Source organism: uncultured Gimesia sp., assembly GCF_963976445.1.
Taxonomy (GTDB): Bacteria; Planctomycetota; Planctomycetia; order Planctomycetales; family Planctomycetaceae; genus Gimesia.
Genome location: NZ_CAXBKP010000005.1, coordinates 57,672 through 173,014 on the forward strand (window position 1 = coordinate 57,672; position 115,343 = coordinate 173,014).

Here is a 115,343-nt window from a genome sequence, read left to right on the forward strand (position 1 = left end):
ACCCGTTCAGTTGGCTTCCAGATCTAGGTGTTGTGCTTCCGGGACCTGCCGTTGAATCTCCGCTTCAATTTTATCGATCTCTTCAGCCAGAGTATCAAGTACATACTGTGTATACTTCTGACAAAAAATCTCGAAGTCTTGTTCGGTTTTAATTTCTGGATAAGCGGCGAGTACTTTCTTTTTAAGGCGTTTGGCCAGTTCATTCGAATTAAAACTTAGGTCGGCTTTGATTCGATAATTATCAATAGAAAGAATGCGTGACCGGAGATCAATTACCTCTTCGACCAGTGGATTATTTTTAAGGATGCGAATCACTTGCTCCCTTGTTTGAGGGGGAATACTGGGCCCCACTAATAGTTCTTGATTACGAATGATAAGCCAGACAGCGATGCCGCCTAAGAGGACCCCAATGCTGATGGAGCCGATCGCATCCCAGTAATGATGCCCTGTCCACTGGGTCAATAGAATTGATGCGAGAGCAATCAACACACCCAGACAGGCAGCACCATCTTCCAAAATAACAGCGACGGAAGCAGGGTCAGCTTCGTGGCGTAGATAATGATGAAAGGGGCGACTGTGGCTGGCTGCATTTTTCCATTCCCCTTTCAGAGCAAGAATAAACACAATTCCATCGATTACGAGCGCAAACAGCAGGGCAGCAATGGCCCACTTCATTTCTCCCATATCCAGTGTGGGAGGATGAAACAGTGATTGCACGCCGTGATAAATGGTAACGCCACACCCTAAAAAGAAGATCCCCACTGCAGAGATCAACGCCCAGACATAGCGTTCGCCGGCGTAACCATATTCAAATCGTTTGTCAGGGGCCTGATCGGCACGCACTAACCCGATGAGTAATAACAGCTGGTTTAAAAAGTCAGCGACGGAGTGAATCGTTTCTGAAAGCATCGCTCCAGAGCCGGTGATCAGAAACGTGGCTCCTTTTACGACTGTAATTACCCCATTCCCCACTAATGCGGCGATCACCGCAAACCGGGAATTACTTTGTGCCATCTTGACCTGCTCCTTTTGTATCTGATGCGTTCTCGCTGTTAGATTGTTAATTAAAATAACAGAATAGGCTGGTAAGTGCCATTGGCGGCTGCGCAAAAAAAGCCCCTCGATCGTTCATTCGAGGGGCTTTTTTGAATCAAGAGCTTACTTATTTCGCGGCGCTGGCCTGAGCATTATTGAGTTTCTTAGCAAATTCAATTTCGGTTTGCCAGCGTTTGACTTCATTTTGTACTGCCGCCAGAGCAGCAGCTGCCGCATTGGCTGCGTTTTGAGAAGCCGTTGCTTTGTCGGTTGCAGGTTTCAATGTTTTCTGAATGGCGGCTACTTTGGCTTTCGCAGCATTCAGGGCATCGGTCGTCTGCTTGATCTGCGGAGTGTATGTCGCAATCTTTTGTTGATTGGCTTTGACTGCCGCCTGATGCGTCGCCAGGTTTTTCTGTTCTGCAGCTTTGGCTGCTTCCCGTTTGTCGATTGCCGCTTTGAGTTTTGCAGCAGCTTCTGCCAGTTCTTTGTCACCAGCCACCTGTTTACTGACAGCATCGGCTTTCGCGTGTGCTTCTTTAATGGCGGGCAGCGGTGCTTCAATCGCAGCGATTTGTTTGGTGGAATTGGTGGTACTTGTCTGGGCAGCCGCTACTGCTTTTTGAGCAGCCGCCAGGTTTCCATTCAGTCCATTTAAGTTGTTTTGCAGATCTGTTTGCTGTTTTTGAGTGGCAGCGATGTCAGCATTGATTTTGGCGACTGCTGCCTGATCTGCCTGAGCGGCAGCCAAGAGTTTCTGCTGATTTGTCTGTGACGCCTGCAGACTGGCGGTGGCTGAAGCCAGGCGCTGAGTCAGTTGTACCGGGTTGGCAGTGAGCTCGCCAACATCTTTTCCATCGGCAGCATTCCAGACTTTGATTTTCCCAGTCCAGTCGCTGGCAATTACAGAGTTGGTTTCATCGCAAATTGTGACGCCAACAGCGATATCAGCAAAAGCGGGAAAGGCTCTCAATTGCTTTCCTGCCTGATCCCAGATTTTAGCAACACGGTCGCGTCCACACGTTACAAGTCGCCCATCGCGGGCGAATTCGACGCTAGATGTTCCGCCGCCATGTGCGTTCCAAGACTTGATGTTAGTTCCGTTTTCCAGTTCCCAGAGTTTGACCGACTGATCTTCACTGCTGGTAGCAACGATATTTGAATCTGAACGCCAGCTGATTCCCGTGATACCGCCTTTGTGTCCTTTTAAAGTCAGGTACTCACTCCCTGTGGCGGCTTCCCAGACAAAGGCGCCACCATTGCGGTCTCCCGAACACAGCAGAACCGAATCCGGGCTGAAAGCGAGTGAGCTCATCCAGTCGGTGTGCTTACGGATTTCATAAGCAAGTTCTCCGGTGCTGGTTGAGTAAACACGAATGACTTTACTGGGGCTTCCCAGAGCAATAAATCTCTGATCTGAACTGATGTCGGCACAGAGGACTGAATCAAGTTCATCACCGACTTCAAACAGGCGCTTTCCTGTTTTTACATCCCAGACAACAACCCGACCACTGGCTGCAGCGTGACCACCACCAGCCAGAAGTAAACTACCATTTCGGCTGAATTTCAGAACCTGAGGGACGCCTTCCGGGAACGGTAGTACGCCTAATAATTGTAAGGTTTTTGTGTTGTAAAGCAGAATTTGTTTTTGGCCGGCAACCGCAGCTAACGGAGACCAGGGATTGGTCGCGAGGGCAGTCACCGCTGTTGAAAGACTGGTATGAACAACCGGTTCCAGGCTTAAGCGAGGGGGCATTGGTGGAGGCCCTTGGGGTTTGCCCGAAGATGCTCCTTTCAATGCAAAGTCGAATTTAGGTTTTTTAATGACCACTTTACTGCCTGAATTTTCCGGAGCACCACCGTCAATCCACTGCTGGATCAAGGCGATTTCCTTATCGGGCATTTTATCAGATTTTGGTGGCATGAATGGTTCGGATTCATGTGTGACCAGCATGTATAAATAGCTGCCACCTGCATCACCAGGTTCGATCGACTCACCGGCAGCACCACCTTGCATCAAACCGGTATAGTTTGTCAGATCCAGGCCAGATGCTTTTTTGTCAGTGTTATGACAGGCGAAACATTTCGCGCGAAAAATCGGCTTGATGTGTTCGTCAAATGTGATTTTTACCTTCTTTTTATCTGTTGGCTTTTTATCTTCAGCGAAGAGTGCTGATGACATCAGCGATACGATCAAACCGGCAATCACAAGTGGCTTGCAGATTTGATGACAACAGTGATCAGAAAATAATTTATTCATAGTCGTAACCATATTAAAAGTGGAGTTCCTGTCGGAGTTCCCTGAAGTTGATAAGTTGATACAAGGGGGCTGGATTAATGATTAAAGATGAATTCTCTTGAATTCAATAATGACCAGAAAACATCGTTCAACGTATTGGCTTCATCTTTCTTGTTTTCATCAAGTACCTGAATCAAGGATGAATATTCTTTGTCAGTGGGCTTACGAGATAGACAGGAAATATACATCTCGTCGATCACTTCCAGTGGTTTTTTTCCGGCTTTGAGTCGGGATGCCACAAACTTGCCTTGGACGATCTTGTTGTTAACGGTATCGCCGTTCAACAGGTGTAGTGCCTGTGAAAGACTGGGCTCCATTCGAACTTCACACGAACAGACAGTATCGCGTTTGGCACGACCAAATGTTGTCAGGAAGTACGTCGAAGTATTTCCGTCTGCAATCTGAACAGCACGGGCACCAAGAGGGAGTCCGCGGAATTTGTTCGGAGCACTCGTGACCTGAGAGATACAGTCCAATAGCACTTCAGCCCGCATACGTCGCGGCAGTGCATGAGAAAAGTTAGTCAGATCGCGTTCATTTGATGGTTTGGTCTGGGTGGAGAGTTGGTAAGTTCGTGAAGTACAGATGTCACGCACGACTTTCTTGAAGTCATAATTGTATTCGGTAAAGCGTTTGGCGAGCTCATTCAGTAATTCCGGATTTACGGGGGGATTACTGACACGAACATCATCTACTTCGTTAATGATTCCCTTTCCGAGAAAGTGTGCCCAGACAATGTTGCTCAAGTTTGTGGCGAAGTAAGGGTTGTCATTGGATGCCAGCCATTGGGCAAGAATCACGCGACGGTCTTTACCGCGTGTATCAGGTTCTGCACCACCAAGGAATTTTGGCTTCATAACACGTTTATCAACCAAGTGCCGAACGTCTCCGCTACCCCGGTTATAAATAATGGATTCACGCGGGTCTTCACTCCCTTTGCGGCCGATTTGCGAGAAGAATGCGGCGAAGCTGTAGTAATCGTTCATCGTCCAGCGGTCAAAGGGGTGGTTATGACACTGAGCACATTGAATCCGCATTCCCATAAAGACCTGGGCTACGTTTTCAGATACTTTTAATGTGTCCCGTTCATTTTCGTAGTAGTTTGTCGCTGCGTTGGCGAATGTACCACCGGTTGATCCCAGGATTTCCTGGATCATGATGTTAATGGGCACATTGGATGCGATCCGTTCTTGCAGCCAGTTGTAATACAGCAGCGCTGATTTATAGCTGATCCGATTATTGACTGTGCGGATCTGTAACAGCTCTGACCACTTCATGACCCACATTTCCACGAACTCTTTGCGGTTCAAAAGCCTGTCAACGAGCTTGTCTCGTTTCTTGGGATCTTTGTCAGCTGCGAATTGGTTAAACTCTTCGATCGTGGGCAGGACGCCACAGATATCAAGGCTGGCACGACGCAGATATTCTGCATCGGAACAGACTTCAGAAGGAACGACCCGGAGCTTTTTTAGTTTGTTATGAATCAGAGTATCGACGTAATTGTATTCTGGGATATTCGGCCATTCGAAATTGAGCCCCTTGGGTAATACTACAAAGTGTGATCCAACCGTATGTGTATCGAAGCGGGCCATGACAAAAGCTTCGCCTCGATTATTTGCAGTAATCAAACCATTTTTGGTGATCGTGGCCGAGTTATCGTTGTTGGAAGAGAATGAAGAGAGCGCAGTCACATCGCGCGTTGTACCATCAGAATAATAGGCGAGCACAGCAACCTGTTGTTTGGTTCCTTTGCCGTCCATGACCCCACCTTCAGGGTAGATATCCACTTTGGTAACGGTGGGAATTGCACCAGCATCGTAGGGAGCCCCTGCTTGTAACCAGCGGAGTGTTTGTGTGTAGAGTTCGGAGTCTTTTTCGTACAGCTTACCACCCGTATGCGGGACAGCACCGATGGCTTTTTCAAGCAACAGACTTTCTCGAGGCAGACTGAGGTTGATGCGCCGCCCGCTGAGTTCACGTGTCAGACGATCATAGTCCCCCTTGGGGTCGAATCCAAAGAGAGAAAGTCGGAATCCATCTTTTCCACGGGCGGCACCGTGGCAGCTTCCGGTATTACAGCCACCACGCATAAAGGTGGGCATCACGTCCAGATTGAAACTAACTGGTTGGTCTTCTTTCGATTTCACTACTTTTGAGTGCAGTTTAATCGTCGCACCGCCGAAGCTGGCAAGCAGATCCGTTTCACCATCGCCGGCGGGATAAACTATGTTTTTATCAACCCGTACAATGCCTGCTTTGGCAGGTTTAATTTGTAACTGACTGGTGACATCTTGTGTGAGCCCATTATCAAAAACAGCCTGGCCAATGATTGACTGCCGATCGCGGCTTGTGGTGAGTTGAATGTCCAGAGGATAAACATTCAATTTTATCATTTTCGGAGCTGGTTTCGCCGGCGCTGGCTTAGGAGTTGCAGGTTTCGGTGTTGCAGGTTTCGCGGGAGCCGGTTTCGTTTCAGCCGGCTTTGCGGGTGCTGGTTTCACTTCAGCAGGTTTTGCCGGGGCAGGCTTTGCAGGAGCCGGAGTCGCGGCAGGCTTCGCCGGAGCGGGTTTCGCTGGTTGTGCTTTATCATCTGCGATTGTGAGCGAGAGCCCACTGACGATAAACATTAGAGCGAGAACACTACGAAATAAATTTTGATGACGCCACATAATCGAAAACCTTTTTTCGTCAACAGGAATTAGTTGAGGAAGGTGATATAAACTAAGAGTTCCGTTATTGAGTAACTGAGCGAACTATTGGTTATGGATTTATTTTGTACCGGATTCCAGACGTTTCTGGGCTTCTAAGCGAAGTTGTTCCAGTCGTGTCAGTCGCTTGGGAGGCGCTTCTTTTTTCGGCTCCACTTTTTTCACGACCACTTTTGGTTTGGCAGGTTCGTCTTTTTTAGGGGGCAGTGGCTTATCGATCCGCAGTTCAGTCCGACCTGTGGTATGTACGACGGTTTCGCCATTCATGGGGATCTCCACCTGACAGAACAGGCTCTTGTGCCGTCCTTGTGGCGAAGCGGGGTCAGTTTTTACCTTGAAGATCAGCTCTTTACTCTCTTTATTAAAGGAGATGTCTTCGGTCGTGACCTTGGGGGGCAGGCCAATCAGTTTAATTTTTGCATCGCCTTCAAACGGGTTCTTCATAGTGACCTTGCAGATGATTTCTGTTTCTTTTCCCTGCTCGACAGCAGTACGCGCCAATTGGAGATCGACAAAGGAGTCAGAGACTTCCAAGTTAGCCAATTGAGAAGAAACCCAGGAATTACCACCCACGTTTGCAGAACCGATGACGAATACTTTCCACTTCTTGATCTCTGCTTTGCTATTCGCATTCAGGGGATAGAAGACTTCATTTTTCCCTTTAGGGATCGTGACGCGACTGGAAGCGCCCACTCCCGGCGGACGGAAAGGAAACTGCAGTGTGATCGGTTCGACAAAGCCTTCTTTACGGGTAACTACCACTTTCAGCTGCAGGGAACCATTGCGGGCCAGAGGTGCTTTGGGTTCTACAATATCGAGTTTGAAGGGGAGCTCATCCACAACGGTGACAGGAATTTGAGCGACATCTTTCATCCACAGCAACTGATTGTTACGGACGCGAACCAGATCAGCCCGGTTCTGAAAAACACCTTCAATTTTCTGTTTGGGATCGGCGTGCCGTCCTTTGAGTTCAATCAACTGACCTTCTACAGGAGCATCAGCGGCTGCTTCAAAGACAACAGGCATTGTGGTTAAATTGGCTGCCATTGGTTCGGCAACCATTTTGATACCTTTAGGAAGGTTCGATGAGTCGAGAACAATTTCTCCACCAAAGTTTGCTCGTTTGGCACTGACCACGACTGCGAAGCGGTTGCCCTTGGCTACTACAATACGCTGTCGTTCCTGGGAATAACGGGCATTTCTGGGAATGCCCAGTTCTAGTGACGGAGAAACGGGAAGCATTTCGATACGGTAGACAAAATCGGCACCACCACGGGCGAGATGATCGGTAATCGAGAGAAAATATTCACCGTCTGCAGGGAATTTGTAACGGAAGTAACTGTCCGGGCCACGTGAATCATCATTCGAGGCGACTCTTTTTGACTTCGCATCATACAGGTACATTACCGGGTCCAGCGGCGAGCGAACGCGACGTGCGTAACATTCGATTTCCAGTGTCTGATCCTTCTTGCCTTGGAACTTGAAGTAATCAACGTCTCCCTCTTTTTCAATGATGCCGTTAAAGGCATTCGGAAGCGCTGCAGGTGAGGCCAGTTTGAATTCGTTGTTTGGTTCCTGCTCCATTGAGTTACCATGCGGGAACAGGCGGAACACGTTACCAGAAGGAGCACTTCCTCCCGCGTCAGCCGCGAAGAGTTCAAATTCATCATTGGGTTTATCAGGCAGTTGAAATTCCTGTACAAGATTATCAACCGTATTCCCTTTAAAGGTAACTTTTTGTTTTGTGGCTAACTGGCCACCAGCCGGGTAAACGGCTGTAGGACGGGGATACGTTCCGACGTGCAGACGATAGAAGGCTGCACCATTTCCACCGTAAGAGCTGTCACGAACCAGGATCGTGTATTTTCCATCAGCAGGAGCGATGACGGAAATTGCAGAGTCATTTCTCAGAAGAGGCAGGTCGTCTTCTGCTTTTAATTCAAAACGTTTTTCATCGAGAATCGCGAGGTAAGGGTCGAGCAGAGTTGTTGCCAGACGTATGCCTTCGATTTCTGCTGAGATACGTTGTCCTTTTTTAGCTGTGACGACAAAGTAATCCACATCTTCATTCTGAATGACGCCAGTGACAGTATGGTTTAACTCGACCGGCTGCGGTGTTTCGAATTCGCTGTTGGGCTCTTTTTCTGCCACTTCTGGGAATTGTCCGACCCAGAACGTTTTGTAATCTGAGACTCCACTTTTGGTACGCACCTGGAAAGTATGCTCACCCAGATCGCAGTCAGGGGCAATTTTTACAATTGCAGTGCACACGTTGGCGTTTTTGGGGTTGGCCTTGATCTCTTTAAACTCGAACCCTTTTTTGTACGAAAGAATTTCGACGGCATCGGATAGTCGGGCTCCAAAGAATGTGAGACTAACTTCCGTTCCTCGTTGTCCACCGCGCGGACGAACGGAACTCAGGCCCGGGTCAGCTGCCTCGGCGAGATCCACGAGTACCAGGCTCAGTGCGATAGTCAAAATTCCGGTGCAAACAGATCTGTACTTCTGCAGCATCACGGTTCCCCCCCTTGGAAATGTTGATGTAAGAGAATCAGTTTTATTTTCGCTTGAATAAGAATGTTAGCACGAGTAAACAAACCCGTGCTAACAATTCTGTTTCAATCAAGTCGTTCGTATATTGTCTGGCTCAGACAAGCAGGTCTTTGATGACTTTACCGCCATTAACAATTTCGATGGGCCGGTCACCAGGTGCCATCAGTTCTTTATCAGAAACAATTCCCATGCAATGGTAGATCGTGGTTGCCCAGTCCATTACGGAAAGTGGATTATCTTCTGGTTCACTGGCGATTGCGTCAGAGGCACCATAGACCTGTCCCCCTTTGATACCACCACCGGCCATGACAACACTGAAGACTTTCGGCCAATGGTCTCGGCCGGCAGTCGCATTGATTTTTGGTGTTCGTCCGAATTCACTACAGACACAAACCAGAGTGCTCTTTAACAGTCCACGATCACTCAGATCTGAGATCAGCGTGGAGAAAGCCTGGTCGAAAGAGGGTAAGCTGTTTGAGATCCCCGTTTGAATTCGGTCATGCATATCCCAGCCGCCATAGGTCATGGTCACGAAACGTGCACCCGCTTCGACAAGGCGTCGAGACAGCAGCATTCGAGAACCAGCCTGATTTCGACCATAAGCATCACGTACTTTCGCATCTTCTTTATTCAGATCGAAGGCTTCCTGCGATGCTTTGGAAGAGACCATATCATAGGCTTGTTTGTAAAATGTATCGACGGCATCCAGAGAGTCTGATTTTTCTTTGGAAACGAAGTACTCGTTGACGGAATCCAATAGGGAGCGACGACGAGTAAATCGATTGGTGTCAACACCACCAGGCAGATTCAGGTCACGCACTTTGAAGCCATTGGATGCGGGATCTGATCCAACACTGAATGGGGCAAAGGATGAACTCAAGTAACCTGTACCAGCAAATTCGTTGGGCTGGTTTGGAATGCACACATATTGTGGCATGTTATTCTTCGGCCCAAATTCATGTGTAACGACACTTCCCATACTGGGGAACTGCAGAGCAGGGCTGGGACGATAGCCGGTGAACATGTTATGTGTTCCCCGTTCGTGTGCCGCTTCGCCGTGAGACATGGAACGGCAGATGGTCAGTTTATCCATCTGCTGTGCTGTCTTGACCAGCTTTTCATTCAACCGTACCCCAGAGACGTTGGTGTCGATCGAATTCATTGGCCCACGGTATTCGACCGGTGCATAGGGCTTAGGATCCCATGTTTCCTGATGTGCGGCACCACCTGGCAGGTAGATGAAGATGACTGATTTTGCAGTACCTTCTTTACTGTCATAGTGTTTCAATTCTGCCTGTGCACTTTTCATGCGAAGAAATTGAGGCAGAGTCAGCCCGATTCCGCCCGCAAAGCCAACATGCAAAAAGTCGCGACGCGATTGTTTCAAGCTCATAGTGAAATCTCCATTTTCAGGGTGGGGATAAGTTGTGTCGGGTTTATGGCTCTATGTAGGTCAGAGGCTTAACACTTCGTATTTTGGTTTGAGCACTCATCTTATCGGGTTGGACTATAGCCAGTTTAGCTGGCGGATGGCTCTGATCTTTACTCGTAATATCAGAGTTAATTAGTAGGCGGCTCTGGTAATGTTTTCTAATTCTAACACATTAATCCAGTGGGGGGGAGGAATCGTTTAAAACCACCTACTACGTATTATGCCAAATCTACACTCTGTAATTCAAGGACAATTTTCGAAACCGTTCGTTATTCGGCTACTTTAACGCAGGATATATCAGACAAGGTTGATGCGAGTCTGTCAAGGAATTCTTACTCATTTCTACCAAGTCAGCGAAAATAGTAACATCGGTAAAACAGGATGTTTTTATTTCGCAACAAGGCCTTTTTGCTCTGATATCTGATAGAACTGATCCACTTCTAGATTATCCCATTTTGCTGTCTTTCCGGAAGGCCACTTGATAGTTACGGACGCGATTTCCGTTTCATTACCCAACCCAAAGGTAACGGGGAGTTCAGTTTGTGACAGATAGCTCCGAGTCGGCATTACGAACCGACTTTGTACGTCTGATTGCGTTTCGACCTGAATCTGCGCCCCGAATGCATCATGGCTGGAAACCGGGGAAGCGCCTTTGTCTCCCTCTGGGGGATCACTTGTGAGCTGAAAACGAATCCAATGGTGGCCCGTTTGTTGATCGTTCCGTAACAATCGTGGCGTATTACCTGCGTTCATGACCAGTAGGTCCAGATCACCGTCATTATCAATATCTCCGAATGTTGCTCCACGGCCGACCAAAGGTCGTACAAAATCGGCACCGACCAGAGATTCACCTAGAGGAAGGAACTCTGTCGCATGTTGCGAACCGCAGTTCCAGAACAGTTGTGGTTCCTGTTCGTAATGCTGCCGCTCCTGCACGATATTAATATCTTCTTCCAGATGTCCATTCGCTGAGAATAGATCGAGGCGTCCATCAAGGTCCGCATCAAAAAAGAAAATGCCGAACGTGAGAGACAGTCGCGTTTGGGGACCGAGTCCATTGGAGACGGCTTCGTCGATAAACTGCATCTCTTTTCCGGGCGAAGTATACAGAGCCGTCATTTCATTGGCAAAGTTGCCAATCGCGATTCCCAATGTGTCATCATTTCGAAAAGGGGCGATGTCAATTCCCATTGCGCCGCGCGCATTACCATCCATATCAAAGGCAACTCCGGAAACTGCTGCCATTTCTGTGAAGGTGCCATTCTGTTGATTGTGAAACAGAAAATTCTGAACGGTATCATTGGTGATGAAGATATCGAGATAGCCATCCTGATCAAAATCGTAGAAATTCAATCCCAATGATTTCGCTAACGGGACTCCCGTTCCGGGTGTGAAAATTCTCAAACCGGCCTGTTCGGAAACTTCAGTGAATGTCCCATTGCCTTGATTCTGGTAGAGCAGGGGGGGAACGCCATTAAAGTTTTGCGGACGACCATAGGCACGGATGCCCCCTTTGAGCGTGAAGTTCTGTGCGCGGTCAAAGTCGCGCGTCCATTCCACATAGTTGCAGACCAGTAAGTCAAGATCGCCGTCACGGTCGTAATCAAACCAGCCGCTACTGGTGCTCCAGAGTTGTGCGGGTCCACTGACGCCCGCTTGCGATGTAACGTCAGTGAAACGTGTTCCTTCGTTTTTAAATAAGCGATTCGTTCCCAAGGCGGAGATGAACAGGTCAATGCGACCATCATTATCATAATCTCCACAGGCCACGCCCATGCCGTATAGCGAAATATTCAAACCCATCTCGCTTGTGACATCTTTGAATTTACCGGTGCCGTCGTTCTGATATAAAGCCAGTGAGGAATTTGTGCTGTTTTTCTTCTGTGGTTGGTTCCAGGGCCATTCGTTTGAACCAACCAGCAGCAGGTCCTGATCTCCGTCATTATCATAATCTAAAAAAGCGGCTCCGCCTCCCATTGTTTCCGGCAGCAGTTTTTCGCCGGCAGCCCCGTTGTTATGCACGAAGTCGATGCCTGCCGCTTGTGTGATGTCAGTGAAAGGAATCTTGGGAAGCCTGATCTCTTCAATTTCTCGCTCTGTCGGCAAAGCTAAGGGGGTTTCCTGAACGATATTTTCAGGCTGGCGAAGCTGGCTCAATAGGAAGAACGTCCCGCCAATGATTGCTAAGACCAGCATCACGGCTAGAGAGTACCAGAATGCACGACCGATGGATTCATCGTTCTGCTCTGACTCTTCTTCCAGTTCCGGCTCTTCTTCCAGTTCCGGATCAAGGTTGGCACTGTCGGGATCTGCCATTTGATTGTCCTTTTTATAGTCTTTTACGAAATACTTGATAAAAAGCGTGCCAGGTGAAATCGATGCATTATGGTTTGATCGTCCGATTCAATGAATAAATCACAGGGTGTTCTGCAGCATGATTGGCTGCGGGATATTTTTCACGGGCCTTTCGCTCGGAGAGGCCTCGCGCTGTATCATCCACTTTATACTTCTGATGCAGTTTACGATGCTGTTCTGCGAGGTCGGTTTTTTCAAGCTGTTCATAAATTAATGACAGACTGTAATGCGCGGTTACATTTTCCGGGTCTAATATCAAGGTCTTCTGAAACTGCTCGACTGCTTGATTCAGAATCTGATTGCGTTGGGCACGATTTGCTTTAGTGCGGAACCGTTTCGCCTGATCAAACAGGTTTTGTCCCAGATCATTGATCACCACATAGTCTTTGCTGAAATCAAAGCCACGTCGCGTGCGTTCTTCTGTCTGGTCTTCCAGAACACTGCGGAAGTTGCGTTCAGCTTCTTTCAGGTGACCCTGTTGCTGGTTCACCTTGCCGCTCAACCAGGCCAGCGTCCAGGGGGGGGCTGGGGGATCGGTAAACGAAGCGGTTTTTTGTAGGATCTCAACAGCATCCTGTAATCGACCTTCACGGAAGTAGACGCGTCCCAGATTCAATGGACCATCGTAGCGGCCCATTTGATCGACCTGCTTGAACGCTTCAGCAGCTTGTCTCAGTTCTGCTTTACCTTTCAAGAACAGTCCGATGCCATAATCATTCCAGCGCTGCCATTCTGGGATTTCTACCGTTTTGTTTTTAACCTCGGCAGTAACTCCTTCCACAGGAAATGTAATTGTATCGGAGGCAATCGTTGTAATAGGCAGCGTATTGATATAGGGAAAGCCCTTTTTCTTCCAGGAGAGTTCCTGACCTTTGGATTCAAGAGATTCCGCGATAAACTGCATGTAGTGTGTATCGAATTTACGATACTGTAACTTGGCTTCGACGGTCACGGGAGCCGTTATGTCTTCTGGAAGGTCTAGTTCATAATGGATTGTTTGTCCGGTTCCAGGGGGCATCTGATTATTATAAAGGGCGACAAAAATATCTTCTGCATTTCGGCGGGCGATACGATTACCGTCGCGGTCGATGACAAATGCATTGATAAAATGGGACCAGGGGTCGACGGTGCCATCTTCTGCACGCGAACCGCTGCGCCCAATAATCCGGTCACCGCTTTTGACTGTCACATCCAGCCAGACTTCATTTGAGTCGGCTGTTCCCTGTGTGAAATGATGTCCGACTTTTAAGGTCCGGAGAACTGTTTCCAACAGGTATTTGTTACCTGGTTTTAAAACGGGAACTTGCGGTCGCAACGGTGCGATTAATTTACCATCGATCGTACCTTCCTCCCGGATGCCGAAGAAATCGACGCGCAGGTTATCTTTAAGAAAATTCTGATGCGCGGCGACGGTTTTTGAGTCATTTCGTAATGCGGCAATCGCGGTATTGGCCGACGGAAAGAGGTGATTATGTACGCTGAGTTCTTTCGCGTCATAGAAGTGGCGGGCGCCAAAGTCATTCGAAGGTTTGGCAGGCATATGACACTTGTTGCAATTTTCCTGGGCTTTGGGGGGATAATAAAAGCTTCTCGCTCCATGTCCGGAAACGCCGCTCAACAAAAAGGAATCGTAATGGTTCTGACCGCGCAGGAATTTATATTGATTGAGTTCTTCCGGCAAATGCACCTTATGACAGGTGCCACAGAATTCGGTGGACTTATGCAAGTCTTTCAAAAACGTTTTCTTATGGAATGCAGGTTTGGCTTTCACGAGTTGATTATTCACCCATTGCAGAAACGGGTTGTCGCTGTAAGCGAAGGGATAATGAATCGGTTCTTCAATCGTGTAGTCACTGTTGCCGCGAACGCTGTTGACGTGAGTAATTGCGTGGCAGGTCGTGCAGGTAATTCCTGCCTGGGACGTAATATGATTAATGTCATCAAAGTTGGGATCATCAAACGCGCCACTAAAAAAGGGAACCGGGTCGTGGCAGCCGGCACAGAAACGGGATGCCTGCAGATTCCCATCGCGTTCCATAGAGACCTTGCGCGTTTCTCTGACGGATGCCAGATACGCTGGGTTATTAAATGAGCTGATATGATGCACGCTGTTTTTCCAGTCGGCGTGAGTGTCTGGATGACATTTCTGGCAGTAGTCGTCCATCATCAATGCCTGGGCGGGAATGAAATCACCGGTCGAAGTCCGTGCCAGAGAGGGGAAGAAATATTTCTCACCCGAAGCAGGACCGACCATGTTCCATTTACGCGGATCGGCCGAATGAAACATCAACATGCCGATCACCATGGCGGTAATCACACCCATGTAAGACAGCCCCACTTTCCAGCGGATTTTGGGTCCCACCAGACGATGCAGCCAGTACAACCAAAGGGCAAACACCGGGGAAAGCACGTGGCACCAGTAGGTGATGGAACGAGCCGTCGGATTTTTCAGGTCGAATGAGCCGATACGTAGTAATAAGATTCCAGAGATCAATAACAGGCAGGAAGTAATAAAGAGTGCATAACCGACTCGCACCGCGCGGCGGTTGAGACGATTTTTCGTATTGTAAATGTGCACAACGCCAAACAGAATGAACGGCGCCAGGAGCAACAGTCCCAGGATCAAATGTGCGAGAAACATGTACTGATAAAACCAGTTTTCCAGAGTCTCGCCGCTCAACCAGTCGTATAGCGTAATGCTGACCAGATAGATCGAATTCGCACCCAGTAAAGCAACCAGAATTAAAAGGCTGTAGAAAACCTTACGCAATTTCGGTCCGACTGCGCGGCGAACGACGCGACGAGGCCGTGATTCTGTCACGGGTGAATCAGAGGAACTCATGATGACACTAGATCCTGCACAAAATGGCTTGAGACAAAACTTGCAGTATCAACCGCGCTAAAGAGAAGCGCACGCGCATGCCAGAAATGAATGGAGAATGCACGTAGCAAGTTTCATGAAACGACAGAAACAGTGTTTCTGCATACGAGCGCGTTTCAGAGGCAGGCGTTTTGTGGAGGACGGTCGACTCGTTGTCGCAGGGCACTTGTCAGCATCAGGGGTTGAGAACCCATTAAACTGCGATAAGGTGTGCGAGGAATCATCGTTTCTGCTGAGACGGAGCAGGCAGGTTTGAAAATCGTGATCACAATCAGCGGAGATTCCGGCGATGGATCAGGCCGATGATTCTGACATTCAGGACCCGAGCATGGCGTCTTTTGAGGAGCCTGGTCTGGTCGATGCAGCTGGACCAGACCAGAGTCGTCAGGTTGTCCTGCGTGTGACAGGTAATCACCGCACGTCGCATTCGCCGTCTGGACCGTTGCCCAACTCCATACGCACATCGCACCTGCGATAAGCAGGGAACGTACGGCGGATTGTTGATACGATCGGTTCGGCATAGAATTTACGCAATGTAACGGCAAGAAATGACCAGGAAACGAGAACTCTCCTATTTAATATATACGGATATTTGTTCAAATCCGAGCATAAAATATGAATCCTGCTGATTTTATTATGTATTTATCGAGGGATGCGGGCTGATATTGCCGGGAGAGTGACCGAAATTGGGGGTTGACGAATTTTCCAATTCCGAAGACACTTTTACCGCGTTTCGTCGAAATATCAGGCGAAATCGGAATATTGAGCAGGGAAGCTTGAGGAATTGAATATATGATCAATTGGCGAATGATACGATATCGGCTGGAATATCTGATATTCCGTACTTTGGTCTGTATCGTGCAATCATTACCGATCAGAGAATCGGTAGCATTGGCGAAAGGCCTGGCATTTGTCATTCATTTTTGCCTGCCTCGCAAGCTGACCCGTTATAAAGTAGCAGCAGAGAATCTACGGACTGCTTTTGGTGATGAACTCTCCGAGAAAGAAATTGAGCAAACCATCTACCGCATGTGGGTGCATCTGTTTCGGATGGTTGTGGAAATCATCCAGTTACCCCGCAAGTTGCACCGCAGAAATATCTTTGACGTGCTGGACTTCGATTATCCGCCGGAATTGATTACCGCGTTGTGTTCTGGCAGACCTGTCATTCTGCTAAGCGGACATTATGGGAACTGGGAGGTCGCCGTTTCGGTCTTCGGTCTGTTTGGTTTTCCGATGGGCGTTGTCGCCCGTGAACTGGATAATCCGTTTCTGAATGAATGGTTTGAGAAATTCCGGCAACACACGGGGCATCGGGCAATGGCTAAAAAAGGGGGCTACGATGATATGGTAGCCACTATTGAGCGCCGCGGACATCTGGCGTTACTCGGGGATCAGGATGCCGGCAAGCGAGGCTTATTTGTCGACTTTTTTGGCAAGCCGGCTTCGACATTCAAATCCATTGCATTGCTGGCGCTGGAATACCGGGCTTATATCTGTGTTGGTTATGCCCGCAGACTTCCCGACAATTTCGAACAGAATCAGTGGGTTAAATTTGAAATGGGGTGTGAACAGTTGATCGATTCCACTCAGTGTGTTTCGAATGATCCCGTGGGTGAGATTACGCAGCAGTTTACTACGGCACTGGAAAATGCAGTACGGAAATCTCCGGAACAGTATTTCTGGGTCCATCGGCGTTGGAAAAGTGAGCCGCGAGTCCGTGTGAAAAAGAAACGCCAGCTAGAACCCATTCAGGAAAAAAAGGCAGCCTGAATTGATTCAGATGGTCCAGTCAACTACAACCTGAAGCAGAGGTTCTGTGTCACTCAGGTGCAGCAGGCTGAGACGTGACTAGTTTGAGCAATTCTACTGGTAGCAGGCGTCTGGTCTGAGTAAAATACCATCCGGAGGCGTAAATGGGGAAAAAAGTACGGATTGCAGATCTGAGCGAAGTCCCCGAAGGTTCCGCGGGGGAATTTGTAGCCGAAGATCGGGTGATCGCTTTATATCATGTGGATCAGCAATATTATGCGATGGATGGAGTCTGTCCGCATGCAGGGGGTCCTCTGGGTGAAGGCAGCTTGAACGGTACTGTTGTGACTTGCCCCTGGCATGGTTGGCAGTTTGATGTGACGACAGGAAAACATTGTTTGAATGAGCGCCTGTGTCATCCCACGTTTCCGGTTTTTGTAGAAGAAGATGGGATTTACATCGAACTCCCCGAGTAAGTTCTGATTAAGAGAGAGCCATTCACGTGACGAAGTATAAAGCTGTCATTTTTGATTGTGATGGGGTGCTGGTCGACAGCGAGACTCTGGGAAATCGTGTGTTGGCGGAAATGATCACTGAGATCGGGTTCCCGTTGTCACCCGAACAGGCGGTTCAGCAATTCAAAGGCGGAAAACTGGCCGATTGCCTGGCTGTTGTAGAAGATCAAATGGGGCAAAAATTGCCGGATGATTTTGCGAACCAGGTGCGGGCTCAAATGGCAGAAGTATTTCAGACAGAGTTGCAGGCGATTCAGGGAGTCCGTGAAGCATTGGAGTCAATTCCGGTGACCAAATGCGTTGCCTCTAATGGGCCTCAAGAAAAGATGGCGCTCACCTTAAAAATTACGGATCTACTCCATTACTTTGAAGGTCGTATTTTTTCTGCTTATACCTTGGGGGTCTGGAAACCGGAGCCGGATCTCTACCTCTATGCCGCTAAGCAAATGGAAGTTCATCCCGAAGAATGTGTGGTGATTGAGGACAGTCATTTGGGAGTACAGGCGGCCGTCGCGGCGGGGATTCCCGTACTCGGTTACGCCGACCATAGTTCACCAGCAGAACTCGAAGCATTAGGGGCGAAAACGTTTCGTTCCATGCATGAACTTCCCGCTTTACTTGGATTTTCCTCCGAGATTTCCTAAACAGAACTTGGGCAAAGGCACCGTTGCCCGGCAATGTTTGCTGATTGAAAATTCTCTGATCGGCTTGAATGCGCGAAAATCGCCGATAGACTCGTAATTTTTACACACCACATTTCAGAGTGGGTAAACAGGGTAGACCTTGCAGCCGCTAAAATTAATAAAAACTGAACTTTTCAGTCAAGAACCCAAATTGATTAAGCCGATACTAATAACTGAGTCGGATATATTCCGATGAATTAACTTGTTCAGCTTTAGTCAAATGGTTTTTGTTTGCAGGGAACACCTCTGCCTGGCTGTAGATTCAGTCGGTCAAAAATCTACGAGATCGATACAGGAAGGATCCTCCATGCAACATCGACTTCGAATATTCACAGGTGAAGAAGAAACACTCGAACAGAAAGACCGTCAGGTCAACGTTCGATTTGGGGAAATCGCAGACGCCTTGGCAGAAGCCGTTTACTATCGTCGCACATGGGTCTCTGATTTTTCAGAAGACGAAGTGTCAATTCCCTCTGATCTATATGCCATCTTAACCGCTTATAGCCATCTTCGTCCGGGCGCCTGAATGGTCACGCGGCCTCTGTCTCAAAAATTCCTGATCACCGCTCTCGTTCTAGTGGGGCTGTATCTGATCATTCTGGGAGCACAGCGGGTTTATGAACATTATCAGGTGAAGCAGATTTCGCTTGAGTTTGTGAAGGCTCTGGAAACAGGGGATGAATCACAGATTCGCGGTCTGCTTACACCTGAAAAAGCAGATCTGGCGAAGAAGTTAAAACAGGACTCTAAAGACAGTTCTGCGCCCCTCGATTATCGAGTTCTTGACGTGAAGCTAACGGGCACTACAGCCCAGGTCCGTATTCAGATTCAGAAGAATGGATATGCCATTAAACCGGATATTCATTTAGTCAAAAGTAAGACCGGCGTCTGGAAAATTGATGCGATCACACAGGCAAAAGTCGACCCGCTCTGGTACGACCATGAAGATCAGCGCTATCAGCAAAAACTAATCAAAGAAAAAGTTCCCCCGAAAGAAGTGCAGGGACGCGTCCTTGCAAAAGAACTCGCACGTTCGTTAAATACAACTGTCGAGGAATCTTCCCCGGATCAGGTTGATCCCTGACGAGTTGCTGATTCGTATCGTTCATGCCTGTTTCTTTCTTGCGAGGTATCTATGTCTGAGGCTTCTTCTGTATCCGAACGCGCATTACAGATCTGGAAGGCCGGTGTCAAAGCCGTCGATTCAGAATCCCTCGTTTGTAATGCCATTCAGGTTACCGATCACGAGCTGACAGTATGCGGGCATTCGATTTCTCTGCAGGGGCATGAAAACCTGCTAGTGGTGGGAGCCGGTAAAGCCGGCAGTGGAATGGCTGCTGGTGTTGAAGCTGCTTTGAATGGAGCGTTGCTGGAACAGCGAACCTCAGGCTGGGTGAATGTACCTGCAGACTGTGTTCGACCTTTGTCTCATATTCACCTCTATCCAGCGCGGCCAGCAAGCTTGAACGAACCGACGGCAGAAGGCGTCTATGGCTCCCGGCAAATTCTTCAGAAAATTTCCAACTTAAAGCAGGATGATATTTGCCTGGTCCTGATTTCGGGAGGTGGCAGTGCATTATTGCCAGCACCTCTACCTCCTGTCACCTTGGAAGACAAGCAATCGGTTACGCGGTTATTGATGTCTTCCGGTGCGACCATTCAAGAATTGAATTGTGTACGCAAACAGATTTCACAGATCAAAGGAGGCCGGCTGGCTGCAGCAGCGACCTGTGGAACGTTGATTACCTTGATCATCTCCGATGTCGTCGGTGATCCACTGGATATCATTGCATCAGGACCAACAGTTCCCGATTCGTCCACTCCGACTGAAGCATTGGAAATACTAAATCGTTTTGTGTCCGATCCACAGCAGGTGCCAGACAGTATCTGGAGTGTTTTAAAGGCGGATCAAACGAGTTTGCCAGCACAAGCGGTTTCAGGGCAGACAAAAGTTCTCAATCAGATAATTGGCAGTAATGCGACCGCACTCGAAGCCGCGAAGAAAAAGGCTGAGGAAGCAGGGTATGAAATCGTCTCGCTGGGCTCCGAAAATGAGGGGACCGCGTCTGGGACTGGTATCGAACTGGCAGAACTCTGCCTCAAAATTCGTGGTGGAGAAGGTCCCGGTTCCAAACCGGTTTGTATCCTGAGTGGGGGAGAACCCGTTGTAGATTTGTCTTCGACACAAAATCCGGGTAAGGGAGGACGAAACCAGGAAGTAGTGCTGGCTGCATTGCAGCGTTTATGGGAGGAAGACCTTGCTGGCATCTGCATTCTCTCGGGGGGGACAGATGGAGAAGACGGTCCCACCGATGCCGCAGGCGGAATTCTCGATTCTCTGGTTCTGCAGCGTGCACATGCACTGCCGATTGATCCGGCTCCCTTTTTGAAAGACCATAATTCTTATCCCTGCCTCGCTCAGGTGGGTGGCTTACTGAAAACAGGAGCAACCCACACGAATGTCATGGATTTAAGAGTGGCTTTGGTGGAATAAAGCAGCTGAATTCCACTTAACAAATGCACTCAATTAGATTGCGAAGACGGGGGTTTTCAGTTCTTTATTCGAAACCGCACGGACGACATGTACGTCGTCGAAATCCAGCAGGTTGGTTAACTGGGGCATGCCATCATCGTCCAGGATTTCGACAATCGGATTGTCATAATGAAATCGGTTCGTTCGAACGACAATCGCTCTCTGTCCGTTATTGAGTTCAACGAGTGAGCCTAGCGGATAAAGCGACATGGACTGCAACAGAGCACGGACGGCATTTCGGTCAAGCAAACCCTCTGAAGCGTCAAAGACAAGGTTTTCGGCAGCCTGATAAGGGAGCAAACCCTCTTTGTTTGGTCGAGATGAAACCAGTTCAATAAATTCATCTGCGACAGCAGCGATTTTAGCGAGTGGATGAATCTGATTGTTTTTCTGGCCTCGGGGATAGCCTGAACCATCACATCGTTCATGGATCTGGTAGGCAATGAGTTTGGATATGGTTGGGATTTCATGTACCTTGTTTAATAAATCGAAGGTAATGATGGGATGCTTTTTCAGTTCCAGGCTTTCAATCGGGCTGAGAGGCGTTTCGCTCATCAGCGCTTTGAAATTGATTTTATTCATACCTGTATCATGTAACAGGCAACCAATGGAAAGTTCAATCAAGTTGTGTCGGCTGAGCCCCAGTTGTGTGCCAATTGCCATTGCGAGACTCGACATCTGCAAACCGTGTCTACAGAAGTTCCCGTTATCAATCGGCGTAATTCCTTCCAGCACAAACAGATCCATGTCTTGAGCCATTTGCGAGAAGGAAATGTTGGTAATGTCATAAATCTGTGGCATGCTGATCCGTTTTGTGATCAGCAATTGGGTGTAAAGATCGTTTGTGATTTTGGTCAGGACTGTGAATTGTTCTCGATATTGATTTTTCAATCCAGTCGAGTATCGGGTGGCGGGAACCGGTTTGATTTCATGTAAAAAAGAACTTGTTTGGATTTGCCAGGGGGACTCAGTTCTTTGGGTCTCCAAAGCTGCCTGCTTTTGGGCAGCCGTAAATGCGGATGCTAACTGGAGTCTTTTGAGGCGATTTTCTTGCAGAGAGTCTGATTGAGAATTCTGGCTCTCACCCGGGCTCAGCAGCAGATTATGCAGGTCGCGTTCATGAACCCGTACGCTGCGAATGCCACGTTTTTTTAAATTCTCAATTGTCCCTTTGGTAATGGTTTTTCCGCTGGCCAGCAGCAAGAGGTTCTTTTCGCTGTCAGCCTCAAAAATCGGAGCCTGTAATTTGACCCCGATTCGGAGTCGATCGATATCCAAAGATGAGTATGGATCGGCTTGTTTTTTACCGGATTTTACAACCATGTATTGAGGCGCCGTTGTTCTTTGATTACCTGCTTTGATTCATTACGGAATTTGAAATCAGTGTGTCACGTAATGATCTGAATCAATCGGAGTCATTGTTCCGATCAGAGAAAATGGAGATCAATGAAGCCTAGGTCAGGTAAAGCGTTAGACCTAATGCAAAGCCCAATGTAGGGGGCAGGGGAGCTAGATCAGCCTCGGTTCACGACTGATCTGCCGCTTATAGCGAATTTAACGGTAATGAATTTACACTGATTCCGGACGGTTAACCGCGTTCCTGCTGGTAGAGGGCTGTTAAGAATTCCTCGATACTCTTGAATTTTTTCCCCTCGGCTGAGACGGTTTCAACTTTCTCACGCGCTTCGGTAGACGAATATCCCAGGCTGAGAAGTGCCTCATATGCTTCGCCGTAAACATCGGTATTTGCTTCGTCGGTGGGGAATTCTTTCGCGACAATCAATGCGAATTTTGTCATTTTACGCCTGAGCTTAGCAACGATTCGTTCTGCGACAGCAGGCCCGATTCCCGGCAGCGTGGTGAGTTGCTTGACGTCTTTTTCTTCGATGGCCGTCGCGACTTCCTTTACAGGACGCACCATCGCACGCAACGTCTTTTTGACACCAACTCCATCGACCGAGCAAACCAGCTCAAAGAACTCGCGCTCGGCATGACTCATAAAGCCGATGATGCGGGGAGTCAGTCTCCCTTTTTGCGGATTGCCTTCGATGTACTGGATGGTTTTCAGACTGACTTCCTTGCCAATCAGAGGCTGCAGTTGGCGGCGGACAAATTCCGGGATGAAGACCTGATAGTCAAAGGCCCCTACCGAGATAATCGCCTCAGATAAACTGAGTTCAACAAGTTCGCCGCGAATATTTGTAATCATGTTTGCTCATTCAGGATGTTAATTGGTGAATTCACATGTCAGAAGCAGGTGACGCGAATCGTATGATAATGGCACAATGCGGCCGCAAACGCGTCCGCAACGTCATTCGGTTCGAGAATCGTTTTCAGGCCGAGTTCTGTTTTGATGGCGTGCTGGATCTGTTCTTTGGAAGCACGGCCACTGCCGGTAATCAATCGTTTAATCTGAGTCGGTGTGTAATGGGCAACCGGTACGCCCGCATCATGGGCCGCGTATAAAATCGCACCACGGGCATGCGCCATGATGATGGAACTTTTGGGAAACTTAGGGGTCGTAAATACCTGTTCGATCACCATGATGTCAGGCTGAAATTCTTCAATGACTTCCCGAATTCCTGATCCGATTTCATGCACGCGGGATGCCAGATTGGCGTCCTTAGTAGAACGGATGATTCCCCCTTCGCAGAGTACAGGACCTTTCAATGAATATTCCAGCAACGCGTAGCCAGTCCGATTGAGCCCTGGATCGATTCCCAGTAAACGAGTCGGTGTTACTAATTTTTCATCATCCGTTGTCGAGTTTAAATTCATGCACGGCTCAATCGATTAATGTATTGATCTTACAGGATTAACACTAACCACGTCGCCACAAGCTGCCTTCCGGGCGATCTTCAACGGTGATCTGGCAAGCGGCTAAGCCTTCGCGAATTTTATCTGCAATATCCCAGTTTTTGCTGGTACGGGCATCTTTGCGAATTTCCAGGACCAGTTCCATTAATTGATTGACCAGCCCATCGTCGGCGGCCTGTTCTTTGTCAGGGGCCTTACGGAAAACGCCTAACAGATTCGACAGTTCCTTCAGCAGGCAGGCGCCAGCTTTGAGCGCTTCCACCATTTGCTCATTCTGTTTTCCTTCGCTATCCAGCTTCTGTGAATGGATCAATGCATTGAGTGTCGATCGAATTTCAAACAGAATTCCAATCGCACCGCCCGTATTAAAATCGTCATCCATGGCTTCCAGAAATCGCTGACGCAATTCTAAGAGTTGTTGGAAATATTCAGAAGGAGTCCCTTCCAGAGCAACCGATGGCTCGCGTTTTTCCGATGTGGGAAGGTTGTAAAAACTTTCGCCGGTAATCCGCTCGAAGGTTTCGAAGAAGCGATAAAATCCTTCAATTCCTTTGCCGGTTTCCTGAATGTTTTCATCACTGAAGGCAATCGGGCTGCGGTAATGTGTGGACAGCAGGAACAGACGCACCAGTTCTGGTGGATGGATGGCAAAAAGTTCCTTTACGGACGCGGCTCCATCTCTACCCGATAGCTTGTTTTTTTCTTGTGCTTCCTGGTCGACGGCCACATCACCGTGACGGTCGTGTTGGCCGCCAACTTTGCCTGCAGCATCGCTAGCCTGCATTAAACCATTGTGGACCCAGTAACGCACATAGGATTTTCCGGTGCAGCATTCGGACTGCGCGCGTTCATTTTCATGATGTGGGAACATTAAATCGAGGCCACCGCCATGAATATCAAATGAATCTCCCAGCAACTTGCGGCTCATAGCAGAGCATTCGATGTGCCAGCCTGGACGACCTGGTCCCCATGGACTATCCCACGCTGGTTCTCCCGGTCGGGATTTTTTCCAGAGGGCAAAGTCGGCTGGGTTTTTCTTTTTATCATTCGCTTCCACGCGTGTGCCCGCGATCATCTCTTCAATCTTGCGACCGCTGAGGCAACCATATTTTTTGTCTGCTTCTGCAGAGAAGTAGACATCGCCATCGAGGGGGTAAGCATATCCCTGGTCGATCAGAGATTGAATGATCTCCTGCATTTCCGGGATGTAGTCGGTGGCTTTGGGGAAGTCGGTAATGGTATCGACGCCCATAGTTTCCAGGTTATCGAAGTAATCCTGAGTCATTTCTGCAGCCAGCTTTTCGACCGTAGTATTCTTTTCGGCTGCTCTGTTGATCAGCTTATCGTCGATGTCGGTGATGTTGTTGACAAATTTGACTTCGTAATTATTGTATTTCAGGTAACGGGCGATGGTGTCAATGATCACCGGGCCAACCATGTGGCCAATATGAGCATGTTTATAAACAGTAGGCCCACATAGATAGATCCCGACTTTCCCCGGTTTGATCGTTTGGAAATCTTCTTTTTTTCGACTCAGAGTGTTGTAAATTCTTAGTGTCATTGTCTCAGATACCTGAATTACTTTCTGTTATCAATAAAAATGTGCCCGACTGGTTACAGGCTGTGATTTGTTTTCAATGTCTCATTTATCTTGTCAGCAGTACAACGGCATCGGCCGTCATCGCTTCCTGTCTTCCCACCGGGCCGACGCGTTCGCCAGTTTTGGCTTTGATGTTTATTTGCTGTGTTTGAATGTTGAGAATACTGGCGATCGATTCTCGAATTAATGGTTTGTAACTGACTAGTTTAGGACGTTCCGCTGAAATTGTGCAATCCAGGTTTACGATTTGCCACCCGGTCTGCTGAACTTCCTGAAACGCGGCTGCCAGCAAATCCCGGGAATCAGCGCCTTTCCAGCGTTCGTCTGTATTGGGAAACATTTCCCCGATATCTCCCAGACCAGCTGCTCCCAATAAGGCGTCAGTAATTGCGTGCAACAATACATCAGCATCACTGTGGCCGACAAGCCCCATTTCAAATTCAACAGGAACCCCTCCCAAGACCAGCGGATAGCCAGGTTCCAGCCGATGGCAGTCCTGGCCGTAGCCAATACGCAAATCGGGCAACTGATCTGAAGCTGGTTGTGGTGCCATGAGTTAGGGTCACAGGGTTTAAAGGTTTTTATTGAAGAAACGATGCTAATCTGTTCTTATGAATATGCCATTCCACGGCCTGTAAGAAAGCACGCAAATCATAGCTGGAGCGGTCTGACATGGCAATATGAGCCGATGTTCCGAAGTCTTTTTGTATTTATGATTAGCCTAAATTCGTGAAATTCACGGTTCGACTAACTCCGAACTCAAGAGTTGCATTTCCAAATTGACACAATTTTGGATTCCCGTTAGACTCCCGGTCCCATCTAATCTGCAAAAGACTTCATCTCACATACACATACAATTCTCTCTCACTTAAATCCTCTCATCCTCTAAATATTCATGAAGACACTTCTTCACAAATCATGGTTCCTGGTATTGGCACTGGTTTTTCTGGTTGCCACGATTACTGGTTGCGCGCTGATGGAAGAAGGGGCCGTTTTAGGATTAGGGAAATATGTGGATAAAAGAACAACCAAAAAACTCCCTTCCATTCCGGTTTCTCAGGATGCGATGCAGGTAGAAATTGTATTTATCGAGCGCCCGGTAGGCGATCCGCTTTTGGGTTCTACGCTTTGGGATGAAATTGATGAAATCGGTGCGGTCGGTTTGATGGATCAGGAGAATCTGAAACAGAACGGGTTCCGTGTAGGACACGTCAGTTCGGTTCCCCCGATGGCACTGCAGACTTTACTTGGTTTGAAGTCACACATCGGTGGGGTCACGGAACAGGAAGAATCTCTGCTGCTTTCTGGCCGCCGTTTGATACTGCGATCCGGCGTACCGACAGACATTCAAACCAGTGAATATTATAATCAATGCAAGCTGGAGTTGTTCAATGATGATGCGGAACAAGAGCTGGAAATCAAAGAGTTTGAACAAGCCCGTTGCGTGATGCGTGTGAAGGCACATAAAGTTCAGGATGGCTGGGCGCGTTTGGAATTTACGCCCGAGATGCACTATGGCGCACAGCAGCTGCGACGCACGCCAACCACGATTGGCTGGCAACTTGAAAACCGGCAGAATACAACGCCGTTATATAATCAGAAATTTGAAGTTACTCTCAACGTCGGAGAGATGACCGTCATTACGGCGGCAGACGAAGTCGCCCCAAATTCAGCCGGACGTCTTTTCTTTCGTGGGGATGATAATAAATCCGGCATCCAGAAAATCCTGGTCGTGCGATTGGCCAACATGTCGAAGATGAATGCCGTCCGTTCGAAATAACGGAATCAAAAAATAAAAGCGGGCTGTTTCTAGTGAAACAAGCCCGCTTTTTTCGTTTTTCAATTTCGGAAGTCTGATTAGACCTTACCGAAGATGGTTTTTCCGCTGGAGTAAAGGTCGTCACAAGCAATGCTCATTCGGTTCACGACTCCCATTTCTCCGGCTTTGAGATAGCTGCGAGGATCGTAGACTTTTTTGTTGCCGACTTCCCCGTCAATTTTCAAGACGCCATCATAATTTTTCATCATATGATCCACGACAGGACGCGAGAATGCATACTGGGTGTCGGTGTCGATATTCATCTTTACGACACCATATTCCAGTGTTTCACGCAGTTGGTCTTCAGGAGTTCCCGAACCGCCGTGAAATACGAGGTCGAACGCGGCTTCTTTGCCATACTTGGCAATCACGGCTTCTTGACCCTCTTTCAGGATTTCCGGTCGCAGCTTGACGGCACCTGGTTTGTAACTGCCATGCACGTTGCCGAATGTGGCAGCAAACATGTAGCGACCCAGACCGTTGAGTGCTTCGTAGACGGCTACCATATCTTCGGGAGACGTGTAAAGCTTGTCGGCGGGCTGGTCAGAGTTATCGACTCCGTCTTCTTCGCCACCGACTACACCGGCCTCTACTTCCAGAATGATTTCGTTCGGGGCACACAATTTCAGAAGCTCAACAGAAAGTTCGAGATTCTCTTTGAGAGGCAGCTCTGATGCGTCCAGCATATGAGACTGGAACAGGTTCGGCAGGCCTGCTTCACGACGTCGTGCGGTTTCTGCAATCAGTGGCTTTAGGAATGAATCGACTTTACCAGGTTGGCAGTGGTCTGTGTGTAAGGCAATCAGTACGTCATAGCGTTCTGCCAATCGGTGTGTCGCTTCAGCCAGAATGATCGCACCTAATACGGCGTCCTTTTGATCCAGACCAGAAGCAAATTGACCTCCGCCAGTAGAAACCTGAATGATTCCGTCTGATTTTTTATCTGAAAATGCTTTGAGTGCTCCGTTGATGGTCGTCAAGGAGGTCACGTTCATTGCGGGATAGGCATAGTTGCCTTCCTGGGCGGCATCCAGCATCGCTGCGTATTGAGCTGGGGTTGCAATTGGCATTGGATTTTCCTGTTCAGTTTAAAAAGTTTAAAAGGTGTTACAGTCTATTGATTCTGAAAATTCAAAGTCAAACTGACAAAATATGTTTGGCCTGTCCACGATTGTTTCTCGATGAGCTTGATTCGTTCATATTTACGACTGAATCTGAACTGCGTGGAACCGGAAAGGAATTCTTTAAAGAGGTCGGGTTGAGAACTCCGGCCATTTAAGAACTTTTTTACACAGAGTGTTCGAACGTTGAGTCAGCTTTTACCCTGTTTCTATACCGCTTATTATCAAATTCTGCCCCGGCATTCAAGTGTCAGGCGATTTCGCTTTCATGAATCTCGCCTGTTCCAGAACGCATAAAACCTCAAAAATTCCTACTCAGTATCAGGAAATGGCCCCCGTTACGGAAGCTTTTTCAAGAAATTAAAGCCGGATGAATTTTCGTCGGCTGATTTAAGTAGGGGAGGTGTTTCTGCAGCATTGATCTGCTGATACAGCTTCGGCTCAGGCGTATAGGCGATAACGCGTAAATCATCAAACAGAATCGAGCCCATCCCGTTGAGTGAGAGCGTTAAGATCAAATTGTCAGTTTGCGGGACTTCCCGGATCAGGTCAATTTTCTGCCAGCCACTTTGTGCATTCCAGTGCAGAGCTCCTCCCGGCCCCATAATGCTGTCCTGTAAAGTCGCTCCCTGCGGGTTGCCGGTAATGGGACTGGAAACTTTAACCCAGCCGGTCACATGCACGATCTGCCCACTGTGAACCGCGAGAGGAGGCGTCGTGACTTTTACCAAAGGACCTTCAATATGGACGGGCATCTGTTTGCGACTCAGAGGGGCTGCCAGCAGTCGCAGGCTGAAGTCTCCGGATTTCTTGTCGTGTGGATACAACTCGGCAATCGTTTGAGTACCTTCAATGGCATTTTGCTCGTGCTTCCAGCCTTCCACCACCCACGTGTCTATGTCTTCAAAATCGCCGGAACGTAACAGGTTGGCTTCAATGTTTTTCCCACTTCGTCCGATTTTTGAGATCATTTCCCAATGGTCAGGCAGGGTGCTGTAAGAGATGGTATAAGGGCTTGTTATCGCAGACGAGAGTGTACGCGTCGCTTCGCGCCATTGACTGCGTTGCAAAATACGGAGCATCTGCATCGAATCGCGTGCATGAGTGCGTGCGGCATGAAAGTCCTGAGCAGTCAGAGCCCCTTCAGCCTGTTTTGCTAAGCTCAGAGCGCGATCCAGAATCGCTGGACCATCCATACGGGCGATCTGACTAACGCCCAGCTGAACCAGCTTGGCATTGGTTTTCTGGCAGCGTTCCAGCTTCGCACGACACAATTGCACACTGGTTTCCGCAGAAGGCCGGCTCAGAGAGGCAACCTTTTGCCGCAGTTTTTCGATCAAGCCCTGATCCGAGGTCATGATAATAATGGAGGTCATGTCAAATTTCGGAATCGTAATCTGCACGCCGCCGTTGACTCGTTTGCGGTCTAAATTTTTAATTTCCGTGGTACTTAATTCCCAGACCGAGGCGGAAACATTCCCTCCAGGAATCACAATCGTGGCGTCATTGCCGGCCATCTGATCGGGCACAAACTGAGAACCCTCTCGATACCAGACTGGTAAAATCAGAGTTCCATATTCGGAGTGAATAATCGCGGCCTGCATTTCCTGGCGCGACTGATTTTCTCGCTGAATTTGTATTTCCCGCTCTGACAGAAGCTCATCTCGCAGTAATCGTTTGGCGCCGGAATTTTTAAACGCGGCACTCAACTGCTTGATCCGTGGTGTTTCTTGTTGTCGCAAACTGAAAGGAACATGGGAAATCACAGACCCCGTCGCCAGCCAGTGTTCGATCAGATCGATTTCCATATTCAACTGGCGAATGACCAGTTTTCGTTCCAGTGCCCCTGGAATGGTTGTGTCATCAAGTCGTGTTGTCGTCCAGTAAGCATTACCGCGACAACCTGCAGAGAGGGTCGCGTAAGTCTGTAAACGAATTTGTTCTGGCTCAATGATGATCGGAGATTTATTTGACAAACTTCTCCAGCGCACGTTCGCCGAAGTCGGCTCGGTCTGGATCCAGGTCCACAGAAAGCGGCCGGGGGCAATCCGCGTTTTCTCGATCAACGTATCGCGGTACTGCAGTAGGCTGATGTCGCTGTTGAGAATATGGGGGCTGGAGCCAATCATCGAAACTTCGCGCGCGATCTGTCGTTCTTTTCCCAGAACATCAGCCATGATCGGGCGTTTGAACTGCTGGTCAGCACTTTGGATCTGTCCCACACGACTGCGGATTTCGTCCCACTGTTTTCCCGGGATTTGTGTACCCAGGTTCCAGAAAATGATCGGTGCGGTCTGCTTGTCAAAGGGAATCAGCGTGGCATCGCGTGAAGGCAGCCAGGAACCGTCCTGCGCTTGTGGGCGGGGAGGCGTTGCCATCGCCCAGAGACCGTGACTGCGTAATTGTGAGAGAAACTGGTAATCATCGAACTCAGGTGCCCAGATGACATTCAAACCAGTCCGTTTGAGTTCTGACAGTTCCTCACCATGAAAACGGGACATGCGAGGAAACATGGGTTTACCCTGCAATTGAACTCGATCTAAAAGAAACTCAACGATCGGTTTCGAATGTTGTTTATTCAAAGCAGCCGCGGTTTGCAGGACTCTCTGGTTCGGATGAACAATCGGCGAGAGTTTCAAGTCATCTATCAGAAATTCAACTTTGTCTGATGAAGAACGAGTCACGATCAGCACCCGTTCCACATACATTTCACGGGTATCTACCTGTCGAAGTTTACTGCGTCCGCGTAAGAGTCCCAGTGATTGATTGACCAGCGTATCAGTTGTAGTGCATTTCAGTTCCTGCCACTTACTTTCATCGGTATAGGTATCACCAATCAGATAGATCCGCGCCGGCGTACCCGTTTCCGGATCGATTTGATGGGGCAGAACTGCTTCTAATCCGATTCGTGTACCGCGTCGATTTGATTTGAACCAAAGAGACGCCGTCAATTCATTGATGATGCGGCTGGAAGGCAAACGGTGGGAAAGTTCGATCAACGATCCCAGATTCCCGGTGACGATTTGTAAATGTTCGCACGCCGCACCTTCGTGGGGGACAGTCGTATTCCTTACATGCCATTTCTTTTGGGCCTGCGAAGAATCAATGCGAACTTGCCAGCTGACTTTCGATGTGTCGTCAAAATTGGCTTGAAATGTTTCCGCGCGCAACAACGACGACCCGAGTAGTTCCAGAACCAGAACTACCAGGAAAATGCTTCGTACTTGAATCAGCTTACCGATTTTTGATGGCATCAATGCCCAGACTCAAACCCATCCTTGGGATAAAAACAAAATGAAAAGGTCGATTACTATACCGATTTGCACAACAATGTCTGCTGAATTTCCAGCAGCGGGAATGAACGCTAGCCGAATAGCTTTCCCAGCTTACATAAACCGATCGTCGTTCAGCATTCTTAACGAATTGTTGTTCGCTGTCCGGTTTTCGTTGCAGTTGGCCAACAAACACGTTGTTTTTTCTCAACGTGCTGTTGAATCAGCTAAAAATGGCTTCAAACCATGAGGATTTTAGAAGAAATTGCAATCTTCGCCAATACGAAGCCTCCCCTTTTTGCGAAACTGATCAAAGGTCGCTATCGCAGTCAAGGTTTTCGAAGTTCTTTGATAACGGCAACTTATCGCAAATCCGTTATTAAATATTCATAATCGGCATGAAATCTGTTCTATTAGATCTCAGTTCTCCTATGTGGATTGTGAATTTTGATGAAAGTACTGGCACTAACTGAGAAATGAAATTTATGAATACCCGACTGACCGACGAATCAGATAGTGCAAGTTTGCCCCGCGAAGTAATTGATCTGGGCAAGAAAATTTCTGAGCTTCCGCGCGAGCATCAGGCGCAATTAGAAGTTTCCTATTCTCGTGTCGTAGAATCAGTTAAACGCCGTAGACGGATTCTGGGATTGATTCAGGAAGCACTGGCCCAACTCCGTTTGGATGTGAAGTATCTGATGTTTGATCTCGACGTCACCAAAAAAGAACGCGATGAACTCAAAGCACGTCTGGAAGAAACTTAATTTTCCCGAGTCGCGCGATCCAAATTCGCTTCTGCTTGTAGCTGGCGCTCAGTTTGACGTGACCAGACTTGTGCCAGGATGGTTCCGGTCAGCATACAACCAAACATATACAGCGCAGGCGGCAGTGCGATCATTTCCTGGCCCGGAAACAATTGCCCCGCCAGAACTGCTCCTAAACCAGCGTTCTGCATGCCAACTTCCAGAGTCAATGCCCGACGCATCGGTTCATTCAATTTGATCACCGCGCCCGCAAGATATCCAAAAAGGTATCCCAGCAGGTTGATCACCAGCAACGCGACTGCCAGAGAAAGAAACACATTCTGCAGCCGCTCCTGATTCAGGCTGATTATCGTGGCAATAATCCACAGGATGGAGAGATTGGCAAACGTCGGCCCAAACACCTGCATCAGGCGGCTGAATCCGTGATGCATTCGCGACAGCAGATGTCCCAGAATCACAGGGAGCACCACTTGAGTCAGTAGTTTGATGAAGGAATTCTGGGCGAGTTCTAACGCATTGATATCAGTTCCTGAAACGGCGACATACAGCACAAGTGGCACGAAGAGCGGCGAGAGCAGGGTGGCGGATGTGGTCAGACAGACCGAATAACTTACATTGCCCCGTGCCGCCAGCGTCAGCACATTCGAAGCCATCGCACCAGGAACACAACCAACCAGAATCACGCCAATTCGTAATTCGGGTTGATCCAAAAAGAACAGACTCATCAGGAATGCCAGTCCGGGCATCACCGTATATTGCACAAATGTGCCACTCAAGACGGTATGCCAGCGGCGGAAGACATCACGGACTTCATTCCCAGGCAGCAGAGAACCGATCACAAACATCGTCGCTGTGAATAAATAAGGCAAATATGGCTGCGATGCATGAAACGGGTGAAAAACGCCGGGAATCATCCGATCCCAGAAGACAGCCACCGCAGACAGCAGAATCAGCCAGAAGAGTAAAAAACGTTGCAGCATGGTTGCGAAATCCGGTGGCGGTAAAGGTTCTGTTGAATTGGGATCTCAATATTCTGAGAGGTTCACAGCCGCGATCATTTGTTGATGGTTCTGAATTGGTTATGATCCCTGACTGTAAACAATGTGTTCCTGAATTTCTATGAATAATAACATAATGATGAATGCGGACCATCTGGCCGATTTTGTAGCCAACTTTGAAGAAGCCGGGCAACTCGTCCGTATCTCGGCTCCTGTGGAGTCCGAGCTCGAAATCGCCGCGATCACCGAGCATGTCATCAAATCCAGCCAGGATGGACTCGCACCCGCACTCCTGTTCGATCAGGTGAAAGGGCACAAGGTTCCCGTCTTAACGAACCTGTATGGCAGTCTGCCTCGAATGCTGCAGATCTTACGCGCCGATTCTCTGGATGCGATCGCCGATCGCGTCGCCGGTCTGTTATCGCCCGATCTGCCGGAAGGCTGGCTCGACTCGCTAAAGATGATTCCGCAGTTCTCACAACTCCTCAATATCAAGCCCCGCATCGTCAAAACAGCCAGTTGTCAGCAGGTCGTTAAACTCGGCCGCGATGTGAATCTTAGCGAATTTCCATTGTTGAAATCCTGGCCCGACGAAGTCTTTCCCACAATCACAGCCGGGCAAATTGTCACCTTTGATCCGGATACCAATGCCCGTTTTGTGAATGCACGTCCGATTCAGGTTATCTCCGACCAACAACTGGCGATTCGCTGGAGTCAGCACGATGCCGGCTATCAGCTGATGCTGAAATATCAGTCCCGCAAACAACAGATGCCCGTCGCCATCGTACTAGGCGGCGATCCAGTTGGCCTCTATTCGGCGCACGCGCCGTTACCTTCTCTGACCGACCCTTATGCCTTCAGCGGTTTTCTGCGCAATCGATCTCTGGACCTGGTCAAAGGACGGACCATTGATCTCGATGTTCCCGCGCACGCCGAAATCGTCATGGAAGGCTTCATCGATACCACCGCCGATCCGCTGGAAGTCGGACAGGTAGCTAACCCGACGGGCTATTACAGTCCAGCAGAAAAAGTCCTGCCGCTCCATCTGTCCGCGGTCACCCATCGCGCCAATCCGATCTGGCCTGCTCTGATTCCCGCCGCAGTCCCGGCAGAAGAAGGCCTGTTTTCACAAGCCACCGAACGCATTTTTCTTCCACTGTTAAAACTACTGGTTCCCGAACTGGTCGACGTCCATTTTCCGCCGTCAGGAACGGGCCGCTATCTGATGTTTGTCAGTATTCAGAAATCCTATCCGCATCAGGCCCGTCGTGTCGTGAATGCATTGTGGAGTCTGGAACGTTTATTATCATTAAAGATGATTGTCGTCGTAGATCGCGACGTGAATGTGCACAACGAATCTGAAGTTTGGTACCATGTCAGTACGAATGTGAATCCGGGCCGCGATCTGATTTTCTCCGAAGGCCCCGGCGACGACTACGATCATAGTGCAACAGTCAAGGGTATCGGTCACAAACTGGGGTTCGACGCGACTCGCAAATCAACCGCAGAAGGGCATCCCCGTGAATGGCCGGAAGCATTACAAATGCCGGCAGAAATACAACAACGCGTACAGAGCCGTCTTGATGAACTCGGCCTTTCCTGAAAGAGATTGAATCGATACCGAAGTTATGAATGTAGATAAAACCGGCTCACGAGTGCAGCAGATGTTTGGCGAAATCGCCCCCCGCTATGATTTTATGAATCATTTCCTTTCTGGGGGTGTCGATTATTACTGGCGCTGGCGCACCGTCCGCAAAGTCGCCCCGGCTGGCGCTGCTCCGATTCTGGATGTCTGCACGGGCACCGGCGATCTCGCGATTTCATATTTCAAAAAAACCGGAGGCAAAACAAAGGTCGTCGGTGCTGACTTCACTCACGAAATGTTGAAGCTGGCACTGAAGAAAAACAAGAGCGAATTGCTCTCCTTTCTCGAAGCAGATACTCAAGAGCTCCCTTTTGTCGACGATCAGTTTCAGATTGTCTCGGTCGCTTTCGGATTAAGAAACGTCGCCGATACCAGACAGGGACTCAAAGAAATGATCCGCGTCTGTCAGCCCGGCGGTCAGGTCGCAGTACTCGAATTTTCGATTCCCACAAACCCTTTGTTTCGCGCCTGCTATCAATTTTATTTTCGACATATCCTCCCAAAAATGGGACAATTACTGGCCCGTAACCAGCAGTCGGCCTATAACTATCTGCCGGAGTCCGTCTCCGAGTTTCCGCACGGCAAGAAACTGGCTGATATGATGGATGAATGCGGTTTGCAGGGAACCCGCTGGTATCCACTCACCTTCGGGATCGCCACGCTATATGCCGGCGTGAAACCGGTTGAACCGAACGCAGCGATCACTGATTCAGAATAAGTTCAGAAAAAGAAAACGAGGGATGCCCTCATGTCAAATGTAGTCGTAGCAATTACCGGCGCCAGTGGCGCCATCTATGCCGTTCGCTTGGTCGAAGTACTGATGGCCGCCGGTCGTACCGTGCATCTGACGATCAGCTCTTCCGCCGCGCATGTCATGAAACACGAACTTGGCTTAAAAATCGATCTGGATAACTTTGATCCCCATCAATTGCTCCCGGATCATGCCAGTCTACCCGCCGACAGCACGCTCAAAAAAATGAGACATACTTCCAACGAAGATTTCGCGCTGAGTTCCGTCTTAGGCGAATCCGATCTGCAGCAGGGGAAACTGGTCTATCATCACTATCAGGATTTTTCCGCAGGAATCGCCAGCGGTTCTTTTTTGACGGATGGAATGGTGATTTGCCCCTGCTCCATGGGAACGCTGGGCAGCATCGCCTCGGGTGCCTGTGGCAATTTAATTCATCGTGCCGCCGATGTGCATTTGAAAGAACGCCGTAAACTGATTCTGGTGGCTCGCGAAACACCCCTCGGCTTGATCCCACTGGAAAACATGGTCCGCCTGACTCAGGCCGGGGCCACAATCATGCCTGCTTCGCCCGGTTTTTATCATAACCCGATGACGATTCATGATCTGGTGGATTTTATTTCCGGCCGCATCTGCGATCATCTGGAAATCAAACACGACATCCATCAACGCTGGGGCAGTTAAGAATCAGCAAACGTTGATCGAAGCTGCCACTGCAGTAATTCTGTCCACTCTCGTCAGCGGGCTTCATTGCGATTCGACCGATTTCCGGTTAAAAAGAACCGGTTAAAAAGAAACAGAGAAACACGTACGATACCACAACGAACGGACTGATCAACCAATGGAACGGAAGGCCTCCGTGGAAGCAATTTCCCGCATTCATCAACTCGATACCAGCGTGATTAATAAAATCGCCGCCGGTGAAGTGATCGAGCGCCCTGCGAGTGCCGTTAAAGAGCTGCTCGACAACAGCGTCGACGCGCTGGCAACTCGCATCGAGGTCGACATTATGAATGGCGGAGCCGACCTGATTCGCGTTGTCGATAACGGCGAAGGCATTCATCCCGACGATCTATTACTTGCCGTTTCCAGTCACGCCACCAGTAAAATTACTTCCGCCGATGATCTGTTCAGCGTGAAGACTATGGGCTTTCGCGGCGAGGCTCTCGCTTCGATTTCCGAAGTCAGCCGATTTCGCATTCGTACACGAACCGCCGATCAATCGCAAGGGCTTGAGTTCGAAGTCAACACGGGAACCGCCAGCAAACCACAACCTTGCGGCTGTCCGCTCGGTACCGCTATCGAAGTCAGGCAACTCTTCGCCAACACACCCGTCCGGCGGAAGTTTCTGAAAACGACCAAAACGGAATTCGGCCACATCAGCGAACAGTTCACCCGCGCGGCTCTCGCACACCCGCGATTGTATATGGTCTTGAGACACAATAATAAAGTCATCTTTGATCTGCCTCCTTCTGATAATCTGATCGATCGTCTGCGACTGTTTTACGGCAAAAAACTGTCTGACCATCTGATCTGGGTCGAGTCTGAAGTCGATGACATTCGCATTTGGGGTTACGTCTCTCATCCCAGCGAAAATAAATCAACTCGCAAAGGACAGTACCTGTTTCTGAATGGCCGCTGGATTCAGGACCGTACTCTGCAGCACGCGTTGACCGAAGCCTATCGCGGCTTATTGATGGTCGGACGACAGCCAATTTCATTTCTGTATCTCGATATGCCTGCTTCGATGGTTGATGTGAATGTGCATCCCACCAAATCCGAAGTCCGTTTCCGCGACGGCCAGCACCTGTATCGCCAGTTACTTTCGACTTTGCGTAGCCAGTTCCTCAGCATGGATCTACAGTCGCAGATGTCTCTGGGGAAAAAAGGCGACATCAATCCTGCTTCGATCACGCCGCCTCTTACGCCGCAACAGCAGCAGAGCCAAATGGATTTAACCAGCTGGGCCAAAGACCAACTGGGCCAAATTGCCAAAGATCACCCTGCAGTCCAGATCAGTTCTGCCCCGCGTTCCATTTCATCGACGCCCGACCTCGCAGCTCCCTTTACCAGCAAAGATGCGATTCCACTTTCTCACTTCCAGCATGTTGCTGAGCAGCTGCATTCATCACGGGGGCAGTCATCACCGGAACAGTCAGCATTGGCAGAACCAGCCGACCTCATCATGCCCCACATTGATCGACCAGAAGATCAATTCGCCGAAGCAGCAACCGTGGATCTCAGACCGATTCAGGTTTTGAACTGTTACATCGTCGTCGAAATTAAAGGCGCGCTCACAATCATCGATCAGCATGCCTTGCATGAACGGATCATGTACGAGTACTTCCGCAAACGCGTTCTCGCTCAATCGGTTGAAGCACAAAAGTTACTCGTCCCTCTCACGATTGAAATGAGCGCCAAAGAAACCGCCCTCATTCTCGACCACGCTGAAATGCTCGGCAGTTTCGGTCTCGGCATCGAAGAGTTCGGCGGCAACACGCTGCTCGTAACCAGTTATCCCGTGATGCTCAAAAAGGCCAACCTCGAACAGCTCGTACGCGACATCGCCGACAACCTCGATAATTCCAAACAACCCTCAAGGCGGGATCTGCTGGATGATCTGATCACGATGATGTCCTGCAAAGCCGCCATCAAAGCAGGACAGCGTCTGACGCAGGAAGAAATCCTCAGCTTGCTGGAACAGCGTCATCTGATCGACGATGCCCATCACTGCCCCCACGGCAGACCCTCGGCCCTGGTTCTCAGTCACGCCGAACTTGATCGACAGTTTGGACGCATGGGGTAGCCAGACTGGCAGTCGTGCAATCTCTTCACTACGCAAGTTTGCTTCTTTGAACTTCATATTTCTTGATAACTTCAAGTCGGTGTTGGTTTCATTGTTTTCCTGTTTTTCCGGTGTGAAATAGATATCTTGACACCCTCGTGACGATTCCCAAGATGTGCTACATGCATCGGGCGCGCGAGTGAGCATTCTCAAAGCCATTGAGATTTCTGCACCTGCTGAAGCGAGCACTATAAAAGTCCCTTTGTAGAGCACGATTTGAGCGGCGATCCCTGGCAAGGTTTGGTTATGAGCACCATTTATCGAACGCTTATCAAACGCATTGGGAGCTTGATCATCACCTGTTGAACGGTGATCAGTGACCGTTCGAAGCAGGATGGCGCGTCGACTCTGCTTGACTCCCTCACGCCGCTGAAGAAGATGGTTCGCAGTCGCAAGACAGCCGATAAACAACTCACGGCAATACCAGTAAAGCACACACCAGAACAACATCAACAGATCCTCCATGATGAAAGAAGAACAGCACCGAATCGGCAGACAGAATCGACCGACCCCACACGAGCGCATTGGCCCGCGCGATCAAATTCTAATCGATGACAACAAGCAGCCCGCAGATGAAAATCGAGCAGTAGAAGTGATCAAATTAGCCAATCCACTGAGCGGCACGGCGCGAGCCGCCGTTGGTGTGTAGCCCATGTTTTAGATAACGGTAACTGTCGCCATTCCGCTTACAAGAATCGTCAGCAAATCAGTCGCTTAAAGTAAACAGTCCTCCAACAAGTTCTCACTGTACAGGAACGGACTCATGCCATTTATTCGTGTATTTTCGTGCCTTTCGTGGTAGCAAAAATTAGCCCAGTGGCGACTTCCAGTTAGTGCTGAATCACCCTCTCAGACCGTCTCGTATTCAACGAGGCTCGACTGAGACCAATAAATCTTACCAGGCAGTTTGAGGTCACCATTCGGGCTCATACCAATCGGCCTGAGGTAAATCCCTCGTGGAAATTTGTGAAAAAATATTTGAGTAATATTCATAAGTTCTTAATATATAACGACTTGATTAATGAAGTGGCATTTCATAAATGGCGTTGACAAAAAGGCGGGGACGGGTAGACTAATTGAACTGATTTGGGAAATCAGTCTTTTTTATGCGCCGAAAGGATGCACTCCATTATTTCCTGGTTCATTCCATATATCCTTTCTTTCAATTCTTGATACTGGAGAAGTCTTTATGAAGATCCAACGTAAATCTGGTTTTACCCTGATCGAATTGCTGGTTGTGATTGCAATCATCGCCATTCTGATCGCACTGCTGCTGCCTGCTGTTCAGCAAGCCAGAGAAGCAGCCCGCCGTTCACAATGCAAGAACCAGTTGAAACAAATTGGTCTGGCAATGCACAACTACCACGAAACATTTCAGTCGCTTCCCCTGGGAGGCGTTCAATCAACATCAGAACATAATGGCTCGCCTTTAAACTTTAACCGAGATTGTTGGGGTTACGCTTCTCGTATTCTCCCTTATATTGATCAGGCTCCCATGTACAACACCATTAACTGGAGTGTCCGTTCAAATGGAAATTCGACCGTCAACCGAGAGCAACGCCTGGAACGGATTCCTGTATTCGTTTGCGCTTCAGATGATGAGATTTCGACGGAAAGTACCAATACCACATGGGGTGCTCGAATTTATAACTACGTCGTTTGCTTCGGGACAACAACCTATGATGCGCGAACACTAACACGGGGAGTGACCACTGTTGGTAAAGCCGGCATGTTTGAATTCGACCGTGCCGTTAAGTTTCGTGATTGCCGGGATGGATTATCAAATACCCTGATGGTGGGAGAAATCATTACTCCCGTTCGCTATAACACGTGGGGAGCAATGGGACGTACCGGTAACGTAATGGGTACTGGTTTTACCGCGTATTACAATCCAAATACTCAAAATGATGATGAATTGCTTCGCTGTCATGCCGACCTGGGAGCAAACCTCGGAGCACGCTGCACGCAGTCTCCTCCAGAAGGTGGTATCGGTGGGCAAGAATATCACAAACATGTCGTCTCGCTTCGGAGTTGGCACACCGGCGGCGTGCACGTTGCACTGGGTGATGGTTCTGTCCGCTTTATTAGCGAAAATGTAGACTTGGGAACCTATCGTGCTCTTGCTGGTCGCAGTGAGGGATTGGTTGTCGGCGAATACTAAGCATCGACCACTTCATTTGATCCGTTCACGCACAACGTCTGTGCCTGAACGTGGTTTCTATTGAAAACAGTATGCCAACGAGACTCGATCATTCTGGCAGAAACAGAAAAGAAATCGCGCTTTATGAAATATTCAACTCTACTGACAATGGCCACTTGCTTTTTAATGGGCTGTGGAACAGCCGACGATGGTCACCAGAGTATTTCCGGTCAAGTGACTTGGAATGGTGAACCGATATCGGATGGAAAAATATCCCTGATGACAGCAGCGGGCGTGACCGATGCCGGTGATATCACAAATGGTGTATTTACCCTGAGGACCACCCCCGGAGAAAAAAAAGTGATCGTCACTGCGGAAAAGCCTGCCGGCTTTTCGCGACAAGAAGAGCGGGTTCCTGAGCCCGAGCCTGTTTTTTATCAGTACATTCCCGCGAACTATAATACCAAGACAGAATTGAAAGAGCAGGTTGAGGCTACGACCGAAACACTGACTTTCAATCTGGAAGGCAAGGAAATTAAACCACCCAAAAAATGAGTGGGGGTGTGAGACCGCTCATGAAATTGGTTTGAGATTTCATGGCAGTCGCCTGAGTTTCAAAGAGGGGTTAAGACAAAGCCCCTCTTTTTTCGATGGTAAGTGCAGTTCACTCTGGCTGCATTACTTTCGGCTTCAATCCTTCTGTATTTCTCTCAAAATCGCAATATGCGAGTTCACAAACCGGTCAATTAGTTCTTTCAAGATTTCAACTTATTGAGCGGCACGGCGCAAGTCGCCGTTTGACGAGAATAGATGCGTTTCAAAAAACGGTGGCTCGCGCCATTCCGCTCACAAGAATCGTGAGTAATCAGTAAAGCCAAAGGGCAGAGGTCCTCTGTTTTCTCCCCATACTGGAACCGTCGCAATCCAAAAAAACGTGTGATTTCGATCCTTTCGTGGTAGCCAAAAGAATCCTCCCGCTAGTAAAATTGCATCGAGTTACGGCAATTCAATCCGATGTGAAATCTTTCCTGCAGCGCTTTGGAGAAGAACACGATGCTCTCGATCCTGGGACAGCAACAGAGACAATGTGACGGATCAAGGAGGCAATTCCTCAAGATTGGTGGTCTGGCGCTGGGAGGGCTTTCTTTGCCTCAGATCTTGCAGGCAGAAGCACAAGCGGGTGTAACAGCTAAGCCACTAGGTCACAAAGCGGTCATCATGATTTACCTCTCTGGTGGTCCCTCTCATCAGGATATGTACGATCTGAAGATGGAAGCACCAGCGGAAATTCGCGGTGACTTTAAACCGATCGACACGAATATTCCCGGCATCCAGATTTGCGAACATCTGCCGCGACTGGCCACGATGATGGATAAATTCGCCATCATTCGCTCCCTGCACGGCTGCCCCGATCAACACGCTTCTGATCTCTGCATGAGCGGCTGGCCCATTGGTGGCGAGGGACGGCAGTCGGGACATCCTTCACTCGGTTCTGTCCTCTCCAAAGTGCAGGGACCAGTCGACAAAGCCGTCCCGCCGTTTGTTGGTTTGAGTATCAAAAGTAAGCATGATCCCTATTCTAATCCCGGCTTCTCCGGTTTTCTCGGTAAATCGCATGAGGCACTGCAGCCGACGGGCGAAGGCATGGATAACATGCGTCTGCAAGGCATCTCGCTGGATCGGCTCCGCGATCGCAAAGCGTTGCTGTCAGGCTTCGATACATTCCGCAATTCCACAGACGCGGCTTACGACGGAATGGATGCTTTCTCACAACGGGCCTTCGACGTTTTGACATCAAGCAGGCTGGTGGAAGCGATGGACCTCGACAAAGAAACGCCCGCCGTCCGAGATCGCTATGGTCGAGGTGATAACTCTCCCGCCTTTGGAGAAGACGCCGGCCCCCACTGGCTGGATCAATTCCTGATGGCCCGCCGCCTGGTCGAAGCGGGCGTCCGCTGTGTCACACTTTCCTTTGGCAGCTGGGACCGCCATCATTCGAATTTTGCGCGGCTGCCTTTGCAGTTGGCGAAGTTTGATCAGGGAATCACAGCGCTTGTGGAAGATCTGCACGCACGCGGATTGCAAAACGATGTCAGCGTGATTGCCTGGGGAGAATTTGGACGCACACCCCGCATCAACAAGGACGCCGGCCGCGATCACTGGCCGCAGGCCTCGTGCGCACTATTGGCTGGTGGCGGCATGCGAATGGGGCAGGTCATCGGTTCCACCAATCGCCTGGGCGAAGTCCCTCAGGATCGCCCACTACATTATCAGAATGTCTTCGCCACACTCTACCGTCAACTGGGTATCGACCCCATGACCACTACAGTTTCCGATCCCGCCGGCCGCCCGCAATACACGCTCGATATCCGCGAACCGATCGCAGAGCTGATCTGAATTTTTTTTCTACCACGAAAAACACGAAAAGCACGAAAGAAAGAATGGGTGGGCCCGGATGCATATCCGGGCCGAGCGCAGCGAGCAGGAAACGGTTAATGGATGCGACTGATTTTCTATTTGGGATCCACAATATCAGCCTGTATAACGGGGGAACGTTTTCTGCTGCATTACTCAATGATTCTGAGGTTCTTCCGTTGGCTGCTACAATCCCGAATTTCATTCGAAACGACTCGCTTTCCAGTAGCTTTCAAAAAGGATGAAAATACTATGGCTGAGGACCCGTTTGCAGAACTGGAACGGAATGCACTGGAGTTTCAGCGCCAGATCGAACAGATTCCTGAAGAAATAATCATAGGTCTGGTTGGTCAAAGTGGCGCTGGTGGGGTCAAGGGAGTCAGTGATGCCTGGTATCTAGTGGTGCACCTGGAAGCCTGGAAAAATGCTGCAGGGGAAGTCAACCGAGAAAAATTGCGAGTCGAATTTCCGGTGTCAGAAGAAGTACTCTCTGACTATATGAATGGAATCAAGGGCTATTCAGTCTTAAAAATTAAGGCACGCCTGGGACAGCATCCCGGTGGTTACTTGCAGGGACTGGCATCGGAACTGATTTCAATAGTAGAAATGGATTCAGAATTATCGCAGATCGCCGAGGAATTACAGGAGCCGGTGATTCTCATTGATCCACAGTTTGGCAATTTGACTTTGGATCGCACGGTGGACTGGTATCGTGCGACTGTGAAGTGGGGAGGTGTTGAGGTTGACTTGGATTTATCTTGTGATGATGCTGACGATGTCCAGAAAACACTGGATGTTGCCCGAAAACTCTGGGAACAGGAGATCGAATGGTCAGTACGGGTTAAGGACTTTGCAGTCAAAGAGTTACTCGAGAGTAAGAACGGGTTATGGCTGGAGGAAGACGAGGCGGAAGTCACACCAGACGAGTTCAAGAATCGGATGGTGATTGAGACAATTACGATCTACTCTGACGGTAACTTTGAATTCTGGCACAATGATGGCGACCTTTTCTGGGGTCATGCAATCCAGATTAGTGGAAATTTGGCCGAAGGATTAACGGATGCGGATACACCTGGTTGAGCTACTCATAAGCCGGGTCGAGCGTAGCGAGCAGGAATCTGTCAGAGAACTCGAACGGAAATGGCAAGTCATCGCCATCCATTTTGTAGCAGAGGCGACCTTGTGTGGTCGCCCACGGGAGCTTTTTCCTTCGTGGTTATCACAGCCAACCGACAGAAGAAGTTACCGATTATGATGGCCCTGATGGAACGCCGTTGTTTACAATAGGATCTCTCGTCAATTCAAACTGAAAATTCTCGCTTCAAGAAAGTTGTCACTATGCAAAAACAAGCCGCTTGCCTTTGTCTGGCCCTGACATTCCTGGTTCCGACTCTACTGAAAGCCGAAAAGAATGCGGATCTCAAACCCGTGCTGACCAAAATTGACAAACCGACTCAGACCGAGACCTTCGATGGTAAAAAACTCGGCAAACAATGGGCGGCGAATAAAGGGGAATGGACGATCACAGACGGCGTGCTCACCGGTAAAGAACTGAAGGCCGACAAACATGCGGCCGTGTTGACTTGGAAACTGCCACATCGGAATTCAGCTCTCCGCTGTTCCTTCCAGCTCAAGGATGCGAAGTTTTTTCATGTGAGCCTGAATCATCCCCAAGGGCATCTATTCCGCATTATGATCGACCAGAAAGGCATGACGCTGCGGACTGACAAAAATAAAAAAGACCCCCAGTCCAAGCCGATTACGTTAGCGCAAGCCAAAGCAAAAATTGATCCTGTCAAGTGGTACACACTGCAACTGGAAATGCAGGGAGACAAAGTGGTCGCCCAAATCGACAATGGTTTAAAAGTAGAGGGGCAGCATCCTTCATTGGACAGCAAGAAAACCGGCTATCGATTCATCATGAAAGGCAATGCACTTTTGCTCGACGATCTGACTGCCTGGAATCTGGATGATTAAAGGGATCTAGCGTAGGGGCGGATTCATGTGTCCGCCCGCGGTGTGGAATCGTTCTGACTTCCTGATTTGTTCGTTTTCACTGCTACCTTCTGTTGCCTCGGTCAATCCCGGATTGTATCAGGGACCACCCCCAATGTTCTAACTTTCGGGTGGGCCCGAATGTAATTCGGGCCGAGCGCAGCGAGCAGGAAGTTTCAGTGAAAGGTACCAGTTCGTTGATTCAGCTCAGATCCCCATGAGCGGTACGGCGCTAGCCGCCGTTGTGTGAGTTAATACACCTTCGAAAAAACGGTGGCTAGCGCCATTCCGCTCATGAAATGAAACTCACTCGTCCTTCTTCAATGGTAAATTCTTGCGGCACGCCGACAGAATCTGTCGTGACAGAGCAGGGGACTTCACCGCGCGGGCCAACGCCAGTCCGCCGAAGCAAAGCGCCAGCGTGGAGAGAATTTCCTGCCGGGTGAATTTGCCGCCGGACCGTACCATGAATTGCTCGGTCAGCCAGTTGATGACATCTTCGAACTGTGCTTTGGTCTGTGTATCGGCGCGACCCAGATCGGATAGCAGGGGAGGGATCGAACAGCCTTCCTCCGCATTCTCGCAGTGTTTACTGGAAAGGTAACGCAGCATAATATTTGCCAGCTCTTCCGGCGTCTCCGCTTTACTGAGCGCACCATTCATCGCGGCTTGATCTTCGATGAAGGCATGCACCAGACTGGCACCCAGGACATCCGACTTCGAATCGAAGTGGCCATAGAAGGCGCCGGAGGTCATGCCGGCTTCTTCCATGATGCCATCGACGCCGCTGCCCACGTAACCCTGTCGCTTAAACATTCGCAGGGCGGCGTCCAGAATTTTATTCCGTGAGCGTGTTTTACGTTCTGTGGGTTGGTTCATCCTCAGGTCCTTGCAGCCATGCGATGGGCTGGTCGTCTAATTCTCCATCCGTTGTGCCACCCTCGATGCGGCTGTCTGAATGGTATTGGATCACCAGATAGTATAACGGCTCGGTGGAATTGTTTCGCCAGACTCGGGGCACTTCCGGCGAAAGTCGGATAAAGAATCCTTCCGCGACGTCAATCACTTCAGCGCCTGCCTGAAACTGCCCGGTACCTTTGATGATGAAATAAATCTCATCATTCTTGACGTGCCGATGCACAAACGGCATCGCTCCCCCTGGCGGAAGTGAGTTGATGGACATCTCCAGGCCTTCCGTATTCAGTAACTTTTTGAGGAAATATTTTCCACGAACGGGCCGGGGTGCCTCGGGGGGGACAAGCCGAAATTGAGTCCAGCTTTCCAGCGGCCCCGATTCGAAACTGTCAAATCCCTGACCGTGGCGAACTTGATCTGAGACGTCTTTCATGTGATTTCTCCAAGAGTGGTATAGTAAATCCTCGTTAATGTAACGAACGTTATATAACGGTCGTTACATTAAGTCAATTGTAATCTGGAATTCGGTATAATCGATACAACGCGAACCGTTTGCGGTTAAGGGCTGAGACACGTAGACACTTGTTTGAGTCAGGGTAAGATATTGGTTACACTGTGAACTCGCTAAGTTGTTATTTCGTCTCTCTGCAGCGGACAGTATGTCTGTCACCGTGTTTGCAGAGAGTTCAGATCAGAATAGAAAGCTGAAGTAATTCAATGATTTGTGTCAGCATCGGTCGAACCCGGCACAAAATGGTGATGATGGAACACCGCTCCCTGGCAGAAAAAGGGGCGGAACTGGTGGAGTTGCGTTTGGACTGGATCGCGCGTGCTCCTGATGTGGACCGTCTGATTAAAGACCGTCCTACGCCCGTCGTCGTCACCTGCCGCAGGCCAGAAGATAAAGGACGCTGGAACCGGTCTGAAGAACAGCGTCAGGCGTTGCTCAGAACGGCCATCGTTTCGGGAGTGGAATATGTCGATATTGAAGATGACATCGCCGACACGATTCCCCGTTATGGCAAAACCAAACGCATCATCAGTCATCACAACTTTGATGAAACGCCCGACGACCTCGAAGAAATCTACGCCTCGCTCTGCGGGAAAGATCCCGATATTGTCAAGCTGGTCACGATGGCCAATTCGCCCGGTGATTCGATTCGCATGCTGAAACTGGTGGCCAATGCCAAGGTGCCGACCATTGGTTTCTGTATGGGAGAATATGGCGTGATCAGCCGGATTCTCTGTGGCAAATATGGGTCTCCTTTTACTTATGCCACGTTCAGTCGCGAACGGGAACTGGCACCGGGTCAACTTTCCTTTTCCGAAATGACACGGATATATCGTTATGACGAGATTGGTCCTGAGACGCCCGTTTATGGGGTGATCGGCGATCCGATTGCACATAGCCTGAGCCCGTTGATTCACAACCTCGCGTTTCGCCACGACAAACTGGACGCCGTCTATTTGCCGTTTCGCGTGCCCAAAGACCGGCTGCCGGAAACGTTGAAAGAGTTTGAATGGCTCAACGTGCAGGGGTATAGTGTCACGATTCCCCATAAAGCGGGTGCTCTCAAACTGGCGGGGAAAGCGGATCCTGCATCGCAAGCGATGGGCGTAGCCAACACGCTGTTTCGTGACAGCGACAATGTCTGGCAGGCTCGCAATACCGACTACGATGCGGCTCTCGACAGTATCCGACTTGGTCTCGATCCCGAAGGGGATGCGACGTCAGATCCGATTGACGGCAAGCAGGTCCTGCTGTTAGGAGCCGGCGGTGTTTCGCGGGCGATTGGTGCAGGCATTCTTGCTGCCGGTGGTGTGTTGACGATTTCCAACCGAAGCCGTGAACGGGGTGAGAAACTGGCCAAGGATCTGGGCTGTGCTTACTGTACCTGGGAAAACCGGGGCAGCGGTCGTTATGATATTCTGGTCAACGGAACTTCGGTCGGCATGCATCCCAAGGTCAATGAAACGCCGTTTGCGCAGAATTTTCTGCAAGAAGAGATGCTGGTCTTCGACACCGTTTATAATCCAGAGAATACACTGCTCCTCAAACAGGCGCGAGAACGAGGTTGCAAGACCGTTTCTGGAATTGAAATGTTCGTCCGCCAGGCGGCTGCCCAGTACAAACTGTTTACCGGAAAAGAACCTCCCCTGGAAGTCATGCGGAATACGCTGCGAAAAGGGATTTCCGCTGTTGGAAAACTCTAAGGGAGTCTTGCAATGTCAGTCATCACATTAATCGGCTATCGCGGCAGTGGTAAAAGCAGTGTCGCTGCGCCACTGGCCGAACGACTCGGTTTTTCGTGGATCGATGCCGACGACGAAATCGAACGGGTCGCCGGGAAATCCATCACGGAAATCTTTGCCGAGGACGGGGAACCCCGTTTTCGTCAGTGGGAACGCGAAGTCATGCAGAGCCTGCTCGCTCGTGACAAGCTGATCATTGCCGCTGGCGGCGGTGCGATTCTGAATGCCGAGACACGCAAAGAAATGCGCGAAGCCGGACCGGTGATCTGGCTCAGAGCGAGTGTGGCAGCGCTGGAACAACGAATTTCAGAGGATGTCACCACGGCCAGCCGACGCCCCGCGTTGACATCCAGTGCTTCCCAGCGCGAAGAAATTCATAATCTACTCGATCAGCGCGAACCACTGTATCGGGAAGCAGCGACCAGCACGGTCGAGACTGATTCCAAAACCGTTTCCCAAATCGTCGATGAAATTATGACGTCTCTGGATTCAACCGATTAAGGTACAACGAAAGTTTTCCCCGATATGACTCCCTTTGGCATCGATCCCAATCTGATACTCTTGCTGTTGTTTCTGCTGGGCGCAGTGCTGGGACGGATTGTCAATATCTGTATCGAAGAGATTCCTCGCGAAGAAAAGGTGGGCGCCGCCTGGAAACGCGTTGCACGTCGCATGCGTCATCTCTGGTCGCGTTATCACATTCCCATCGTCGGCGTTTTTCTGACGCGGTCACGCAATTCGACCTTTCCTTATAAACGTTCTCAGCGCGAAGCGCTGGTGGAACTATTAAACGGTCTAATCTTTGTCCTCCTGTATTGCGCGGAAGTGCCACTCAGCGTGCAGTCTACCTTGCAGGACAGCGGCCTGTTTTCCGCGTATGCTCCCGATCCGGCAGCGATAAACTCCTGGCTAACGCCGGTTGCGCTGCTCAATTTGCGATATGCCTTTCATCTGGTGTTGATCGAATCATTGATGATCGCCACTTTCATCGACTTCGATCTTAAGATTATCCCCGATGGGGCGACGATGCCTGCGATGTTCATTGGCGTGGTGGGATCATTCCTATTTGGCATGTTGTATCTGGTGCCGGTCTGGTTTCAGGAACCGTCAGCCGTTCGTTTAATGGGGCTGTATTTTCCAGAACAGTATCGCGCCAGCTTCAACGTCGAGCAAGTGCCCCAGTGGGTCGCCCTCTATCCGCATCTGCATGGTCTGGCGGTGAGTCTGGTCGGGTTGATCGTCGGTGGCGGCGTCGTCTGGGCGGTCCGCATCATCGGCCAGTGGACGTTACGACAGGAAGCGATGGGTTTTGGCGATGTGATTTTGATGGCCGTCATCGGTAGCTTCCTGGGATGGCAGGCAACGGTCACTGTGTTTGTGATCTCACCTCTGTGTGCATTGGCGGTGGTTGCCGTTTCCATCTTTTTTAAACAGTCTCGCGAAATTCCGTTCGGACCGTATCTCAGTCTGGGCGCGTTGCTGGTACTGCTGGGCTGGCCGAAAATTTGGCCGCTGGCGGAACGCTTTTGTCACTTGGGGCCGCTCTTGCCAGTCCTTGCGATTCTGATGCTGATCTTACTGACCGCCTGTCTGCTGATTACTCAGATGATGAAGTGGATGCTGGGGATTCCCTTGTATTATCAGGAAGAATGGCTGGAAGAATGGACCTCCGCCGATACGTTGACTTATCAAGAGGGGGAAAATGTGGATGAAAACCAGGGGCGCTGGGATCTCAACACCGACTCGCATACCCGAGCAGGGCGGGGTACACAATACTACCATCAATGGAAAAAAGGGCGGTAAGTTTCCCAAAATGAATGCTTTTTGTGGGCATCATTCACAAAAACGATAGCAAACACTAGAATCGGCGGCACGCGCTGAACTTTGCGATGTCGAATGTGTCATCACGGCGTCAATGTGCGTATTAGATTGAGACCGGGAATAAGAAAAAACTATGATTACAATCGTCGATTACGGAATGGGAAATCTGAGGAGCGTTCAGAAAGCCTTTGAAAAGGTTGGCGCGGAAGCCGTTATCTGTTCAAAGCCGGAAGAAATTTCTCAGGCGACCAAACTTGTTCTGCCCGGCGTGGGCGCCTTTCGGGATGCGATTCAGGCACTCCAGCAGCATTCGCTGGTCGAACCGATTCAGGAACACGTCAATTCCGGTAAGCCGTTTCTGGGAATCTGCCTCGGTCTGCAGCTGCTGTTTGATGTCAGCTATGAAGACGGCGAATACGAGGGGCTGGGGATCATTCCGGGAAAGGTCGTGCGTTTCGAGGATCAACCCGATCTGAAAATTCCACACATGGGCTGGAACCAGATTGATCGATCGGCTCCGCACCCGATTCTGGAAGGCATTCCCGAACACGAATACTTCTATTTTGTTCACAGCTATTATGTGGTGCCCGAAAATGAATCGGATGTCGCCGCCTGGACCGACTATGGTTGCCGCTTTGCCTCGATGGTGGCCCGTGACAATGTCGTCGCTTCACAGTTTCATCCCGAGAAAAGTCAAGACGCGGGACTGAAGCTGCTGCAGAATTTTGCTTCATTCTAAACTACGTTCTACTGAAAAAAGAAAGTCAGCTCAGCTATGGAAATACTGCCCGCCATCGATATCCGGGGAGGCAAATGCGTTCGTCTGCGACAAGGCGATTACGGTCAGGAAACCATATTCGGCGATGATCCGACCGAAATGGCCCGTCGCTGGGCAGATGGCGGCGCTTCACGTTTGCATCTGGTTGACCTGGATGGCGCGAAAGCGGGTAAGCCCGTCAATCAGGAAGTGGTCCGGAAGATTGTGGAATCAGTTTCCGTTCCCTGTCAGATGGGGGGCGGCATTCGAGATGAAGCTTCCATTAAGATGATGCTGGACGACGTGGGCATCGATCGCGTGATTGTGGGCACGCAGGCACTCAAAGATCCGCAGTGGTTCAAAGAGATGGTCCAGCGCTACCCCAATCGACTGGCACTGGGACTGGATGCCCGCGATTCAAAAGTCGCTACTGAAGGCTGGCTTGATGTCTCGGCAACCTCGGCCATTGATCTGGCTAAGGAATATGTGGGTGTCGAACTGGCAGCCGTCATTTACACGAATATTGCCAATGATGGCATGATGCAGGGCGTCGACGAAGGCACCATTCAGGATATGATCGCGTTAGCAGAGCTCGGTCTGCCCGTGATTGCTTCGGGCGGTGTGACGACACTGAAAGACGTCACACGTCTGGCGGAAGTCAGTCGCACGCAACCAAAATTAGTCGGTGCGATTATTGGCCGGGCCTTGTATGAAGGGACGATTACCGTTCCCGATGCCATCGCTGCTGCAACTTCATAAGCGCATTTTCCTGGCTGCAGGAATGGATGGCATTCTATGACGGATGAAGTTGACCAGGGAAAACTGTTCCGGGCGCGGATGCTGGTATTACTGGCTTCCGTGCTCTGGAGCCTGAGTGGCGTGTTTATCAAGTCACCTCCCTTTCAATCGATTCCCGAAGTAGACCGAGGCTTGATTCTGGCCTGTTATCGCGCGTTGTTTGCCGGGCTGTTTTTGCTGCCGTTTGTGAAATTCAAATATGTGCGCTGGCGTCCCGGTCTGATTCCGCTGTTGATCGCCTTTGCTTCAATGAATTTACTGTTCATGACCGCGATGACAAAAACCTCCGCCGCCGCTGCGATTTTTCTGCAGAATACGAGTATCGTTTGGGCGATGTTGTTCGGTCTGCTGTTTTTAAAGGAACGCATTGAACGCGGCTCAATTCTGGCGATGTTCATTGTGATGGTCGGCATCCTCTGTATTGTGGCTGGGGACTGGTCGGGCAAGAATTATGCGGGTAACCTGATTGCGCTGCTGAGCGGAATTTCTTATGCGCTGGTCGTGATTTTCTTTCGCGTCTTGCGCGACGAACATCCGGCCTGGCTGGTAGCGCTCTGTCTGTTGGTCTCTGCTGCGATCATCGCGCCTTGGGTCTTGAACCTGGGAATATCATTGACGGGGCTGCAGCTGTTTCTGCTCGCGACACTGGGAGTGGTTCAGATGGGAACTCCCTACGTCGTCTTTTCGCATGCAGTCAAAACTGTGAATTCGCAGGAAGCCGCGCTACTGGTGCTGATTGAACCGATTTTAAATCCGATCTGGGTCTGGCTGTTCTGGGGCGAGACCGTTTCGATTCCGACGCTCATCGGCTGTTCGCTGATTGTTCTCGGACTACTCGTACGGTTTCTATTTTTCCGACCGAAACAGATTCTAAAACCAGTAAATGCTTAGCGCGAAGCGAGCTTTACAGTTTGCATTTCATGATAATGCGATCGTTCTGCTTTCAGTTCGGACTGATAAAACTTGAGCGTATCGACCGTCGCTTCGCCCCATTCCGCGTTCTCGCGGTCCCGAAGTATCTCAAACAGTGTTTCGGGGGGTTTGGCTTTCACACGGGCCAGAGTCAGGTGCGGATGGAAGACTTTGCGTTCGGGAGGATAGCCTAGTTTTCCTGTTTCCCGTTCGAGGAAGTTGACCATCTCGGTTAACACAGTGGGATCCGTGATACCGGCCCAGATGACATTCGGGTGATCGGCACGGGGGAAGGCTCCCAGACCTTTGAACGCCAGTTTCATGCGTGGGAATTCAGTCCGCATCTTTTTCAGAATTGTGCTGATGGGCATGATGTCTTCCAGTTCCGTCGGCCCCAGAAACTTCAGCGTGATATGCATCTGGTCTGTGGGAATCGGTCTCACTGCCGAGCCGAGTTGCTCCAGTTTTTGCATTAATTTCTTAAGACCCCGAGGTGGTTCAATGGGGACGGCGATAAAGGTGCGTGTGCGTTTATTGGAGTGCATCATGATTGATCTGGCTTGCGTTCCGGTGGAGAAGCGAAACGTGGATTTTCCTATTTCTTCTTCTGGTTCCAAAGTGTTTTCAGTTGGTCGAAGCCCTGCAGGGGCTGATCTCCGGTTTTCATTTCATCCGTCAGTTTAGCTGGCGGCGGTCCCTGTTTGCCAGTTTTTTTTCGTTTTTTTCGAGGTGGTTTGCTTTGACTGCCGGGAGGAGTGGTTGCTGGTTTTGCCGTCTCTGTTTTTTCCGGTTGTTTGGAGCGCTGAGCTGGTTTGGACTGACTCGGTTTTGGACGTTGTGCTTTTTTGGGCTGACGATCGGTGCCCGGTTTGATCAATGTCAACGAGACCCGGCGGCGTTCCAGGTCTACACCCAGTACCCAGGCTGTAATCACGTCGCCGACTGAGACAAACTGATACGGGTTTTCGATGAAGTGATTGGCCATCTCGCTGACGTGAATCAGGGCGCTGTCTTTAAGACCCACATCCACAAACGCACCAAAGTCGACCACATTCAAAACCGTGCCTTGCAGTTCCATGCCTTCAACCAGTTGCTCGAGCTTCAGTACTCCCTGCTTGAAGATCGGACCGGGTAAGTCGGAACGTGGATCACGGCGGGGACGTACAATCGCTTCCAGAATATCTTCCAGCGTCGGTAAGCCGATGCTTAAATTTTGGCTCAGATCCTGTTTGTCGATCTGGCTGACCTTTTCCACGATCGAAGCACGATCGCTGGCCGATGCCTTCAAGCTGTTCTCAGGTAGATCAAGTTGCGTGAAAACTTTATGGGCGTGCTCGTAACTTTCCGGATGAATCCAGGTGGAGTCGAGCGGTTCATCACCCGCATTGATTTTTAAAAATCCGGCAGCCTGTGTAAATGTGGCATCACCAATCCCGGCGACGTCGAGCAGTTGTTTCCGATTCAGAAACGAACCATGATTATCGCGCCATTCGGTAATCCTGCGGGCGATCAACTGATTCATACCCGATACGTGACGTAACAGAGAAGCACTGGCGGTATTCAAATTCACGCCGACGTAATTCACGCACGATTCAATCACTTCATCCAGTGATTCTTTCAGACGCTTCGAATTCACATCATGCTGGTACATGCCGACCCCCAGGTGCTGTGGATCGATTTTGACCAGTTCGCTCAACGGATCCTGCAGACGGCGACCGATCGAAATCGTGCCTCGAATCGTTGCGTCCAGATCGGGAAATTCTTCGCGGGCAACCGGACTGGCAGAATAAATACTGGCGCCCGCTTCATTCACGATTAAATACCGTGCTTCGGGCAAGTTCTGCTCGATCATCTCAGTGATGATCTCTTCCGTTTCCCGGCAGGCAGTCCCGTTGCCGATCGCGACCAGCTTGCATTGATGTTCGGTCATCATCTCGGACAGTTTGTTGCGGGCGTAATCTTTTTTATCTGCAGAACCGGTGACATATACCAGATCGGTGGCAACACAGTTTCCCATCTCATCCAGTACGGCAAGCTTACAGCCTGTGCGTAAACCAGGATCGATGGCCAGTATCCGTTCGCCTTGCAGCGGCGGTTGCAGCAGTAAGTTTTTCAAGTTCTGGGCGAACACCGACACCGCATGTTTTTCCGCTTTTTCCGTCAGTTCGCGACGAATTTCACGATCGAGGCTGGGCAGAATTAAACGCTGTAACGCGTCGAGAACGACCTCTTTTAAAAATGAATTGAAGCGGTGATCGTTCAGATTCAAATGACGGATGATTGACAGACAGGCCGAATCTTCCGCCCATTCGAACCGGACCCGTAATGCGCCTGATTTTTCTCCGCGGTTCATCGCCATCGTGCGATGATGGGGCACTTTAACGACCTGTTCCGAGTAATTGAAATAGTCGCGATATTCCTGGCCTGATTCTTCTGCTTTCTTGGTAGCCGTTATCGTCAGGCTCCCGGACCGCCAACCGATCTTGCGCGAGATATCACGCACATCAGGGTCTTCACCAATTTTTTCAGCCAGGATATCGGCGGCCCCTTTGAGGACCTCGTCTGTCGTGCGGGCGCCTTCTTCGGCTTTGGTATATTGTTTTGCTGCCTCGGTCAGATTTTGAACAGTGGCGTCACCAGCCCAGATCGCATCGGCCAAAGGTTCGAATCCATGCTTACGGGCGATTGCCGCGCGGGATGTTCTTTTGGGGCGATAGGGTCGGTAAAGATCTTCCAGTCGCTTCAGAGTATCGGCTTTTTCGATTTCCGCTTTTAACGAGGGAGTCATTTTCTGTTGCGCTTCGATTAAACGCAGGATGGTTGATGCACGCTCCCAGATTTGTCGTTTCGATTGAACTCGCTTTTGGATATCACGAATTTGAACTTCATCAAGATTGCCCGTCCGTTCTTTACGATAGCGGGTAATAAAGGGAACCGTATTCCCTTCATCCAGCAATGCAATCACATTCAGGATCTGCTGTGATGTGAGATTCAATTCCGATGCCATCTTCTCTGCATCTTGTGCAGAGAAGATGGTGCTGGAATGATTCTTTTTTATCTCAACCGCATCCATTTTGATCTCGATTCGTCCCGATCAATGGTTTCGAAAACTTGAATTAGGAATCTGAAAAATAACAGGCTCTACTACACGACTCTCTATTAAGAATAACTGTTTTGAGAAAAAATAGAAATGCCCGTTCCACAACACCTGAGTCGATAGAGTTGTTTCACTTGAAAGTGTAGTGAGCCAGGCTTGAGTTTGATAGGCTCACGCTGACCAAAACAGGACACACGCAACGCGATTTTTATACACCGCGGAATTTATTAATGGTCTTTTTAATCTGGGTGATTTTGACGGAGCAGAACAGATCTTCAAGGAACCCTTCCTGAACATGTTTTTCATTTGATTACCAGTCAGTTCTGAAATTCGGATCATCTGGCTGTGTTCATTTTCTGACTGTGTTTGAATCGCATGCGGGAGGGAATATATTTACGAATCAAGGAGTCGTTAGTGCATGAAATTATCTCTCTCATTCTCTCGGCAGAATCGTTTTTCTCGTTAGGACCGGACCTCTCCTCTGCCGATAAAAGACCAAAGGACAATCTCGAGTAATCATCGGTCTGCGCTTACGCAAAAACAACTTGCGTCAACGGACGGGTGATTCCAGTACAGTCATTTCAGGGGGGGGATGGCATGACGCCGGCCGTCAAAATTAACACGTATCTTCTTATCTTGTTTGTGGTTAGCCTGACAAATGGCCTCGATGCGCAAGCGGGTTGGCCTTTTTGTTCCAAAGAGGAGAAAGAAGCAAAATGGGCAGAGCGCGCAGCACGACCTGTTGGGTCGCGTCAGAAATATAAATTTGGCGAACTCTGGCCTCCCTACCCTCGACCAACCGGCCCACCTCGGCGCTTCTGGAACAAATATCATAGCGCAACCTTTTGGCCTTACCCATACAATTGTGATGATAAGGGGTATGTCCGAGATGTGATGGAACGGCAAATACAGAATGGCTGGACCGACCAGACAACCTTGTATGCCTATTACTTTGAGCCAGAGGGAAACAAGCTGACGGAAGCGGGCATATTACATCTGCGCTGGATTTTGGAGCACGCTCCTGAAAGACGTCGCACCATTTTTGTACAGACGGCGAATGATTCGATTACCAGCCAGGAACGTCTGGCGAATGTACAATACGCGGCTTCGGAGATGGTTGGCGATCAGAATGTGCCATCCACAATGTTAAGGTTGTCTCCCACTTATGGCCGACCAGCTCGTGAAGAAGATCTGAAATACCGTGCGTATGTCGGTTCGATTTTAGCGCCACGCATTCAATATACTGCCGGAGGTGGTACAGCAGCGAACGGCGGTAATTAAGTCTGGCTGTTGTCTCACTGTTCATTCTGATCGAATTCCCTGTTCCAGTTAGCGTAACCGTAAACCAGTAATGATAGATCGCCCGACCGACGAGGAATCTTGCAATCCTTCCGAGGAGTCATCCCTGGAGAACGAAGAATCTTCAGAACAGGTGCTTCGTCCAACCACGAAAAACCACGACCTGACCGATCTTTACAGTGATCTGTTTCAGAAAAACCAGACCACGTCCGACTCGCGCAGTGTTGCTGAGCCAGAGTCACCCGCAGACAAGATTCCCTTCGAGGGGATTCGTCAGCGGGATGTGATTCCCGCACCACAAACGCTGGAAGAGACCGGTTTGTCTTTAATTCAGTTATGTAATCTGGTTTTAAAGCAGTTGTATTTACAGGGGAGCGCGTTGGGAATTGAAATCTCCCGTAGCGCGCATCTGCCGTTCAGCATTATCGATATGGCGCTTGCTTTTCTGAAAGATGATAAGTGCATTGAAGTCACCTCCGGTAATATGATGGGTCGTTCTTCCTATCGTTTTAATCTGACCGAACTTGGCCGGATCCGTGCGCGAGAGGCTTTTGAACAATGCCGTTATGTTGGTCCCGCTCCGGTGCCCTTAGAGGCTTATGTGCGGCAGTGTCAATTACAGACCGTCGTAGGCATCGAATGTACGCCGGAAGGGCTGGAAGCGGCCTTTTCAGATTTTATCATCCGTGAAGGTTTGCTGGATGAATTGGGACCCGCGGTCTGCAGTGGGCGGTCTATTTTTATCTACGGGCCACCGGGTAACGGGAAAACATTGATTGCCAAAGGTTTGGGCCGTTTTCTGAATCGTCAGGGGGGTGAAATCTATGTTCCCTATGCGTTACAGATGGAGAACAGCATCATTACGCTGTTTGATCCGACCATTCATCAAACGACCGACGATCATGAACTGGAAGAACGTAACAATACCGATCCGAAAAATGCTGGCAGAATTCCTGAAATGAAAGACTGGGTCAAACCAGATACGGACTTGCGCTGGCGACGCATCAGGCGTCCCGTCGTGATTACCGGCGGCGAGTTGAATCTGGAAATGCTCGATTTGCGGTATAACAAAGCCAGCAATTTTTATACGGCGCCGCTACACATCAAAGCCAATGGGGGCGTCTTTCTGATCGATGACTTCGGGAGACAGTTGGTCAGTCCCAAAGACCTGCTCAACCGGTGGATTATGCCGCTCGAGGATCGGATCGATTATTTAACGCTGGCGACCGGAAAGAAATTTTCCATCCCGTTTGAACAATTAATCGTGTTCTCGACCAACCTGGATCCTAAGGATCTGGTTGATGAAGCGTTTCTGCGTCGCATTCGTCATAAGATTGAAATCAGTGCTCCTTCCCGGGAAGTTTTCACAGAGATCACTCGGCTCTGTTGTCGCCAACGGGGCATAGGTTTTAGCCCAGTCTTTGTAAGTTATCTATACGACACTTACTACAACCAGGGAAAGTCGCCCAGATCCAGTGACCCGCGAGATTTACTGGAGATTCTTCAATCAATCTGTCGATTTAAAGGACAGGACCCCATCATTTCTACTCAGCTCATATCAGAAGCGGCACAACGTTTCTTCTGTCAGATATAACTTCTCTCCTGCAATATCTTTAGTAAGCCTTTTATTGAAGGCTCCTTAAAGCAACCAGATTCATTCATGATCACGCTTGTCTTATCTTTCTGATCTGTCATCACGGATGGCTTCATCAGACAGTGCAGAGTCAAGAGTGGCCGCCATTGGAAGGCAATCATGAAGAATCCACAATTCAAGTTTTGTAAGTGCACCTCACGGAGGTAATAGAATGTCAGTACGGATGACAAAACAGGCATGGATCGCTGGAATCGCTTGTGCATTACTGGTATGCACCGGTTGCTCTTCCATGCGCGAAAAATTTGTTGCCAGTACAGATGAAACACCAACGACTTTGAAAGAGAAGGTCTCGGTTGCCAGGCAGAAACTGAAGAATCCAGATAAGTTTTATATTACTCACGGACAACTTCAGGAAAAAATGGGTGATGTGAACGCCGCCCGTTCTTCCTATGAAGTGGCTTTAGGGCAGAACCCGAAATCAATTGAAGCCGTCCTTGGTCTGGCACGCCTGGATCAGGTGGCCGGTCGAAAAGGAGCCGCTGAAAAAGGATTTCAAAAAGCACTGGAAATGGCCCCCGAAGACCCCAAGGTCCGTGCCAGTATCGGCCAGTTTTATGCGGCTGAGGAAAAGTGGGATCAGGCGATTGTACTGTTGAGCGACGCTGTCAAGTCAGCACCAGCCGATAAAAATATTCGCTATCAATTGGGAATCACCATGGCGTCTGCTGGCAACTACCAGGGAGCTATGCCACATTTGATTCGTGCGGTCGGCGAAGCCGAAGCCCATTATAACATTGGTTACATTCTCAGAGACCGGGGGCAACTGCAGGCCAGTGAGCAGCAGTTCCTCCAGGCCGTTGTGCTCAAACCGGAATTCAACGAAGCTCAGTACTGGCTCGACGAAATTCGTCGTGAAAAAGAGAATCGTCTGATGCTGGCCGGCGTGACAACCGGTGGTGCTACAGGCAAGGATACAGGAGCCCAGCAGGCTTCCTATTCAAAAACAAAACAGAAAAAAACAGCCCAAGTGAAACGGCGCGCATCGGGTGTCTCCAAAGGCATGAGCCCGGCAGGCATCTCGACCGCTCCCAAGTCAGCCACTCGTGCCGGAACTACACCGCCGCCCGATCTGACGGCAGAGCAGTTGGAGCAGTGGCATAATCAACGACAGTTTTAGAACTAAGTTGATCTGACTAATCAAACAAAAAAAAACAGGCCCCGATGTGAATCGGGGCCTGTTTCGTTGATCGTCTCTCATTTGCCATTAAGCAGAAGCGGCTGCCCCTTGCAGTTGCTCTGCCAGTTTCAGGCATAAACGTTTCAATAGTGCAATCGATGCTCGTGCTTCATCTTCTGTCATCGTCATCGGCGGGCTGACGCGTAAGACATTACCGGCCAATGCTCCGAGCAGATGAATCCCGTCTCCACCTGCTTCACCCAGGTAGCAAATTTTGACGAGCTCAATGGCGACTTCCTGGCTGGTTTTGCCACCCAGTTCGGCACATTCGATTCCGAAGACCATGCCTTCGCCACGAACTTTGGCGATCACACCCGTTTCTTTGAGGCTCTGCAGGCCATCGATATACAGCTGCGAAAGCTTCTGGGTGTTGTCCATCACATCCGTTCCTTCGAACTCATCCAGAGTTGCCAGGACGGCAGCAGAGGAGAGCGGGTTGGCACTCCAGGTGTCAGAGGCTTCGCCATAGTTCAGGCTGGCAATCACATCATCTCGACCGACGGCAGCCGCGACGGGAACTCCATTTCCAAGACCTTTACCAAGCACGACAAAATCGGGTTCCACCTGGTATTTCTCAAATGCATACATGCAGCCGGTGCGACCAAAGTTGGCCTGTACTTCATCGAAGATCAACATGATGTCGTGTGCCCGACAGAAGTCCTGCAGCACTTTATGGTATTCGACTTGCGGATGATAACTTCCCCCGCCACCCAGATAAGGCTCGGTAATTAGACAGTTAATCCGCGTTCCAAATTCGGTCCAGAGATCTTCGAGTTCCTTCTGGTAGGCGGCAGTATCCAGGGTATCACCGCATTTAGTGATATCATCGCATTCAGTACGAGGAAAGCTGATGAACTTTACGCGAGGATCTCGATCAGCGTCTGTTTCCGAACCGGTGACGGCACCTGCCAACCCTTTTTTTCCGTGGAATCCATAACGTGTCGCCAGAATAATATCCCGCTGGGGATCACGGTGCAGACATGCCCAGAGTGCTTTCTGCACGGCTTCGGATCCGGAAGCGGCCCACATGACTTTGTCGCAACGATTGCCCCCTTTGAAAGATTGAATGTTGGCGATCAGACGCTTGCTGGCTTCCGTTTCAATTTCGGTGACCGCGTTATACGCAGTCAGCGTGGCCGCTTCAAAATAAGCACCTTCTCCTTCGCCGCTAATGTGTTCCGGTTTCCAACCCAGGTATTCACTGAAGCGTTTCATCCAGCGGCGCGGGTTGTGCCCCAGGTTGGCGACCAGTACGCCCGAAGTGAAGTCATACAGGCGACGCCCTTCAGGCGTCCAGTGATAGCAGCCCGCTGATTTTGCCAGTACCGCCTGACTGGGGGTGAAGGTTCTTAAAGCCAATGATTCTGTCTGAAACAGATCCTGGCGAACGGCATTAGATTGATTTTCATTGTCAAACTGAATGGCTGTAGTCATGGTTTTCTCTTTTGGATGACAAGGGGTGATAAAAATGGATTACAAATATTTGAAGCAGTAAGTCTTTAATCACTGCTGTGAATTAAACGGTTCCCTCATAGAGCACTTCGGCTTCCGACGAACCAGGACGATAAAGCACCAAGCCTCCCTGGTCGTCGTTCACACGGACAACACAGTCGGGTTCGCCTTGCACGTGTTTTTCCAGAATCGCTTCCAAAGCCTGTACGGCGGCGACGGTCTGGCGGTCTGCGGATAAATCGTTGTAGCTCAACGAGCGGACTTGTTCCAGACGTTGTTGACGTTCCGATTCCGGGCCGCCAAATTCAATTTGTGCGACTTCGCGGGCAAACTGTTCAATGACTTCAATTCCGTAACCCCGTTGTGAACGTTCATTCCACGGCTCGACGAAAGTTCCATTGAAGTGATTATTCATCGAGTTTTTAATTTCAAAGGGAGTTTTGTCTTCTACCGTGCACTCGACGCCTCGCTTGCGCGAATGGCCGTTCCATAAACCGTTGTCGAAACGGAACTGGACTTCCTGTTCGACATAACCAGGGAAGTTGTCCGGCGTGACCCAGGACGTGTGAATGTCAAATGCGGCTTCGCGGCCAGACTCGTACTCATAAACCATCCGCATCTGGCAACTGTCCCAGGTCGGGCCGTCTTTGTCGCCAACCAAACCACGCTGACCGGAAGCAGTGATTGTTTTCAGCTTTCCACCGAAGGTGAAATCAATCAGCTTAATATAATGCACGGCCACATAGGTTCCAGGATTGCGCCCCGTGATCCATTGGGCAAACTGTTTTCCGGAAATCGATTTGGGCTCCAACAAAGAGCAGTAGCCGCTATTCACATGTTGCAGCACATCATCATATACGAGCGTGCGGAGTTTTTTGTGATCGGGGTCGAAGAGTTTGTGATACACCACTTTGGCGGTCACATTATTTTTCTCAGCCAGCGCGACCAGTTCATCCAGTTGCTGCAGTTTTAAAACCGAAGGCTTTTCCACGATCAGGTGCGTACCCGCTTCCAGCAGTTTTTTACAGGAATCAAAGTGTCGGTCATCGGGAGACGCTACACAAGCGAAATTCAACCCTGCCGCAGCCATCTCTTCAATCGCGTTGTCTCCGGCGTAACTTTGGAAGCCACCTACTTTCTCTCCGCGTTCCGCCAGATATTTTTCCGCCCGGAAGCCGGTACGGGTCGCGACCGCATCCAGAGAGACATCGACGGGGCCCGTCGCGCGTTGATAGAGGCCCGTTTCATGGACGCTTTCAAAAAAAGGACGGTACGTCTCGTCGACAATCATTCCAAATCCGACCAGACCCGCTTTGAGTTTCTTCTGGTTTTCCGCGGTGCTCATAAGATATCCTTAAGTGAATTCAGTATATGGGATTTAAATGGCTGGTAATTTCAGTTATATTACTATAATAAAGAATAATGAAACTTAACAAAGCTGCGAAATTCTTGAAAGTGAATTCACTTTAGGCATTGCAAGTGGGATTGTCAAGACTCTTCTGCCGTGTATTGGCCGAAGAATTCCGGGTTTTCACGAGTCTGTTCGTAGCTGACCGTGCCCTGGTTTTCATCCTATGATTCCAACTGAAATGAGAGTCTCGTGAATAAAGGTCTTTCTATTGTGGTCGATATGAATGGACAAAATGTCATTGAGGAAGAGGAGAGTCCGTCACTCGTTGATGAAGTTTACCAGAAGCTGCTATTGCGTATCATCCGTTGTGAACTCCCCGGCGGAACCGAATTGAAAAGCACACAGCTGGCCCGGGAAATCGGCGTCAGTCGTACACCCGTGGTGCAGGCGCTGGCGCGGTTGCAGGCCGATGGCATTGTGATTCAACAGAAAAATCACCGGGCCGTCGTGAGAGAAGGGGCCGAAAACTGGTTAGTTGAAATTCATGAACTGCGCCTGTTACTGGAACCCTCTGCTGCTGCGATGGCCGCACAAAAGATGACTGAAGCAGAGTTAACGCGATTACAGGCTCTAGCGGCTGATGTCAAAATCTGTCAGCAGCAGTACGAGGACGGCGATTTATCCAGCGCACACTTACAGAACTGGGGGGCCGCCTCCCGCGCGTTCGATTATGCTTTGCACTTGAGTATCGCCGATCATTGTGGCAATTTGCCGATTTGCGAAGCGATTCATAAATGCTGGAGTTATAAACGGGTTTCCTATTCCGCAGCCGACGAGTCTCCCGAAATTATGATTCGTGGGTTATATGATCATACTGTTCTCCTGGACTCATTAAACAACCACGATTCCGAGACGGCAGCTGCGGCGATGACCATGCATTTACGAAATGCATCCCGGATGCGGCCCGATCGTTTGATTGTGTGACAGATTCAGTTGAAATTGTGAAATGCCGTTGAAAAGCGAGTCGGATCTTCTCGTAGCTCTTGAAACTTAGCTGAAACCTGTCAAAAATGACTTCAATCTGGTGAATACCAACAGCGCAGTCGTATCTTGTTTAGATTTAGAAATAAAAGGCAAATAAACGTTATGTCAGATAATCCACGTGTGATTTTAAGTGCATTTGCAGATGAAGCAGCCAATCATAAAACAGCCATCGAACAAATGGTGGCACTTTCTGCTTTGGGGCTACGGTATTACAGCCCGCGTTTTATTGACGTGAACGGCGACGGCAACATCAAGCATGTTGTGGACCTGAATAAATCAGAATACAAAGCGCTGCTCAAAATGCATGACGAGTATGGCATAAATGTCACCAGCATCGGCGCTCGCGTCGGTAAAATCAAACTGGTTGACAAAGACGATGGCTCCCATAATGTATTTGTTCCCTTCAAGGAATATTTGAAAAAGGAAGTTGCGAACACGATCAACGCAGCGACCACTCTGGGGACGAAACTGATTCGTGGTTTCTCGTTTTATCCTCCCAAAGGTGAAGATCCCAAACCGTACATGAATCAGGCCGTCGATCAGATTGGTCAGATTGTGGATCTGTGTGCGAAAGAGGGACTGGTCTATGGTCTGGAGATCGAACCGAACCTGATTGGTGAAACCGGGCCACTGCTGGCGGAACTCGCTCGGAAAGTCAAACGATCGAATATGGTCACGATTTACGATGGCGGGAATATTGCTGCTCAGAATAAAGATGCGATGCAGTGCTTGAGCGAGTTTCATGATATGAGTAAATCAATGGGCTGGCTGCACATCAAAGATTACGCCGTCGATACAAGCCTGGAATGGACGGGTGTTGTTGATGAAGAACGCTTGAAGAACTTTGTACCGGCCAACGTAGGTGATGCCGGCCACGAGGTTGTCTTGCGTGAACTGCGTGAGATGCTGCCGAAGATGGAAAAGAAAATGAAGAAACTGGGCGTGCCTGGAGTCTTCCTGGAAGTGGAACCGCACTTGAAAGGGGGCGGCCAGTTTGGCGGCTTCAGTGGCCCTGACGGAATTGGTGTGGCGGTCCGGGCGCTCTGTTCTGTTCTGGATTATGTGGGTATCGATTATGATCTGCGTACGTTCAAGGATATTCAGGAGCTGCGTGGTTTCTAAATCATAGCGTGGTTTCTAAATCACTGTGTGGAGACATCAGGGGGCGAAAGACAGGAAACTTCGGTTTCAGAAAAAACTGTCGATCGCCCCGTTCCTTTGCTACAATAAAATCAAAGTCGTTTAAGAGTAAAAAACAATGTCGTTTGATCCACAAAACCTGCAGGATATTATCGCCTGCCCGAAAACAAAAGCAAAACTCGTCTGTGATGGCGATTTTCTGGTTTCGGTCGATCCAGCCACGCGGCTCAAGTATCCGATACAGGATGGCATTCCCGTAATGCTGATTGATGAAGCAAAGGAAGTCCCAGAGGAAGAGTGGGCCGATATTATGCAGCGTCATGAGCGGAACCCGGAAACAGGAGAACTTGTCTCCTGATCTGTTTTACCTGCCAGAAGATTTAACCAGAGGATTTACTATGCAGAACACGTTGAAGAAATGGTCATCGCGAATCACTTTCATCTGGTTTCTCTGTTTTTCTCTAGCAGGCGTTTCATTTACCTTACCCGCAAACGCACAGGAACCAGCGGGTGCGGCATCCAAGTCGGATCCGCAGTTCGATGAAAATCCGCTTTATTTATATAAGCGGGATCATGATCCCAATGGTATCGGCAAGTTCTATCGAGGTCGCGAAATTGCCCGCGTGATGGGTTATCAAGGGGCTCCCTGGCTCGAACGGATTTCACGTGAGCAGGAAGAACGGTTGTCGCTGCTTCCCAAAGCCTTAAAGCTGCAGCCGGGAATGGCGATCGCAGATATCGGCGCGGGCAGTGGTGTGATCTCCGTGATCCTGGCCGAGCATGTGAGTCCAGGCGGCAAAGTCTATGCTGTCGATGTGCAACAGGAGATGCTCGACCTGCTGGCGAAGAAACTCCAGAAAGTGGGCGTGGAAAATATTCAGCCTGTTCTGGGAACTCAAAAAGCTCCCGGCCTCAAACCTGAGTCGATCGATCTGGCGATCATGGTTGACGTCTATCACGAGTTTGAATTTCCTTATGAGATGATGCTTGAAATTTCCAAAGCCCTCAAACCCAAAGGGCGGGTTGTGCTAGTGGAATATCGCAAAGAAGACCCCGCGGTTCCGATTAAACTCGTGCACAAAATGTCTGAAGCGCAAGCGAAAAAAGAAGTCTCCCGCCCGGAGCTGAATCTGAAATGGCAGCAGACCATAGGGGTTTTACCTCGCCAGCACATCCTGGTCTTTGAGAAAACTGCTGAGGAATAAGCCTCACTCGCGGTGCGTAAACAGTTGTGATTTGCTCCTGCAAAAATTGAGTGACAGATATCAATTTATGCTGTACGAAGTTGATTTCTCGCGTTCAATCAGCTCTACCATCGGCCTCTGTTTTTTCTCATTTCAGGACTATTCCTCCTGAGGTTGCCCCTGTCAAGCAGTTTAAACCAGCAGAGCAGGGAAAAACATCTTTGCAGCTTGGTGTGTTTAACTCACGCCTCGTTTCCCGAATGCCGATTTGCGCAGCAATTCATCGTGAAATATTGGACTAATGGAAAATGTTAACCCGATCCAATAGAGATGAATGGCAGAGTCAACTGATGATCTACACTCAATATATGTTAAGACGCGTTAGTGAATACGACTAAGTCCTTCTATGATTTTGGCACTGATGATTAGATAGGTTAGGTTTAAGTATGCAGTTTTTGAATTTGCTGGAACAGCAAAGGGATTGGTCTCCCTGTATTCTGTACGTAGATGAAAACATCAGTCACTTTCGCAAATTTGAGGCAATCAATGCAGGTCAAGGATATGAAATCCATCTCTCATTGAATGCAAAAGCATCCCTGATGCTGAGTCTGAAAATTCAGCCCGACATCATCATCCTCAGTCTCGATCTACAAGATGCAGATCCGATTGAGATGATCCGTTTTTATAAATCTCAGGATGCACTCTCGAATACAGCGATTCTGGCGACGACTCAATTTCAGGAGTCGGAAAAAATCGAGGGCGCGTTAGAATATGGCGTCGATGATTTCCTGCTGCGGCCTTACAATGATTCTCTTGTCAGCAAACGCATTCGAAACACGCTTCAGATCATCGCAATTCAAAAGTCCGATCGCATCCAGATGGCACTCAGTAATATTCTGGAAGAATCGCTGAATGAGATTTATATTTTCGGTGCAGAATCAAACCGAATTTTCTATGCCAGTCGCGGTGCCACAAATAATCTGGGATATCCTATCCAGGTACTGCAGAGCATGTCCCCTTTTCAATTCCTGCAAGAAGATTCTGCTTCCGAATTTAAAGCGGCGATTCATGACCTGCTGGAAAATCCAGATTCACAAGCAGTTTTGAGTGCCGGATTTCAGAGAAAAGATGGTACAAAATATCCTGTCGAAATTTATCTTCAGAAGACCGTTGTCTTTTCGAGACCAGCGATTGTTGTTCTGGCAACGGACATTACCAAGTTAGTACAACAAAGAGAGCAGGTAGAGCGATTAGCACGCGCCGTTGATTCCAGTGCGGAAGCGGTTTTCATTACGGATACCCGGGGTGTGATTAATTATGTGAACGCTGCTTTTTCAGACCTGTATGGCTGGTCGGCGGAGGAAGCCATCGGGCAGACTCCCCGGTTCATCAAAAGTAAGCTCAACCCGGAATCGATCTACCGCGAAATGTGGGATCAATTACTCTCCGGGAATACCTGGCAAGGAACATTGATCAATCGCCGTAAAGCAACTCAAAGATTGTCAGGCAGCCTGCCTCTGCTGGGGCAAAATACGCGACAACAGCGGAACTGGCTGGATGATTACCGCTGGGTGCATATGACGGTATCCCCAATTTTTGATCAACGGGGAGAATGTATCTCCTACGTGGCACTCCAACGCGATATTACAGAAAAGGTTCTGGACGAAAAAAAACAGTCGCAACGGCATCTACAGGCAGTCATCAGAGCTGGGGTCGCAAAAAGCCTGCAACAGCAGTCTCATTTGAAAATAAAACTACAGCAAGTGTTGACCGGCCTGCTGGAAGTGCCCGAACACAAAAGCCTGAATCGAGGGTGTCTCTATCTCAATAATGAGCAAACCCGACAGAGCGAATTGATCACCCAGTATGGAGAATTTCTCACTCCACCCCCTGCGCACTATCATGGGTTCAGCTTTGCTGAAGATTACGCTCAGTTTCCCATCACAGTGCGACAGATGCAGATTATTAATCAGTGTCATTGTGATTGTTCAACAAAGCAGGAACGGCAGGAGAATGCGTCACATGGCCACTATTTGATTCCCATTACGCATCGTAAAGAGCAGCTGGGAGCGCTGGTATTATTCAGCGATATCTTTCCGGATGACGATCCCGACCAGATGCTCTTCTTGAATTCCCTCGGTGAGTTAATCGGGGTCGCGATTGCGAATGATCGTTTGACTGAGGAACTCAAATCGGCTCGGCAGGAAGCGGTTGAAGCCAATATTTCCAAGGATCTTTTCCTGGCAAATATCAGCCACGAGATCCGAACCCCCATGACGGCGATTCTGGGGTATTCAGAAATCTTGATGGAACAGTTGGAACCTGGATCTCAGGTGAAAATGATTGATACCATCAAACAGAACGGCGATTACCTGTTGAGCTTAATCAACGATTTGCTTGATCTGTCAAAAATCAATTCTCAGAAGATGACCGTAGAGTTGATGTGTTGTTCTCCCGCAGAAATCCTGAATAATGTAGAAAATCTGCTGAATGTGAGAGCGGAAAAGAAACAGATTCAATATATGACTGAATATGACGGGGCCATTCCCGAATATATTCAGACAGATCCTACCAAGTTGAAACAGATCCTGGTCAACCTTGTTGGAAACGCAATTAAGTTCACTGATGAAGGCTCCGTACGCGTCATCACGCGTTATCTGGATCAAGGTCCATCTCCCTGCCTGGAAATCAAAATTGTGGATACCGGTGTTGGGATTACGGGCGACCAGATGAAAGAACTGTTCCAGCCATTCACCCAGGCAGATGCTTCCATGGCACGCCGTTTCGGTGGTACGGGATTAGGCCTGACCATCTGCAAAAAGCTGATTGAATTGTTGAATGGCTCGATTTCAGTATCTAGTGTCTCTGCAGAAGGAAGTACATTTCTGCTCAAGGTTCCTGTCGGGCATCCAGATAAGGTGAAACTGCTCCAATATGATTCAGGCAAGCAGGAGCAAGCAGAGAACGCAGCAGACATACCGGAAATTACAGGGAATCTCAAAGACCACTTTGGTTTTTCTCCGCGTATTCTGGTAGCTGAAGATGCCGTCGACAATCAAAATTTGATTTCTTTCATTCTGGAGAAGTGGCAGTGTGATCTGCAAATGGTTGAGAATGGTGAGTTGGCTTTAGAAGCAGCATTGGCGGCCGAAGAGCAGGGCGTACCTTTTGATATTGTCTTGATGGATATTCAAATGCCGGTGATGGATGGTTATACCGCGACCAGAAAATTAAGAGAAGCCGGTTATACAAGACCGATCATAGCAATTACCGCACATGCGATGACGTCAGAACTGCAAGGTTGTCTTGCCGTTGGTTGTGACACCTATACCAGCAAACCGATCAATCGAAAACAGTTACTTAGTCTGATCTGTCAGTACACAAATCGAGAGCATGCTCACACCGTCTAATGATGTGAGCATGCGAAAATGTCATAAATTTCTAGTTCAAACGATTAATATTCGCCGATGACTTCTCGACCTGAAATCGTTCCCAGCGCCGTATAGATGCCGAAATCAATACTGGAGCCGATCAAGCGAACCGAACCATCACCAAGTAGAAATTGCGCGAAACCCACATGCGGGGCGGAAACATCGCGGTCATCACTGGTACTCGCATTCGGAACGTGGCCTGTCTGAAACAATACCATATGGCCATGGTCGTCCGTGGCATCGGTAATTTCTCGGACTGCACCCGCCCAGGTCGTTTCGTATTCGAAATGGTTTCCGTGTACGGCGCCATTTCTGAATTCTCCGTTTTGACGCTCTCCGACACACAAGGTGTTGGAAAGCCCATCGGTGACATCACGCGAACGTGTGGCACTGTTGCGGCTGAACATTCCCGTGCGCTGTTCCTGATTGGCGTCCAGATCCGGCGGACCGAAATTGGCAACGTAACAACCCATCGCGTAACGTTCCGTCGCGCTCCCCATTTCGACAAACCCGTTTTCAGAAATCGGATCGGATGGGCAAAGAAGACCGGGAATGTGACGCTCGCGCGCAGCCTGGTTCACGGCACTGAAAATCGGTTCTGATAGATCAAACTGATCATAGAGATTTGCCTGATCCAGCATCGGTAGCAGCATGGTCACCCAGCCAAAGCCGGACTGGTTGCCTCCTGTTCCTGGTTTATAAATATATCCGGGGGGAAAGCAGCCGTGGGTATCGTGATAATTATGCAGGCCGATTCCCAGTTGTTTCAGATTATTTTTACATGAGAGTCTTCTGGCTGCTTCTCTCGCCTGCTGAACGGCGGGCAAGAGCAAAGCAATCAAGATCGCGATGATCGCAATGACCACCAGCAGCTCGATCAAGGTGAACCCTCCTCGAAGTATTCGTTTTTCTTTCATGGAATGAAAACCATCTTTCTATTCGTGAACGACGACCGTTTCGCGCAACCTCTGCGCAGACGGTGACCGTTTTCTGTAAGTACCATTCTGTTGAACTGTGCGCAGTATCATCCCGCCAGCTTCAAGATGCATGTCGATAGCAGAGAATGCGCACGATTCCTGTTTGAAGCCACTGACAGACTTCGCAGCAGGAATTACGTGAAGGAAACAGAAAGAAAGGATTCCGGTGGCGGCACGGGGGGCGCCTCAGAAAGCGATTGATAACAAGACCCCGGAGATACCATCAAAGGGTCATTGCCTTGTTGAATAGATAGTCTGTTTTTCGCTGGAGGAAGGACAGACTGCCAGGCAGAGTACCATTCTGAGAGGATTTGTGACCAGTGAAGGGGGCCGATCAACGGACCATGCACTTGAAGGGATTGCTTGGGTTCTGGATCGGATATTTCGGCAGACGTATTTTCTGTAATGGCAGCGTGACTCTGTTCTGCTGCCTGTATTGAACCCGTTTGTTGGGAGCTGGTATGCAACGTAAATTCCCACCAGAGCAGGGCGACGTGAATGTGGGTCTGCGGAGTCGTTGAGATTTCGTTCGAATGCGCGTCGTGGTTCTGATGATGGTGATCATGTCCCTGATGATGCGAGTGTCCGTGCGAGTGGCTGTGCCCGTGCGAATGGCTGTGAGCGGTGCTGCCATCTGGGTGCGTATGCTCTACCTGTACCTGCAGGGATTGAAGTAGAATCCCCAACAGGCCTGAGATTCCCAGAGCCCAGGATAATTTACGAAACGGTATCTTCATCACAATTCGACGATAAGTTCAGCCAAGACTAAAATCAATCCTGGTTGGCCAACCCCAGCCTGCGCTTTATGGAATATTCATCAAACATGCTGTGTATGTTTGTGCAATTCTCTAGCCGCCTGTGATGGTCGCTGGAAATAAGGTCTCTTTGAGCTCTGGCAGTGATTCTGAATACAGATCTGCCGTCTGCCGATCCTGTGCACTTACCGGGTGACCCGTTCCCACCAGAGCGGTAGTACCGATGCCGGCAGCCCGTCCAGCAGCGATATCCGATCCTTTATCGCCGACCAGAATCGAGGCCGACAGGTCCAGATCATGTTTCTGTGCCGCATCCAGCAGCATGCCGGGCCCCGGTTTGCGGCACTCGCACTGTTGGCAATACTGTTCTCCACCATACCGTGGGTGATGGGGGCAATAATACAGATCTGTAAGCGGCAAGTTTCGACGGGCGAATTCCTGTTTCATCCATTCCGTCAGTTCCAGAAATTGCTGCTCGGTGTAATACCCGCGGGCGATTCCTGCTTGATTGGTGATGACGATCAGGCCGTATCCGTTATCAACGGCTGTCTGGCAGAGTGCAAAAATTCCGTCTACAAATTCGAAGTCTTCAATCCGATACAGATAGTGTTTCTCTTTATTGATCACACCATCACGGTCAAGAAACAACGACTTTTTAGGGGATGACTTCGCCTGCATTGTTAGATCAGGCTACCCGTTTTAGATAGCTGGTCTGATCCGGATCGGATGAGTCCAGATCTAATTTGAAGTTGAATAGAGCCGCTTCGACGCATTCGCATAAGGTATGCTCAAGTACCAGATGCACTTCCTGAATCTGGCTTGTCAGTTCGCCGGGAGCAATCACGCACACATCACACAGCGAACGGACTTCACCACCGCCGTGTCCGGTGAAGATAATGCTGGGAACATTTTTTTCCTTGCAGGCCTGCACTGCTTTCACAATGTTGGGGGAATTGCCAGAAGTGGTGATTCCCAGGAAAACATCGTTCTCAGTCAACTTGCCTTCCAGTTGCCGCGAGAAGACGACATCGAAACCATAGTCATTTCCAATAGCAGTCAGGATCGAACTGTCGGTCGTCAATGCCTCGGCTGGTATCGAAGCCCGATCTTTACTCAGGCGACAGACAAATTCGGCTGCCAGATGCTGGGCGTCTGCTGCAGAGCCTCCGTTACCTGCGAGATACAATCGACCTCCGCTTTGATAGCTCTGGAGTATCAGATCCACTGCGTTCGAAAATTCCTGCTGTATTTCAGTATCTTCCAGCAGTTGTTTTTTGGCAGCAATCGATCGTTTCAAATTACGGCAGATAATTTTTCTGGCCTGATGCATGAGATCAGCTCTCCGTCCCTGGTAAAGTGCTCTCAAAATTCCGAGAATTTCGCAGCGGTCTATCTTTTAGACCGCCGGAGGCAATTTTGAATCGTGATGTCTTCAGTTAAACTGCCAGTATACTGGATTTCGAAAAATACAGGCAAGATAAGTTTTCACAGATTCAAGAGCCATCGATGCACGTTAGCACCAGTTTCTGAATGGAACAGCTGAGTCTTTAAGTCGATGTGAAACCGATAGTTGGAGCGCCACTAAAGACAAAAAATGATTGTAAAATGTACAATCGTAGCAGGCGGGTGTTCGTGTGGCTGTGGGAGTAGTGTCTGCAAAAATAAGGCAGGGGCATTGGTGGCACAAATCACGATCAATTTGCTCGACCAGAAGAGAAAGAAGGCAGAAGAAAAAGAAGGGTGAGTAACGGGATTTGAACCCGCGGCCTCCGGAATCACAATCCGGCGCTCTAACCAACTGAGCTATACCCACCATATGAAACAGCCGACTGGCTGAGAACTCTGACAGTTTCTATCTGAATTCAAATGATTCTAACCAATTTCCCCTCAGCTGAAAAGACACTGGCGAAGACAATTAGATCAATTGTTACGTTATCGAAGCTGATTTCGGGATGCAAGTATTCCAAGGCACGGAATCAGGAATATTTCCTCTATACGTGCATCTCCTGCGAACAATCTGTAGAATTGATACTTCAACGTTCCCCGATGAATTTACATTGATTTTACCGACTAAAAAGGGAAAAAGCGCATGAAAACGATTAGATTTACCTGCATGATTCTCGCGACTGTCGTATTGAGCTTGTCTCAATCAGAAGTACAGGCTCAGGATTCAACCAATTATCCCACAATTGGAGAAATCGTCCGTCTCGATCCACGCCTTGATCAACTGATAGACACGGATGCGAAGATTGAGGTTCTCTCTTCCGGTTTTGACTGGTCAGAAGGTCCGGTTTGGATGGGAGATGCCAAGGATGGGTTTCTGCTCTTTTCTGATATTCCCCGTAACTCCGTTATGAAGTGGAAAGAAGGCGAAGGGGCCAGCCTGTTCATGAAGCCCTCTGGTTATACCGGAGTGACTCCTTATGGAAATGAGCCTGGCTGCAATGGACTGTTTCTCGATCCAAAAGGCCGCCTGGTTTCCTGCGAGCATGGCGATCGTCGGCTTTCTGTATTGACCAAAGAGGGCGGCAAACGGACGCTGGTTGACAATTATATGGGCAAACGGTTGAACAGCCCCAATGATGGTACCTTCAAATCAAACGGCGACCTGTATTTCACCGACCCTCCTTACGGACTGCCCAATCGGTATGATGATCCGCGTCGTGAACTCGATTTCTGTGGCGTGTATCGTCTGGCGACAGATGGAACGCTGACCTTACTCACAAAAGAAATGACCCGTCCGAATGGAATTGCATTTTCACCCGATGAAAAAACATTGTACGTCGCACAGTCTGACCCCAAAGCGGCGATCTGGAAAGCATTTCCCGTCAACGACGATGGGACATTGGGAACCGGCAAGGTTTTTTATGACGCAACGAAATCAGTCGGCAAACTGCCCGGCCTGCCTGACGGTTTAAAAACCGACCTGAAAGGCAATGTATTTGCGACAGGCCCCGGCGGTTGTTATGTCTTTACTCCAGATGGCGAATTATTGGGACGCATCAGTACTGGAGAGCGCACCGCCAACTGTGCCTGGGGCAACGATGGTTCGACGTTGTATCTGACCGCGGATACTTACCTCGTCCGCATTGAGACCAAAACCAAAGGTCGGGTCGGTCCCGCAAAATAACGGCAACTGGCTCTGCTCAAATCATGCCACTTCCCGGCACAACCATTAGTTGGGTGCCGGGACTGTGGCGGGAGCAGCTGCGCCTTTGAAGACGAAGAGTACTTTCACGGGCGAATTACTAACGGGGGTTGCACCCAGATACTGCAAACGGGTATCTGTGTTTAGGCCCGGTTTCGATGCCACCAGAGGCCGACGGTCTTTGGCAGAAGCCTTGGGTTCACTGGTTACGGAAGCGCGGGGCACATTCCGCTGAACCACTCTGGCCTTTTGTCCTAATTGTTCCGCCGGGAGTTGCATTCGGTAACGTGTCTGATAGGAGCGTTGTTCTTTGGATGGAACATCAAATGATTTTTGCTTCGCATCGGCTGCGATAGATTGCTTGGCCCGAGCGCTCTTTGCTTGTGGTTTTCCTGCGGTAAAGTGATCGTTTAACGCCCATTCAGTGACCTTTTTGGCTTCTCCTTTTTCCATTGCCGTATTCGCTGACTGCTGCTGAGATGCCAGCAGGCGGGGCAAGTCTTCGACCGCTTCTGTCAAAGACAATTCGTTAATGGCCGGTTGCAAGGTAAGACCGATAAGCTGATCTCGTTTGAGGTCTTTCTGAAATTCCTGCAGCGCAGATGCCAGTTGCGTGTCTGTGGCTTCCACGTACACAGCAAATAATTCATTTTCAGAATCGTCTACCTTCGGTTTGGATTGATTGTCCTGTCCTTCCGCTTTGATTTTTAATTTGTGTGAATGTTGTAGCTGACGCTCGACATCAGACTGCTTTTGTTGATTCACCGGAATATTGTTTCGGGCCAACAGTAATTCCATCGTTCCCAAAGCCTGCTTGACATCCACCACGCGGACTTCAATTACGACGACTTTTCCGTTAATTTCACTAAAATAGGGAAACGCATCTCCAATCCGAATCGCATCGACGGGAACGTGACTGGGAATTCCAGATGCGGGGCGTGGCTCAAAAGGCATATTAGGTGGGGGAAAGCTAGCCGCGACTTTATTTTCAGCGACGGAATTCGTGATCGAAAAATTGCCCTTCATTTTTCGTGCCTCGGGGGCAGACATCACGAGCCCCTCTTTTTGATCGAGCTCCGTAACAGGCAGCGCGGCCGAACGAAAAGCGACCGAAGGGGCGGCCGCTGTGATCGTGGCCTTGCCTTGTTTACTAGAGGCTGCTGACTTTGAGAGAGTACCATGGTACTCATCTGCGGGAGTTTTGTCTTGCGAAAAGAGAATCGTTTCCTGTTGGGACTCTGTAGGTGTTCGGTATGCAAATCGGTCTGCGTTTGCGAATTGTTGTGCAGGATCAGGGATATTCATCAATAAAATAAATAAGACCAGTGCGGCCACTGAGGAGCAGGCGCTAATCGCGACGGCAATCCGGTAACGTAGCATCGAAGGGGCTCGTTTAACAGTCGCTGGCGTTGGTTCTGTCAGCAGGGTTTCCTGTTCGATGCGACGGCGGATGGAAGCTGCCAGTTCAGGAGGCGCAGATTCCGTCGCAGTTTCCTGTAGCAGCCGGGAAATTTCTCCGAATTCATGCAGCTCTTGTTGCGCTGCGGCAGAATGATCCAGCAGCGATTCCAGTTCGCGACGTTCTTCGGGCGCGACTTCATGATCGAAGTAGGCCGACAGGTTTTCGTTTGAAGGTGGTTGACTACTCATTTTGTTTCACTTATCGATGACTCATGGTCAGACTGAGGAACACGCGCTTCCGATTCATTTTGAAAAAGCATGCTCAGTTTCTGTTTCAGTTCATTCCTTCCTCTAAAAATACGGCTCCTGACTGTTCCCAAAGGAATTTCCGTGATTTCGGCAATCTCTCCGTACGACATCCCTTCCAACTCTCTTAATATCAAGGGAGTACGGTATTCTTCCTGTAGCTCATTCAATGCCTGGTGAACGAGTTTTTTTCGCTCAGAAAGTTCGGCAACATCGGGGGGATGAGTTTCGGGGTGTGAATCAACCAGCCATTGGCTGGCAGGATTGTCTTGTGTATCCAGAGTTGTAGACGTCCGTTTGGTTTTTCGTTTTTGTGTGATTGCCGCATTAAAGGAAATGCGAAACAACCAGGAATAAAAGGCGGCTGTTCCTCGGAATGTCTTTAATTTAAAGAATGCCTGTGTAAAACCTTCCTGGGCTGCATCGCGCGCATCGTCACTGGAGCCCAGAATTCGCATTAACGTTCGGTACAGGCGATCCTGATATTTCAGGACCAGTTGATCAAACGCTTCAGTACGACCTGCCAAACATTCTTGAATCAGGTGTTGATCATTGTTGGTCACAGTATGTAATGGACGAACAGAGGCCAAATTTAGTTCCCGCTCTTCTCTGGAAAAACGGGGTTTGGGGAAAACCTACACTAACGGTTGTTGACTATCTTCTTATTTTCGAACGCGTTACGTCAATATCAGTTCGGAAGAACCAGCCAGAAAAGACCATTATTTAGTCTGTCGCGTCTGCAGAGAGCAAGCAGTTATCGATCAATCGAGTGGCACCGGCATAGGCGGCGACCAAGGCTACCATGTCAGGCTGTGGGGCAGAAATCTCTTCCAGTGTGCCGGCATCGACAATCGTGGCATAATCCAGTTTTAACAGCGGGGTGGTGCTGATCAGTTGCTGCATTTCCGCTGTGAGTTGATTCAGGTCTGTTTCTCCGGCATGAATTCGTTCTTCTGCCAGTTTCAGGGCACGCGAAAGTGATAAGGCGGATTCGCGTTCTGCTTCTGAGAGATAAGCGTTGCGACTACTCAGAGCCAGTCCGTCAGTGTCTCTGACAATCGGGCAGGTTTTAATTTCAACGGGGATATTTAAGTCGAGACACATCCGCCGAATGATGGCCTGTTGCTGATAATCTTTGGCTCCGAAGTACGCGATATCAGGCAGACTGCACAGCAGGAGTTTGGTCACAACTGACGTGACGCCTTCAAAGTGATCGGGCCTTGTCTTTCCTTCCAGAACTTGCGACAGCATTTTCACGGTAACGCAGGTTGAAAAGTTCTTCGGGTACATGATTTCAGTTGTAGGCAGCCAGACCAGATCCGCTCCTGCCTCATGACATTTGACGAGGTCCTGTTCCACCACACGGGGGTACTTTTCAAAGTCTTCGTTAGGACCAAATTGTGTGGGATTAACGAAGATCGAGACAACGACGAAATCACAGTCACGGTGCGCCGCTTCAATCAGGCTCATATGTCCTGCATGTAGAGCTCCCATGGTGGGCACAAAACCGATCGACGCATTCTGCTTGCGCTCTGCTTCAACCAGCTTGCGGAGTGCCGGAATCTCTGCAACTGTTTCTACGGGTGAAGTGAACGGGTCGGGCATGATCACAACTCTTTCAGATCAGGCAGCTGTGCCGCGCCAGTAATCGAAGTAAGATGAAGCCAGATTTCCTCAGGCAGTGATGCTTAAGTTTCTTTCGGCGTCTGACTACGATTTCCACCTCCGCCCCGTTTATTTGAGGGACGACGCGATGATCGTTTAGGACGTCTGCGACTCTGGTCGTCTCCAGAAGAGGCAGAGGAGGGGGAAGAACTCTTTCCTTCCTCAGCATTTTTACCGGATTTGCTACCACCGACCAGTTTAGGATTCAGCAGATAAGAAATCGCTTCTTCCCAGCTGGGAACGTTCGGATATTTATTTTCCGACACTTCTTTATCAGGATGAGACGTTTCTGTTTCGTCGTCTTCTGTTTCATCGTCTGCCGATGAATCTTTCTCGTCTGCTGATTCAGCATCAACGGGGCTTTTGCGTCTGCGAGATCGTCGTCTTGGACGCTTGGGTTTACTTTCTTCTTCCTCTTTAGAAACGTCAGATTCACCCTCGGCTTCAAGCTCTGATTCTTCTTCGGACTCTTTCTCATCCGAACTTTCAGCTGACTCTTCATCAGTAGTTTCGGCTGACTCTTCACTTTTTCGTGAGCGCCCTCGTCTGCGGCGTCGTCGCCTGCGCGGTCGTTTGGTTTCGGCTGCTGCTTCGGTTTCTTCTTCCGTGTCAGCTGTCTCTTCCGCAACGGCCTCTGATTCGTCTTCGAGATCTTCTTCGTCGTCTGAATCAAAAGCGACTTCTTGAGAAATGAGACCAAAACCGAACGAGTCGTCATCGTCGAGACGCTCATCGGTACGAGCGGCCGGTTTCTGTTTTGGTGGTTGTTTCTTTTTGGGGGGCTTTTTAGAACGAGATTTTGCCGGTTTCTTCTGAACAGGTTCTGCTATTTCTGCAACCTCTTCTTCAGAGTCATCCTCTTCGTCGTTTTCATCAGATGCTTTGGGTTTATTGACTTTGGACCGAGGTGAATCTTCTTCGTCCCAGTTCCAGCCATCTAGTGCATCCCAATAAGTGTCTTCTTCTTCGACACCACTGGCTTTTTCATCGGTCGAAGCAGCGGGAACGAAATCCTCTTCGATTTCTTCTTCCTCGTCATCGTCATCTTCGAAGACATCAAGGATTTCTTCTTCTACATCCTCTTCCTCGAATTCCAGCTCAGCTTCAGCGGGATTTTCTTCCGCGAGTTTGGCCTCGTCTGCGTCAAACAGAGAGGAACCAAAGAAGTCATCATCCTCATCGTCGTCAACTTGATTGTCTGATTTCGCAGTGACGGGAGCCGGTTTCTGCTTAGTTACTTCTGGTTCGTCGGGAGTTTCCTCTTCGATTTCTTCAGATAGACTATCATCGAAGTCCGTAGGCACCGGTTCGACTTGCTGGTCGAAATCGATGCCAAATAGATCACCTGCGAGGGACTCCCAAGAGTCTCCATCACCCGACGGATTGATGCCAAAAGGCTCTTTGCTTTTATTCATATGCGCAAAGTACACGTTCTTCGAAGATTTATCAAGATTTGCGCCTGTGCGGAATAAGGGATATCGGGAGAAATCATTGGCCTTCCGAGTACTCGATATGGTGAATTACAGCCTGTAATTTTCGGGCCTTTTCCAGCATGGAGTGGTAGCGGGGGACCTTGGAGTAGCCCACTTGTCGGGCCAGCAGGTCGGCTTCTGAGCTCAAAACGACTGTACAGGGGATCGATTTCACCTTCAGAACATCGGCGATTTTACGGTCTTTATCGAAATCCAGATGAACAGGTTCGAACGCCTCATTCAGATAACGGGCCATTCTGGGGTCGGAAAGTGTGTCTTTTTCCAGTTTACGGCAGTAAGTGCACCAACTGGCATCAAATACGATGAAAACCGGCTTGTTGCTTTTGAGTGAAGCCTGATGTGCCGTCTCCAGGTCAGTGTGCCATTTGATGTAATTGTCCGACGAACTGGCTGATTCGTCTTTTGTCCCGGCTTTGGAGAGTTCAATGGACAAGCCGACTAATAGAACAACTGAAAAGCCGATAACGCCCCATTGGATTCGATTGGGAAGTCTTTTCATTTCTGTGACTCCTTCACAAGCACAAACTGCAATTCCTTTGCAGCTGGACCTATGTAAATGATAAATTATTGACCCGGTGAAGAGTGAGCAACTTACAAAATCGTTATAAATCGTTCATTAAGCTTTATCGGTAGGATAGGTGGGAGTTCTATGAACGATTCGACCCGAATCATCTGAATAAGAGGAACATGGCCGGTAAGGTTTACCTAACCGGAACAGAGTTGGCTCTCACTCCGTAAAAAAAGCCAAAACTGCGGAAAAAACCTCTGAACTGAGGCCCGTCGCAGGTCTGGCTTGATAACGGTGGCACTGATGTAATGATCAGTTTTGCTTGGGCTTAGCGGGCGGGGATGTTGGTTTCACTTCCGGTTTGGCGGCCTCAGGCTTGGTCGATGTTTTCCCGGCTGCTGGTTTTTCGGCAGGTTTTACCGGTTTGGAATTCGCGTCTGCTTTTGGAGATGCAGGTTTCTTTGCCGGAGTAGGCGCTGGTTTGGTAGCTGGACTCGCAGGCTTTGGTGCTGGCGTCCCGCTGGTGGGATTTGCAGGGCCTGTTTTACCAGCTTCCTCTTTCGGCTTCTCGATTGGTTCAATCAGGGCTTTGCGCGACATTCGGAGCGTCTCGAAACTGTTCGCCGAAATCACGTAATACCAGTTTGCAAATCGTTCATTCAGCTGTTGAACCAGTTCATTCCCTTTGACGACTTTGTCATCGTATTCTTTTAACTGCTTCTCATATGTCTTCAGCTCGGACTGATACTTCTTCATAGCGATTTCATACTCGGCTTCCGGGTCGGGTTTTTCTTCCGCTTTGGGTTTGGCTTCTTTTTTATCTTTATCAGCCGGTTTAGGTGTTTCTTTTTTCTCGCCGTCGGTTTTCTCTTTCAGGCCAGTTGGCTTTTGGGGTTCGACTGGTTTTTGTGGAGGGTCACCAATAAAGGACGGATCGAATATCACAGTAACAAACAGGTAACGGCTGGTTTTCAAGGCACCATCGTCTGCTGTTTCATCCGCTTTTTTCTCTGGTTCTTTGGCGTCTGTGGAATCAGCAGCCTTGGTTTTCTCTTCCGATTTCGATTTCTCGTCTTTCTTTTTCCCGCTGTTTCCTACTTCAATATCCAGCGCACTGCCGGTGAAAATTTCACCAAAATATAGCGAGTACACGACGCCCTGGTTGGTGGCCGCGATCACTTCCCCTTCATTCGAAACCAGTTGCTGATTTCCCTGGGGATCGCTGGCTAAAACAAACCCCTTGCTTTGCAGGTCAACAAAGTCGAGTGGGTCTAGACGCAGAGTGCCCGATTTTTTCAACTCAGCCGCAATGCCCGTAGGTTTAGGACGGATACCCTGAATCTTTAAATCGTCCAGCGTATTGATCATCTGGTTCACGTCACTGGTATTCAGCTTCTCGGTTTCCTTGTTTAAACCTTCCAGCTCCCAGGGGGCCGTTGAACTTCTCCGGGTGAGGGTAGACAGCTCCCGGTTCACAATCCGCCGCTTGCTTTCGTCGATCGAATATTTATTCACGATGATTTCCACCAGGCGGTCTCGTTCGACCTTCAGCACATCGGGTTCAATCCAGTCAGAAAAGTTTGAGGAAAGGTCGACGTTAAGCTTCGTGCGATAGACCGAATCTTCGTCCACTTTGCGAACGAAATATTCATTTTGTTCATTCGGAACCTGTTTCCCCACAATAAAGTCAACCAGCGGAGCGCCCCCCTCTTTCGAGAGTGTCAGTCGCTGGCCGCGTCCTTTAAGATTGGTATTGGATTCATCCAGTGGGTCAATTACGCCAAAACGTTCGTGGTCACGTTTACGTCGGCTTTCTAATGCACCGCGGACAACGCCCACTAGCGAAGCGGCGGTTTCAGCCAGTTCGTTTTCTGCATCAGCCGGGTAATCGTGGTGCGAAGGGATTTTCCAAAGACCATCCTTGAATTCCACATTGAAGACCTTCAGTGTGGCAGAGTCTTCGTTGTAGCTCACCACACGCAGGGACTTTGCCTGTGTGGGGGCTGTGAAATCGGGATAGAATTCTTCTCCCACATTCTCGTAGCCTGTTAACTCTGTTGGTTGAGATGTGCGATCGGTCACGAAAGCGGCGATGAGGGCTGCCACCGCAATCCCTACAAAGGTCAGTGTTCTGGTCGTTTCATTCATGGTAAACGATTTTACTTAAAACAGTGGTTTAAATTGAATTCAAACAGGACGCAGTTTTCTGTCTCTCAAATTTAGAGGCGGTTCTGAGAAGCCGCCTGTACTTTATTTCTTCAGTCTCCGGTCGGGAGCGATATTCTGATTTTCATTCTTCATGCGGAAAAACAGGAAGCAGATTCCTAACAGAATCGCCGGGAAGGGAGGTACGAGAATCGCATACCAGCGAATTCGATCTTCGATTTCTCGAATTTGCCGTTCCGTCTGGGCTTTGATCTTCTCAACTTGCTGTTGTTTTTCCCGCTCAATCTTGGCTTCATCCACTTCCAGACGTCGGCTCTCATTTTCCTCAGCCATTCGCAGCATGATCTGTTTCGTCCGATTATCAAGCGATTTATCCTGCTCAATTTTATCCCGCTCTGATTTCAGGCGGTCACGGGCTTCTGTTAATTTGGCTTCCGCGTCCTTTGTGGCTTTTTCCCGTTCTTCATTTCGTTCTTTCACAAACACAGACGTTTCCCGTTCCACTAAAGTCAGGGTCCGGTGCTGTTCACGGCGTTTGCGTAGCGCGATATAAGAGTCATCGCCCGCCAGCTGGTCGACGCAATTCAACAAGAAGGTCACGTTATCGATTTTTAAGCCAAACGCCTGACGTTCGCGGATATTGAATAACTCGTCTGAAATCAGGTCGGCATCAGCGACGAAGATGACATTAATATTTTTCTCTTTCGATTTCGCTGTCGATGTAATATGTGCAGCCAGCACATGAGCATGCTCGTCAATCAGACGTGGTGGCTCCTGGGCAATTCGGATCGAGTTGAACATGGGGCTGGTGATTTCTCCCCAGGCCAAGAGTCCCGAGTTAGGGCCGGTTCTAAGGAGCGGTTCAAAGTTCAGATCCCTGTCTTTCCGTGGCCGAATACTGCCGGGGAAGAAGGTCAGAATCTCCTGCAAACCGCTGGTAATGTTACTGTTCAAACTAAATGCACTGCGTGTGCCACTTTTCGGGCTGATAAAAATCAACTCGGGACGCACCACTTCGGCAAATTCCGGATGTGGGTTGAAGTAATCGAAGACGATTTCACCATTGTCCCAGGCGACCTGCAGGACATTCAGCAATGAGGTCAAACGTCCTTCGTCCGCTTTAGGTGTAGGTGGCGGTTGACGCATTCCCATCATGCCGCCCCCAGGACTGGGTTTGGGCATACGGGGGGCATTCTGAATTCCTCTACCGCCGCCATAAACGGGTAGTGGGTCGTCACAGATTAGTGTTGGTTTTCCTTTTTTGACATAATCGACCAGATTCTTTAACTGCGGTTGTGTCAAAGAAGAAGGCAGAACCGCAACGAGAACATCATAAGCCGTTTCGCTGATCGGGGAATCGGGTGAGACCTGTTCGACTTTGTATTGTTTCCTGAGTTCGCTGACAATCAGCCATGATGGCTGGTTGCCTCCCATTCCCATATTTAATCCGCCAAAAATGCTGGCATCGGTGTTTAAGATTCCCACAGTCAATCGTTCATCTTTCGAGGCTGTGCGGATCGAACGCGTTAATTCATATTCAATCGGCGTTCCGACATTGAAGAAGGGGATTACAACTTCATCCGTGCCGCTTTTGATGACGGCCCCCATGAATATTGTATCCACAAATGACCGTCCACCTCGCTCGGTCTGGACGCGTTGGGGGGAAATATTCAGCAGCCGGGCTTCTTCTTCCTCTTTACTGAAAGGAACCACGTCGACAAAGCGAACCTGCAGCCGTTTTCCTCCGAGCTGATCGTATTCTCTTAACAGGCCGATTAACCGTTTGCGAATGGGGACATATTCCCGTGAGACTTCCGGGCTGATAAAGGCTTCGATGGTGATCGGGTTCTTCTCATCGATTTTCCCGATCAGATCCTTCGTGGTTTGTGACAGGCTGTAGACTTTTTCGTTTGTCATATCGATACGGCTGCTGCCGTAGGAGGCAATCACATTGGCACTGATCAGAATAACGGCCAGAGATACTGTACGTACCAGATACTGCAGGCCCATCGAATTTTGTTCCTGAGCACTCCAGTGTCGGCGTGTAATGAGAATCCGGTTCAAATACAGCATCATGACAGCCAGCGAGATGAAATACAGAATCGAGCCGAGCGGCAAGACGCCGGCACTAAAATCCTGAAATTGTTCGACCAGGCTCAAACCCTGAATCAAGTTACTGGAAGGAGCCGCCTGTCCGATGAAGATCGGAACAGCGCAAATTACCGTGCCCAAAACAAAAGCCACAGTCGCACTGCTGGTTAAAGCAGAAGCAAACATGCCTGCTGCCAGTAGCGATGCGCCGGCCAGCCAGTATCCAAAATAGGTTGTAAACATCACCCCGATATCAGGGTTTCCAATGCTCCATAAGACAAAGATATGGGTCACCGAAAACAACAACGCAATCGTATACACGGCCAGTACAGCCAGAAATTTCCCTAACAGGATTTCCAGATCAGAGGCAGGCATGGTAAACAGCAATTCGTCTGTCCCCATTTTTTTCTCATCGGCCCAGACCCCCATCGTAATAGCGGGAATGATGAACAACAGCAGTAAGGGATACCACAGGCTCAATTGATCCAGGTTCGCCTGATTGTTTGCGAAAAACTGTTGATTGAAGGCAGCAAAGGCGCCCGCAACAACAAACACAACAATAAACAGGTAACCCAGCACTCCGGAAAAGTAACTTTGTACGTTTCGCTTGAATACGGCCAATACAACGTTGTTCCGCAACATAATAGAAGGGTCCTTACGTCAGCTTTATATGAAACTCAGTTGGTCGGTGAAATAAGAAATTACGCGTGTGTCAATTTATGGAAGTTGGCTTCCATGTCATCCTGGCTGTTACCCAGCTCATCCACAGATCCGTCAAACACGACTAATCCCTGATTGATCAGAATCACACGGCTGCAGACCGCTTTGACTTCCTGCAGAATGTGTGTCGAAAGCAGAATGGTTTTTGTTTTTCCCAGACTGCGAATCAAGTCACGCACCGACTGATTCTGGTTCGGGTCCAGACCGCTGGTAGGTTCGTCCAGAATTAAAATATCGGGATCATGAAGTAAGGCCTGTGCCATGCCCACACGTTGTCGGAAACCACGCGACAGTTTGCGAATCGGCTTTTTCCAGACACTGCTCAAGTCGCATTTATCCATGACAAACTCAAGCCGATTACTAAGCTCCGCGCTCGACATGCCACGCACGCCACCTGCGTATTTTAAAAACCCTTGCGGCGTCATCTCTTCATAAAGCGGGCCGTTTTCCGGTAGATAACCCAGTTTCTGGCTAGCTTCGATCCGGTGAGTGCTTACATCAAAACCACCAACACGCGCTTGACCTTCACTGGGGGAAAGAAAACCCGTTAGGAGTTTCATCGTGGTTGACTTACCAGCGCCGTTCGGCCCTAGAAAGGCGGCAACCTGACCGCGGGGGACAGAAAATGTCACATCTTTCGTGGCAGTGAACTGGCCATAGAATTTGCTCAATCCAATGGCTTCGATCATCTTCTCCTGGGATGAGCCTGTCGCCTGCCCGGCAGGAGATTGCTGAACCTGTTCCGACATTGCAATAATACTCCCGATGATTGTCTCGTGGGTTGATTCAACAGAATAAGTGAATGCTTAAGGGGCTCGCTGCGTTTCAAAAGTAATTCGGTACATTTTGAATGCCGACAAGCTTATTGAACTCGTTCATTTTTAACTGGAACGTGCTAAAAACACAACAAAGGATGAGAGTACGTTTTGAGTTAGCGGGATCTTCTTTGATCTTGGGCTGTTGGTTTTGTCTGTTCTATAGCCCTGAGATCGACCTTGACTGCCGAGACACTCAAGCAGCCAGACGCTCAAGAATAACCCAACCATTTCCTCTTTGAATAATTATTGATTTTCCTGATGCCCAGCCATTTATTTACTGCTTTTTGAAAAAATAATTCCGAAAGCACTCAAAATCAAGGCTGGGGATAAAAAAAATCGGTTGTACCAGAGGGGCACAACCGATTTTCAATTCGTTAGTTTTATAAGTCGAATCTATTCGACTCGTTCTTCTGTTTCTTCCAGTTCCTTAAAGAATTTCTGAACCTGATATTTCTCTTCAAGCTCTCGGCTCCATTCAAAATTCGTTTGCTGTTGCTCCATTTGAGCCAATGGCAGATAGGGCGAGAAGAAGAAGAACAAGTCGGTTTTCAGGAATTCCTGGTACATGGCTGTCAAACCACCCTCTGTCGAAGGAATGCGGTTCATGACTTTTACAACATAACAGATCGATTTGTCGGCATTCATGGCAACGCCCACGTCTCCTTCGTTCAGATTGTCGAAAATCTGCTCCATGAACTCGTTGCTGGCACCATCAATCGCCGAAATGCTAGAGAGTTCCGGGCGAGGCATGGAGAACGGGTTGCTGGCACCCGCTGTTGAAGTCCGCATCCAACTGAACGATTCGGTGGTTGTAGTGGAAATTTCCGTTCCCTCTTTTTTCCCGGTAATCGTCTGCCCGGACAATGCTTCGGACATCTCTTTATCACCTGCGTCGAGGATCAGTTTTTTCAACGCTTCACCCCGTTTCATGGAGACCGGTCGTGCCGCTTCCAGGGTTAACTGCGCAGTAATCTCTGCATCAATCTTGGGGTCGTCAAAGTTCGGAATTGAAGCGTCTACATGTTTGACTTTCCAGTAGGAGATCAAACCACTGGAGAATGAGTCTTCCGCTTCATAGGCTGAGTAAAGCAGGTCGACAGGAGTCTCAAATAGCTGCTCGATCACGGTCCTTGGTTGAGCGGCAAACTGATTCAAAGTCGGCTCTTTCGCTGTACCCAGGGGATACTTCTCCGACTCTTCCATCTCCTGAGCAGACATCATCGGTGTGATGTTATAAATCAACTGGTGTTTGGTAGCGTAGTCTTTCAGCAGTTTGGTGGTCTCTTCCGGTGTGGGAGGATCGACACCTTCAGCCGGACTATTAATACGATAGCTGAGGTCGTTCATGAACGTGACAGCGGCGGAAATCTTTTCCTTCATCAGTACCAGTGTCCGTTCCCGTAATAATTGGTCACGGATTTCACTTTTCAGATCGTCATTCAGCGAACGGTATGGTTCCAGTGGTGCTGGTGCAGTTGTTGGACTCTCCGGTTTGGTTGTCGCAGGAGCCGCCCCCGGTTTGGGAGCCACCACAGGGGTATCAGCGGGTTTTTCATCTAAGAGTGAAACAAAGGTTGTCAGTTCCGAATCAAGGGCACTCGATTCTTCTTTCTTCTCTGTTTTGGTTTCCGGTTTGGTTTCCGGTTTGGTTTCTGGTTTCGTATCGGGAGTTTCCTTGGGCTTTTCAGGAGCAGCCTTTGGTTTTGTTTCCTTAGTCGGTGCTGGTTTTGGTACGACGGGAGTGGCCGGCTTTTTCTCACTGCTACCAGGTTTTGCAGCTTCCACAGGCGGATTTGTTTTGGGAGCCGCCGGGTTTTTAGGTGCGGACGGGGATGGGAAAACAGGAAGGTCAGGCATGCCTGGGAAACCAGGTGAATCCGGAATGGGATTATTCTTGTAAAGCCGTTCTTTGTTTTCTTCGTAGAAGGCTTTGATCTCTGCATCGGTTACAGGCGGAACCAGTTTTTCGGTCTCTTCGTAGTCAGCCATCAGGTATTCGACCTGAACTCGTTGCGGCTGACGCAATCCGGGAGAACCGGGGCCGGTCTCGTTGGGGAAGACCCCTTTGTAGTTTTCGTAAAAGGCTTTTTTGGCCGCTGCTGTGGGGGCTGCTACCTGATCTTCAAAATCTTTCACCGGTAGCGCGACCACTTCTAACTCTTCGCGGACGTTGAATTTTTTGTAGAAGTTCCAGTATTGATCCGGCGTCAATGAAACTTCAGGCCGGAGCATTTGAAAGGCGAGTCGTGCCTTGAGCTGGTCTCTGAGAATATCATAAATTCCGCCTTCTGTGACTCCCATGCTTTGGCAGGCTTTCCGGAAGGCGTCGCGGCTGAGTTTGTTGCTGGTATAGCGGGAAACATATTGAGTGACGGCATCATCTGAAACCACCAGCTGCATCTTGTCTGCTTCTTTTCGAAACAGGTATTCGAGGATGATGTCATCTTCGGTGTCCCGGCCAAAACCGAACAGAGCGCCGCGTGGCGGCTGAGCACGTTCCCGTTCTTCTTCTGGCAGAGATTCGAAGTAAGTTCTGATCACAAACTGATTGGCGATCTGGCGGTTTTTGACAAGGGTCTGAAATGCCATCTGGTCAATGTCACCAGCGGTTGTCTTCACAACCATCGCGGCACCTTGGCGGGGCATTACTGTGTACCCCACAAAAAAGCCAAGTACAATCCCGATAACGGCGAACAGCGTTCCCTTACCACGGTCTTTTCCCAGGTACCAGAAGAGAACACCAAATAATAGCATGCCTATGATGGGCGGAGCCTGATTGGGTGTCAATTGGTCCATGACGATAAACGCAAACATGGCCAGGATGGTGAGTGGTACCATTAATACTTTTTGGTTTTTACGAAACAATTCCAGTGGCGAGGCCATTCTGTTTCCTTCTTCAGTCTGCAAGTCGAATAAAATCGATTTCCTGTAGTGAAATTCGCACGTCAACTAGATCCAGTTGACGAGATCACCGCTTTTCGTATCTTCAAATTGGAAAAGAGTTTTCCGTTTATTTCATGTGTTGTAATTTATTCGGGCCATTCGTGAAAGTCTTCTCTCAAAGAATCCTGTTGTTTCCTGCCTGTTCTTATTACAAAAAGCACTTCATTCAAGGGGAAGATCCGGCGTGAAAAAATAATTACAGGCTTGACAGAGAGTTTTGTGGCGGGTATGGATTGCCGGATAAAGTTATCAAGTTGATCCGGTGAAGCGAATCAAATAATGTAAAAACAGGAACGATTGAGCCGCGTATTGTTGTCAGAATGGCCTTGGGGACAAGGTTTACGTCGGTTTCTCAGGAAGGGCAAGTCTGGTGGCAAAGAAAAAGCTGAAAGCATTAGTGATCGTTGAGTCACCGGCCAAAGCCAAGAAAATCGGCAGCTATTTAGGTAGTAAATATAAGGTCCTGGCCAGTATGGGGCACGTTCGCGATCTGCCTACCAAAGCCTCCGATGTTCCTTCCGAATTCAAGAAAAAACACAAATGGGCTACTTTAGGCGTCAATGTCGAGTCCGAATTCGAGCCCTATTATCTGGTTCCTCAAGACAAGAGGAAAACGGTTAAGGAACTCAAAGACGCTCTAAAAGATGCAGAAGAACTGATTCTCGCGACGGACGAAGACCGCGAAGGAGAGAGCATCGGCTGGCATTTAGCCGAATTGCTGAAGCCCAAAGTTCCCGTAAAACGCATGGTTTTCTCGGAAATTACAGAAGAAGCGATTCAGGAAGCGATTGCCAATCCACGTGAACTCGACTTAAATCTGGTCTCGGCTCAGGAAACCCGCCGTGTACTGGACCGTTTGTACGGATTTACATTGAGTCCGCTGCTCTGGAAAAAAATTGCCCGCGGTCTTTCTGCCGGTCGCGTACAATCAGTGGCCGTTCGGATCCTGGTACAGCGTGAACTGGAACGACTGGCGTTTAAAAGTGGTACCTACTGGGATTTGAAGGCGCAGCTGAAAACGGACGAAGGAGCCGAGTTTGAATCGATGCTGTCGACCGTTGGCGGAAAGAAAGTCGCCAGCGGGAAAGATTTTGATGAATCGACGGGCAAGCTGAAAGAGGGAGCCAACGTGCTCCTGCTTAATGAGCAGCAGGCCGATGATTTACTGGAACGGGTCAAAAAATCAGACTGGACAGTCACATCGGTCGAGCAGCGTCTGCAGTCGCGGAAGCCACCGGCGCCATTTACCACCAGTACACTGCAACAGGAGGGGAACCGCAAGCTGAATATGTCAGCGCGTGAAACCATGCAGGTCGCCCAACGACTGTACGAAGATGGTCACATTACTTATATGCGTACTGACAGCGTCAATCTCTCGAACGAAGCCGTTTCTGCCTCGCGCCAGCGGATTGAAGATTTATACGGTAAAGACTATCTCTACGCCGAAATTCGCCGCTTCGATACGAAATCGAAAGGGGCACAGGAAGCTCACGAAGCGATTCGTCCCGCGGGAAAATTGATGAAAACCGCCGAAGAATTAAGTCTGAAAGGGCAGCAGGCCAAACTGTATGCGATGATCTGGAAACGAACCATGGCGACACAGATGGAAGAAGCCAGACTGCGTTTTCAAACGGTAACGATCACCGCCGCCGATGCAGAATTTCGGGCCACTGGGCGACACGTTGAATTTCCCGGTTTCTTCCGCGCTTATGTCGAAGGTTCTGATGATCCGGAAGCAGCATTGGATGACAGTGAATCCATGCTGCCGCCGATGGAAGAAAACCAGGCGCTGGAAGCCAGTCAGGTTGATCCGCTCAAACACGAAACCAAACCTCCCGCACGTTATACGGAAGCCAGCATTGTTCGCAAAATGGAGAGCGAAGGCGTCGGCCGTCCGAGTACCTATGCTTCCATTATCGGCACGATTCAGGACCGTGGTTATGTGAAAAAAACAGGAAGTCAACTTGTCCCGACTTTTACCGCCTTGGCGGTCACGCGTCTGCTGGAAAAGTTTTTCCCGAATCTGGTCGACTTGCAGTTTACAGCCGCCATGGAACAGGAATTGGATGATATCGCCGTTGGTGAAGGAGACCGGCTGCCATACTTGACCCAGTTCTATCGTGGCAAAGATGGCCTGGATGAGCAGGTGAAAGCAAAAGAAGAGACCATCGATGCGCGGGAAATATGTACGTTGAATCTGGAAGGGATCGAGTCGGCTGTCCGCGTGGGTCGCTATGGGCCTTATGTCTCTGATGAATCGGAAGAAGAGCCGGTTTCTGCCTCAATTCCCGATGATATCGCACCTGCCGACCTGACCAATGAAATGGCGAAAAAATTGATTCGCCTGAAGAGCGAAGGGCCGAAATCCCTGGGTATGCATCCCGTGGAGAACACGCCCATTTATAAACTGCACGGTCCGTTTGGCCCTTACTTGCAGCTAGGCGATGTGATTGAAGATGGTCCCAAGCCAAAACGCGTCAGTATTCCCAAGACCGTCGATCCGGATACCATTGATTTTGAACTGGCTTTAAAATATTTAAGCCTGCCTCGCTTTTTAGGCGAGCATCCAGAAACCACCAAGAAGGTCAACGCGGGCATCGGTCGCTTCGGGCCTTATGTGTTGCACGATAAAGTCTACAAGTCGCTCGGCAAGGAAGATGATATTCTGACGATTGGCCTGGATCGAGCAGTCGAGTTACTGAAGCAGGCCCGTAAACGCAGTGCACCGACACCGATTCGCGATCTGGGGAAACATCCGGAAGACGAAGAGCAGGTTGGTATTTTCGATGGCCGCTATGGCCCCTATGTCAAACACGGCAAAATCAACGCGACCATTCCCAAAGGTTACGAAGTCGAGATGGTAACGATGGATCAAGCTGTCGAATGGCTCGAAGCCAAAGCGGCGAAAACGGGAGCAAAGAAAGCAGCGAAAAAAACAACGAAGAAGAAAGCCGCTGCTAAAAAGACGACGAAAAAAGCAGCCGCGAAAAAGAAGACAACCAAAAAGGCAGCGACTAAAAAGACGGCAGCTAAAAAAACAGCGAAGAAGAAAACCGCGAAGAAAAAGGCATCTGAAGAATAGCCGGCTGATTCAGATCAGGCGGAAGCATTGGATTCATCGGCTTCCACGTCACCCGGGGATGGAGTTTCCTGTTCCGCTTCATCCTCGCATCTCTTCCGATCTGCCTCTTTGACTTCGGCTTCATCCAAATCGAATTCTTCGATCAGCTCTCGGCGGCGGAGTGTGACCTGCCGATCAAATTCAGAGAGCACATCCAGCGCACGATCACGTGAAGTCACCAGGCCGATGATCAGATACTGGGTAATCGCCAATCCATAGCAAACCCAGCCGACCGTATCGACGGCGATCGCAGCGAGGATGGCGAACACCGGCGAAGACCGGTTGATATGCTGGCAGACAACCCCCTTCAGAATGGCCCGCCACTTTTCTTTCAGCTCCCGGAAGATGCCATACTTCTTTGATAGTTTTAAAGGAGGCGGGCCGGGATGAATGATCGCAAATAATTCCTGATCCGGCATCGCCTCAATCACGCCGATGGCCAACATGATTCGCAAGCCTTTTAGAATCCAGCCTTCGGGACCTAACACGTCCCAGTTTTCAGTTCCCGGCACACTGAGCCAGCCAAACAGCTCGGCTTCCATATTGGCGGTGGCCACCAGCAGTAACAGTGAACCGCGAAACCACTGCTCCAGGTCTTTTTCCAGTTCCGCATCAATTTCCTGGATACGCAGGACTCGATTGAGAATCAGGTGGAAGATCGGAATGGCTATCAACCCGACAAAGAAACGCGTCAAAGGCTTTAACAGGTTTCTAAACAGGATATTAAGAAAACCACCCACAATAATTCCTAACTAATCGAACGGTGTTAGCACGAGATTGTCTCACTGGTTGTAAAAAACGAAGTCTGTTCAAGCAGGGATCAAAAAAACTCGTCTTTTCGAGATTGAAGGGCAAGCTCTTTAGGCGACCTTTTCGTGGGGGAGCGTATAGAGATCTTACTTTGGTCCTCTTTTTACCAGATAAAACCTTGTGACGAAAATACCAAATCAAAAATACATTAATTCTAAAAACTGATGCAGTCATCGCAACGTGATGCGGATCATTGATGCAAAGCAAGTACTGGCTGTTTAGGTGGAGTGGTCGACTCGGGAATACAGGTACAGGGAATAGAAAGCAACAAATGCCTTGCGAGGAGTCAAAACTCGGGAAACTTTGATGACTCAAAATGTCTTAAACTGTTGTTATACAATGTATTACGTTTCGTGTCTGTTCAGGAGTTCGGTGCTGAGCTTGAATCTTGAAGCAGCTTTGATATAGTAAATGAAGTTGGGGATTCAATCAGTTTTCATTTCTTCTTAATCTAAGTTCCTTTCTTCTAAAGAGATCCATTCCACGATACAGAAGTGGTAGCAACCGTTCGGATAGATTTCCAAACGGTAATTTCAGTTTGGCTCCATTTAAATGAAATAGAGGGAGCCGAAAGCACATAAAACGTTCAATTCAAATTTCTGATCGACTTCAATCAGATACATCGAGCTACTTGGGCTTGTGTCTGTTTAAACCCAGACAACGAATACGAAATTCTTTACTAAGATGTTGTGTTATCTTTAGATCTTATTTTCTTATGGAAGGTTTTGTTATGCAGGATTCTCAAATGAAGTGTTCGAGGAAAAGAGGCTTTACTCTGATTGAGCTTCTCGTCGTGATCGCGATTATCGCGATTTTAATCGCCTTACTTTTACCAGCTGTTCAACAGGCACGTGAAGCAGCTCGTCGAAGTTCCTGTAAAAACAATTTAAAGCAATGGGGCCTGGCATTGCATAACTACCATGAGACGCACTCAGGGTTTCCTCCTGGATATTTTGGCAATGGAAATCGCATGGGATTTCATGTTATGCTGCTGCCGTTTATCGATCAGGCACCCCTGTATAATCAATTTAATTTTTCGTTGACTTATGATGCTTCAACGCCGACGAATAATTCGACCCTTCGTACGGAATCTTTTGCGATCCTGCATTGTCCCAGCTATGGAAAAACAGACATCTCTGGCAGTACGACGCAACGAACAACGCATTATTATGGAGTCATGGGAGCCAAAGGGCTCAAGCCTGATGGATCATCCTATGATGTCTACTGGCCGTCTCCAGCAAATCATGGTGGCTGGGGTAGAAACGGGATCCTGACTCGCAACTCAAATTACAAAATTCGTGATATCCATGACGGAACTACGAATACGTTTATTATGGGAGAGTTATCCTGGGATCCAGAGAAAGTCTCTGGTGCCGGTTATACCAATCAGCGCCGCGCCTGGACACAAGGCACACAAACCACAGATTCCACTACTTCGGCCTCTTATTCCTGCCGCAATATTGCGACCGTGATCAACTCGGCCGGATATAAATCGGGGTCAGCTTGGTTTAATGATTCCAGCTTTGGCAGTATGCATGTTGGAGGCTGTCATTTCATGCTGGCCGACGGTTCGGTCCGCTTCGTTTCTGAAAACATCGACTTCGCCACGTATCTGGCTGCTGGTAGCCGCGACGATGGTGAAACGCTGAGCTTAGAATAGACACTCGTTTCCAAAGCTCCTCACAACGCTGAGGAGCTTTGGCTTTTTGCTGTTCTTGAAGAGGCGAGAGAGCCAAAAGTGGGTCTAGGGTTCGTTGGGATTTCTCTTCTTTTTCTGATAGGGGTTGTTCTTGGCGGCAATAGCGGGAACGCTGAAGTCTTGCGTCCCTTCTGCTTTTGGCAGGTCTGCTTCCGTACGAAAACCAAAAAACAACAACTTTCCATTCGGCAGATACCCCGTTGTTTCTTCAGAATTTTCTCCAGTTGGTGGTGTGCCTGAAGCGACCCCATCGAAACCATTGATTTCAACTAAATGCGGGCCTCCAATCGTGCCCTTGCCATTTTTTGCGGTGTCATATTCTCCCTCAATGATTTCCGCATAGCCACCGCCTCCTTTGTTATCTTTGGATGTATCGGGAATGAATTTGATTTGACCGTAAGGCAATGGCTTTCCGTCAAATTGCACTTTTCCCCTCACGTTATACAACGTGACATCACTTCCACATCCCACCAGAGTTCCCGCACACAAGAGCAGCAGACCAGGAACCGATATTCTTGGAAACATTCTGAGCATGAAACAATCTTTCTGTAATGCAATGAGATGGTAAAAGCCTGAAATCGATTTTATGAATGGTACCTTAATCAGGATAACTGAAATTGTGAAATCGAGTCAGAATCGGATGCTTAAGCTTTTTATGAGAGATGATTTGTGATCATTTATTAGAACATATTAAACGTTTGATTTCAAACGGTTTCTGCAGAGTTCCCAGGGAAAGTCTTCGATGGAGAGCATCGAATCAGACTGATTCAGGTGAGGACGAGCATCTCTTCTGCTTCAGGCAACCGCTGAGCGAGACAGGCTGAAGTCATCCAGCGGATCTACCAGCGGATTTGTTCGTAGAGCTGCAATAATCGCTGCCCGCGATTTGGGTTGAGCTGCTGCACATAAGCGATCCGGCCGCGCAGATGGCTGGCGAAATCAGGATGCTGTTCCCGGTTCTGGCCGACAGGTCCCTGGCGAATGCAATTGGTGAGAATGGCTTTTAGCAGATCGAATTCTTTCCGCGGGACGTTCGGGTGTTCATTCACCACAACGCCCGTCACTTTCTGCTGTTGATTATTTCGCAGCACGCGCCGTTTCGATTGATTCGCTTGAAATCGTTCCGAGCGAATAATCTGGTTTACCAGCGGAATAAACACACGCAACGAACGCAGAAACTGATCGGAACCGGAAAAGGTCAGGTCATCCGCATAGCGCGTATATTCAGCATTGAATGAGCGGGCTAGTCCCGAGAGTCTGACATCCAGCGAAAACGCAGACAGGTTCGCCAGTGCTGGAGATGTAGATGCACCCTGTGGCAGGTGTCGTGAGAGATACGGGTAAAGCGGTCGCAGTCCTCCGTCAGGAAACGGCATATTCATGGGGATCGCAGTGGTTGTTAACCGTGCTAGCCAGAGTGCGGCTTCGCGACAATAGCCGATACTTCGAAAGATCGAAACGACACGTGCGAACTTTACACTGCCATAAAAGTTTTCCAGATCAAATTTGACAACCACACGTTTGCCGGTGTGGGGAAGTGCATTTGTGACGGGGGAGTGGCCGGTGACAAATCCGTGTGCTGCGGAATGAACGGGAATCTGGTTCAGGATTTCCTGCAAAATCTGTTGCTGTGCTATTTTTAGAAAAGGACGGGGCGCTTCGATCAGTCGAAACCCATTTCGTTTCGGCAGCCAATGGTATGTGTAATGCGATTCACTCACATCATCCGGGCGATCCGATTGATTGAAACGGTGCGTTAACCAGGCTAGTTTTCCCAGTGGAATATTCAACCAGTTCGAAATGTCCTCTGGAGTTGAAAAGGCAGGCAGATCATAGCGGCTTAGTTTTGCTGAATCTCCATCCTGGGTCATATCCAGATAATGATCGGTTTCCGATCGATATCGCAGCAGTTCATACGGGCGTGCGAGTTTGTAAGGCAGAGAGGCGACATCAGCGTTTTCAGGTGGTGTGTATGTTTTCTCTTTGTGATATCGCAGAGGGCTCAAGCGAGGTTTGCGAAAGACGCGAGGCGCTCTGGTCTGTTTTGAATCCAGACTTGGCTCAGGACTCGCTATAGGTCGATCTGGTGCGGGGCCGAAAAAGAGCTGGCGTATGAAATCAAATAAGCCCATTCAGAAATCCTGCAGTCAGGTCAGTAATCAATAGAAACATGATGAGAAAAAATGGCCAGCGGGCCGCACAACCGCTCCTGTGGCGAAGTATCGCTACGATAAACGTCTATCGTAGCGATACTTCACATGTCGTTGGATGGTCAATACTTCTCCCACGGGGTATCCCCGCAGTGCCCTGAGTGATCCGTCAGGATGCAATCAGAGTCAGAACTTGTGCGACCCACTGCCCATTATGTTGCAAATCGTATCCTTTTCGTGGAATGCGTCAATGTTAAGTCCTGTGAATCTGGATAAAGCCTCGAGATTCCATGATGAATTTCATTCTAAAAACGGAGCAATGAAAAATAGATATAATAAAGATCACTCCAGGCATCGCGAGAACTGCAATTGTCATGATTACAAGACCACGATACATTTCTGCAGAATCAGAAATATCGCGGGAGTGCATTCCCGGCGGTGATCGAGTACGCTGTCTCTGTACCCTCTGATTTCTGAAAAATATGAGGGTCAACTTGAATATAGTGAAAACAGAAAGTTTTGAAGATGCTGGGAAATGTAGCTCCCACTGAGTTTGATTTGCGGTTTTCCGTATTTGGGATTCCCGTACGCGTGCACCCTTTGTTTTGGGCAGTGTCTGCCTTCATGGGATGGAATCCAAATGATATTAAAATGACGTTCATCTGGATCGCCTGTGTTTTTGTTTCCATTCTGGTGCACGAACTGGGGCATGCACTGATGGCGCGACACTTTGGCTGGCCGCCGGAAATTGTCCTGTATCACTTCGGTGGACTGGCTATGTTCCAGCCTTATTCGGGAATGACAACCCGCCGCTCAATTATTGTGTCCGCAGCGGGGCCGTTTGCCGGTTTCGCTTTTCTGGGGGCGGTCATGTTTTTCAGGCTAATCTCGGCCAGGTTCGGCTTCTGGGATCAATTCAGCCGTGAAGGGCTGTTTTATGTGACGGTCACATTTCATTACTTGTTTTTTATCAACCTGTATTGGGGGCTGATCAATCTCGCACCAGTGCTGCCGCTGGATGGTGGACATATTTGCGAAGATATCTGCAAAGCCGTCAAACGCTATCGTGGTGATATACTGGCAATTCAGATTTCAATGGTTGTCGCAGGCGCACTGGCCTTCTATTTCTTCCAGCAGCAGTTTCGGTATGCCGGCATCATGTTCGCCTTATTCGCCTTCTTTAACTTTCAGGCGTACCAGCAGCGCAATAATACCTGGTAACGAAGCAGCGGTCTGCTCCTTAGAATCCTAAGCCATCACCGTTGAGTTCGGCTGTTTTGACCGTACCATCAGTAATGTTAAACATGCCGGGATAAGAGCGTGTCCATTTTTTATTCGGTCCCGGACAATACTGACGGCCATTGCCTTCAATCGCGGCGATCGTCGGAATTCGGGCTGCGAGACTCGCAGAATGCAGGAACGAATAACCACAGCAGGTGAGGTCTTGGACGCAGAGGAACATGTCAAACTTCTGGGCTGCCGCACCCAGGAACAACGATTCCGTTTGACCCTTGCACGCTTTCAAGGCAACACCCGAGTAGCCGAGGTCGCGGCTGAGCAGTAGCGATTCATAATCCACCAGCGATTCATCGATCACCACTGGTTTGATCTTGGCCGCTTCGTGCATTTTATTTTCAGGATTGGCTTTGAGATCGCGGTTGGTCGGTTGTTCGATGTACTGCACCCGGTCGAAGGCAGCCGGTGTCTGCTCGCGGATTTTATTCAGGAAATCGAGCACGTAATCTACGTTTTCACACTTTTCATTAAAATCGAGTGAGTAACACCAGGTATCATTACCCCGTTCGCCCTGTGCTTTGACTGCTTCATTTTCAACGGCGATCACACGGTTGATATCCCATTCCAGATTGTCGCCGGAAAGTTTGATTTTCAGATGCGTCAGTCCGTCGGCTTTAATCCACTCTCCCAGTGTTTCCGGAAGTCCGTCATTAATGCGTTCGTTGATATCAGCTTCGGTAATCGGATCGAGTGCACCTACAAGATGGTAGATTGGCAGCGACGGTTTCGGGTCGCGGAGCGTGTATTGATCCAGATATTCTCCCTTGAATTGATCATCCAGATACTCTGACAGATCGTGGACCATATATTCTGAGGAGAGACCATTATAGCTGTTGATATGGTTGGCACGCCCGAATCCATCGTGAATGGCTGCATCAAGGGGGCTGGATGCGACAAGCTGTGCTAGCTCAGGAATTTCTTCCTCTAGTCCCAGTCGTTTTGACAGTTTTTTCGCCATGAAATGGTATTCAGCCGAAATGTGATACATCAAATCGATTGGATGCGCGATTTCCGGACAGATGTTGGCAATTTCTACTGCCTCTTCCAGAAACTCAATCATCGCTTTCAGCGCGTCTTCCGGACTAACAACTGAAGAAGGCCAGGCCCAGATATTACCGGCGGGCATACTGCCAATCCCGATACCCTGTTTTCCATTGCGCGTTTCAACGATGACTTCCACATTGAGTAGCACGCTACTATCCATGACCCGCCCGCCAAATTTGAGGGGGGTCCGAAAGGGAACTTCTTCGGTTGAAAATTTTGCTTCAACAATTTTGATATCTGTTGACTTGGACATCGGACTAAATTTATTCCTTCTTGTTACCTGAAAAACCAGTGTGACGGTTCAACTGTGTTTTATATGTCGTCTTGGAGAATGCCAATACTAAACTCGATTTTATAACCAATGAGTTCAATCTTCAAGAAACGAACCCATTTCATTCCAGCTTGAGAAAAAACCGGGAAAAATCTGATTTTCTGATTTCTTTATTGACTGAAGCATACCAAAGACGTTCGAGGCCGTCTTGGTCTGGCCGACCTCAGGTTCAAAATGCCGCTCATACCTGATAATTCTGTCGGCCAGTGAGTTCAGGCTGGATTCATAGCTCTCGACTGTGTCAAAGCCTGTGCCAAAGATAGTGCAGACAGGTGAACCAGCCGGGATGACTGCTCCTGCACAGGGGATGTCGCCACACTCCGGAATCTGATAGGCATTTTGAAAATCGGCCCCATTTCCATTGGTTTGAGGGGAGACGAGATCCCGGGACGCATACAGAATGCCTTTGGAAATATGTGGAATTGGTTGTTTTTTCCCTTTTGAAAGGAAATATTTCAGTGCTCTGGCGGGAGTTTGGTTTACTGAATGCTCCTCAAAAGACCGGCAGGCAGTCAGGTGCCAGTCAAGGAGAGGTGTTTGATGCTGCAGTTCCAAGAGTTCCGTGAGCGCCGTATAGCGCGGGTTGACTTCATTCAACCACAGTCTGTTTTGCTGTGTGGGATCCAATATCAGATCGCAGCCGAACAGGCCTCGGATTTGACAGCCATCGGCGACTGATTGCCCCAATGCTTCCAGCGGGCCTCGTAAGTGGGAAAAGGCTGGAGAGACAGTGATGCCGCCACAAAATTGGAATGCGTCCGCGTTGAGCGCCGCATTCCCGATGAATTGCTGACAAACGCCTATTAATACCGTGGTTTGGCGGAATGCGATGTATAAGGCAGAAACAGGGATTCCAGGCTGATACCGTTGCAGATAGCAGTCCTGATTTAACTCAACATCAGGCGCGATCGAATCCAGAAATCGGATTCCCATCCCGCCGGCCCCCTGGCGTGGTTTGCACAACCATTGAGTATTCTCATCAGGAACAGAACCAGCAGGCAGGCAAGGCAGGGCCTGGATCGGTTCGTCTTTCAGAAGCCGTTCCAGCAAAAACGGATCACGGGCGCGACGCAGGCTTTCCGGGTCACAGCCTCGAAGGCGGTGTTTCTGGTTGATTTGTTCGATAAGTTCCGGATGATTTTCCATGCCCCCGGTATAAATCCAATCCAGAGCAGGGGATTGGTGCACTGTTTCGATCCAGTGAGTACTATTCGCGGTTTTCGGGATCACTTCTGCAATTTCCCGCAGGTCCTGATCCGCATATTGGTCAACACACACAGGTTGCCACCCTGCACGCAGAGCCGAAAACGCAGCAGCCCGCGTACTGGCGCCGACAATCAGTAGACGCTGTTTTCCGGAAAATTCGCAGGAGGTTTGTAGATTCATCAAATCGCGTCTTAGTGAGATGTCATGATAAATTTATGAGGATTTATTCTGAATACTAGCGGAATACTGGCAATCCTGTTCTTAAATTGTTATTACATAGCATAGGCTACGAATGATCCAAGGCGAAGCTTACATCTGTTAGATTCGCCGTCCGTTCAGGACTGCGGTATTCGTGATCCGTTTTAAATTTGTGCTTTATGCATAACTGTAAGAACCTAATACGAAATGGAGAACGAAGAATGTCAATGTTTGTCGGTGAGTCACTTGTTGGTGAAGGTAATGAAGTTGCTCATATCGATTTGTTGATTGGTGACAAAAATGGTCCTGTCGGGTCAGCGTTTGCAAATGCTCTGTCCAGCCAAAGAATGGGTCACAGTAACCTGTTGGCAGTATTATCACCAAACCTGGCAGTAAAGCCAGCAACAGTCATGGTCACTAAGGTCACGATTAAAGGTGCAAAACAGGCCGTCCAGATGTTTGGCCCCGCTCAATACGCCGTTGCGAAAGCAGTCGCTGACAGTGTTGAAGCTGGTGTGATTCCAAAAGATCAATGCGAAGATCTGGTTATCGTCTGTGGCGTCTTCATTCACTGGGAAGCTGATGATGACACCAAAATCTACGAATATAACTACGCAGCTACGAAAGAAGCAATTGCTCGTGCGATGAAGAACGAGCCTTCTACTGACGAAATGCTGGCTAAGAAGAGTGAAGCGACTCACCCTTTCTACGCTGGTTGAAATTTCTGAAATAGGTGGAGAGTCAAATTCATACCCCTGTTCCAAAAGAGCAGGGGTATTTCTTTGGTCTGTTTCTGATTTCCTGATAGGAATCGTGCTGAGGAATTCTCATGAAAAAAATACTGATTCAACTGGATACCGATGCGCATCCCAGTTCATTTGACCGCGTGGTTGCCGTTGATGCCGACATCGATGAAATAATGAGCTACGGCGATGTGACTCCCGTTAATGTCGAGCCACTCGTGCATGGCGCCATGTTTACGCGAGGACCGAAGGAGTTACATCATACTGCGATTTTCGTCGGCGGCAGCGATGTCTGTTCCGGCGAAACCCTGTTTCATAAAATTCGCGATACCTTTTTTGGTCCCGTGCGGGTGTCTGTGATGATAGATTCCAATGGATCTAATACCACTGCCGCGGCTGCTGTTCTTGCAGCGGGCAAGCATCTCGACTTTTCTGAAACAACCGCCTTAATTCTGGGGGGCACCGGCCCGGTTGGTCAGCGTGCGGCGCAATTGCTCGCAAAGCGGGGGGCGACTGTAATTGTGGCGTCCCGTTCGGAAGAGCGTGCCCAGGCAACTTGCGATGCGATCGCCGCGATCGTGGACGGGGCAAAACTGAAACCATTGTCACTCAAAGATCACAAACAGATGGAAGAGGCGAATCGGGAAACCAACCTGATCATTGCCGCCGGTGCAGCAGGGGTCAAACTGATTCCCGCAGCTTGCTGGAAACCGATGAAACAACTGAAAGTCGCCATCGATCTGAATGCGGTCCCGCCTGCCGGGATTGAGGATGTGGATGTCATGGACAAAGCGACCGACCGCGAGGGAGTTCTCTGTTACGGAGCAATCGGGGTCGGCGGGACGAAGATGAAGATTCATAAAGCCGCCCTCCGTCAACTCTTCGAAACGAACGATCTGATGCTTGATACAGAGGAAATCTATCAGATTGGCGCCAATCTCAATTCATAAGGGCAAACGGAAACCGACTGAGAATGAAACTGTTCAGGTTGCATTCCCTTCATAGAACTCGATAGAATTACTGCACAGGAAATCGTTTTTGAATCAGGATTTTGTTACTGCTTCCAACTACCAGACGGGTAATTTCGGGGACCTCCATGCTGGACGATGCCACCATCATGAAACGGATTTGCGCAGGAGAATATCTTCTGTTCGATGAGTTAGTGATGCGCTATCGTGATCGGTTGCTGCGATTCGCCTGGAGTAAATACGGCAAGCAGGCTGCTGCGGAAGATCTGGTACAGGAAGCATTCTTGTCTGCGTTTGCGGCACGCGAGACCTATAATCCTGAGTTTGCCTTTTCGACCTGGCTCTGGACGATCTTTTTGAACCTGTGTCGTCGGCATTATAAGCGGGAATTACGCCAGCCTCGCGAAATGGTGCGCTCGTCATTTGATACCGCTGCAGCAATGGTGATTCCCGAACCGAGTTCTTCAGAGACGCCTTTACAGGCGGTGCTCAAGACAGAACAGTTTGAACTGCTGGCTTTGTATCTGACCGAATTACCGGAAGTCCAGGCCGATTCCTTGCGACTTCGTTTTTTTGGCGGCATGAAATTTTCAGAGATTGCGTTAACGATGGATTGCAGTTTGTCTGCGGCAAAAATACGTGTAAAAAACGGATTGCTTCAATTGGCTCATCGTTTTTCTGAAGGTCTGACTTCGGAAGGAGGTGTCTCATGAATTGTGACGAAGCGTTTGAATTAATGACTCATCCCACAGATCATCAGTGTGAGGAGTTGCGCTGGCATTTGCAGATGTGTCCGCGTTGTCAGCAGATGAAGGAAACTTTGGCGCCGGCGCTGGAATCGTTTCAGCAGGTACTCGATGAATCAACGGATCTGGATGAATTTGACAAATTCCATGCCGAATTTCATCAGACAGCCGATCAGGAATCTGCGTCTATTTTCCCGAAAACAGGGCAGCCGTTTCTGTCTGCCGAAACAGTCCGTATGGCTGAACAAGCGGCAATACGCTTACGCGCAGATGCCGGCGTCAGTCAGAAGGCGCAGCCTCCTGCGACAAAACCATATCAAAAACGACTGCTACATGCGGCGTTGATTCTAGTTGCCGGTTTTATAATGGGCTGGGGGATGTCTCTGGATGTACCTCAAAGCCAACTCTCACCGGTTGCCAACAGTCTTCCAAGTCAACAGCCGTGCCTCTGGATTGCACAACGCGAAAATGGGACAGATCCGGTCGTTTCTAAAACAGACCGCGAAAAAGTATCCGTCCAGAGTGTGGTGCTCTCCTGTGTGGCCTGTCATTTACAGTCGACCGCTGAGTAGGCCCGCCTTTCCCCTGATTTACCAGCGCCCCTTCAGTTCAATAGAGTTCGCTATTTTATAGTCGAACGCCTAAATCAGCCGTCGATTCTTGTAATTCTTACACCTGAATCTGTGGTGCAGCGTACTTTTTCCAATCGAAGTCAGCAAATCTGATGGGCATCGAAAAACTCGTCTTGCAGCTCTTTTCGATTTTCGTTATTTCTACGCAACCCACTTTTAACCAGAGGGCAACTTTCCTGTCTTACACTCCCTTTTCTCATATCCTCCCTGAGATCACAGGGTCATTGAAAAGAGAATTCCGACCTGTCACATTTAAGTGAACCTCATATCTTTTCTCGCAAAAATTACAATTGGATTCGCCATGATAAGAGGTGTCTTGTCTGACACCAGATGCGGCAACGCATTCCGATGGGCCACGAGCCTGATCCTGGTACAGATCATACTATTCGGAGACTTTCTCAACGGGACTATCCCGATGATGAGCTCAGCCTTTGCGCAGGAAAATCAACAGCGTTCCATTTCACTGAACGACCCGCTGTTCGATATTCGCGTGGAAGGCAACGAATCCATTCCGGCACTTGCCATTTTGCAAAAAACAAAAATTCAACGTGGCCGACCAGTCACTCGTGATCAAGTCTTGGAAGATGTCCGGCTGCTGTTTGCCACACGCTGGTTTTCCAGTGTCCAGCCAGTCTATCGAAAAACCGAGCAAGGGCTGGTACTGATCTTCAAAGTCAGAGAACGTCCGATCGTTGAGAAGGTCGAATTCCGCGGAAATAAAAAAGTCAAAACGAAACGCCTGGCGGCCACTACCGGATTGAAGGTCGGTTCGCCCTTTGATGTTTCTGCCAACCTGGAGTCTGTACATCGCTTAAAACAACTCTATGTCGAGCGTGGATATCGTTTCGTTGAAATCAATTTAAGCAAAGGTGGAGATGCCAACGATCGTCAAGTGATCTTTGAAATTAAAGAAGGTCCCAAAGTTGTTGTTTCCGGTATCAAGTTTCGAGGAAATAAATTCGTCAGCGCAGGCGTCCTCAAAACGAAATTGCTTACGAAAAAAGCCCCTTTTGGTCTGAGTGTGTTGGGAGGCAAATATGATCCTTCTACCGTGGAAGACGATCTGATTTCTCTCAAGCAGTACTATAATGGGCTGGGTTTCTTCGATGTGAAAATTGCCGAGAAGGTCGGCTATAACAAAGAACGTTCCCGCGTGCAGATCGAATACACGGTGAACGAAGGAAAACGGTACAAGATCCGCGATATTCTGATCAAAGGAAATCAGATTTTCTCGGAAGACGAAATTCGCGATGATATTAAGCTGGCTTCAGGAGAATTTTTCAACAGCCGGACTCTCTCGACCGATGTTGACAAACTGACCGTCAAATACGGCGAACGCGGCCACCTGTTTGCTAAAGTGAATCCGGTACCTCGTTTTCTAGAAGCACCTGGCGAAGTCGATCTGGTTTATCAGATTAACGAAGACAAACCCTATCGGATCCGAAAAATTACTCCGCATATTTCGGGGGATAATCCTCGAACCAAAAGCTCTGTTTTGACGAACCCTCTGATGGTCGCACCTGGTGATCTGGCAAATCAACGTTTGATTACCAAAAGTAAACGTCGTATTGAAGGGGGATCGGTCTTCGAAAAAGGACCTCAGAAGGGGCCCCGTATCAGCGTTACAAAAGTTAACCCTCAGAATGAACTTGCTGCGATGCGCAAGGATGATATCGTTCGCGGACAAAACCATGAACGGGAGCAAAAACAGAGACCACGACGCAGTCGCTATCAGGCCCCTCGAAAGAAACAGGCCACTCTCAAAACACTTTCCGGCCAAGAAGAAGTATTTCGGGGACAGAACTATGACAACGGGATTCCGGAAGCTTTGAATCCACTCTTCGGAAACAGCCCGTTGGGTGATCCGATGGGCACCGAATTTCCTCAGCAACAACCGGGCTGGGTTGACTTGGATGTATATGCTTCGGAAAGCCGAACCGGTCGTTTGATGTTTGGTGTGGGAGTCAACAGTGATGCGGGTGTGGTCGGTTCGATCGTTCTGCAAGAAGAAAACTTTGATATCCTTAGACCACCCCGCAGTTTCGAAGATATTCTGGATGGAACCGCCTGGCGCGGTGGCGGACAACGCTTTAGAGCAGAAGCCGTTCCCGGCGATCAGGTCAGCCGTTATCTGGTGAACTGGACCGATCCCTATTTTCTGGATACAAACTTCAGTCTGGGTGTCAGCGGATTCTATTTCACTCGCTTCTATACAGACTGGGATGAAGAACGCGTTGGTACCCGTTTGACTCTCGGACGTCAGTTGACGCAGGAATGGTCCGTCAACGGTCAATTCCGTCTGGAAAATGTTGACCTGCGAAATCCACGCACGCCGACACCACCCATCGTCCAGCAGGCTGTCGGAAATAATTTACTGAATACATTCCGTATTGCAGCGACACACGACACACGCGATGCCGCGTTCCTGCCAGCCGAAGGACATATTCTCGAGTTTGCTGCTGAGCAAGCCGTTGGCGATTTCGATTACAGTCGTCTGGAAACAAATGCCAGTCAGTATTTCACGATCTATAAACGACCCGATGGCGGCGGACGTCATATTCTTTCGTTGAGTGCCTCACTGGGTTGGACCGATTCTGATACACCTGTTTTTGAACGATACTATGCTGGTGGTTTCCAGACCTTCCGCGGCTTCGAATTCCGGGGAGTGACTCCTCGCGAAAATGGGGTCGCCATTGGTGGTCGCTGGAACTTCCTGGGTAGTGCCCAATATATGGTTCCAATTACCGCTGATGAGATGATCCAGATGGTCTTTTTCAGTGACTTCGGTACAGTGGAAGATAATGTCTCTCTCGATCAATTCCGTGTTTCTGTCGGTGCCGGTCTTCGTTTGACCGTGCCTGCGATGGGCCCTGTCCCCGTGGCGTTGGACTTCGCTGTGCCATTGGCTAAGGAAACCTTTGACGAAACACAGGTCTTCAGTTTCTATGTCGGGTTTACCCGATAATCTCTCAATAGAGTCGGATCAGGTTGCTGTTCTCTCCAGCGAACTGCCGACAGGTCCCAATTTCAAAGCGGTCGCTGGTTTCACCAGAGTCGGCTCTGGACTATGATGGTAGCTTGTTAAGTACATCTATCTTTCTTCAGAGAGCAGCGTCGATGATTCTGGAAGGCATTGTAACCAGTCGTAATCAGCAGGGGGAATTCAACATTGCGCCGATGGGGCCTGTGGTGAATCCGGAAATGTCCCAGTTTGTATTGCGCCCCTTTCAGACATCGCGCACGTTCAGCAATTTGAAGGAAACCCGCTGTGGGGTCCTGCATGTTGTTGACGATGTGTTATTACTGGCAAAAGCAGCTATCGGCCAGTTGGATGAAATTCCAGAGACATTTCCCGCCGAGAAAATTAGCGGGGATGTATTACAATCTGCCTGTCGTTGGTACGAATTCGAGATTGAGAGTATCGACGAAACCCAGGCCCGCACTGTGATGCAGGCGACCGTGGTTCATCAGGGGCGAATCCGTGATTATTTTGGTCTCAATCGTGCCAAGCATGCCGTACTGGAAGCCGCGATTCTGGCAACACGCACACAGCTGATTAAACAAAGCGAACTAGAGACCCAGTATCAGGCGTTAGCAGAAATTGTCAAAAAAACGGCAGGCCCTCATGAACAGACGGCATTCCGTTTACTGGAAGATTATATTTCCAAAGCGTATGCTGAAATCAATTCGTAAAAATAATTCGTGTTTTACTAATTCAAACAGTTTCAGAAAAATTATCAGTCATGTCACGCGAAGTGAGGATTACCACCGGAAGTCGATTGCATTGGGGATTGCTCTCACTAGCTCCTGCGACAGGCCGCGAATTTGGTGGCATCGGGTTGATGGTGGATGCACCACAGTTTGTGCTCTCCGTGAAACAGACGCCCGCAGAACAAGATCGTATTACGTGCAGTGACACTTATTATTCGAAAGTCGAAGGGGCCCTCAATGCGGCCCGGTTGCATCTCTCTGATTCTTCAGAGCCATGTTTCTTTTCAGTGGAACTCCAGTCAGAAATTCCGATGCATTGTGGCTTTGGTTCGGGAACTCAGTTGAGTCTGGCTGTTGCACGTGCGATTTCTGTGCTCTCTGAAGAGCAGGAGCTAGCTTCTGTCAAACTGGCATCACGGGTCGGGCGAGGAGCTCGATCGGCGCTGGGCGTGCATGGTTTTGATTGCGGCGGTTTTCTTGTAGAGGGGGGCAAGCAGAAGCCAGGTCAGATCAGTCCGCTGGTGTCGCGGGCTGATTTTCCAGAAGACTGGAAAATTCTGTTAATCACACCCAGGGATCAGGCCGGTATCTCAGGCACTGTTGAGGCGGAGGCAATTCAACGGCTCGGTCCGATGCCCGTTTCAATTACGGAATACCTCTGTCGGTTGGTGTTGATGCAACTACTTCCGGCGGTTCTGACGCACGATTTTGCAGAGTTCAGCTCTGGTTTATCCCGCTTTGGACACACGGTTGGTGAGTTTTTCAAGCCTGCCCAGGGAGGAATTTATGCCCATCCCCAGATGGCAGAGCTGGAAATACTGTTGATGGCCCATGGAATCCAAGGGATCGCTCAAACTTCCTGGGGGCCGACGTTGTCGGTCGTCTGTCCCAGTTCTGCTGAGACGGAAAACGTTACAAGTGTAATAGTGGAAAATGGTTACGGTGAATTATGTTCTCTGAGAACGGTCAATCCGCTCAATCAGGGCGCCCAGATTCAGATCAATGAGTCTGTATGACTTTTCAATTTGATTTCGAAGTTTCCGAAACAGGCTGAATTCCAGGCGAGGAATTCTTCGACTATAGACCAAGGCTGGTATAATAGTACCACCCCAGAAAAGACATCATATTCTGAAAAGAACTGGTAAGATAGGTTATGAACTCCAAGCAAAATCAATCCGAAGTCTCCCGCCGGGATTTTCTCCGCGTCGGTAGTTTGAGTTTCGTTGGATTGTCCATGTCCGAACGGGCGGCGTTATCTGCCGCACAAAATGACCGTTCGCAGAAGAACTGTATTCTGATCATGATGACAGGGGGCGCCAGCCAACTGGAAACATTCGATCCCAAACCCGATGCGCCGGCTGAAATTCGAGGGCCGCTCAAAGCGATCTCGACGTCGGTACCGGGGCTGTTTGTGAGCGAAGCCTTTCCACAACTGGCTCAGCGTGCCAGCCAGTTCTCTCTCGTCCGTTCATTGTATCACGATGCAGCGCCGATTCATGAAACCGGCTACCAGCTGATCCAGACAGGTCGGCTATCAAAAGGGGCATTGAATTATCCCTGTTTCGGATCGGTCATTTCGCGGCAGTTTGGACCGCGTGGCGATGCGCCTCCTTTTGTCGTCTTGCCACGACTGGTTGGTTCACTGGGAGTGAATATGTACCGCGGGCAGCAGGCCGCCTTTCTGGGAGAGGAGTTTGATCCCGCGACGACCGTTGGCGAGTCTTCGGTCAGTGGAGAATATGAGATTGAAATTGAAGGTGAATCCAAGGCGATTCAGCAACAGTATGGAAAACATCGGTTCGGCAGTCTGATGCTGCAGGCACGACAACTGGTCGAGCGGGGAACGCGGTGTGTGATCGTCAATTTATTCGATGAGCTACATCAGCAGCTGACCTGGGACTGTCACGGCACGGGAACAGGGACTTCCGGAAAAGTCTATGAGTATCGAGATTCATTGGGACCTGCTTTTGATAAAGCGTTATCGACATTGCTTGATGATCTCTCTTCCAAGGGTTTGCTGGAAGACACACTGGTGGTTGCGACTGGTGAGTTCGGACGCACGCCTCAGATCAATGCACATGGCGGCCGAGATCATTGGCCTCATGTCTGGTCGGCGTTGGTTGCTGGCGGCGGTACACCCGGTGGTCAGGTCGTGGGGGCCAGCGATGCCCGGGCCAGTGCGCCAGTGGAACGTCCGGTTCACGCTTCCGAATTGACGGCGACGATTTATCATCACCTGGGACTCAACCCTGGCAGCAGTCTGGCGCAGATGAATGATCAGGAACTGAAACTGGTAGACGCATCACCGGTCGCGGAATTGATTACTGGGTAATCCTGCTCGTTGCAATCGCGATCTTTTCAAGCGGTCTCTGCACTGGGGGGCTCGTTTTCTTCAGCGATGATCGTTTCGATTTCAGACTGATCGCACTGGAAGCAGTTACTGATTTCCTGTGAGGAAAATCCTGCCTGACTCAGGTAAACGATCATGAATCGCCGTTCAGCAGCTTTGGTGAACTTGCGGGGATTCTCATACACGAAAATGTCTGGTCCCGGCTCCTCTGTCGAGGAGGCTACCTCACCCGCGTTCTGTTGTGCCAGTGCTAGTTGCTGGCGTAAGCGATTGATTTCTCGATCTGCATCCCGCAGCAATTCATCTAACACTTGCAGGCGATCATCGCTACGGGCATCGACTTCTCTGCCATACTCATAGAGCTTGACTTCAAGTTGATCGAGCCGATTCAACTGGCTTTGTTCGCGGGTGGCAATTTCCTTCTGGGCTTCTTCCAGTGGATTTCGCTTGCTGATGCGAGCCTGTTCACGAAAGCTTCTCCTGAGAGACCAGGCGACAAGCAGTATCAACACGCCGGTTACAATGACGTAGCTATTATTAATGTCAAACATGATTGGCAAGTCATCCTTTACTTCCAAACGAAATCAAATTAACGCAGTTGTCTCTGCTTCGCTCTGACGATCTTCCTGATCAAACTAAGCGAGTTTATTCATGGTCATGGTCATGGTCGTGGTCGTGGTCGTGGTCGTGGGGGACATTTGCTGCGGCATCGATCGAAGTCGCCGGTATTCCATCAAACAGGAAGGCAGCTTCGGCAGCACGATAGATGGTTCTGAGTGAGACCTGATGCGTCGCCGCCAGTTTCGCACACGATTCATATTCCGGTGTAAAAATCGTTTGCTGGTTCGGTGCGAGAGAAAGTTTTCCTTCTACCTCTCCCCACGCGGTTTTGACTTGCTGCTGTTGACGGGGACGAATGGAACGCTGTAACTGATGCCGGCGGATACCCAGAGTTTCGGTTTCCTGGAACAGAATCGATTCCAGTTTGTCTGCTGACTCCGGCTTGCAAATCAGACTCAGCATCACGGCTGGGCGGTCTTTCTTCATCTGAATCGCTGACGTATAGACGTCCAGCGCGCCTGCTGCCAGCAGTTTTTGTTTCGTATAGCCAATGACTTCTCCTGATATATCATCCAGGTTTGTTTCGAGCAGTGTCACATAATCGGTATTGCTGGTCGTAACTGATTCCCCAACAAACATGCGTAGCAGGTTGGCACGTTCTGGAAAGTCTTTCGTGCCTGCTCCGTACCCAATTTCTTCAATCGTCATCGGAGGCAGCATGGAGAAACGATCGACGAGTGTTGAAATGATGGCGGCACCAGTGGGAGTGGTCAGTTCGGCTTGAATCGGAATGTCCGCCAGGGGGATCCCTTTTAAGAGTTCGGCCGTTCCCGGGGCTGGTACGGTGCAGATGCCGTGATCGATTTTAATCTGACCGTAACCCGTTGGAATCGGGCTGGAAATGATTTGCTCGACCCCCAGCAGGTCAAAGCCGATCGCGACTCCCACGATATCCACAATGGAATCGATGGCACCAACTTCATGGAAGTGTACTTTCTCGATGGTTGAACCATGCACTTTCGCTTCCGCACCCGCGATTGCTGAAAACAGTGCGAGCGACTTTTCGTACTGTTTCGGAGTGAGTTGGTCCGCCTGCTTTAGGATCTTTACGATATCGCTTAAGTGACGATGGGCGTGTTGTTCGGGATGTTCAATTTGTACTGAAGTCGCATGGAATCCCCCCTTCATGGTGGAAGAGAATGAGAGCTTGACGCCTGGTATTCCGAGGGAGTCAATCCCGGCTATGATCTGATCTGGATTGACGCCCGCATCAACGAGGGCAGCCAGCGTCATATCACCACTAATTCCAGTAGAACAATCTAAATAAGCAATCCGCACGGTCGGGTATCCAGGGGGGGAAAAATGGAAAGTAAACGGGTCAATCGCAGTAGCGGATTCTAAAGATAACCGGCTGGTTCTCCAAGGTCAATTCGGTGCCGCGGATCTCAATATGATCGGGGTAACTCTAACAATAGCAGGCAGATAATCGAAAGTGGCGATTCACAAGAGTAGAGCCAACTCTCGCGATTTCAATAAGATTCGGGCGACTGGTCTGTTTTAGGCTCGGATTGGTAACCTGATCACTCAGTGAAGCAGGATGAATTCAGCGTTGATAGATAGGCAGGTACTGGTATTCGACGGCGAGTGCGAGGACGGCCAGAGTCGTGGCATACACTTTCCCGGCTTCTTTTTCGCTGCCTTTGTTGGCCAGCCAGCTGCCATCGTGCTTTTGCATTTCCAGCAACTGGGGAACGATGGTTGCGCGGGTTTTCTTCCAGTATTCGCCCCCCATCTGAAACATGCCGACACTACAGTAATACGCGCCATAAAAATAATAGAATTCATCCGGGTGTAATGGACGCTGTACGAGATAATCGCCCGCTTGCAGGGCATCGGGTGTATGATGTTTCCCGCAAATTTCCAGAGCGAGAATTCCCGTGCCTGTTCGCGTCGCACTGGGGGCTCCACCTGGCTGATAGGCAAACCCCACATTATTTCGCCCACGGCAGTGCCGTACATAGGCGACTGCTTTATCGATATGGTCGGCGGAAATATCACAGCCGATATTTTTCGCGGCACGCAGTGCCAATAGCTGCCAGCCGGTGACACTGAGGTCGCTGTCTTTACTTGTTTGGGTGTAACGCCAGCCACCCGCATTTCGTTTATCTTTGGAAATATCCTGTGCCGACACGATCAATTTAATAGCGCGTTCCAGCACTTGATGGCATTTTTTTTCGCGTTCCCCGGTCAGCATGCCTGCGACTTCAGCCAGCATCAACGTACTGATGCCGTGGCTGTACATTGGGCCGTGACTTTTATGATGCACGACTAGGCCATTATCGATCTGATGTGCCAGGACCCAGTCGATGCCTTTGTTAATCTGATCACCGTAAGGGCCTTCTTCCGGAACATAACCGGCAGCCATGAAGGCCATGATGGCCAGTGAAGTCGCAGCCGTTGATTCCCCGTAAGAATTAAACGACCAGGCGCCGGAGGGCTGTTGCGATTTTGATAAGAACTGTACCGCTCGTTGAATGCTTGAGTCGAGTTGTTTTTTCTGTGCGTCGAGTTCCTGAGCCCGGCAATGCGCGGTCGTTTGCAGGGAGAATCCCAAAAACAGTAATACAGTCAACCAGCGCGACATGGATTTTTTCCTATGATTCGGAACGCAAAAAATTCTTACTTGCTGTCGGATTTGGATTTGGCAATTGCTTCAAAATAATGCTTGATTAAGCGGGCATATTCCGGATCGGTTCGACTGCGAGAGCCTTGCAGGATTTCCGTATCGAGATTTCCGGGAAGTTCACCCCAGTTACGGCTCGACATTGTTTTCAATTTGGTTTTGAGCTGCGTGAAGTCGACACTGGATTTGGCGCCACCCCCCTCACTCTCGCCTTGTCCTTTTCCCGGAGCCATATTTTTGGAAGCCGTCTGCGACTGTTGTCCTTTGCCAGGATCGGAACCCTGCTGGGATTTTGACTTTAATTCGGTTGCTGCCTGTGAAAGAGATTCGGCTGCCCGTTTGAGCGATTCGGCTGCTTTTTTGGATGCAGATGGTTTTCCCTTCTCTGACTGCTGGCTCTGGTTTTTCGAATTCTGGGAAGCCTGTTCTTCCTGAGATTGCCCAGCGTCGCCGGGTTCCGCTTTCGCCTGGCTGTTCTGGTCTTTCCCTTGGGATTCACCCTGTTTCTGATCAGCAGCTTTTGCTTGTTTTGGATCCGAATTCGCATCGCGGGGAGCCGTCTGCTTTTCCTGAGCCATCGTTTGATCGCCGGCGTTTTTGAATTCCGGAGTCTGTTCCAGCTGTTTTTGTGCGTTTCTCAGTTGTCTGGCGGCATCGGTGACTTGATCGCCTACTTTTTCAGGAACGGGAGACTCTTTCTGCGATTTCCGACCTGCCTGTTGCGCTTTGCGTGACGCTTCCTGAAGTTCCCGGGCTGCCTGCCGAGCCTGTTCTGCCGCGAGTGACAGATTTTCCTCAGAGAGTCCTTCGACTGCTTTCTGCATTGCCTGGCCGGCCTTGGCTGTTTTTTCCTGCGTTCGTTCGGCCTGTTGGCTCTCTTTTTTCAAACTTATCGGATCGGTTTCCAGTTTTTCTGATGTCTCGGCCAACTGCTGAGTCAAGGCCTGTGTCTGTCGGGCGAGGGCTTCCTGGGAATTCTTCAAAGCTTCCTGCCGCATTGCTTCCGAGTTGGAAGCCTGCGCCATTTTGCCTGCCAGCTCTCGTTGCAGGTTTGCCATTTGTTCGGCCTGCTCGAGAAAGGCATCGCGTTCTGTCTGTTCGTCTTTTTTAGACTGATGAGCCTGTATTATGGCTTCGGCCATTTTCGCAGCTCGGTTGGCTGCCTGGCTTGCTTCATGAAGTTTGCCAGAGTTCGCGGCTTGTTGTGCTTTGATCGCTTCTTCTGCAAGTTGCGTGGCTTTGCGTGTGGGTTCGGATTCGGGACCAAATTGCTGTGCAGTCTCTAAAGCGAGATTGGCCGCCGCCTGGGCCAGCATTTGCTGCTGACGTAGTAAATTGCGGACGGATTCCGGTTTGGCTGGTTCTGCTTTTGCCTGCGACTTTTCACGACTCATGTTGGTTTCTGCAGGTTGTGTGTTTGTCGCTGGTTCTGCATTAGCAGCGTTTGCAGCTGCTGTCGGTGCTTCGTTTCCGTTTGCAGCCGGTGGTGCTTGTCCGGCAGGCATTGGCTCCTGTGGGGCTGACTGCTGAGCAGGTTCTGCTGTCGCTGGTCTACTCGCAGCGACTGGTGCCTGCTGTTGGATTGCATCTGCCAGTTGCCGTTGTGGTTCGATCAACTGCGAGGTCTGATTGACGAGTGAATTGAGCTGTTTCAATTGATGGTTACGAGCAGCATCGACCAGTTCTGGCCGGCGTTCGAGTAACTTGTCCAGATCTTTCGCGAGACTTGACTGGCGGTGTTTCAGTTCTGCCTGCAAATTCGCCAGTTCTTTTTCCATTTCTGGTGTCAGATTCTGGTGAGGCTGATCCTTTTGTTGTTCCGGCGATTTGGGATCTTGCTTGTTTTTTTCACCTGCCGGCGGTTGCTTGTTGTCTGCCTGGGCTTGTGGCTGCTGGGTGGCAGATTCCAGTTTATCATTGAATGACAATAGATCATCGGCGAGATGGTTCGTCTCTTCTGCAAGCCGATTCAAATTCAGTAAATCATTTTCCAGTTCCACCAGCTTCTCATATTGTTGGACGAGGTCTCCCAGTTTCTTTTCAGTCGCGGTCATGGTCGGGGGCACCGGTTTCAGGTCGTGCTTCGCCTGTTTTACTGTTTCTGAGCCGGCGGCCGATTTTAATGTGTCATGATTTTTCACGAAATCGGTTCGCGCGACAGATTGCGTTTTTTCTGCCAGTTTCTGATACAGGGGAAGTTGCAGAAATTCATTCGCCACGTTTTCCAGTTGCTGGGCGAGCTTGCGTTCCACCTGCGTCATTTTTTGCAGCTCGATCTGATCTCCGGCAGCAAGTTTATCTTGCTCCTTTAATTTTTTCAGATCGGCAATCTTTTGATCGACCTTCTGCTGATGTTCTTTATAGTCCTGTTGGATCTTTTTCAGCTCATCACGTAATTTTTGCTGGCGGGAAATGACGCCTGCCGAAAGCTGCTGTTCTGCATTTTTATCAATTCCGAACACCCGGGGTGTCGACCAGGCCACATTCGGGGAGGGAACCGCGCGGTTATCAACGGCACGAACACGATAGGTGAAGATATCAGCCTGCTGTGCTTGCAGATCCGAAAGTGGGATCTTGAATTCATAAGCCACGGAAGAGACGCCGAGTAATTCTACCGGAACTTTGGTGATGGTTGCTTTTTCATCCAGCTTCTTGACATGAATTTCCAGCTCTGCGATAGAGAAATCGTCAATGACTTCGACAGGAACGGTCAGGCTTTCATCTGGTTTGAAAAATTCCGGCTGATCATAGATTGAGAGTTCAATTTCCGGCGCACGGTCCAGCATGACTTTGACCAGATGCTCTGATGTCTGTGTCTTCAGGTTCCCCTGCTGACCAGTCAGTGCGATATGGAACAAAAAGCTCTTTTTGTGTACCGGTAATTCAAGTCGGG

General features: G+C 49.4%; 89 protein-coding genes and 1 tRNA gene (1 of these 90 only partly in view). 45 read left to right on the top strand and 45 right to left on the bottom strand.

Going from position 1 to position 115,343, the window contains the following annotated elements; translation table 11 throughout:
• Nucleotides 1-6 precede the first annotated feature (6 nt).
• The 8 genes from AAC022_RS07455 to AAC022_RS07490 form a co-directional block, all read right to left on the bottom strand.
• Nucleotides 7-1,014: a cation diffusion facilitator family transporter gene (locus AAC022_RS07455; protein WP_339729626.1), complete on the bottom strand. Its 1,008-nt coding sequence runs from the start codon at nt 1,012-1,014 to the stop codon at nt 7-9.
• 148 nt (nt 1,015-1,162) lie between these two features.
• Nucleotides 1,163-3,295, bottom strand: a complete 2,133-nt coding sequence (locus AAC022_RS07460) for a c-type cytochrome domain-containing protein (protein ID WP_339729628.1) — start codon at nt 3,293-3,295, stop codon at nt 1,163-1,165.
• Nucleotides 3,296-3,369: 74 nt separating this feature from the next.
• The gene (locus tag AAC022_RS07465) at nt 3,370-6,003 is read right to left on the bottom strand and encodes a DUF1549 and DUF1553 domain-containing protein (protein ID WP_339729630.1); all 2,634 of its coding nucleotides are present in this window, start codon (nt 6,001-6,003) and stop codon (nt 3,370-3,372) included.
• A 99-nt stretch (nt 6,004-6,102) separates the two neighbouring features.
• Nucleotides 6,103-8,556: a PPC domain-containing protein gene (locus AAC022_RS07470; protein ID WP_339729632.1), complete on the bottom strand. Its 2,454-nt coding sequence runs from the start codon at nt 8,554-8,556 to the stop codon at nt 6,103-6,105.
• Nucleotides 8,557-8,689: 133 nt separating this feature from the next.
• Nucleotides 8,690-9,988: a DUF1501 domain-containing protein gene (locus AAC022_RS07475; protein ID WP_339729635.1), complete on the bottom strand. Its 1,299-nt coding sequence runs from the start codon at nt 9,986-9,988 to the stop codon at nt 8,690-8,692.
• Between the two features lie 426 nt (nt 9,989-10,414).
• Entirely contained in the window at nt 10,415-12,343 is a 1,929-nt protein-coding gene (locus AAC022_RS07480) for a CRTAC1 family protein (protein WP_339729636.1), read from the bottom strand.
• 67 nt (nt 12,344-12,410) lie between these two features.
• A complete protein-coding gene (locus AAC022_RS07485; RefSeq protein WP_339729637.1) occupies nt 12,411-15,224 on the bottom strand; it encodes a multiheme c-type cytochrome in 2,814 nt (937 codons plus the stop codon).
• Nucleotides 15,225-15,379: 155 nt separating this feature from the next.
• The gene (locus AAC022_RS07490; RefSeq protein ID WP_339729638.1) at nt 15,380-15,784 is read right to left on the bottom strand and encodes a hypothetical protein; all 405 of its coding nucleotides are present in this window, start codon (nt 15,782-15,784) and stop codon (nt 15,380-15,382) included.
• A 271-nt stretch (nt 15,785-16,055) separates the two neighbouring features.
• On the opposite strand from AAC022_RS07490, the gene AAC022_RS07495 reads away from it, so the two are divergent.
• The 6 genes from AAC022_RS07495 (at nt 16,056) to AAC022_RS07520 (ending at nt 20,707) form a co-directional block, all read left to right on the top strand.
• Nucleotides 16,056-17,036, top strand: coding sequence for a lysophospholipid acyltransferase family protein (locus AAC022_RS07495; RefSeq protein WP_339729639.1), 981 nt, complete (start codon nt 16,056-16,058; stop codon nt 17,034-17,036).
• Between the two features lie 143 nt (nt 17,037-17,179).
• Nucleotides 17,180-17,491 (top strand): Rieske 2Fe-2S domain-containing protein, encoded by a 312-nt coding sequence (locus AAC022_RS07500; protein ID WP_339729642.1) that lies wholly within the window; start codon nt 17,180-17,182, stop codon nt 17,489-17,491.
• 26 nt (nt 17,492-17,517) lie between these two features.
• Entirely contained in the window at nt 17,518-18,174 is a 657-nt protein-coding gene (locus AAC022_RS07505; protein WP_339729644.1) for an HAD-IA family hydrolase, read from the top strand.
• A gap of 346 nt (nt 18,175-18,520) precedes the next feature.
• Nucleotides 18,521-18,739 (top strand): hypothetical protein, encoded by a 219-nt coding sequence (locus AAC022_RS07510; protein WP_339729647.1) that lies wholly within the window; start codon nt 18,521-18,523, stop codon nt 18,737-18,739.
• On the top strand, nt 18,740-19,297 hold the full coding sequence (locus AAC022_RS07515; RefSeq protein WP_339729650.1) for a hypothetical protein: 558 nt from the start codon (nt 18,740-18,742) through the stop codon (nt 19,295-19,297).
• Nucleotides 19,298-19,348: 51 nt separating this feature from the next.
• Nucleotides 19,349-20,707 carry a DUF4147 domain-containing protein gene (locus AAC022_RS07520; protein ID WP_339729652.1) on the top strand — a complete coding sequence of 453 codons (1,359 nt, stop codon included), beginning with the start codon at nt 19,349-19,351 and terminating at the stop codon, nt 20,705-20,707.
• A gap of 33 nt (nt 20,708-20,740) precedes the next feature.
• Here the strand turns inward: AAC022_RS07520 and AAC022_RS07525 are convergent, their stop codons facing one another.
• The 5 genes from AAC022_RS07525 to ispF form a co-directional block, all read right to left on the bottom strand.
• The gene (locus tag AAC022_RS07525; protein WP_339729655.1) at nt 20,741-22,069 is read right to left on the bottom strand and encodes an HD domain-containing phosphohydrolase; all 1,329 of its coding nucleotides are present in this window, start codon (nt 22,067-22,069) and stop codon (nt 20,741-20,743) included.
• A gap of 265 nt (nt 22,070-22,334) precedes the next feature.
• Nucleotides 22,335-22,955: a Holliday junction branch migration protein RuvA gene (ruvA, locus tag AAC022_RS07530; protein ID WP_339729658.1), complete on the bottom strand. Its 621-nt coding sequence runs from the start codon at nt 22,953-22,955 to the stop codon at nt 22,335-22,337.
• A 38-nt stretch (nt 22,956-22,993) separates the two neighbouring features.
• On the bottom strand, nt 22,994-23,524 hold the full coding sequence (gene ruvC / locus AAC022_RS07535; protein WP_339729661.1) for a crossover junction endodeoxyribonuclease RuvC: 531 nt from the start codon (nt 23,522-23,524) through the stop codon (nt 22,994-22,996).
• A gap of 43 nt (nt 23,525-23,567) precedes the next feature.
• The gene (gene cysS / locus AAC022_RS07540) at nt 23,568-25,124 is read right to left on the bottom strand and encodes a cysteine--tRNA ligase (RefSeq protein ID WP_339729662.1); all 1,557 of its coding nucleotides are present in this window, start codon (nt 25,122-25,124) and stop codon (nt 23,568-23,570) included.
• A gap of 85 nt (nt 25,125-25,209) precedes the next feature.
• The gene (gene ispF / locus AAC022_RS07545) at nt 25,210-25,716 is read right to left on the bottom strand and encodes a 2-C-methyl-D-erythritol 2,4-cyclodiphosphate synthase (protein ID WP_339729663.1); all 507 of its coding nucleotides are present in this window, start codon (nt 25,714-25,716) and stop codon (nt 25,210-25,212) included.
• A gap of 342 nt (nt 25,717-26,058) precedes the next feature.
• Here ispF and AAC022_RS07550 point away from each other — a divergent pair, with 342 nt between their 5' ends.
• A complete protein-coding gene (locus AAC022_RS07550) occupies nt 26,059-26,943 on the top strand; it encodes a hypothetical protein (RefSeq protein ID WP_339729666.1) in 885 nt (294 codons plus the stop codon).
• Between the two features lie 77 nt (nt 26,944-27,020).
• On the opposite strand, the gene fbaA is transcribed toward AAC022_RS07550, so the two are convergent.
• A complete protein-coding gene (fbaA, locus tag AAC022_RS07555) occupies nt 27,021-28,052 on the bottom strand; it encodes a class II fructose-bisphosphate aldolase (RefSeq protein WP_339729668.1) in 1,032 nt (343 codons plus the stop codon).
• Nucleotides 28,053-28,441: 389 nt separating this feature from the next.
• Nucleotides 28,442-31,357, bottom strand: coding sequence for a hypothetical protein (locus AAC022_RS07560; protein ID WP_339729671.1), 2,916 nt, complete (start codon nt 31,355-31,357; stop codon nt 28,442-28,444).
• A 503-nt stretch (nt 31,358-31,860) separates the two neighbouring features.
• On the opposite strand from AAC022_RS07560, the gene AAC022_RS07565 reads away from it, so the two are divergent.
• Nucleotides 31,861-32,139, top strand: a complete 279-nt coding sequence (locus AAC022_RS07565) for a transcriptional regulator (protein WP_339729672.1) — start codon at nt 31,861-31,863, stop codon at nt 32,137-32,139.
• Here AAC022_RS07565 and AAC022_RS07570 read toward each other — a convergent pair.
• Entirely contained in the window at nt 32,136-33,119 is a 984-nt protein-coding gene (locus tag AAC022_RS07570) for a bile acid:sodium symporter family protein (protein WP_339729673.1), read from the bottom strand. The genes AAC022_RS07565 and AAC022_RS07570 overlap by 4 nt on opposite strands.
• Before the next feature lie 139 nt (nt 33,120-33,258).
• Between AAC022_RS07570 and AAC022_RS07575 the strand changes: the two genes are divergently transcribed.
• The 11 genes from AAC022_RS07575 to AAC022_RS07625 all read left to right on the top strand — a co-directional run bounded on the left by AAC022_RS07575 (nt 33,259) and on the right by AAC022_RS07625 (nt 44,907).
• Complete coding sequence (locus tag AAC022_RS07575) at nt 33,259-34,740, top strand: UbiD family decarboxylase (protein ID WP_339729674.1); 1,482 nt, start codon at nt 33,259-33,261, stop codon at nt 34,738-34,740.
• Nucleotides 34,741-34,765: 25 nt separating this feature from the next.
• A complete protein-coding gene (ubiE, locus tag AAC022_RS07580; protein WP_339729676.1) occupies nt 34,766-35,500 on the top strand; it encodes a bifunctional demethylmenaquinone methyltransferase/2-methoxy-6-polyprenyl-1,4-benzoquinol methylase UbiE in 735 nt (244 codons plus the stop codon).
• Between the two features lie 30 nt (nt 35,501-35,530).
• Nucleotides 35,531-36,214 carry a flavin prenyltransferase UbiX gene (locus AAC022_RS07585; protein WP_339729678.1) on the top strand — a complete coding sequence of 228 codons (684 nt, stop codon included), beginning with the start codon at nt 35,531-35,533 and terminating at the stop codon, nt 36,212-36,214.
• A gap of 157 nt (nt 36,215-36,371) precedes the next feature.
• Nucleotides 36,372-38,336 carry a DNA mismatch repair endonuclease MutL gene (gene mutL, locus AAC022_RS07590; RefSeq protein WP_339729680.1) on the top strand — a complete coding sequence of 655 codons (1,965 nt, stop codon included), beginning with the start codon at nt 36,372-36,374 and terminating at the stop codon, nt 38,334-38,336.
• A gap of 502 nt (nt 38,337-38,838) precedes the next feature.
• On the top strand, nt 38,839-39,024 hold the full coding sequence (locus tag AAC022_RS07595) for a hypothetical protein (RefSeq protein ID WP_339729681.1): 186 nt from the start codon (nt 38,839-38,841) through the stop codon (nt 39,022-39,024).
• 540 nt (nt 39,025-39,564) lie between these two features.
• Nucleotides 39,565-40,536, top strand: a complete 972-nt coding sequence (locus AAC022_RS07600) for a DUF1559 domain-containing protein (RefSeq protein WP_339729683.1) — start codon at nt 39,565-39,567, stop codon at nt 40,534-40,536.
• A gap of 123 nt (nt 40,537-40,659) precedes the next feature.
• Nucleotides 40,660-41,070 (top strand): hypothetical protein, encoded by a 411-nt coding sequence (locus AAC022_RS07605; RefSeq protein ID WP_339729684.1) that lies wholly within the window; start codon nt 40,660-40,662, stop codon nt 41,068-41,070.
• Between the two features lie 498 nt (nt 41,071-41,568).
• Nucleotides 41,569-42,912, top strand: a complete 1,344-nt coding sequence (locus tag AAC022_RS07610; RefSeq protein WP_339729686.1) for a DUF1501 domain-containing protein — start codon at nt 41,569-41,571, stop codon at nt 42,910-42,912.
• A 98-nt stretch (nt 42,913-43,010) separates the two neighbouring features.
• Nucleotides 43,011-43,175, top strand: coding sequence for a hypothetical protein (locus AAC022_RS07615; protein WP_339729688.1), 165 nt, complete (start codon nt 43,011-43,013; stop codon nt 43,173-43,175).
• 7 nt (nt 43,176-43,182) lie between these two features.
• Entirely contained in the window at nt 43,183-44,010 is an 828-nt protein-coding gene (locus AAC022_RS07620) for a DUF2262 domain-containing protein (RefSeq protein ID WP_339729690.1), read from the top strand.
• A gap of 258 nt (nt 44,011-44,268) precedes the next feature.
• On the top strand, nt 44,269-44,907 hold the full coding sequence (locus tag AAC022_RS07625) for a family 16 glycoside hydrolase (RefSeq protein ID WP_339729692.1): 639 nt from the start codon (nt 44,269-44,271) through the stop codon (nt 44,905-44,907).
• Nucleotides 44,908-45,231: 324 nt separating this feature from the next.
• Here AAC022_RS07625 and AAC022_RS07630 read toward each other — a convergent pair whose 3' ends face one another.
• Together AAC022_RS07630 and AAC022_RS07635 are read right to left on the bottom strand one after the other, a co-directional pair.
• Nucleotides 45,232-45,804, bottom strand: coding sequence for a TetR/AcrR family transcriptional regulator (locus AAC022_RS07630; RefSeq protein WP_339729694.1), 573 nt, complete (start codon nt 45,802-45,804; stop codon nt 45,232-45,234).
• Nucleotides 45,782-46,273: a cupin domain-containing protein gene (locus AAC022_RS07635; protein WP_339729696.1), complete on the bottom strand. Its 492-nt coding sequence runs from the start codon at nt 46,271-46,273 to the stop codon at nt 45,782-45,784. The genes AAC022_RS07630 and AAC022_RS07635 overlap by 23 nt, the downstream gene beginning before the upstream one ends.
• A gap of 284 nt (nt 46,274-46,557) precedes the next feature.
• Here AAC022_RS07635 and aroE point away from each other — a divergent pair, with 284 nt between their 5' ends.
• From aroE to AAC022_RS07665, 6 genes are all read left to right on the top strand, one after another.
• The gene (gene aroE, locus AAC022_RS07640) at nt 46,558-48,054 is read left to right on the top strand and encodes a shikimate dehydrogenase (protein ID WP_339729699.1); all 1,497 of its coding nucleotides are present in this window, start codon (nt 46,558-46,560) and stop codon (nt 48,052-48,054) included.
• Nucleotides 48,055-48,066: 12 nt separating this feature from the next.
• Entirely contained in the window at nt 48,067-48,594 is a 528-nt protein-coding gene (locus AAC022_RS07645) for a shikimate kinase (RefSeq protein WP_339729701.1), read from the top strand.
• 24 nt (nt 48,595-48,618) lie between these two features.
• Complete coding sequence (locus AAC022_RS07650; RefSeq protein WP_339729704.1) at nt 48,619-49,896, top strand: A24 family peptidase; 1,278 nt, start codon at nt 48,619-48,621, stop codon at nt 49,894-49,896.
• Nucleotides 49,897-50,047: 151 nt separating this feature from the next.
• A complete protein-coding gene (gene hisH / locus AAC022_RS07655) occupies nt 50,048-50,653 on the top strand; it encodes an imidazole glycerol phosphate synthase subunit HisH (protein WP_339729707.1) in 606 nt (201 codons plus the stop codon).
• A 36-nt stretch (nt 50,654-50,689) separates the two neighbouring features.
• A complete protein-coding gene (gene hisA, locus AAC022_RS07660) occupies nt 50,690-51,430 on the top strand; it encodes a 1-(5-phosphoribosyl)-5-[(5-phosphoribosylamino)methylideneamino]imidazole-4-carboxamide isomerase (RefSeq protein WP_339729709.1) in 741 nt (246 codons plus the stop codon).
• 36 nt (nt 51,431-51,466) lie between these two features.
• Nucleotides 51,467-52,360 (top strand): EamA family transporter, encoded by an 894-nt coding sequence (locus AAC022_RS07665; RefSeq protein ID WP_339729710.1) that lies wholly within the window; start codon nt 51,467-51,469, stop codon nt 52,358-52,360.
• On the opposite strand, the gene thpR is transcribed toward AAC022_RS07665, so the two are convergent.
• Both thpR and AAC022_RS07675 read right to left on the bottom strand, forming a co-directional pair.
• A complete protein-coding gene (gene thpR / locus AAC022_RS07670; protein WP_339729712.1) occupies nt 52,357-52,929 on the bottom strand; it encodes an RNA 2',3'-cyclic phosphodiesterase in 573 nt (190 codons plus the stop codon). The genes AAC022_RS07665 and thpR overlap by 4 nt on opposite strands.
• Nucleotides 52,930-52,976: 47 nt before the next feature.
• Entirely contained in the window at nt 52,977-55,388 is a 2,412-nt protein-coding gene (locus AAC022_RS07675; protein WP_339729715.1) for a Tex family protein, read from the bottom strand.
• 687 nt (nt 55,389-56,075) lie between these two features.
• Between AAC022_RS07675 and AAC022_RS07680 the strand changes: the two genes are divergently transcribed.
• The 3 genes from AAC022_RS07680 (at nt 56,076) to AAC022_RS07690 (ending at nt 59,548) form a co-directional block, all read left to right on the top strand.
• The gene (locus tag AAC022_RS07680) at nt 56,076-56,759 is read left to right on the top strand and encodes a hypothetical protein (protein WP_339729717.1); all 684 of its coding nucleotides are present in this window, start codon (nt 56,076-56,078) and stop codon (nt 56,757-56,759) included.
• A gap of 151 nt (nt 56,760-56,910) precedes the next feature.
• Entirely contained in the window at nt 56,911-58,371 is a 1,461-nt protein-coding gene (locus tag AAC022_RS07685; protein ID WP_339729719.1) for an ATPase, read from the top strand.
• Nucleotides 58,372-58,582: 211 nt separating this feature from the next.
• A complete protein-coding gene (locus AAC022_RS07690; RefSeq protein WP_339729721.1) occupies nt 58,583-59,548 on the top strand; it encodes a tetratricopeptide repeat protein in 966 nt (321 codons plus the stop codon).
• Nucleotides 59,549-59,635: 87 nt separating this feature from the next.
• Here the strand turns inward: AAC022_RS07690 and AAC022_RS07695 are convergent, their stop codons facing one another.
• Nucleotides 59,636-61,042: an aspartate aminotransferase family protein gene (locus AAC022_RS07695; protein WP_339729722.1), complete on the bottom strand. Its 1,407-nt coding sequence runs from the start codon at nt 61,040-61,042 to the stop codon at nt 59,636-59,638.
• Between the two features lie 82 nt (nt 61,043-61,124).
• Nucleotides 61,125-62,405, bottom strand: a complete 1,281-nt coding sequence (locus AAC022_RS07700) for a Gfo/Idh/MocA family oxidoreductase (protein WP_339729724.1) — start codon at nt 62,403-62,405, stop codon at nt 61,125-61,127.
• Nucleotides 62,406-62,660: 255 nt separating this feature from the next.
• Between AAC022_RS07700 and AAC022_RS07705 the strand changes: the two genes are divergently transcribed.
• From AAC022_RS07705 to AAC022_RS07725, 5 genes are all read left to right on the top strand, one after another.
• Nucleotides 62,661-63,395, top strand: a complete 735-nt coding sequence (locus AAC022_RS07705; RefSeq protein ID WP_339729725.1) for a GntR family transcriptional regulator — start codon at nt 62,661-62,663, stop codon at nt 63,393-63,395.
• 162 nt (nt 63,396-63,557) lie between these two features.
• Nucleotides 63,558-64,577, top strand: coding sequence for a TIM barrel protein (locus AAC022_RS07710; RefSeq protein ID WP_339729727.1), 1,020 nt, complete (start codon nt 63,558-63,560; stop codon nt 64,575-64,577).
• 136 nt (nt 64,578-64,713) lie between these two features.
• Nucleotides 64,714-64,953 (top strand): hypothetical protein, encoded by a 240-nt coding sequence (locus tag AAC022_RS07715; RefSeq protein ID WP_339729729.1) that lies wholly within the window; start codon nt 64,714-64,716, stop codon nt 64,951-64,953.
• 40 nt (nt 64,954-64,993) lie between these two features.
• Complete coding sequence (locus AAC022_RS07720) at nt 64,994-65,800, top strand: methyltransferase domain-containing protein (RefSeq protein WP_339729731.1); 807 nt, start codon at nt 64,994-64,996, stop codon at nt 65,798-65,800.
• A gap of 425 nt (nt 65,801-66,225) precedes the next feature.
• Complete coding sequence (locus tag AAC022_RS07725) at nt 66,226-69,189, top strand: response regulator (RefSeq protein ID WP_339729732.1); 2,964 nt, start codon at nt 66,226-66,228, stop codon at nt 69,187-69,189.
• A 44-nt stretch (nt 69,190-69,233) separates the two neighbouring features.
• Here the strand turns inward: AAC022_RS07725 and AAC022_RS07730 are convergent, their stop codons facing one another.
• From AAC022_RS07730 to AAC022_RS07750, 5 genes are all read right to left on the bottom strand, one after another.
• Entirely contained in the window at nt 69,234-70,127 is an 894-nt protein-coding gene (locus tag AAC022_RS07730; protein ID WP_339729733.1) for a DUF1559 domain-containing protein, read from the bottom strand.
• Between the two features lie 194 nt (nt 70,128-70,321).
• Nucleotides 70,322-70,924, bottom strand: coding sequence for a hypothetical protein (locus AAC022_RS07735; protein WP_339729735.1), 603 nt, complete (start codon nt 70,922-70,924; stop codon nt 70,322-70,324).
• Between the two features lie 111 nt (nt 70,925-71,035).
• The gene (gene gmhB, locus AAC022_RS07740) at nt 71,036-71,620 is read right to left on the bottom strand and encodes a D-glycero-beta-D-manno-heptose 1,7-bisphosphate 7-phosphatase (protein WP_339729737.1); all 585 of its coding nucleotides are present in this window, start codon (nt 71,618-71,620) and stop codon (nt 71,036-71,038) included.
• A 7-nt stretch (nt 71,621-71,627) separates the two neighbouring features.
• Nucleotides 71,628-72,272 carry an SIS domain-containing protein gene (locus AAC022_RS07745; protein WP_339729738.1) on the bottom strand — a complete coding sequence of 215 codons (645 nt, stop codon included), beginning with the start codon at nt 72,270-72,272 and terminating at the stop codon, nt 71,628-71,630.
• A gap of 409 nt (nt 72,273-72,681) precedes the next feature.
• A tRNA-His gene (locus AAC022_RS07750) sits at nt 72,682-72,755 on the bottom strand.
• Nucleotides 72,756-73,031: 276 nt separating this feature from the next.
• Here AAC022_RS07750 and AAC022_RS07755 point away from each other — a divergent pair.
• Nucleotides 73,032-74,072: an SMP-30/gluconolactonase/LRE family protein gene (locus AAC022_RS07755; RefSeq protein WP_339729742.1), complete on the top strand. Its 1,041-nt coding sequence runs from the start codon at nt 73,032-73,034 to the stop codon at nt 74,070-74,072.
• 45 nt (nt 74,073-74,117) lie between these two features.
• Here the strand turns inward: AAC022_RS07755 and AAC022_RS07760 are convergent, their stop codons facing one another.
• From AAC022_RS07760 to AAC022_RS07800, 9 genes are all read right to left on the bottom strand, one after another.
• Nucleotides 74,118-75,740 (bottom strand): hypothetical protein, encoded by a 1,623-nt coding sequence (locus AAC022_RS07760; protein ID WP_339729745.1) that lies wholly within the window; start codon nt 75,738-75,740, stop codon nt 74,118-74,120.
• A complete protein-coding gene (locus tag AAC022_RS07765; RefSeq protein WP_339729748.1) occupies nt 75,737-76,387 on the bottom strand; it encodes a sigma-70 family RNA polymerase sigma factor in 651 nt (216 codons plus the stop codon). The genes AAC022_RS07760 and AAC022_RS07765 overlap by 4 nt, the downstream gene beginning before the upstream one ends.
• A gap of 133 nt (nt 76,388-76,520) precedes the next feature.
• Nucleotides 76,521-77,402 carry a pantoate--beta-alanine ligase gene (panC, locus tag AAC022_RS07770; protein WP_339729751.1) on the bottom strand — a complete coding sequence of 294 codons (882 nt, stop codon included), beginning with the start codon at nt 77,400-77,402 and terminating at the stop codon, nt 76,521-76,523.
• 83 nt (nt 77,403-77,485) lie between these two features.
• Entirely contained in the window at nt 77,486-78,877 is a 1,392-nt protein-coding gene (locus tag AAC022_RS07775; protein ID WP_339729754.1) for a hypothetical protein, read from the bottom strand.
• Between the two features lie 73 nt (nt 78,878-78,950).
• The gene (locus AAC022_RS07780; protein ID WP_339729757.1) at nt 78,951-79,454 is read right to left on the bottom strand and encodes a thioredoxin family protein; all 504 of its coding nucleotides are present in this window, start codon (nt 79,452-79,454) and stop codon (nt 78,951-78,953) included.
• 321 nt (nt 79,455-79,775) lie between these two features.
• Complete coding sequence (locus tag AAC022_RS07785; RefSeq protein ID WP_339729760.1) at nt 79,776-81,611, bottom strand: DUF4340 domain-containing protein; 1,836 nt, start codon at nt 81,609-81,611, stop codon at nt 79,776-79,778.
• A gap of 102 nt (nt 81,612-81,713) precedes the next feature.
• A complete protein-coding gene (locus AAC022_RS07790; RefSeq protein ID WP_339729763.1) occupies nt 81,714-84,362 on the bottom strand; it encodes a Gldg family protein in 2,649 nt (882 codons plus the stop codon).
• 59 nt (nt 84,363-84,421) lie between these two features.
• A complete protein-coding gene (locus AAC022_RS07795; RefSeq protein ID WP_339729765.1) occupies nt 84,422-85,189 on the bottom strand; it encodes an ABC transporter ATP-binding protein in 768 nt (255 codons plus the stop codon).
• 462 nt (nt 85,190-85,651) lie between these two features.
• Nucleotides 85,652-88,141, bottom strand: a complete 2,490-nt coding sequence (locus AAC022_RS07800) for a hypothetical protein (RefSeq protein ID WP_339729768.1) — start codon at nt 88,139-88,141, stop codon at nt 85,652-85,654.
• 430 nt (nt 88,142-88,571) lie between these two features.
• Here AAC022_RS07800 and topA point away from each other — a divergent pair, with 430 nt between their 5' ends.
• Complete coding sequence (gene topA / locus AAC022_RS07805; protein ID WP_339729770.1) at nt 88,572-91,283, top strand: type I DNA topoisomerase; 2,712 nt, start codon at nt 88,572-88,574, stop codon at nt 91,281-91,283.
• Between the two features lie 14 nt (nt 91,284-91,297).
• Here the strand turns inward: topA and AAC022_RS07810 are convergent, their stop codons facing one another.
• The gene (locus tag AAC022_RS07810; protein ID WP_339729773.1) at nt 91,298-92,062 is read right to left on the bottom strand and encodes a DNA topoisomerase I; all 765 of its coding nucleotides are present in this window, start codon (nt 92,060-92,062) and stop codon (nt 91,298-91,300) included.
• Between the two features lie 815 nt (nt 92,063-92,877).
• Here AAC022_RS07810 and AAC022_RS07815 point away from each other — a divergent pair.
• Nucleotides 92,878-93,792, top strand: coding sequence for a DUF1559 domain-containing protein (locus tag AAC022_RS07815; RefSeq protein ID WP_339729776.1), 915 nt, complete (start codon nt 92,878-92,880; stop codon nt 93,790-93,792).
• 84 nt (nt 93,793-93,876) lie between these two features.
• Here the strand turns inward: AAC022_RS07815 and AAC022_RS07820 are convergent, their stop codons facing one another.
• Nucleotides 93,877-94,365 (bottom strand): hypothetical protein, encoded by a 489-nt coding sequence (locus tag AAC022_RS07820; RefSeq protein WP_339729779.1) that lies wholly within the window; start codon nt 94,363-94,365, stop codon nt 93,877-93,879.
• A 305-nt stretch (nt 94,366-94,670) separates the two neighbouring features.
• Nucleotides 94,671-95,963 carry a reverse transcriptase family protein gene (locus AAC022_RS07825; RefSeq protein ID WP_339729782.1) on the bottom strand — a complete coding sequence of 431 codons (1,293 nt, stop codon included), beginning with the start codon at nt 95,961-95,963 and terminating at the stop codon, nt 94,671-94,673.
• Between the two features lie 543 nt (nt 95,964-96,506).
• On the opposite strand from AAC022_RS07825, the gene AAC022_RS07830 reads away from it, so the two are divergent.
• Nucleotides 96,507-97,202 carry a site-2 protease family protein gene (locus AAC022_RS07830; RefSeq protein WP_339729785.1) on the top strand — a complete coding sequence of 232 codons (696 nt, stop codon included), beginning with the start codon at nt 96,507-96,509 and terminating at the stop codon, nt 97,200-97,202.
• Nucleotides 97,203-97,221: 19 nt separating this feature from the next.
• On the opposite strand, the gene AAC022_RS07835 is transcribed toward AAC022_RS07830, so the two are convergent.
• Both AAC022_RS07835 and AAC022_RS07840 read right to left on the bottom strand, forming a co-directional pair.
• Entirely contained in the window at nt 97,222-98,574 is a 1,353-nt protein-coding gene (locus AAC022_RS07835; protein ID WP_339729787.1) for an enolase C-terminal domain-like protein, read from the bottom strand.
• A gap of 114 nt (nt 98,575-98,688) precedes the next feature.
• Entirely contained in the window at nt 98,689-100,038 is a 1,350-nt protein-coding gene (locus AAC022_RS07840; protein ID WP_339729790.1) for an ATP-grasp domain-containing protein, read from the bottom strand.
• Nucleotides 100,039-100,277: 239 nt separating this feature from the next.
• Between AAC022_RS07840 and fae the strand changes: the two genes are divergently transcribed.
• The 8 genes from fae to AAC022_RS07880 all read left to right on the top strand — a co-directional run bounded on the left by fae (nt 100,278) and on the right by AAC022_RS07880 (nt 109,188).
• Nucleotides 100,278-100,775 (top strand): formaldehyde-activating enzyme, encoded by a 498-nt coding sequence (fae, locus tag AAC022_RS07845; RefSeq protein WP_339729793.1) that lies wholly within the window; start codon nt 100,278-100,280, stop codon nt 100,773-100,775.
• 110 nt (nt 100,776-100,885) lie between these two features.
• Nucleotides 100,886-101,749 (top strand): NADP-dependent methylenetetrahydromethanopterin/methylenetetrahydrofolate dehydrogenase, encoded by an 864-nt coding sequence (locus AAC022_RS07850; RefSeq protein WP_339729796.1) that lies wholly within the window; start codon nt 100,886-100,888, stop codon nt 101,747-101,749.
• A 146-nt stretch (nt 101,750-101,895) separates the two neighbouring features.
• Nucleotides 101,896-102,480, top strand: coding sequence for a sigma-70 family RNA polymerase sigma factor (locus AAC022_RS07855; RefSeq protein WP_339729799.1), 585 nt, complete (start codon nt 101,896-101,898; stop codon nt 102,478-102,480).
• Nucleotides 102,477-103,085, top strand: coding sequence for a hypothetical protein (locus AAC022_RS07860; protein WP_339729802.1), 609 nt, complete (start codon nt 102,477-102,479; stop codon nt 103,083-103,085). Before AAC022_RS07855 ends, AAC022_RS07860 begins: the two co-directional genes overlap by 4 nt.
• A 475-nt stretch (nt 103,086-103,560) precedes the next feature.
• Nucleotides 103,561-106,110, top strand: coding sequence for a BamA/TamA family outer membrane protein (locus AAC022_RS07865; RefSeq protein WP_339729805.1), 2,550 nt, complete (start codon nt 103,561-103,563; stop codon nt 106,108-106,110).
• A gap of 23 nt (nt 106,111-106,133) precedes the next feature.
• Nucleotides 106,134-106,838, top strand: coding sequence for a DUF447 domain-containing protein (locus tag AAC022_RS07870; protein ID WP_339729808.1), 705 nt, complete (start codon nt 106,134-106,136; stop codon nt 106,836-106,838).
• 50 nt (nt 106,839-106,888) lie between these two features.
• Complete coding sequence (locus AAC022_RS07875; RefSeq protein WP_339729811.1) at nt 106,889-107,872, top strand: beta-ribofuranosylaminobenzene 5'-phosphate synthase family protein; 984 nt, start codon at nt 106,889-106,891, stop codon at nt 107,870-107,872.
• A gap of 137 nt (nt 107,873-108,009) precedes the next feature.
• The gene (locus AAC022_RS07880; protein ID WP_339729814.1) at nt 108,010-109,188 is read left to right on the top strand and encodes a DUF1501 domain-containing protein; all 1,179 of its coding nucleotides are present in this window, start codon (nt 108,010-108,012) and stop codon (nt 109,186-109,188) included.
• Between the two features lie 26 nt (nt 109,189-109,214).
• Here the strand turns inward: AAC022_RS07880 and AAC022_RS07885 are convergent, their stop codons facing one another.
• From AAC022_RS07885 to AAC022_RS07900, 4 genes are all read right to left on the bottom strand, one after another.
• Nucleotides 109,215-109,757 (bottom strand): hypothetical protein, encoded by a 543-nt coding sequence (locus tag AAC022_RS07885; protein ID WP_339729817.1) that lies wholly within the window; start codon nt 109,755-109,757, stop codon nt 109,215-109,217.
• 94 nt (nt 109,758-109,851) lie between these two features.
• Complete coding sequence (larC, locus tag AAC022_RS07890; protein ID WP_339729820.1) at nt 109,852-111,105, bottom strand: nickel pincer cofactor biosynthesis protein LarC; 1,254 nt, start codon at nt 111,103-111,105, stop codon at nt 109,852-109,854.
• Between the two features lie 265 nt (nt 111,106-111,370).
• Nucleotides 111,371-112,411 (bottom strand): prenyltransferase/squalene oxidase repeat-containing protein, encoded by a 1,041-nt coding sequence (locus tag AAC022_RS07895; RefSeq protein WP_339729823.1) that lies wholly within the window; start codon nt 112,409-112,411, stop codon nt 111,371-111,373.
• Between the two features lie 35 nt (nt 112,412-112,446).
• Nucleotides 112,447-115,343, bottom strand: partial view of a hypothetical protein gene (locus tag AAC022_RS07900; protein ID WP_339729825.1) — the 3' portion only. It continues 1,117 nt past the right edge of the window; only the last 2,897 of its 4,014 coding nucleotides appear in the window; its start codon lies beyond the right edge, outside the window; the stop codon is at nt 112,447-112,449.

What these genes read in the sequence shown, in the direction of transcription:
- AAC022_RS07455 (WP_339729626.1), bottom strand. Translation starts at nt 1,014, where the DNA reads ATGGCACAAAGTAATTCCCGGTTTGCGGTGATCGCCGCATTAGTGGGG.
- AAC022_RS07460 (WP_339729628.1), bottom strand. Translation starts at nt 3,295, where the DNA reads ATGAATAAATTATTTTCTGATCACTGTTGTCATCAAATCTGCAAGCCA.
- AAC022_RS07465 (WP_339729630.1), bottom strand. Translation starts at nt 6,003, where the DNA reads ATGTGGCGTCATCAAAATTTATTTCGTAGTGTTCTCGCTCTAATGTTT.
- AAC022_RS07470 (WP_339729632.1), bottom strand. Translation starts at nt 8,556, where the DNA reads ATGCTGCAGAAGTACAGATCTGTTTGCACCGGAATTTTGACTATCGCA.
- AAC022_RS07475 (WP_339729635.1), bottom strand. Translation starts at nt 9,988, where the DNA reads ATGAGCTTGAAACAATCGCGTCGCGACTTTTTGCATGTTGGCTTTGCG.
- AAC022_RS07480 (WP_339729636.1), bottom strand. Translation starts at nt 12,343, where the DNA reads ATGGCAGATCCCGACAGTGCCAACCTTGATCCGGAACTGGAAGAAGAG.
- AAC022_RS07485 (WP_339729637.1), bottom strand. Translation starts at nt 15,224, where the DNA reads ATGAGTTCCTCTGATTCACCCGTGACAGAATCACGGCCTCGTCGCGTC.
- AAC022_RS07490 (WP_339729638.1), bottom strand. Translation starts at nt 15,784, where the DNA reads ATGCCGAACCGATCGTATCAACAATCCGCCGTACGTTCCCTGCTTATC.
- AAC022_RS07495 (WP_339729639.1), top strand. Translation starts at nt 16,056, where the DNA reads ATGATCAATTGGCGAATGATACGATATCGGCTGGAATATCTGATATTC.
- AAC022_RS07500 (WP_339729642.1), top strand. Translation starts at nt 17,180, where the DNA reads ATGGGGAAAAAAGTACGGATTGCAGATCTGAGCGAAGTCCCCGAAGGT.
- AAC022_RS07510 (WP_339729647.1), top strand. Translation starts at nt 18,521, where the DNA reads ATGCAACATCGACTTCGAATATTCACAGGTGAAGAAGAAACACTCGAA.
- AAC022_RS07515 (WP_339729650.1), top strand. Translation starts at nt 18,740, where the DNA reads ATGGTCACGCGGCCTCTGTCTCAAAAATTCCTGATCACCGCTCTCGTT.
- AAC022_RS07520 (WP_339729652.1), top strand. Translation starts at nt 19,349, where the DNA reads ATGTCTGAGGCTTCTTCTGTATCCGAACGCGCATTACAGATCTGGAAG.
- AAC022_RS07525 (WP_339729655.1), bottom strand. Translation starts at nt 22,069, where the DNA reads ATGGTTGTAAAATCCGGTAAAAAACAAGCCGATCCATACTCATCTTTG.
- ruvA (WP_339729658.1), bottom strand. Translation starts at nt 22,955, where the DNA reads ATGATTACAAATATTCGCGGCGAACTTGTTGAACTCAGTTTATCTGAG.
- ruvC (WP_339729661.1), bottom strand. Translation starts at nt 23,524, where the DNA reads ATGAATTTAAACTCGACAACGGATGATGAAAAATTAGTAACACCGACT.
- cysS (WP_339729662.1), bottom strand. Translation starts at nt 25,124, where the DNA reads ATGACACTAAGAATTTACAACACTCTGAGTCGAAAAAAAGAAGATTTC.
- ispF (WP_339729663.1), bottom strand. Translation starts at nt 25,716, where the DNA reads ATGGCACCACAACCAGCTTCAGATCAGTTGCCCGATTTGCGTATTGGC.
- AAC022_RS07550 (WP_339729666.1), top strand. Translation starts at nt 26,059, where the DNA reads ATGAAGACACTTCTTCACAAATCATGGTTCCTGGTATTGGCACTGGTT.
- fbaA (WP_339729668.1), bottom strand. Translation starts at nt 28,052, where the DNA reads ATGCCAATTGCAACCCCAGCTCAATACGCAGCGATGCTGGATGCCGCC.
- AAC022_RS07560 (WP_339729671.1), bottom strand. Translation starts at nt 31,357, where the DNA reads ATGCCATCAAAAATCGGTAAGCTGATTCAAGTACGAAGCATTTTCCTG.
- AAC022_RS07565 (WP_339729672.1), top strand. Translation starts at nt 31,861, where the DNA reads ATGAATACCCGACTGACCGACGAATCAGATAGTGCAAGTTTGCCCCGC.
- AAC022_RS07570 (WP_339729673.1), bottom strand. Translation starts at nt 33,119, where the DNA reads ATGCTGCAACGTTTTTTACTCTTCTGGCTGATTCTGCTGTCTGCGGTG.
- AAC022_RS07575 (WP_339729674.1), top strand. Translation starts at nt 33,259, where the DNA reads ATGAATAATAACATAATGATGAATGCGGACCATCTGGCCGATTTTGTA.
- ubiE (WP_339729676.1), top strand. Translation starts at nt 34,766, where the DNA reads ATGAATGTAGATAAAACCGGCTCACGAGTGCAGCAGATGTTTGGCGAA.
- AAC022_RS07585 (WP_339729678.1), top strand. Translation starts at nt 35,531, where the DNA reads ATGTCAAATGTAGTCGTAGCAATTACCGGCGCCAGTGGCGCCATCTAT.
- mutL (WP_339729680.1), top strand. Translation starts at nt 36,372, where the DNA reads ATGGAACGGAAGGCCTCCGTGGAAGCAATTTCCCGCATTCATCAACTC.
- AAC022_RS07595 (WP_339729681.1), top strand. Translation starts at nt 38,839, where the DNA reads ATGATGAAAGAAGAACAGCACCGAATCGGCAGACAGAATCGACCGACC.
- AAC022_RS07600 (WP_339729683.1), top strand. Translation starts at nt 39,565, where the DNA reads ATGAAGATCCAACGTAAATCTGGTTTTACCCTGATCGAATTGCTGGTT.
- AAC022_RS07605 (WP_339729684.1), top strand. Translation starts at nt 40,660, where the DNA reads ATGAAATATTCAACTCTACTGACAATGGCCACTTGCTTTTTAATGGGC.
- AAC022_RS07610 (WP_339729686.1), top strand. Translation starts at nt 41,569, where the DNA reads ATGCTCTCGATCCTGGGACAGCAACAGAGACAATGTGACGGATCAAGG.
- AAC022_RS07615 (WP_339729688.1), top strand. Translation starts at nt 43,011, where the DNA reads ATGGATGCGACTGATTTTCTATTTGGGATCCACAATATCAGCCTGTAT.
- AAC022_RS07620 (WP_339729690.1), top strand. Translation starts at nt 43,183, where the DNA reads ATGGCTGAGGACCCGTTTGCAGAACTGGAACGGAATGCACTGGAGTTT.
- AAC022_RS07625 (WP_339729692.1), top strand. Translation starts at nt 44,269, where the DNA reads ATGCAAAAACAAGCCGCTTGCCTTTGTCTGGCCCTGACATTCCTGGTT.
- AAC022_RS07630 (WP_339729694.1), bottom strand. Translation starts at nt 45,804, where the DNA reads ATGAACCAACCCACAGAACGTAAAACACGCTCACGGAATAAAATTCTG.
- AAC022_RS07635 (WP_339729696.1), bottom strand. Translation starts at nt 46,273, where the DNA reads ATGAAAGACGTCTCAGATCAAGTTCGCCACGGTCAGGGATTTGACAGT.
- aroE (WP_339729699.1), top strand. Translation starts at nt 46,558, where the DNA reads ATGATTTGTGTCAGCATCGGTCGAACCCGGCACAAAATGGTGATGATG.
- AAC022_RS07645 (WP_339729701.1), top strand. Translation starts at nt 48,067, where the DNA reads ATGTCAGTCATCACATTAATCGGCTATCGCGGCAGTGGTAAAAGCAGT.
- AAC022_RS07650 (WP_339729704.1), top strand. Translation starts at nt 48,619, where the DNA reads ATGACTCCCTTTGGCATCGATCCCAATCTGATACTCTTGCTGTTGTTT.
- hisH (WP_339729707.1), top strand. Translation starts at nt 50,048, where the DNA reads ATGATTACAATCGTCGATTACGGAATGGGAAATCTGAGGAGCGTTCAG.
- hisA (WP_339729709.1), top strand. Translation starts at nt 50,690, where the DNA reads ATGGAAATACTGCCCGCCATCGATATCCGGGGAGGCAAATGCGTTCGT.
- AAC022_RS07665 (WP_339729710.1), top strand. Translation starts at nt 51,467, where the DNA reads ATGACGGATGAAGTTGACCAGGGAAAACTGTTCCGGGCGCGGATGCTG.
- thpR (WP_339729712.1), bottom strand. Translation starts at nt 52,929, where the DNA reads ATGATGCACTCCAATAAACGCACACGCACCTTTATCGCCGTCCCCATT.
- AAC022_RS07675 (WP_339729715.1), bottom strand. Translation starts at nt 55,388, where the DNA reads ATGGCATCGGAATTGAATCTCACATCACAGCAGATCCTGAATGTGATT.
- AAC022_RS07680 (WP_339729717.1), top strand. Translation starts at nt 56,076, where the DNA reads ATGACGCCGGCCGTCAAAATTAACACGTATCTTCTTATCTTGTTTGTG.
- AAC022_RS07690 (WP_339729721.1), top strand. Translation starts at nt 58,583, where the DNA reads ATGTCAGTACGGATGACAAAACAGGCATGGATCGCTGGAATCGCTTGT.
- AAC022_RS07695 (WP_339729722.1), bottom strand. Translation starts at nt 61,042, where the DNA reads ATGACTACAGCCATTCAGTTTGACAATGAAAATCAATCTAATGCCGTT.
- AAC022_RS07700 (WP_339729724.1), bottom strand. Translation starts at nt 62,405, where the DNA reads ATGAGCACCGCGGAAAACCAGAAGAAACTCAAAGCGGGTCTGGTCGGA.
- AAC022_RS07710 (WP_339729727.1), top strand. Translation starts at nt 63,558, where the DNA reads ATGTCAGATAATCCACGTGTGATTTTAAGTGCATTTGCAGATGAAGCA.
- AAC022_RS07715 (WP_339729729.1), top strand. Translation starts at nt 64,714, where the DNA reads ATGTCGTTTGATCCACAAAACCTGCAGGATATTATCGCCTGCCCGAAA.
- AAC022_RS07720 (WP_339729731.1), top strand. Translation starts at nt 64,994, where the DNA reads ATGCAGAACACGTTGAAGAAATGGTCATCGCGAATCACTTTCATCTGG.
- AAC022_RS07725 (WP_339729732.1), top strand. Translation starts at nt 66,226, where the DNA reads ATGCAGTTTTTGAATTTGCTGGAACAGCAAAGGGATTGGTCTCCCTGT.
- AAC022_RS07730 (WP_339729733.1), bottom strand. Translation starts at nt 70,127, where the DNA reads ATGAAAGAAAAACGAATACTTCGAGGAGGGTTCACCTTGATCGAGCTG.
- AAC022_RS07735 (WP_339729735.1), bottom strand. Translation starts at nt 70,924, where the DNA reads ATGAAGATACCGTTTCGTAAATTATCCTGGGCTCTGGGAATCTCAGGC.
- gmhB (WP_339729737.1), bottom strand. Translation starts at nt 71,620, where the DNA reads ATGCAGGCGAAGTCATCCCCTAAAAAGTCGTTGTTTCTTGACCGTGAT.
- AAC022_RS07745 (WP_339729738.1), bottom strand. Translation starts at nt 72,272, where the DNA reads ATGCATCAGGCCAGAAAAATTATCTGCCGTAATTTGAAACGATCGATT.
- AAC022_RS07755 (WP_339729742.1), top strand. Translation starts at nt 73,032, where the DNA reads ATGAAAACGATTAGATTTACCTGCATGATTCTCGCGACTGTCGTATTG.
- AAC022_RS07760 (WP_339729745.1), bottom strand. Translation starts at nt 75,740, where the DNA reads ATGAGTAGTCAACCACCTTCAAACGAAAACCTGTCGGCCTACTTCGAT.
- panC (WP_339729751.1), bottom strand. Translation starts at nt 77,402, where the DNA reads ATGCCCGACCCGTTCACTTCACCCGTAGAAACAGTTGCAGAGATTCCG.
- AAC022_RS07775 (WP_339729754.1), bottom strand. Translation starts at nt 78,877, where the DNA reads ATGAATAAAAGCAAAGAGCCTTTTGGCATCAATCCGTCGGGTGATGGA.
- AAC022_RS07780 (WP_339729757.1), bottom strand. Translation starts at nt 79,454, where the DNA reads ATGAAAAGACTTCCCAATCGAATCCAATGGGGCGTTATCGGCTTTTCA.
- AAC022_RS07785 (WP_339729760.1), bottom strand. Translation starts at nt 81,611, where the DNA reads ATGAATGAAACGACCAGAACACTGACCTTTGTAGGGATTGCGGTGGCA.
- AAC022_RS07790 (WP_339729763.1), bottom strand. Translation starts at nt 84,362, where the DNA reads ATGTTGCGGAACAACGTTGTATTGGCCGTATTCAAGCGAAACGTACAA.
- AAC022_RS07795 (WP_339729765.1), bottom strand. Translation starts at nt 85,189, where the DNA reads ATGTCGGAACAGGTTCAGCAATCTCCTGCCGGGCAGGCGACAGGCTCA.
- AAC022_RS07800 (WP_339729768.1), bottom strand. Translation starts at nt 88,141, where the DNA reads ATGGCCTCGCCACTGGAATTGTTTCGTAAAAACCAAAAAGTATTAATG.
- AAC022_RS07815 (WP_339729776.1), top strand. Translation starts at nt 92,878, where the DNA reads ATGAAGTGTTCGAGGAAAAGAGGCTTTACTCTGATTGAGCTTCTCGTC.
- AAC022_RS07820 (WP_339729779.1), bottom strand. Translation starts at nt 94,365, where the DNA reads ATGCTCAGAATGTTTCCAAGAATATCGGTTCCTGGTCTGCTGCTCTTG.
- AAC022_RS07825 (WP_339729782.1), bottom strand. Translation starts at nt 95,963, where the DNA reads ATGGGCTTATTTGATTTCATACGCCAGCTCTTTTTCGGCCCCGCACCA.
- AAC022_RS07830 (WP_339729785.1), top strand. Translation starts at nt 96,507, where the DNA reads ATGCTGGGAAATGTAGCTCCCACTGAGTTTGATTTGCGGTTTTCCGTA.
- AAC022_RS07835 (WP_339729787.1), bottom strand. Translation starts at nt 98,574, where the DNA reads ATGTCCAAGTCAACAGATATCAAAATTGTTGAAGCAAAATTTTCAACC.
- AAC022_RS07840 (WP_339729790.1), bottom strand. Translation starts at nt 100,038, where the DNA reads ATGAATCTACAAACCTCCTGCGAATTTTCCGGAAAACAGCGTCTACTG.
- fae (WP_339729793.1), top strand. Translation starts at nt 100,278, where the DNA reads ATGTCAATGTTTGTCGGTGAGTCACTTGTTGGTGAAGGTAATGAAGTT.
- AAC022_RS07850 (WP_339729796.1), top strand. Translation starts at nt 100,886, where the DNA reads ATGAAAAAAATACTGATTCAACTGGATACCGATGCGCATCCCAGTTCA.
- AAC022_RS07855 (WP_339729799.1), top strand. Translation starts at nt 101,896, where the DNA reads ATGCTGGACGATGCCACCATCATGAAACGGATTTGCGCAGGAGAATAT.
- AAC022_RS07860 (WP_339729802.1), top strand. Translation starts at nt 102,477, where the DNA reads ATGAATTGTGACGAAGCGTTTGAATTAATGACTCATCCCACAGATCAT.
- AAC022_RS07865 (WP_339729805.1), top strand. Translation starts at nt 103,561, where the DNA reads ATGATGAGCTCAGCCTTTGCGCAGGAAAATCAACAGCGTTCCATTTCA.
- AAC022_RS07875 (WP_339729811.1), top strand. Translation starts at nt 106,889, where the DNA reads ATGTCACGCGAAGTGAGGATTACCACCGGAAGTCGATTGCATTGGGGA.
- AAC022_RS07880 (WP_339729814.1), top strand. Translation starts at nt 108,010, where the DNA reads ATGAACTCCAAGCAAAATCAATCCGAAGTCTCCCGCCGGGATTTTCTC.
- AAC022_RS07885 (WP_339729817.1), bottom strand. Translation starts at nt 109,757, where the DNA reads ATGTTTGACATTAATAATAGCTACGTCATTGTAACCGGCGTGTTGATA.
- AAC022_RS07895 (WP_339729823.1), bottom strand. Translation starts at nt 112,411, where the DNA reads ATGTCGCGCTGGTTGACTGTATTACTGTTTTTGGGATTCTCCCTGCAA.